We start from the raw sequence: 114,695 nt of genomic DNA, 5'->3' as shown, positions 1-114,695 counted from the left end.
GGCGGCCCACGGCTCCCGGGCCGGCGGGACGGGGTCAGGCGGCCGGGTCGACCTCCCGCAGCAGGCCGGTCTTCACGTCGAAGACGAATCCGCGCACGTCGTCGGTGTGCGGCACGAACGGCGAGGTGCGCACGCGCTGCATCGACTGCCGCACGTCCTGGTCGACGTCCCGGAAGGACTCCACGGCCCACGCCGGCCGCTGGCCGACCTCGGCCTCCAGCTCGTTGCGGAAGTCCTCGGTGAGGCTCTCCAGGCCGCAGCCCGTGTGGTGGATGAGCACCACGCTGCGCGTGCCCAGCTTGCGCTGGCTGATGGTGAGGGAGCGGATCACGTCGTCCGTGACGACGCCGCCCGCGTTGCGGATCGTGTGGCAGTCACCCAGCTCCAGGCCGAGCGCCGCGTGCAGGTCGAGACGGGCGTCCATGCAGGCCACGACGGCCACGTGCAGCACGGGCCGGGCGTCCATGCCCGGGTCGGTGAAGGCCTCGGCGTACCGGGTGTTGGCCTCGACGAGGCGGTCGGTGACCGTGCCGCCGCCCTTGATGGCGCTCTCCGAACCTGTGGGAACCGATGCAGAAGTCGTCATAGGTATGACGTTACTGGTCACACCCCATCCAAGCCTCCTGTGGAAGTGAACAAAGAATGCCGTCGAGTGGCGTGTGTGAGGTACCCCACAAGGGTGGTGTCCAGGGCTCCGCGCGAACGACGGCGACGCGCAGGCCGGTTGATTGACCGGGCGACACCGTGGACTAAAGTGACGCGAAGCGGGAGGCGAGACTCTCCCCGCTGGACTGATGTTCTTCCAGGACCCCGGCGAAGACCGGTGTCTCCCCGCGTGCGCGGCGCGTACGTACGGCTCGGCCTCCTCCCGCTCCCGGTCGGCTGACGCTTCCGGCGCCGGCAGGCCTCTTCCCCGAGCGGGCGGTGACCCGGCGGTGCGCAGGGCCGCGCCGGATCTGAGAGGGCCCCTTGAGCGAGAGTCGACACGTCCCGGTGATGCTCCAGCGGTGCCTGGACCTGCTGGCACCCGCCCTCCAGGGCCCGGACGCCGTGGTCGTCGACTGCACCCTCGGCCTCGGCGGCCACAGCGAGGCACTCCTGGAGCGGTTCCCCGGCGTCCGGCTCGTCGCCCTCGACCGCGACAAGGAGGCCCTGCGCCTGTCCGGCGAACGTCTCGCCCCGCACAGCGAGCGCGCCACCCTAGTCCACGCCGTCTACGACGAGCTGCCCGAGGTGCTCGACAGGCTCGGCATCGCGCGCGTGCAGGGCGTCCTGTTCGACCTGGGCGTGTCCTCCATGCAGCTCGACGAGGCCGACCGCGGCTTCGCCTACGCCCAGGACGCCCCCCTCGACATGCGCATGGACCAGACGACCGGCATGAGCGCCGCCGAGGTCCTCAACACCTACCCGCCGGGCGAACTGGTCCGCATCCTGCGGGCGTACGGCGAGGAGAAGCAGGCCAAGCGGATCGTGAGCGCGATCGTGCGCGAGCGGGACAAGGAGCCGTTCAGCAACAGCGCGCGCCTCGTCGAGCTGATCCGTGACGCCCTGCCGCAGGCCGCCAAGCGCACCGGCGGGAACCCCGCCAAGCGCACCTTCCAGGCCCTGCGCATCGAGGTCAACGGTGAGCTCTCCGTCCTGGAGCGGGCGATCCCCGCCGCGGTGAAGGCACTCGACGTGGGCGGACGGATCGCCGTGCTGTCGTACCACTCGCTGGAGGACCGGCTGGTCAAGCAGGTCTTCGCGGCGGGAGCGGCCACCACCGCGCCGCCCGGGCTGCCCGTCGTCCCCGAGCGCTACCAGCCGCGGCTCAAGCTGCTCACGCGCGGTGCCGAACTCCCCACGGAAGAGGAGATCGCCGAGAACCGGCGGGCGGCACCGGCGCGACTGCGCGGAGCCGAGCGCATCAGGGAGGACGTCGAGTGAGGCGTGTGCAGGCCGGACCGAGGGAGTGTGCGTGAGCGGCAAACCCGAACTGAAGGGGAGGGCCGCCCGGCTCGCGCGGCTCCTGCCGACCGGCCCCGGGCAGGCGGCCCGCACGCCCTTCGTCCTCCTGGTCGTCCTGCTCCTCGGCGGCGGTCTGATCTGCCTCCTGGTGCTGAACTCGGCCCTGAGCGAGGGCGCGTTCAAACTCGACGACCTCCAGCGCGGCACGAAGAACCTCACCGACGAGGAGCAGGCCCTCCAGCGGGACATCGACGCCTACTCCGCCCCCGAGGCCCTGCAGCGCCGCGCCCGCGAGCTCGGCATGGTGCCCGGCGGGGACCCCGCCTTCCTCGCTCCCGACGGCAGCGTCAAGGGTGTCCCCGGCGCCGCCCCCGGCGTCGGGCGGTCCTCCGCCTACACCCCCCTGGTCCTCGCCCCCGAGGCCATGACCGACGGCCCTCCTCCGACCCCCGGCAGGTGACGGAAGTGTCCGACAGGGAACCGCCACGCCGCCGGGTGCCCGGCCCCGCCAGGCCCGCCCGCCCCGACGCCCGGCGCCGTCCCGGCCCCGGTGCGCGTCCCGCCGCCCGGCGGCCGGGACAGGGCCGCCCGGGGGCGCCCAAGCCGCTGCGGCTCGGCAGCCCCCGCCCCCGCCTGCGGCTGGTCGGCCTCGCGCTGACCCTGGTCCTCACCGCTTTCGTCGTACGGCTGTTCCAGGTGCAGGCCGTCGACGCCAGCACCTACGCGGCCAAGGCCGAGCAGAACCGCTATGTCGGGCAGATCCTCGCCGCCGACCGGGGCGAGATCACCGACCGGTCCGGCGTGGCCCTCGCGACCAGCGAGGACGCCTACGACATCACCGCCGACCCCACGATGTTCGCCCCCGGCCAGCTGAAGATCGCCGACGGCCCCGAACAGGCGGCGGCACTCCTCGCGCCCATCCTCGGCCAGGAGCAGGACGCCCTGGTCCGGAAGCTGCGGCCGAAGAACCCGGCCCTGCGCTACGTCAAACTGGCCTCCCGCCAGACCCCGCAGGTCTGGAAGCAGATCAAGGACCTCAAGGCGGCGCTCGCCAAGAAGGCCGAGACGGACAAGTCCGCGCGCAACGTCCTCTCGGGCGTCTTCTCCGTCGCCACCAGCAAACGCGTGTACCCCAACGGCGACCTCGCCGCCGGGATACTGGGCTGGGTCAACGCCGAGGGCAAGCCCGGCGGCGGCATCGAACTCCAGCTGAACAAGCAGCTCGCCGGCAAGGACGGCAAGATCCGCTACGCCCAGTCCGGCGGCCGTCTCGTGCCCACCGCGGGCTCCACCGAGACACCCGCCGTCCCCGGCAGCGACGTCGAGCTCACCATCGACCGCGACATCCAGTGGGCCGCCCAGAACGCCATCAGCGACCAGGTGAAGGAGTCCGCGGCCGACCGCGGCTACGTCATCGTCCAGGACACCCGCACCGGGCAGATCCTGGCCATGGCCAACTCGCCCGGCTTCGACCCGAACGACCTCTCCGACGCCGACCCGGCCGCCCTGGGCAACGCCGCCCTCCAGGACGCCTTCGAGCCCGGCTCCACCGCCAAGGTCATGTCGATGGCGGCCGTCCTCCAGCAGAACGTCGCCACACCCGGGACCCACGTCGTCGTGCCCAACCGGCTGCACCGCGGCGACCGGCTCTTCAAGGACGACATCGACCACCCGACCTGGTACCTCACGCTCAACGGCGTCCTCGCCAAGTCCAGCAACATCGGCACCATCCTCGCCACCGGGCAGCTCGGAAAGACCCAGGCCCAGGCCAACAAGGTCCTCTACGACTACCTGCGCAAGTTCGGCCTCGGCAGCTACACCGGGCTCGGCTTCCCCGGCGAGACCAAGGGCATCCTCGCCCCGCCCGACAAGTGGTCGACCTCGCAGCAGTACACGATCCCTTTCGGCCAGGGCGTCTCCCTCAACGCCATGCAGGCGGCCTCCGTGTACTCGACCATCGCCAACGGCGGCGTCCGCGTCGAACCCACCCTCGTGCGCGGCACCAAGGGCCCCGACGGACGCTTCACCCCGGCCCCCAAGCCCGCGAAGAACCGGGTCGTCAGCGCCAAGACCGCGAAGACCCTCGCCCAGATGCTGGAGTCCGTCGTGGACGACGAGGAGGGCACCGGCACCAAGGCGCGCATCCCCGGGTACCGCGTCGCGGGCAAGACGGGCACCGCCAACCGCGTGGATCCGGCCACCGGCAAGTACCACGGCTACACCTCGTCGTTCGCCGGGTTCGCACCCGCCGACAAGCCGCGCATCACCGTCTACTGCGCCATCCAGAACGCCACCCAGGGCAGCTACTTCGGCGGGCAGATCTGCGGACCCGTCTACAAGAAGGTCATGGAGTTCGCACTGAAGTCCCTCCAGGTCCCGCCGACCGGCGCCAAGCCCGCGAAGCTGCCCGTCTCCTTCAAGCAGTGACCAGCGCCGACCCGGCCTGTTCAGCACCCAGCCCCACCGAGCCACCAGGACCGTCTCCGTGACAACGATCACCCCCGAGCCCGGGAACCAGAGCAGCGCAGGCCCCTCACTTCGCCCGGAGGCGGGTACGCCCGGTACGCTCACCGCCGTGCCACACGCTGATCAGTCCCAAACCACCCAGAAGGGCCATCCCGTGACATACCCCGGGCCGCCCAGGCCGGTGCAGGTCTCCGCCACACCCCTCGCGGAACTCGCCGGCCAGCTGGGTGCTTCCGCGCCGCAGAGCACCGCCGAGGTCACGGGCATCACCCACGACTCACGCGCCGTGCGTCCCGGCGACCTGTACGCCGCCCTGCCGGGTGCCCGGCTGCACGGCGCCGACTTCGTCAACCAGGCCGCGGGCCTGGGCGCCGCCGCCGTGCTGACCGACCCGACGGGCGCCGAGCGCGCCGCCGCGTCCGGACTGCCGGTCCTGGTCGTCGACGACCCGCGCGGCCGGATGGGCGAACTGGCCGCCACGATCTACGGCCACCCCGGCCGGGACCTGCTCCAGATCGGCATCACCGGCACCTCCGGCAAGACCACCACCGCCTACCTCGTCGAGGGCGGCCTGAAGACGGTCAGGTCCACCGGCCTGATCGGCACGGTCGAGATGCGCATCGGCGACGAGCGCATCAAGTCCGAGCGCACCACCCCCGAAGCCACCGACCTCCAGGCCCTGTTCGCCGTCATGCGCGAACGCGGTGTGGACGCGGTCGCCATGGAGGTCTCCAGCCACGCCCTGGTCCTCGGCCGGGTCGACGGCTGCGTCTTCGACATCGGCGTCTTCACCAACCTCAGCCCGGAACACATGGAGTTCCACTCCGACATGGAGGACTACTTCCGGGCCAAGGCGCAGCTGTTCACGCCGGAACGCGGCAAACTCGGCGTGGTCAACGTCGACGACGAGTACGGCCGCAGGCTGGCGAAGGAAGCGACCGTCCCGGTCGTCACCTACTCCGCCGAGGGCCACCCGGACGCCGACTGGCGCGCCGAGGACGTCCAGGTGGGCCGGCTGGACTCGACGTTCACGGTCGTCGGCCCCAAGGGCGAGCGGATCGACGCCAAGTCGCCGCTGCCCGGGCCGTTCAACGTGGCCAACACCCTGGCCGCGATCGTCGCCCTCGCCGTCGCCGGTCTCGACCCGCAGGCCGCCGCCGACGGCGTCGCCGCCGTCCCGGGCGTCCCGGGCCGCCTGGAGCGCGTGGACGCCGGGCAGCCCTACCTCGCGGTCGTCGACTACGCGCACAAGACCGACGCCGTGGAGTCGGTGCTGCGCGCCCTGCGCAAGGTCACCGAGGGCCGGCTGCACATCGTCCTCGGCTGCGGCGGCGACCGGGACAGGACCAAGCGCGAGCCGATGGGCGCCGCCGCGGCACGGCTGGCCGACACGGCCGTGCTGACCTCCGACAACCCCCGCGGTGAGGACCCCCTCGCGATCCTCGCCACGATGCTCCAGGGCGCGGCGTCCGTGCCGGCGCACGAGCGCGGCGAGGTGCAGGTCTTCGAGGACCGGGCCGCCGCGATCGCCGCCGCCGTCGCCCGTGCGGAGCCCGGCGACACCGTGCTGGTCGCGGGCAAGGGCCACGAGCAGGGCCAGGACATCGCCGGGGTGGTCCGTCCCTTCGACGACCGCCAGGTGCTCCGCGAAGCCATCCAGAAGACCCAGGGATGAAAATCCAGAAGACCCAGGGGATGAACTTGTGATCGCCCTCTCCCTCGCCGAGATCGCAGAAGTCGTCGGCGGGCAGACGCACGACATACCGGATCCGTCCGTCCAGGTCACCGGCCCGGTCGTCCGGGACTCCCGGGAGGCGGTGCCCGGCAGCCTCTTCGTCGCCTTCGCCGGCGAGCGCGTGGACGGCCACGACTTCGCGGCGGCGGTCGTCGAGGCCGGCGCGGCGGCCGTGCTCGGCACCCGGCCGGTCGGCGTGCCCGCGATCGTCGTGGACGACGTCCAGAGCGCCCTCGGCGCCCTCGCCACGCACGTCGTACGCCGTCTCGGCGCCACCCTCGTCGCCCTCACCGGCTCGGCGGGCAAGACCAGCACCAAGGACCTCATCGCCCAGGTGCTCCAGCGCAAGGCGCCGACGGTGTTCACGCCCGGCTCGCTCAACAACGAGATCGGGCTGCCGCTGACCGCGCTCAGCGCCACCGAGGAGACGAGGTTCCTCGTCCTGGAGATGGGTGCCCGCGGCATCGGGCACATCCGCCATCTCACGGAACTGACCCCGCCGAAGATCGGCCTCGTGCTCAACGTCGGATCCGCCCACATCGGCGAGTTCGGCGGCCGCGAGCAGATCGCCCAGGCCAAGGGCGAGCTGGTGGAGGCGCTGCCGTCCGAGGCCGACGGCGGCACCGCGATCCTCAACGCGGACGACCCCTACGTCCGGGCCATGGCCTCCCGTACGAAGGCGAAGGTGCTCTTTTTCGGAGAGTCCGGCGAAGCGGACGTGTCCGCCGAGAACGTGCGACTCACGGACACCGGACAGCCCTCGTTCAGGCTTCACACACCCTCCGGTGCAAGCGATGTGACCATGCGCCTGTACGGTGAGCACCACGTGTCGAACGCGCTCGCCGCGGCCGCCGTCGCCCACGAGTTGGGCATGTCCGCAGACGAGATCGCCCTCGCGCTCTCCGAGGCGGGCTCCCTCTCCCGCTGGCGGATGGAGGTCACCGAGCGCCCGGACGGCGTGACGGTCGTCAACGACGCCTACAACGCGAACCCCGAGTCCATGAAGGCGGCGCTGCGCGCGCTCGCGGCCATCGGCAAGGGGCGTCGTACGTGGGCGGTGCTCGGCAAGATGGCCGAGCTCGGGGACGAGGCTCTCGCCGAGCACGACGCGGTCGGACGGCTCGCCGTCCGGCTCAACGTCAGCAAGCTCGTCGCGGTCGGTGGCAGGGAAGCCGCCTGGCTGCAACTGGGCGCATATAACGAGGGTTCGTGGGGTGAGGAGTCGGTGCACGTGTCCGACGCACAGGCGGCGGTCGACCTGTTGCGCAGCGAGTTGCGCCCGGGGGACGTCGTGCTCGTGAAGGCGTCCCGTTCGGTCGGGCTCGAGAGCGTTGCCCAGGCGCTGCTCGAGACCGGTGCCGAGGGTGAGGTTTCCGCCCGATGATGAAGCAGATCCTGTTCGCAGGAGTCATTGGTCTGTTCCTCACGCTGGTCGGCACCCCGCTGCTGATCAAGCTGCTCGCGCGCAAGGGCTACGGCCAGTACATCCGCGACGACGGCCCGCGCGAGCACGCCAGCAAGCGCGGTACGCCGACCATGGGCGGCATCGCCTTCATCCTGGCCACGGTCGCCGCCTACTTCCTGGCCAAGGTGATCACGGGCTATCTGGACCCGGACGTCGACGCGGCGCCGACCTTCTCGGGCCTGCTGGTGCTCGGCCTGATGGTCGGCATGGGCCTGGTCGGCTTCCTCGACGACTACATCAAGATCGTCAAGCGGCGTTCGCTGGGCCTGCGCGCCAAGGCCAAGATGGCCGGCCAGCTGATCGTCGGCATCGGCTTCGCTGTGCTGTCGCTGCAGTTCGCGGACAACCGCGGCAACACCCCGGCCTCCACGAAGCTGTCGTTCATCACGGACTTCGGCTGGACGATCGGCCCCGTGCTGTTCGTGGTCTGGGCGCTGTTCATGATCCTGGCCATGTCCAACGGCGTGAACCTCACCGACGGTCTGGACGGTCTGGCCACCGGCGCCTCGGTGCTGGTCTTCGGCGCCTACACCTTCATCGGCGTCTGGCAGTTCCAGGAGTCCTGCGCCAACGCGCAGACCTTGACCAACCCCGGGGCCTGCTACGAGGTACGGGACCCCCTCGACCTCGCCGTGGTCGCCTCGGCGCTGATGGGCGCCTGCCTCGGGTTCCTGTGGTGGAACACCTCGCCGGCCAAGATCTTCATGGGTGACACCGGTTCGCTGGCGCTCGGCGGTGTGCTCGCCGGCCTCGCGATCTGCTCGCGCACCGAGCTGCTGATGGCCATCCTCGGTGGCCTCTTCGTCCTGATCACCATGTCCGTGGTGATCCAGGTCGGTTCCTTCCGCCTGACCGGAAAGCGTGTCTTCCGGATGGCGCCACTCCAGCACCACTTCGAACTCAAGGGCTGGTCCGAAGTGCTCGTCGTGGTCCGCTTCTGGATCATTCAGGGCATTTGTGTGATCGTCGGACTCGGCCTCTTCTACGCAGGATGGGCAGCGGACAAGTGACCTCCTCGGAGCCCTTCGACTTCCAGGGCAAGCACGTCACCGTCGCAGGACTCGGCGTCTCCGGCGTCCCGGCGGCCAAGGTGCTGCACGGCCTCGGCGCGACCGTCACGGTCGTCAACGACGGCGCCGACGAGCGCGCGCGGGCGCAGGCGGACGAACTGGAGGCGCTCGGCATCACCGTGCGCCTCGGTGACGGCGACACCCTGCCGGAGGGCACCGAGCTGATCGTCACGGCGCCGGGCTGGAAGCCGGACAAGCCGCTGTTCGCGGCCGCCGAGCAGGCGGGCGTCCCGGTCTGGGGCGACGTCGAACTGGCCTGGCGCCTGCGCGGACCCGGCGCCGCCGACTGGCTCGCCGTCACGGGCACCAACGGCAAGACGACGACCGTCCAGATGCTCGCGTCGATCCTCAAGGCGGCCGGTCTGCGCACCGCCGCCGTCGGCAACATCGGCGTCTCCCTGCTGGACGCGGTCCTCGGCGAGGAGCAGTACGACGTCCTGGCCGTGGAGCTCTCCAGCTACCAGCTGCACTGGGCGCCCTCCCTGCGCGCCCACTCCGCGGCCGTGCTGAACCTCGCCCCGGACCACCTCGACTGGCACGGCTCCATGGAGGCGTACGCCGCCGACAAGGGCCGTATCTACGAGGGCAATCGCGTCGCCTGCGTCTACAACGTGGCCGACGAGGCGACCGAGAACCTGGTACGCGAGGCCGACGTCGAGGAGGGCTGCCGTGCCATCGGCTTCACCCTCGGCACCCCGGGCCCGTCCCAACTCGGCGTGGTGGAAGGCATCCTGGTCGACCGCGCCTTCGTCGAGAACCGGCAGAAGAACGCCCAGGAGCTCGCCGAGGTCGCCGACGTCGACCCGCCGGCCCCGCACAACATCGCCAACGCCCTCGCGGCGGCGGCCCTCGCCCGCGCCTACGGCGTGCCCGCCAAGGCCGTACGGGACGGCCTGCGGGCCTTCACCCCGGACGCCCACCGCATCGCGCACGTCGCCGATGTGGACGGCGTCGCCTGGGTCGACGACTCCAAGGCGACCAACACCCATGCCGCGGAAGCCTCGTTGGCGGCCTACGAGTCGATCGTGTGGATCGCGGGCGGGCTCGCCAAGGGCGCGACCTTCGACGAACTGGTCGCCAAGTCGGCGAAGCGGCTGCGCGGTGCGGTGCTGATCGGCGCCGACCGCGCGCTCATCCGGGAAGCCCTGGCGCGACACGCCCCGCAGGTACCCGTCGTCGACCTCGACCGGACCGACACTGGGGCGATGCGCGCGGCGGTTCAGGAGGCGCGAAAGCTCGCTCAGCCGGGCGACACGGTGCTGCTGGCCCCGGCCTGTGCCTCCATGGACATGTTCGCCAACTACAACAAGCGCGGGGACGCTTTCGCGGACGCCGTTCGTGAGCTCGGCTCCGCCGACGGCTGACCCGGGTCCGCCTCGCCCGGCGGCGGCGCCGGGCGTACCTGGGAGGGACGCGTGACACGGAAGCGGCTGGTGCCCGAGCGGCCTGGGGGCGTGCACCGCGCCATGTCCCCCGCGAGCACGGCCGGGTGAGCGGCGATGCCCACCAGCCGCACCGGACGGCCCCCCATCCCCCGCCCCCCGAGGCGCCCCGCCGCACCACGACGCGTGCAGGAGAACGGCGTCCTGGGCCTCTACACCCGCGTGCGCAGGGGCTGGGACCGGCCCCTGACCGCCTACTACCTGATCCTGGGCGGCAGTGCGCTGATCACCGTGCTGGGACTGGTGATGGTCTACTCGGCCTCCCAGATCACCGCGCTGCAGATGTCGCTGCCCGGTTCGTACTTCTTCCGCAAGCAGTTGCTCGCGGCGGGCATCGGCACCGGTCTGCTGCTCGCCGCCTCGCGGATGCCGGTGAAGCTGCACCGGGCGCTCGCCTACCCCATCCTCGCGGGCGCCGTCTGTCTCATGGCCCTGGTGCAGGTCCCCGGGATAGGAGTGTCGGTCAACGGCAACCAGAACTGGATCGCCCTCGGCGGCTCCTTCCAGATCCAGCCCAGTGAGTTCGGCAAGCTGGCCCTCGTGCTGTGGGGCGCCGACCTGCTCGCCCGCAAGCAGGACAAGAGGCTGCTGAACCAGTGGAAGCACATGCTCGTGCCCCTGGTGCCGGCCGCGTTCATGCTGCTCGGTCTGATCATGATCGGCGGCGACATGGGCACCGCCATCATCCTCACGGCCATCCTGTTCGGCCTGCTCTGGCTGGCCGGCGCCCCCACCCGGCTGTTCGCGGGGGTGCTGTCGATCGCCGCCGTGCTCGGGCTGATCCTCATCAAGACCAGCCCCAACCGCATGGCCCGTCTGCAGTGCCTGGGCGCCACCGAACCCCAGTCGGGTCCCGTCGACTGCTGGCAGGCCGTGCACGGCATCTACGCCCTCGCCTCGGGCGGGATCTTCGGTTCCGGACTGGGTGCGAGTGTGGAGAAATGGGGGCAACTCCCCGAAGCCCACACCGACTTCATCTTCGCCGTCACCGGTGAGGAACTGGGCTTGGCGGGGACGCTGTCGGTGCTCGCCCTCTTCGCGGCTCTAGGCTATGCGGGTATCCGCGTGGCCGGACGCACGGAGGACCCCTTCGTCAGGTATGCCGCGGGAGGCGTGACCACCTGGATCACGGCCCAGGCCGTGATCAACATCGGTGCGGTGCTCGGTCTGCTGCCGATCGCCGGCGTCCCCCTCCCGCTGTTCTCCTACGGAGGATCCGCCCTGCTGCCGACCATGTTCGCCATCGGGCTGCTGATCGCCTTCGCGCGTGAGGACCCCGCTGCGCGGATGGCGCTTGCGATGCGGCAACCCCGCTTTGGTAGAAAGCGGGGGGCGGGGGGCACCGGTTCCGGTCGGAGTCCCCGGAGATGGAACACGATGCGACGGCGTGCCTCGGCGGCACGCTCGTCCGGAGAGCGGTGAATTTCGGTGCATGTCGTACTCGCCGGCGGAGGAACCGCGGGCCACATCGAGCCCGCGCTCGCCCTCGCGGACGCCCTGCGCAGGCAGGACCCGAGCGTGGGCATCACGGCCCTGGGCACGGAGCGCGGCCTCGAGACCCGTCTCGTACCCGAGCGCGGGTACGAACTCGCGCTGATCCCCGCCGTACCGTTGCCGCGCAAGCCCACCCCCGAGCTGATCACCGTCCCGGGCAGGCTGCGCGGCACCATCAAGGCGACCGAGCAGATCCTGGAGCGCACCAAGGCGGACGCCGTGGTCGGCTTCGGCGGCTACGTGGCCCTGCCCGGCTACCTCGCGGCCAAGCGCCTGGGCGTGCCGATCGTGATCCACGAGGCCAACGCCCGCCCGGGCCTGGCCAACAAGATCGGCTCGCGGTACGCCAGCCAGGTCGCCGTCTCCACGCCGGACAGCAAGCTGCGGGGCGCCCGCTACATCGGCATCCCGCTGCGCCGCTCCATCGCCACCCTGGACCGCGCCGCCGTACGCCCCGAGGCCCGGGCCGCGTTCGGGCTCGACCCGAACCTGCCCACGCTGCTGGTCACCGGTGGCTCGCAGGGCGCCCGGCGCCTGAACGAGGTCGTCCAGCAGGTCGCGCCCTGGCTCCAGCAGGCCGGCATCCAGATCCTGCACGCGGTCGGCCCGAAGAACGAACTGCCGCAGGTCCACCAGATGCCGGGGATGCCCCCCTACATCCCGGTAAGTTACCTGGACCGGATGGACCTCGCGTACGCCGCGGCCGACATGATGCTCTGCCGCGCGGGCGCGATGACCGTCGCCGAACTCTCCGCCGTCGGGCTCCCGGCCGCCTACGTCCCGCTGCCCATCGGCAACGGCGAACAGCGGCTCAACGCCCAGCCGGTGGTCAAGGCCGGCGGCGGACTGCTGGTCGACGACGCGGAACTGACCCCCGAGTGGGTCCAGCAGAACGTCCTGCCCGTGCTCGCCGACCCGCACCGGCTGTACCAGATGTCCCGCGCCGCCGCCGAGTTCGGCCGCCGGGACGCCGACGACCTGCTCGTCGGCATGGTGTACGAGGCGATCGCCGCCAGCCGTGCACACCGATAGGACTGTATGACGGAAGGCAGGGGAGCGTGGCCGGATCGACCACCGCCGAGCGCGGTGAACGCCAGCAGAGGTCGTCCGGCCCGCCGCCCGCGAGGCGCCTGCGGCGGCGCCACCTTCGGGTGATCGTCATCCTGGGCCTCGCCCTGGTCTTCGTCGGCATCCCGGGGGTCTGGCTGTTCTACGGCTCCGACTGGTTGCGCGCCGAGCACGTGTCGGTCTCCGGCACCCGGGTCCTGACACCGGCTCAGGTCGAGTCGGCCGCGGCGGTGCCCCTGGGCGATCCGCTGATTTCCGTCGACACCGATGCGATCGAGACGCGACTGCGCCGAAAATTGCCCCGAATTGACGCGGTTGACGTGGTCCGTTCCTGGCCCCACGGAATCGACCTGAAAGTGGTCGAGCGGACTCCGGTTCTGATTGTCCAAAAGGGCGGAAAGTTCGTCGAAGTGGACGACGAAGGTGTCCGTTTCGCCACGGTCTCCAGGGCGCCGAAAGGCGTACCCGCCCTGGAATTGACGCTCTCCCGGTCCAGCTCCGCCGCCGCGAGCCTGCGCCGCTTCGGCGAGTCCCGGCTGGTGCGCGAGGCGGTCGGCGTCGCCCGCGCGGTTCCGGACGCCGTCGCACGGGGCACACGGATCGTCAAGGTCCGTTCCTACGACGACATCTCGCTGGAGTTGAGGGACGGCCGCACGGTGGTCTGGGGAAGCAGCGAGAAGGGCGCCGCGAAGGCCCGTACGCTCACCGCTCTGATGAAAGCCTCGCCCGGTGCGCGGTACTTCGATGTGAGTGTCCCCACCGCGCCCGCGTCATCGGGGAGTTGACGCACATCAGCGCAGGCCAGCACCCTGGTTGGGCAGTGCTACGGCTGATCACATAGGGTGAAAAGAAAAACGGGAGGTTCGGCGTGTTCGTTGAACGTGCGCCACTTGTCGACTTAGTGTCCTGTTCAGAAGACTCCAAGGAACAGACACACTGGTAACCCTAAACTTCAGGGTTAGGGTTCGGGTCGGCGATACGGACCGTCCCATTCGGCATCAGTCGTCGGGTCGCGGGGCGCAGGGCGTCACGCTGATCCGTCGACACGTAACTCGAGGCGAGAGGCCTTCGACGTGGCAGCACCGCAGAACTACCTCGCAGTCATCAAAGTCATCGGTGTCGGCGGCGGTGGTGTCAATGCCATCAACCGGATGATCGAGGTCGGTCTCAAGGGCGTCGAGTTCATCGCCATCAACACCGACGCGCAAGCTCTGTTGATGAGCGACGCCGACGTCAAGCTGGACGTCGGCCGTGAACTCACCCGCGGACTCGGCGCCGGAGCCAACCCGGCCGTGGGCCGCAAGGCGGCCGAGGACCACCGCGAGGAGATCGAGGAGGTCCTCAAGGGGGCCGACATGGTCTTCGTGACAGCCGGTGAAGGCGGCGGCACCGGCACCGGCGGCGCGCCCGTCGTGGCCAACATCGCCCGCTCGCTCGGCGCCCTCACCATCGGCGTGGTCACGCGCCCGTTCACCTTCGAGGGACGGCGCCGCGCGAACCAGGCCGAGGACGGCATCGCCGAACTCCGCGAAGAGGTCGACACCCTCATCGTCATTCCGAACGACCGGCTGCTGTCCATCTCGGACCGCCAGGTCTCGGTCCTGGACGCCTTCAAGTCGGCCGACCAGGTCCTGCTCTCCGGTGTCCAGGGCATCACCGACCTCATCACCACCCCGGGCCTGATCAACCTCGACTTCGCCGACGTCAAGTCGGTCATGTCCGAGGCCGGCTCGGCCCTGATGGGCATCGGCTCGGCCCGCGGCGACGACCGCGCGGTGGCCGCCGCCGAGATGGCGATCTCCTCGCCGCTGCTGGAGGCGTCCATCGACGGCGCCCGCGGCGTGCTGCTCTCCATCTCCGGTGGCTCCGACCTCGGCCTGTTCGAGATCAACGAGGCCGCCCAGCTGGTGAGCGAGGCCGCCCACCCCGAGGCCAACATCATCTTCGGTGCGGTGATCGACGACGCCCTCGGCGACGAGGTCAGGGTCACCGTGATCGCGGCCGGCTTCGACGGCGGCCAGCCGCCCGCCAAGCGGGACAACGTCCTCGGCTCGTCCTCGGCCAAGCGCGAGGAGCCGGTCCCGGTCCGGCAGGCCGAGAGCCGCCCGTCCTTCGGCTCGCTCGGCAGCGTGACCCCGAAGGAGGACCCGGAGCCCGCGCCCGAGCCGGTCAAGGACATCCCGGTCGCCCCGCCGGTCCCGCCGGCGCCGCGGACCTACTCGGACAGCGCGGCCGAGGAACTGGACGTACCGGACTTCCTCAAGTGATCCTTCAGTCGTGATAGGACAGCGCGAAAGCGCGAGCGGCGCGCACTTCGGCTTCACCGACCGGTGGGGCGGGGTGAGCGCCGCTCCGTATGAGGAGCTCAACCTCGGCGGAGCGGTCGGCGACGACCCCGACGCCGTACGCACCAACCGGGACCTGGCCGCCAAGTCCCTCGGCGTCGAACCGGACCGGGTGGTCTGGATGAACCAGGTGCACGGGGCCGACGTGGCGGTGGTGGACGGACCGTGGGGATCGTCGACCGGGATCCCGTCGGTCGACGCGATCGTCACCACGCGCCGGGGCCTCGCCCTGGCCGTGCTCACCGCCGACTGCGTGCCGGTGCTGCTCGCCGACCCCGTCGCCGGTGTCGCCGCCGCGGCTCACGCGGGCCGGCCCGGCATGATCGCCGGGGTCGTCCCGGCCGCGGTGCGCGCGATGACCGACCTGGGCGCCGAGCCCTCCCGGATCGTCGCCCGCACCGGACCCGCCGTCTGCGGCCGGTGTTACGAAGTGCCGGAGGCGATGCGCGCCGAGGTCTCCGCCATCGAGCCGGCGGCGTACGCCGAGACCGGTTGGGGCACACCGGCGGTCGACGTGAGCGCCGGAGTGCACGCCCAGCTCGAACGGCTCGGGGTGCGCGACCGTCAGCAGTCGCCGGTGTGCACGCTGGAATCGCGCGACCACTTCTCGTACCGCCGCGACCGCACCACCGGTCGGCTCGCGGGCTATGTGTGGCTGGACTGATAGGGCATGACGGACCGTAAGGACGAACTCGCCGCGAATCTGGCGAAGGTGGAACGGCGTATCGCCGACGCGTGCGCGGCCGCGGGGCGGGCACGCGAGGAGGTGACCCTGATCGTGGTCACCAAGACCTATCCGGCGAGCGACGTGCGGATCCTCGCGGAACTCGGCGTGCGGCACGTCGCCGAGAACCGCGACCAGGACGCGGCCCCCAAGGCCGAGGCCTGCTCGGATCTGCCCCTCACCTGGCACTTCGTGGGTCAACTCCAGACCAACAAGGTGCGATCTGTGGTCAATTACGCGGATTTCGTGCAGTCCGTCGATCGTTCCAAGCTGGTGGCCGCCCTGTCGAAGGAGGCCGCCCGGGCCGGGCGCGAACTGGGGTGCCTGCTCCAGGTCGCACTCGACGCCGGGGTCAGCGGCCGGGGCGAGCGTGGCGGCACCGGGCCCGACGGCATCGGGGAGTTGGCCGATCTCGTGGCCGGCGCGCCCGGGCTCCGGCTCGACGGGCTGATGACCGTCGCGCCGCTCACCGGGGAGTACGCGGGTCGCCAACAGGCCGCCTTCGAGCGGTTGATGGATTTGTCGACCGACCTGCGCCGGAGTCATCCGGCTGCCACCATGGTCTCGGCAGGGATGAGTACGGACCTCGAGCAGGCCGTGACGGCCGGAGCGACACATGTACGCGTCGGCAGCGCGGTACTCGGAGTCCGCCCCAGGCTCGGGTAACGTCGCCAAGAAGTCGGACCACAGCAGAAAATATGGTCATTGCCGCCGATAGGCGGATTCAAGGACCACGTGGATCGCGGGCACTTGGCAGTCGTCAGCCGATCCACCACAGAGCGGAGGACTCAGAGCATGGCCGGCGCGATGCGCAAGATGGCGGTCTACCTCGGCCTCGTGGAGGACGATGGGTACGACGGCCGCGGATTCGACCCCGACGACGACTTCGAACCCGAACTGGACCCGGAGCCCGAGCGGGACCACCGACGGCACGAGCCGTCCCACCAGCCGCACGTCTCACATCAGCCCCAAAGGGACGAAGAGGTACGAGTCGTACAGCCGCCCGCGCCGCGCGAACCGGTCGCCCGTTCCGCTTCGCTCCCCGCGGAATCCAGCCGCCCGGCGCGCATCGCGCCCGTGGCATCCATCACACAAGAACGCGCAAACCTGGAGAAGAACGCACCGGTGATCATGCCCAAGGTCGTGTCCGAACGAGAGCCTTACCGGATCACCACGCTTCACCCACGGACCTACAACGAGGCCCGTACCATCGGGGAACACTTCCGTGAAGGCACCCCGGTGATCATGAATCTGACTGAGATGGACGACACAGATGCGAAGCGACTTGTCGACTTTGCGGCCGGTCTGGTGTTTGGTCTTCACGGCAGTATCGAGCGGGTGACGCAGAAGGTGTTCCTGTTGTCGCCTGCTAACGTCGATGTCACGGCGGAGGACAAGGCCCGCATCGCAGAGGGCGGGTTCTTCAACCAGAGCTGAGACGCACCACCGGATACAGCAGCACGGACCAGGGAACAGGGGAGAGGGAAGCACCAGTCATGAGCGTGGTCTTGCAAGTTCTCTACATCGCGCTGATGGTCTTCCTCATCGTGCTCATCTTCCGGTTGGTCATGGACTACGTCTTCCAGTTCGCCCGCTCGTGGCAACCCGGCAAGGCGATGGTGGTCGTTCTGGAGGCCACCTACACTGTCACCGATCCACCGCTCAAGCTTCTGCGGCGGGTCATTCCGCCGCTGCGTCTCGGGGGCGTGGCGCTCGACCTGTCCTTCTTCGTACTGATGATCATCGTCTACATCCTGATCACGCTCGTGCGGAACGCGATGTGAGCGATGTGACAGATACGGTCTTGCCGAATGCCGACGACTACGTTGAGGTGAAGAGATGCCGTTGACCCCCGAGGACGTGCGGAACAAGCAGTTCACGACCGTCCGCCTCCGAGAAGGCTATGACGAGGACGAGGTCGATGCCTTCCTCGATGAGGTCGAAGCCGAACTGACCCGCCTGCTCCGTGAGAACGAGGACCTGCGCGCCAAACTGGCCGCGGCCACGCGCGCTGCCGCGCAGAACCAGCAGAACATGCGCAAGCCTCCGGAGCAGCAGGATCAGCAGCAGCAGCAACAGCAGCAGGGCATGCGAGGTCCGGGTGGACCCGTTCCCGCCGGCATATCGGGCCCGCCGCAGCAGCAGATGGGTGGCCCCATGGGTGGTCCGCCCCAGCTGCCGAGCGGTGCCCCGCAGCTGCCCGCCGGTCCCGGCGGTCAGGGTGGACCCCAGGGTCCCGGCCCGATGGGCCAGGGTCCGGGTCCGATGGGCCAGCCCCCGATGCAGCAGCAGATGGGCGGCCCCATGGGCGGCCCCGGCCCGATGGGCGGCCCGATGGGCGGCCCCGGTCAGCAGGGTCCCGGTGGCGACAGCGCCGCCCGTGTCCTCTCGCTGGCCCAGCAGACCGCCGACCAGGCGATCGCGGAGGCCCGTTCCGAGGCCAACAAGATCGTCGGCGAGGCCCGTTCGCGTGCCGAGGGTCTGGAGCGTGACGCCCGTGCCAAGGCCGACGCCCTGGAGCGGGACGCGCAGGAGAAGCACCGCGTCGCGATGGGCTCCCTGGAGTCCGCCCGCGCCACGCTGGAGCGCAAGGTCGAGGACCTGCGCGGCTTCGAGCGCGAGTACCGCACGCGCCTGAAGTCGTACCTGGAGTCGCAGCTGCGTCAGCTGGAGACCCAGGCGGACGACTCGCTGGCCCCGCCGCGCACTCCGGCGACCGCGTCCCTCCCGCCGTCCCCGGCGCCTTCCATGGCTCCGGCCGGCGCGAGTGCCCCGTCCTACGGCGGCAACCAGACGATGGGCGGAGCCCCTTCGCCGTCCGGTCCGTCCTACGGCGGCCAGCAGCAGATGTCGCCGGCGATGACCCAGCCGATGGCGCCGGTGCGTCCGCAGGGCCCGTCCCCGATGGGTCAGGCGCCCTCGCCGATGCGGGGCTTCCTGATCGACGAGGACGACAACTGACGGCCTGATGGCCAGTAGTACGGCGTAGACGTCGGCAGCGTTCAGGGCGAGGCCCCGGGTTCCACCCGGGGCCTCGCCCTTTTTGCGCGTGCGTGCGAGTCCGGCGCAGCCGTGTTCGGGCGTACGCCCTCGCGTTCGTGCGTACGCAACGCCGAAGGCCCGGGCCCGCCAAGATCTTTGGCGGGCCCGGGCCTTCGGGCTGTCCGGCCGGGAGGTTACGCCTTGCGCAGGCGGAACGTCAGGGACAGGCCCTCGTCCGTGAACGGCTCGCCGTAGCCGCCGTCCGCCTCGCCCTGGGCGAAGTCCGTGGCGAGGACCTCGTCGGCGATCAGGCCGGCGTGGTCGGTCAGTGCCTCGGCCGTGGCCCGGTCCGTGGCCGTCCAGCGCAGCGCGATGCGGTCGGCCACGTCGAGGCCGCTGTTCTTGCGGGCCTCCTGGATCAGGCGGATCGCGTCACGGGCCAGACCGGCACGGCGCAGCTCCTCCGTGATCTCCAGGTCCAGGGCGACCGTCGCACCCGCGTCGGACGCCACCGACCAGCCCTCGCGCGGGGTCTCGGTGATGATGACCTCGTCGGGAGCCAGCGTGATGGTCTCGCCGTCGACCTCGACCGAGGCCGTGCCCTCGCGCAGCGCCAGGGACAGCGCGGCCGCGTCCGCGTGGGCGACGGCCTTGGCCACGTCCTGGACGCGCTTGCCGAACCGCTTGCCGAGCGCGCGGAAGTTGGCCTTCGCCGTGGTGTCGACCAGGCTGCCGCCGACCTCGCTCAGCGTCGCCAGGGACTCGACGTTCAGCTCCTCCGTGATCTGCGTGCGCAGTTCGGCGTCCAGCGTCTCGAAGCCGGTCGCCGCGATCAGCGCGCGGGACAGCGGCTGACGCGTCTTGACGCCCGACTCCGCGCGCGTGGCACGGCCCAGCTCCACCAGGCGGCGCACCAGCACCATCTGCTTCGACAGCTCCGGGTCGATGGCGGTGAGGTCCGCCTGCGGCCAGGACGACAGGTGGACCGACTCCACAGCGCCGGGCGTCACCGGGACGATCAGGTCCTGCCACACCCGCTCGGTGATGAACGGGGTCAGCGGGGCCATGAGCTGCGTCACGGTCTCGACGACCTCGTGCAGTGTGCGCAGGGCCGCCTTGTCGCCCTGCCAGAAGCGGCGACGGGAACGGCGCACGTACCAGTTGGACAGGGCGTCGACGAACGCGGACAGCAGCTTGCCGGCGCGCTGGGTGTCGTAGGTGTCCAGCGCCTGGGTGACCTGGTCGGTGAGGGCGTGCAGTTCGGACAGCAGCCAGCGGTCCAGGACCGGACGGTCGGCGGGGGCCGGGTCGGCCTCGGACGGTGCCCAGCCCGTCGTACGGGCGTACAGGGCCTGGAAGGCCACCGTGTTCCAGTACGTGAGGAGCGTCTTGCGGACGACCTCCTGGATCGTGCCGTGGCCCACGCGGCGGGCCGCCCACGGGGAGCCGCCGGCCGCCATGAACCAGCGGACCGCGTCGGCGCCGTGCCGGTCCATGAGCGGGATCGGCTCCAGGGTGTTGCCCAGGTGCTTGGACATCTTGCGGCCGTCCTCGGCGAGGATGTGACCGAGACAGACCACGTTCTCGTACGAGGACTTGTCGAAGACCAGCGTGCCGACGGCCATCAGGGTGTAGAACCAGCCGCGGGTCTGGTCGATGGCCTCGCAGATGAACTGCGCCGGGTAGCGGGTCTCGAAGAGCTCCTTGTTCTTGTACGGGTAGCCCCACTGCGCGAACGGCATCGAGCCCGAGTCGTACCAGGCGTCGATCACCTCGGGCACGCGCGTGGCGGTCTTGCCGCAACCGCCCTGCGGGCAGGCGAAGGTGACCTCGTCGATGAACGGGCGGTGCGGGTCGAGGCCCGACTGGTCGGTGCCGGTCAGCTCCGTCAGCTCCGCGAGGGATCCGGCGCAGGTGAGGTGGTCGTCCTCGCAGCGCCAGATGGGCAGCGGGGTGCCCCAGTAGCGGTTGCGGGACAGCGCCCAGTCGATGTTGTTGTTCAGCCAGTCGCCGTAGCGGCCGTTCTTCACGGTGTCCGGGAACCAGTTGGTGCCCTCGTTCTCCGCCAGGAGACGGTCCTTGAGCGCCGTGGTGCGGATGTACCAGGAGGGCTGCGCGTAGTAGAGCAGCGCGGTGTGGCAGCGCCAGCAGTGCGGGTAGCTGTGCTCGTACGGGATGTGCTTGAAGAGCAGGCCGCGGCTGTCGAGGTCGGCGGTGAGCTTCTCGTCGGCCTTCTTGAAGAAGACGCCGCCGACGAGCGGGACGTCCTCCTCGAAGGTGCCGTCCGGGCGGACCGGGTTCACCACCGGCAGGCCGTAGGAGCGGCAGACCTTGAGGTCGTCCTCACCGAAGGCGGGGGACTGGTGGACCAGACCGGTGCCGTCCTCGGTGGTGACGTACTCGGCGTTGACGACGTAGTGCGCCGGCTCCGGGAACGCGACCAGCTCGAAGGGGCGCCGGTAGGTCCAGCGCTCCATCTCGGCGCCGGTGAAGGTCTGGCCGGTGGTCTCCCAGCCCTCGCCGAGGGCCTTGGCGAGCAGCGGCTCGGCGACGACGAGCTTCTCCTCACCGTCGGTCGCGACGACGTAGGTGACCTCGGGGTGGGCGGCGACGGCGGTGTTGGACACCAGGGTCCACGGGGTCGTCGTCCACACCAGGAGGGCGGCCTCGCCGGCGAGCGGGCCGGAGGTGAGCGGGAAGCGGACGAAGACCGAGGGGTCGACGACCGTCTCGTAGCCCTGCGCCAGCTCGTGGTCGGACAGACCCGTGCCGCAGCGGGGGCACCAGGGGGCGACGCGGTGGTCCTGGACCAGCAGGCCCTTGTTGAAGATCTCCTTCAGCGACCACCAGACCGACTCGATGTACTCGGGGTCCATCGTGCGGTACGGGTCCTGGAGGTCGGTCCAGTAGCCCATGCGGGTCGTGAGCTCTTCGAAGGCGTCCGTGTGCCGGGTCACCGACTCGCGGCACTTCTCGTTGAAGGCCGCGATGCCGTACGCCTCGATGTCCTGCTTGCCGGAGAAGCCGAGCTCCTTCTCGACGGCGAGTTCCACCGGGAGGCCGTGGCAGTCCCAGCCGGCCTTGCGGGCGACGTGGTAGCCGCGCATGGTGCGGAACCGGGGGAAGACGTCCTTGAAGACGCGGGCCTCGATGTGGTGGGCGCCGGGCATGCCGTTGGCGGTGGGCGGGCCCTCGTAGAACACCCACTCGGGGCGGCCCTCGGACTGCTCCAGGCTCTTGGCGAAGATCTTCTGCTCGCGCCAGAAGTCGAGCACGGCGTGCTCGAGGGCGGGCAGGTCGACCTGGGCGGGTACCTGGCGATACGTCGGCGATGTCATCAGCGGGCTTCCTCCGGCGGACTTGCTGCCTTCCGTCCGGAGGGACGAGAGCTACGTCTGCCTGCGCCGCCTTCGGCGCGCTCCCGCGGTACCACCCTCCTTGGCCCTCCGGCACGGGGTGTGGCCGGTGAGCCCCCTCATTGGGGTCGCGATGCCGGGTCTACTGGCCGCTGCCTCGCGGCTGCGGCGTTCTTCCGGCGGCTCCGGGGTGATCTTCACGTCGCGCTGGCCCCCGGGCTTCCACCGTCCCCGGGTCGCTCTGGGCTGCCTACGCCGCTACTCGTCCCCATCCACGCTTTTCGCTCCGCCCAGTGTACGGCGCCGGGCGGAGCGCGGCCGACCGGTTTTCGGGGCGGCGGCCGGGGAGGGGCCGACTGGGGTACGAAATGGGTTTGATGACACGAATGGCGCGGTATGGGTGTTCGGATCCTGGGACGCCCGGCCCGGCGGATTACCGGGCGGGGAGCTGGGCACAACGGATGCAGGTTCGCCGCGCGGCGTGCGCGAGGCGGGCGAATCGGGCGGTGTGCCCCGTTGCCGCGGGACTCGAGTCGATTTATCGTCCCAGCACGATTCGCGAGCAAGATCACAATATGTGAAGGGGCCGCGGCCATGGTGGCGAAGAAGACCGCCGTACAGCAGCCGGCGTCCGGCGGGTCCGCGGGAGCCTCCGGCGGTGCGGCCAAGGACGTGGGCGGGAAGAAGTCCGCCCAGGGGCGCCCGGTGGGGCATGGGGCGAAGGTGGCCGGGGGGACGAAGGCGACCGGGAAGAAGGTGACGGCCAAGAAGACCGCGGCCGAGAAGGCTGTGGCCGAGGGCGTCGGCGAGGAGGCCGTGGCGAGGAAGGCGGCGGCCGGGAAGTCCGCGGCGGGCCGGGCCCCGGGCGCCGAGGCAGGGCTGACCGAGGCGTCGGCCGGCAAGGCGACCGCGAGACCGGCGGCGGCCCGCCAGGGCAGCGCCGAGGCGGAGCCGGCCGGCAAGGCGACCGGAAGATCGGCCATGACCCGGAGAACCGGGTCCAGGGCTCCGGCCGAGAGGGCTTCGGCGGCCGAGGCGGAGGAAGGGAACGCGTCGGCCGGGAAGGCATCCGGCGAGAAGGCAGGGGCCGTCACGGCCCCCACCGGGAAGGCCTCGGTCAGCAGGTCGGCGGCCAAGAAGACCTCCCGGGCCGGGAAAGCCGAGACCGGGAAAGCCGAGGCCTGGGACGCCGTAGCGGGGGAGCCGCCGGTCAAGAGGGCCTCCCGGGCCGAACGGGCCGCGGTGAGGAAGGCGGCGGTTCAAAAGACCCCCGTGGTGGGGAAGACCTCCCGGGCTGGGAAGGCCGTCGCCGGAAAGGACGAGACGGGGAAGGCGGCAGCCGAGAGGTCCTCCCCGGCCAGGAAAACCGCCGCGGCCCAGACGACCGAGGCCGGGAAGGCGGCCGCCGGGAAGAAGGGTGCCGCCGGGAAGGGTGCGGCCGCACAGGCCGCCGGCGGCGGGAGCACCACCACGAAGAGCGCGGCCGGGAAGGGCACCGCCCGGACCGGCGCGGTCACACAGGACACGGCCGCGAGCACGGCCAAGACGGCGGGTGCGGCCGAGGCCGCGCAGCAGACGGGAGCGACGACGGTGGTTGCGAAGAAGACTCCTGGCACGGCCACGGCGGCGAAGACCGCCGTTCCGAAGGCACGGGTCGCCGCGGCGGAGCCCGGTGAGCTCGCCGTACGCCCGGGCGAGGACCCCTGGACGGCGGAGGAGGTCGAGGAGGCGCGGTCCGAGCTCACGTCGGAGGAGACCCGGCTGCGTGAGGAGATCACGTCGTCGGAGCGGTCGCTGGCGGGTCTGATGCGGGACTCCGGGGACGGCGCGGGCGACGACCAGGCGGACACCGGCACGAAGAACATCACCCGTGAGCACGAGCTGGCCCTGGCCGCCAACGCGCGCGAGATGCTCCTCCAGACCGAGCGCGCCCTGGAGCGCCTGCACGCCGGCACCTACGGCCTGTGCGAGAACTGCGGCAACGCCATCGGCAAGGCCCGCATGCAGGCCTTCCCCCGGGCCACCCTGTGCGTGGAGTGCAAGCAGAAGCAGGAGCGCCGGTACTGACCACCGCCGAATGCCTCCTGAGCACGTGCGACGTACGGGGTGTGCCGTACCCTCGTGCTCAGTCAGGCACCTAGGTTGAGGGACTCACGTGGCAGAGGCGGAGCGCATCATCGGTACGCCGGACACACCGGACGCGGTCGGCGGCGGCACGGAGCGGCCCGGCTCCGAGGGCACCCCGGCCGGCGAGCCCGGCACCGGCCCGACGGCCGCCGGGGCGCCCGGTGCCGACGAGCCGGAGACCGGAGCCGGACGGCCCAGGGGCAGGCGCCGGATCGCGGTGCTGTTCGCCGTCGCCGCGTTCGCGTACGCCCTCGACCTGATCAGCAAGATGATCGTGGTGGCCAAGCTGGAGCACCACCCGCCCATCGAGATCGTCGGGGACTGGCTGAAGTTCGAGGCGATCCGCAACGCGGGCGCGGCCTTCGGCTTCGGCGAGGCCTTCACGGTGATCTTCACCATGATCGCGGCGGCCGTGATCGTGGTGATCGCCCGCCTCGCCCGCAAGCTCTACAGCCTGCCCTGGGCGATCGCACTGGGCCTGCTGCTCGGCGGTGCGCTGGGCAACCTCACCGACCGGATCTTCCGGGCGCCGGGCGTCTTCGAGGGCGCGGTCGTGGACTTCATCGCGCCCAAGCACTTCGCCGTGTTCAACCTGGCGGACTCGGCGATCGTGTGCGGCGGCATCCTGATCGTGCTGCTGTCGTTCAAGGGCCTCGACCCGGACGGCACCGTCCACAAGGACTGAGCGGCCCGGGTTTTCCACAGGCTCGTACGGGCGTGGCGGAGCCGTCCGGCATACTCGACGGGTGAGCACGATTCCCGAGATCCGTACCCTGCCCGTGCCCGACGGCCTGGAGGGCGAGCGCGTCGACGCCGCCATCTCCCGCATGTTCGGCTTCTCCCGCACCAAGGCGGCCGAGCTCGCCGCCTCGGGGAAGGTCACGGTCGACGGGTCGGTGGTCGGCAAGTCGGAGCGCGTGCACGGCGGCGCCTGGCTGGAGGTCGAGATGCCGCAGGCGCCCGCTCCGGTGCAGGTCGTGGCCGAGCCGGTCGAGGGCATGGAGATCGTGCACGACGACGACGACGTGGTCGTGATCGTCAAGCCGGTCGGGGTCGCCGCGCACCCGTCGCCGGGCTGGACCGGGACGACCGTCATCGGAGGCCTCGCCGCCGCCGGGTACCGCATCTCCACCTCCGGTGCCGCCGAGCGCCAGGGCATCGTGCACCGGCTCGACGTGGGCACGTCCGGACTGATGGTGGTCGCCAAGTCGGAGTACGCGTACACCTCGCTCAAGCGCCAGTTCAAGGAGCGCACGGTCGACAAGCGGTACCACACCCTCGTCCAGGGCCACCCCGACCCGACCAGCGGCACCATCGACGCGCCCATCGGGCGGCACCCCCACCACGACTACAAGTGGGCCGTCACCGCCGAGGGCAAGCCGTCCGTCACGCACTACGACCTCATCGAGGCGTTCCGCGCGGCCTCCCTGCTCGACGTGAAGCTGGAGACCGGCCGCACGCACCAGATCCGTGTCCACATGGCCGCCCACCGGCACCCCTGCGTGGGCGACCTCACCTACGGCGCCGACCCGACGCTCGCCAAGCGCCTGGGCCTGACCCGCCAGTGGCTGCACGCCGTGCGGCTCGGCTTCGAGCACCCCGGTGACGGTCAGTGGGTGGAGTTCTCCTGCGACTACCCGGAGGACCTGTCCAAGGCCCTGGAGCAGGTCCGCGAGGAGACGTACGCGTGAACACCCCGTACGTCGTGCGGGTCGCCGGGGAACCGGCCGACCTGGAGGCGTGCTTCGCGGTGCGCAAGGACGTCTTCGTCGGTGAGCAGGGCGTGCCGGAGGACATCGAGTACGACGCGTACGACGCCGGCGCGGTCCATGTGCTGGCGGTCCGGGAGGACGGCGTGCCGCTCGGGACCGGCCGGCTGCTGCACGGGGAGGCGGCCGTCGCCCAGACCGGGGCCGGCCCCCTGGTGGGCTCCCTCGGCCGGCTCGCCGTGGCCGCCCCCGCGCGCGGGCTCGGTGTCGGGGCCGCCCTGGTGCGGGCCATCGAGGACGCGGCCCGCGCGCGGGGTCTCACGGCCGTGGATCTGCACGCCCAGACGCACGCGCTGGGCTTCTACGAGCGGCTCGGCTACGAGCCGTACGGGCCGGAATATCTGGAGGCGGGCATTCCGCACCAGGGGATGCGGCGCTCGCTTTAGCCCCTCCTGGCGGGTGCCGAAACGGTTTGTCCCGGGAGTTGCGTGGCAGGCTTGAGAGCAGTCGTGTGAACATTTGACCTCCCGGAGCGCTGAGCGTGGATCAGTTGGCCCTGCTGTTCGTGCTGTTGGTCGGGGCCGTGATCAGTGTCCCGGTGGGCGATCGTTTCGCGGTTCCCGCGCCGGTGCTGATGACGCTGCTGGGGATAGTCCTCGCGCTGCTCCCGTTCGTCCCGAACGTCGAGATCCCGCCGGACCTGATCCTGCCGCTGCTGCTGCCGCCCCTGCTGTACGCCGCTGTACGGCGCACCTCCTGGCGGCAGTTCGCGGCGAACAAGAGGCCGATCTTCCTGCTGGCCGTGGCGCTGGTCTTCGTCACCATGGCCTGCGTGGCCGCCGTGGCCGACGCGATCGTGCCGGGGCTGCCGCTCGCCGCGGCGTTCGCGCTGGGCGCGCTCGTGGCGCCGCCGGACCCGGTCGCGGCGACCGCCGTGGCCGGACAGCTGGGGCTGCCGCGCCGCCTGGTGTCGATCCTGGAGGGCGAGGGGCTGTTCAACGACGTGACGGCCATCGTCCTGTACCACGTGGCGATCGCCGCCGCCGTCAGCGGGACGTTCTCGCCCTGGAAGGCCGGGCTCGACCTGGTGCTGTCGGCCGTGGTGGCGGTGGCCGTGGGCCTCGCGCTCGGCTGGGGCGCCAACAAGCTGATGGAGGTGCTCGGCGACGCCACCCTGCAGATCGGGCTGACCCTGCTCGTGCCCTACGCCGCGTACGTCATGGCCGAGGAACTGCACGGCTCGGGCGTGCTCGCCGTGCTCACCACCGCGCTGTTCCTCGCGGAGTACGGCTCGGACGCCGACGACGTGATGACGCGGCTGGCCGGGCACACGTTCTGGAACATCGTCGACACGCTCGTCACCGGCGTCGCCTTCGGGCTGGTCGGTCTCGAACTGCACAACGCCATCCGCACGGCCTCCGGGCGGTGGGGCGAGCTGCTGTGGTGGGCGGCGGTGGTGGTGGCCGTCGTGGTGTTCGCCCGGCTCCTGTGGCTGCTGCCGGCGACCTGGCTGACCAAGCGGCTGCACGCGCGGCGGGACTACGACGAGGACATCCCGGTGAGCTGGCGCGAGACCCTGGTGATGTGGTGGTCGGGGATGCGCGGGGTGGCCTCGGTGGCGCTGGTGCTGGCGATCCCGCTGGAGACCGACACGGGCGCGCCGTTCCCGAGCCGGGACGAGATCATCTTCATCGCCTTCGGCGTGATCATGGCGACGCTGGTGCTCCAGGGACTCACCTTGCCGTGGCTGGTGCGGCGGCTCGGCGTGAAGGCCGACACGGACCAGGAGAAGGAGTTCGCGAAGGCGCTGGCCATCCGGGCGGCCAAGGCGGCGAAGCAGCGGCTGCGGGAGATCGAGGACAACGAGGAAGTGCCGGAGGAACTGTCCGAGCAGATGCTGCGGCGGGCCTACGACATCGGGGTGCGCATCAGTCCCGAACTCGCGGAGGACGAGCGGCGGGAGGCCTACCGGGAGGGCGCCCGGCGGGTGAAGCGGGTCCGGCGCATCCAGCAGGAGATGCTGAGCGCGGCGCGGCACGAGGTGCTGGCGGCGCGCAGCGAGCCCGGGGCGGATCCCGAGGTGGTCGACCGGGTGCTGCGGCACCTGGACGTGCGCAGCCTGCGGTGAACCGGCCTCCGGGGATGCCGGGTTGACGGTGGGCGGACGGGGAGTCGTAGGGTCGTCCACATGGCACGGAACGTGGTGATCAGTGGTGGGGGTACGGGAATCGGGCTGGCGGCGGCCCGGGTGTTCGCCGCGGGCGGGGACCGGGTGCTGCTGCTCGGGCGGCGGGCCGAGGTGCTGGAGAAGGCCGAGGTGCCCGGCGCGCTGACGTACGCGGCCGATCTCGCCGAACCGGAGGACGTGCGTGGTGTCGCCGCCTTCGTGGAGCGGGAGTTGGGGGCCGTGGACGTGCTCGTGCACAGCGCCGGGGGCAGCGGGCTGCTCGAACCGGACGCCCCGGGCGACGACCCGCTCGCGGCGGTCGCGCACACCTGGAGCGTGAACTTCCGGCTCAACACCCTCACGGCCGTCCTGCTCACCGAGGCGCTCAAGCCGCGGCTCGCCGAGCCCGGCGGCCGGGTGCTGTTCCTCGGCTCCATCGCCGCCTACCGCGGATCCGGGAGCGGCGCGTACGCGGCGGCCAAGGCGGGGCTGCACCCCTACACCCACGATCTGGCCCGGGAGCTGGGGCCGCGGGGCATCACCGTGAACGTGGTCGCGCCCGGCTACATCGAGGACACCGAGTTCTTCGGGGACGCGATGGCCGAGGAGCGGCGTGCCCGGCTCATCGGCGAGACGTCGAACGGGCGGGCCGGGACCCCGGGGGACGTCGCCGAGACCCTGCACTGGCTGGCCTCCCGGGACGCCGGGCACATCACCTCGCAGATCATCCAGGTCAACGGCGGCGCCGAGCGCGGCCACTGAACCCACGGACGGCGAAAGGGCCGGCCGCGTCGCGGCCGGCCCTCCTCGTGCGTGCTGTCGATCGTCAGCGGTCCGGCCGTCCCGAGCCGTTTCCGTGGTAGCGGCGCTGCTGGGCCGGCACGGCCTGCGGGGACGGGCGGTGGCCGTTGCTCCCGCGAGACGGCGCGAGAACCGCGTCCGCCGTGTTGACCCGCGGCAGGGCATAGGGGTGCTCCCGGGTCAGCCAGCGGATCATCTCCTCGCGGACCGTGACTCGCACCGTCCATATGTCGTCCGCGTCCTTGGCCGTCACCAGGGCCCGCACCTGCATGGTGTTCGGGGTGGTGTCCGTGACGCACAGGTTGTAGGCGCGGCCGTCCCAGGCCGGGCACTCGCGCAGGATGTCGCGGAGCTTGTCGCGCATCGCCTCCACGGGGGCGTTGTGGTCGACGTGCCAGAACACGATGCCCGTCATCTGCGGGGTGCCGCGCGACCAGTTCTCGAACGGCTTGGACGTGAAGTACGACACCGGCATGGTGATGCGGCGCTCGTCCCAGGTGCGGACGGTCAGGAAGGTCAGCGTGATCTCCTCGACCGTGCCCCACTCGCCGTCCACCACCACCGTGTCCCCGATGCGCACCATGTCGCCGAAGGCGATCTGGAAGCCCGCGAACATGTTGCTCAGCGTGGACTGCGCGGCGACACCGGCCACGATGCCGAGGATGCCGGCCGAGGCCAGCAGCGAGGCACCGGCCGCCTTGAACGCCGGGAAGGTCAGCAGCATGCTCGCCGCGGCCACCACGCCGACGATCGCGGACACGACCCGCATGATCAGCGTCACCTGGGTGCGCACGCGGCGGACCCGGGCCGGGTCCCGGTGGACCCGGGCATGGGCGTACCGGCTGTAGGACGTCTCGACGATCGCCGCCGCGATCCGGATGATCAGCCAGGCGGTCGACCCGATCAGCACCAGGGTCAGTGCTCGGCCGACGGCCTCCTCGCGGCTCTGCAGCAGTTGCGCCTGGTCGTACGAGCCTCTCAGCAGGGCGGCGCACAACACGAGCTGGTACGGGATGCGGGCACGGCGTAGCAGCCCCCACAGCGGGGTGTCGTGATGCCGTTCGTCGGCCTTGCGCAGAAGGAAGTCGGTGGCCCAGCCGATCACCAGCGTGAGCACGACCGAGCCACCGACCACGAGCAGCGGTCGTAGCAGGTTCTCCATGCCCCCGAACCTAACCGGCTCCCGGGGGCATGAACATGTGACTTCTGTTGCGTCCTGGGTAGTGCCGGGAAGCCGGGGACTCACACCCGGCTGGCACCATGGCCTCTATGAACATCATGCTCTTTCACTCGACCTTCGGACTGCGGCCCGCGGTGCTCCAGGCCGCTGACCGGCTGCGATCGGCCGGACACGAGGTGTGGACCCCCGACCTCTTCGAGGGGCGCACCTTCGAGGGCGTCGAGGAAGGCATGGAGCACAAGGAGAAGATCGGCAAGGAGGAGCTGCTGAAGCGGGCCGTGCTGGCCGCCGCGCCCTACTCCGAGCGCGGGCTGGTGTACGCCGGTTTCTCGCTCGGCGCCTCCATCGCCCAGACCCTGGCCCTCGGCGACGACAAGGCGCGCGGCCTGCTCCTGCTGCACGGCACCTCGGACATCGCGCCCGACGTCACGGCACCGGAACTGCCGGTCCAGCTGCACGTGGCCGAGCCGGACCCCTTCGAGACGGACGACTGGCTCAGCGCCTGGTACCTCCAGATGGGCCGCACCGGCGCCGACGTCGAGGTGTACCGCTACGCCGGGGCCGGTCACCTGTACACCGACCCCGACCTGCCGGACTACGACGCCGAGGCCGCCGAGGCCACCTGGCGGGTGGCACTCGGCTTCCTGGAGACGCTGTAGGAGATCACACCGGGTCGTAGGAGCGCTCGACCTTCTGCGTGCCGCTGCGGGTGCGGTACGAGCGGGACCACTTGGCGGTCGCGTCGCGCTCGGCGCGGTCGGAGATCACGTAGAAGTCCATCTGCGCGCGCTCGGCCGTGATGTCCAGCACACCGAAGCCGTGGCGGTCGGTGTCGACCCAGTGGACGTGCCGGTTGGCCGCGCGGATGACCGGGGCGGCGACCGCCGAGACGGTGCCCTCCGGGACCTTCACGATGTCGTCGAGGTTGTCCGAGGTGACCGAGGTGACGACGAACTCCGTGGCGGCCGACGGTGACAGCGGGTACGTGCCGGCGTCCACCGGCACGTCGTTGGCCCAGGCCATGTGGATGTCGCCGGTGAGGAAGACCGTGTTGCGGATCGCGTTGGCCCGCAGGTGCGCCAGGATCTCGCGGCGGTCGTCGGTGTAGCCGTCCCACTGGTCGGTGTTGAGGGCGAGGCCCTCCTGCGGCAGACCCAGCAGCTTGGCCAGCGGTTTGAGCAGGTCGGCGGAGAGCGAGCCGATGGCGAACGGCGAGATCATCACCGAGTTGCCGACCAGCCGCCAGGTGGTGTCGGAGGCCTTCAGGCCGGCCTTGAGCCAGTCGAGCTGGGCGCGGCCGGTGAGGGTGCGGTCCGGGTCGTCGACCCCGCCGTTGCCGACCTTGACCTGCTGCGAGCGGAAGGAGCGCAGGTCCAGCAGCGAGAGGTCGGCCAGCTTGCCGAAGCGCAGCCGGCGGTAGGTGGTGCCCGCGATGGCCGGGCGTACCGGCATCCACTCGAAGTACGCCTGCTTCGCGGCGGCCTGACGGGCCGCCCAGGCGCCCTCCGCGCCTTCCGTGTGGTTCTCCGCGCCGCCCGACCAGGTGTCGTTGGCGAACTCGTGGTCGTCCCAGATCGCCACGACCGGGGCCGTCGCGTGCAGCGCCTGGAGGTCCGGGTCGGTCTTGTAACGGGCGTGCCGGACGCGGTAGTCGGCGAGGGTGACGATCTCGTGGGACGGGGCGTGCGGGCGGACGACCGTGCCGCGGGTGCCGTACTCGCCGGTGCCGTACTCGTAGATGTAGTCGCCCAGGTGCAGCCAGGCGTCCAGGTCGCCCCGGGCCGCGAGGTGCCGGTAGGGGGAGAAGTAGCCGGCCTCCCAGTTGGCGCAGGAGACCACGCCGAAGCGCAGGCCGTGGACGGCGGCGTCGTGTGCCGGGGCGGTGCGGGTGCGCGCGGCGGGGGAGTCGGTGCCGCCGGCGGAGAAGCGGAACCAGTAGTCGGTGCCCGGCCGGAGGCCGCGGACGTCGGCCTTCACGGTGTGGTCGGAGGCCGACGTGGCGGTGGTGGAGCCCTTGGCGACGACGGTGGTGAACGCCTTGTCCTCGGCGACGACCCAGCTCACCTCGGTGTCCGGGCCGATGCCGGAGCCGGGTATCGCCTCCGGCACCGGGGTGACGCGGGTCCACAGCAGGATGCCGTCCGGCAGCGGGTCACCGGAGGCCACGCCGTGCAGGAAGGCGGGTGCCTGGTCCACGGCGCGCGCCGGCAGGGTCGCCGCCAGCGGCCCGGCCAGGACAGCGGTCGCCGCCGCGGCCTTGACGACCGAACGGCGGCGCGGGGTGAGGGAGTTGATGCCCTCTGACGTATTCGATGATCTGTATCGACTGGTCACGACCGATCAGGTTACTGCTCGGTATGAACCGCGGTGGGCGAACCGCGGAAGTTCGCCCACTGTTCGAGCAAGGTTCCTCACGCCCGCCCGGCCGGCCCGCGCGCGGCGTCCTGCCGTGCCCCGGCGGGCGGGCGCGCGGGGCGACCGGGCGGTCCCGCTACTTCTTGAGCGCGGCGTCGATCGCCGTGGTGAAGTCCTGGGGCGTCATCGGGGCGCCGTCGCTGTTGCTGCCGGTGATCTTCTTGCCGTCCATGAGCAGCGTCGGCGTGCCCTGGAACTTGTACTTCTTGCCGTCGGCGTCGAACTTCTCGCCCATGACCAGCGCCCACTTGTCGTAGGTGCCCTTCTTCACGGCCGTCTGGAACTTCTTGTTGTCCTTCAGGGCGTCGACCGAGTTCGCCACCTTGATCAGGTAGTCGTCGTCCTTGAACTTGTCCTCGGTCTCCGAGGGGTGGTACTTCGTCGAGTACAGCGCGGTCTTGTACTCGAGGAACGCCTCGGGGCCGACGTTCAGGGCGGCACCGAGCGCGCTGAGGGCGTTCTTGGAGCCCACGCCCGGCACGTTGTTGTCGATGAACGTCGCGCCGACGAACTGGATCTTGTACTTGCCGTCCTCCAGGCCCTTGTCGACGGTCGAGCCGACGGCCTGCTCGAACGCGGCGCAGGCCGGGCAGCGCGGGTCCTCGTACATGACGAGGGTCTTCTTCGCGCTGTCCTTGCCGAGGACGACCGTGGTGCCGTCCTTGCCCGATGTGTTCGCCGGCTTGACGAGCTTGGCGTCCTTCGCGGCGTCCCATCCGTCGGGCTTGTTGGCCTGGACGACCGCGTAGCCGATGCCGCCGGCTATCGCCAGGACGCCGACGATGGAGCAGGCGACGATGACCTGCCGCTTGGTCTTCGCCCGCTTGGCCTCGCGCTCGCGCTCGATGCGCAGCCGCTCACGGGCCGCCGTCTTCGCCGTCTGGCTGTTGCGCTTGCTCATGGTGATGTTCTCCGTGGGGGACGCGCACAGCTGTAGGTGCGCACTGGGTGAGGGGGACTGCCGGTGCTCGAGAGCGCCTCATGCGAAGGCGGGTGAGCACGGCGGTCCGCGCCGCCCCAGGGAGTGCGCGAGGATCCGGTCGCGCGCGGTGGGCGTGCGGTCGGCGGCCCGGGCCGGCAGGCACCGCCCGGCCGGGGTCCGCTCCACGGCGACCGCGGCGGCCGCCAGCAGCAGCGGCCGGAACGTCGTCGCCGTCACCGCCCGCAGCAGCTGGGCCAGGGCCCGCTCGCCGCGGCGCAGCCAGACGGCTGCGAGGAGCCCGACGCCGATGTGGGCGCCGAGCAGCAGCCAGGCGGTGGCGGGGTCGGCGTGGACGACCGCGGCCGCCAGCCGTTCGGTGCCGGTGGCCCCGGCCATCCGGGCCAGGGGCGTGCCCACCTCGCCGCCGCCGCAGAGCACGTCCAGGCCGACCGAGCGCAGGGGGCCGGTGACCGGGCCGCCCGCCCGGCCGTAACAGGCGTGCTGCCCCGTGGTGAACACCGTGTCGGCGGCCAGCTCCAGCGGGATCAGCAGCGCCGCGATCCTCCCGAAGGAACGCTCGCGGCCGGCCAGGGCGAACGCGATCACGAACACCGAGGTGGTGACCGCGGCCACCGTGCCCATCGGCAGCGGGACCCGGGACAGCAGCACGTGCGACGCGGTGCTGAGCGTCACGACGACGGCCGTGAACAGCGCCGCGCGTACGGCTCTGAGCTGGATCCCGGATATGTCCATAGCGAGAGGAGTGTGTCATGGGGGCCGGTAAGGGACCCCTAAAGGATGCCTGTGAGTGAGCGGATGCCCCGGGCCGGTTACAGACCCGGAATCCTTCCGTTGCGGAACAGGTCGACGAAGGTCTGGTGGTCCGCACGCGCGCGGGCGCCGTAGCGGTGCGCGAAGTCGACCAGCAGCGGCGCGAAGCCCTCCTCGTCGGCCGCGAGCGCCGCGTCGATGGCCCGCTCCGTGGAGAACGGCACCAGGGACTCCCCGGACTGGTCGTCCGCCGCCGAGTGCATCGTGGCCGTCGCCCGGCCGAGGTCGGCCACCACCTGGGCGATCTCCTCCACGTCGTCGATGTCGCCCCAGTCGAGGTCCACGGCGTACGGCGAGACCTCGGCGACCAGCTGGCCCGCCCCGTCCAGCTCGGTCCAGCCCAGCCACGGGTCGGCGTGCGCCTGGAGGGCGCGCTGGGAGATGACCGTGCGGTGCCCCTCGTGCTGGAAGTACGCGCGGATCGCCTGGTCCGTGATGTGCCGGGAGACGGCCGGGGTCTGGGCCTGCTTGATGTAGATCACGACGTCGTTCTCCAGGGCGTCGCTGTGCCCCTCCAGCAGGATGTTGTAGGAGGGCAGGCCCGCCGAGCCGATGCCGATGCCGCGCCGGCCGACGACGTCCTTCACACGGTAGGAGTCCGGGCGGGTCAGCGAGCTGTCGGGCAGCGTCTCCAGATAGCCGTCGAAGGCGGCGAGGACCTTGTAGCGCGTGGCCGCGTCCAGCTCGACGGCGCCGCCGCCCGCCGCGAAACGGCGCTCGAAGTCACGGATCTCCGTCATCGAGTCCAGCAGGCCGAAGCGGGTCAGCGAGCGGGCGTCACGCAGCACGTCCAGCAGCGGCCCCTGGGCCGTGTCCAGCGTGAACGGCGGCACCTCGTCGCTCTTCGCGCCCGTGGCCAGGGCGCGGATCCGCTCGCGGTACGCGCCCGCGTACACCCGCACCAGCTCGCTGATCTGCTCGTCGCCGAGGGCCTTCGCGTAGCCGATCAGCGCGATGGAGGCGGCGAAGCGCTTCAGGTCCCAGGTGAAGGGGCCGACGTAGGCCTCGTCGAAGTCGTTGACGTTGAAGATCAGGCGGCCGGTGGCGTCCATGTACGTGCCGAAGTTCTCCGCGTGCAGATCGCCGTGGATCCACACCCGGGACGTCCGGTCGTCCAGGTAGGGGCCGCCCCGCTGCGACCCGAACTCATCGGACACGGTGAGATCGTGGTAGAAGAGGCTCGCCGTCCCCCGGTAGAAGGCGAAGGCCGAGGCCGCCATCTTGCGGAACTTCACCCGGAAAGCGGCCGGGTCGGCGGCCAGCAGCTGGCCGAAGGCGGTGTCGAAGACGGCGAGGATCTCCTCACCGCGGTGCTCGTCGTCGAGCTGCGGGAACGACATCGCTGGGTGCCTCCTGGTGCGAACGTCTCAGGGCGGCAGGTCCGCCCCGAGGCCTAACGTGCGGCGGGTCACGGGAGTGCCCGCGAACCCTCGCACGAAGGTACGCGGGTCAGCCCTCCGGGTGTCAGTGCCGAGGCATAGACTTCGACGCTGTCCCCCGGACTGTCCGCAGCCTGCCGGACCCCGTTCGACCGTCGTTCCCCTGGAGGCCGCAGCCGTGTCAAAGCCGCCGTTCACGCACCTGCACGTCCACACCCAGTACTCGCTGCTGGACGGTGCCGCGCGGCTGAAGGACATGTTCAACGCGTGCAACGAGATGGGCATGACGCACATCGCCATGTCCGACCACGGCAACCTCCACGGCGCGTACGACTTCTTCCACACCGCCCAGAAGTCCGGAGTGACCCCGATCATCGGGATCGAGGCGTATGTCGCCCCCGAGTCCCGGCGCAACAAGCGCAAGATCCAGTGGGGCCAGCCGCACCAGAAGCGGGACGACGTCTCCGGCTCCGGCGGTTACACCCACAAGACGATGTGGGCGGTGAACTCGACCGGCCTGCACAACCTCTTCCGGCTCTCCTCCGACGCCTACGCCGAGGGCTGGCTGCAGAAGTGGCCCCGGATGGACAAGGAGACCATCGCCCAGTGGTCGGAGGGGATCGTGGCCTCCACCGGCTGCCCCTCCGGCGAGGTCCAGACCCGGCTGCGCCTGGGCCACTTCGACGAGGCCCTGAAGGCCGCCGCCGACTACCAGGACATCTTCGGCAAGGACCGCTATTTCCTGGAGCTGATGGACCACGGCATCGAGATCGAGCACCGGGTCCGCGACGGCCTGCTGGAGATCGGCAAGAAGCTCGGCATCCCCCCGCTGGTCACCAACGACTCGCACTACACGTACGCGCACGAGGCGACCGCCCACGACGCGCTGCTGTGCATCCAGACCGGCAAGAACCTCTCCGACCCGGACCGCTTCAAGTTCGACGGCACCGGCTACTACCTGAAGTCCACGGACGAGATGTACGCCATCGACTCCTCGGACGCCTGGCAGGAGGGCTGCGCCAACACCCGTCTGATCGCCGAGATGGTCGACACCACGGGCATGTTCCAAAAGCGCGACCTGATGCCCAAGTTCGACATCCCCGAGGGCTACACCGAGGTCAGCTGGTTCCGCGAGGAGACCCTGCGCGGCATGCACCGCCGCTTCCCGGACGGCATCCCGGACGACCGCATGAAGCAGGTCGAGTACGAGATGGACACCATCATCTCGATGGGCTTCCCGGGCTACTTCCTCGTGGTGGCCGACTTCATCATGTGGGCCAAGAAGCAGGGCATCGCGGTCGGCCCCGGCCGAGGCTCCGCGGCCGGTTCGATCGTCGCCTACGCCCTCGGCATCACCGACCTCGACCCCATCCCGCACGGCCTGATCTTCGAGCGGTTCCTCAACCCCGAGCGCATCTCCATGCCCGATGTCGACATCGACTTCGACGAGCGCCGGCGCGTCGAGGTGATCCGCTACGTGACGGAGAAGTACGGCGCCGACAAGGTCGCCATGATCGGCACGTACGGCACCATCAAGGCCAAGAACGCGATCAAGGACTCCGCGCGCGTGCTGGGCTACCCGTACGCGATGGGCGACCGCATCACCAAGGCCATGCCCGCCGACGTCCTCGGCAAGGGCATCAACCTCGACGGCATCACCAACCCCGAGCACCCCCGCTACTCGGAGGCGGGCGAGGTCCGGGCGATGTACGAGAACGAGCCGGACGTGAAGAAGGTCATCGACACCGCCAAGGGCGTCGAGGGCCTGGTCCGGCAGATGGGCGTGCACGCCGCCGGCGTGATCATGTCCAGCGAGACCATCACCGACCACGTGCCCGTCTGGGTCAGGCACACGGACAAGGTCACCATCACGCAGTGGGACTACCCGAGCTGCGAGTCGCTCGGCCTGCTGAAGATGGACTTCCTGGGCCTGCGCAACCTGACGATCATGGACGACGCCGTCAAGATGGTGAAGTCCAACAAGGGGATCGACATCGATCTCCTGAGCCTCCCGCTCGACGACCCCACGACCTTCGAACTGCTCCAGCGCGGCGACACCCTCGGCGTCTTCCAGTTCGACGGCGGCCCCATGCGCTCCCTGCTCCGGCTGATGAAGCCGGACAACTTCGAAGACATCTCCGCCGTGTCGGCCCTGTACCGCCCGGGCCCCATGGGCATGAACTCCCACACGAACTACGCGCTGCGCAAGAACGGCCAGCAGGAGATCACGCCCATCCACCCCGAGCTGGAGGAGCCGCTCAGGGAGGTCCTGGACGTCACCTACGGCCTGATCGTCTACCAGGAGCAGGTGCAGAAGGCCGCCCAGATCATCGCCGGCTACTCGCTCGGCGAGGCCGACATCCTCCGCCGCGTGATGGGCAAGAAGAAGCCCGAGGAACTGGCGAAGAACTTCGTCCTCTTCCAGGAGGGCGCCCGCAAGAAGGGCTTCAGCGACGAGGCCATCCAGGCGCTGTGGGACGTGCTGGTCCCCTTCGCCGGCTACGCGTTCAACAAGGCGCACTCCGCCGCGTACGGACTGGTCTCCTACTGGACCGCGTACCTGAAGGCGAACCACCCCGCCGAGTACATGGCCGCGCTGCTCACCTCCGTGAAGGACGACAAGGACAAGTCGGCCGTCTACCTCAACGAGTGCCGCCGCATGGGCATCAAGGTGCTCCCGCCGGACGTCAACGAGTCGATGTCCAACTTCGCGGCCCAGGGCGACGACGTGATCCTCTTCGGCCTGTCCGCCGTCCGCAACGTCGGCACCAACGTGGTCGAGTCGATCATCCGGTGCCGCAAGGCCAAGGGGAAGTACGTCTCCTTCCCGGACTACCTCGACAAGGTGGAGGCGGTGGTCTGCAACAAGCGCACCACCGAATCGCTGATCAAGGCCGGCGCCTTCGACGCCATGGGCCACACCCGCAAGGGCCTCACCGCGCACTACGAGCCGATGATCGACAACGTGGTCGCGGTCAAGCGCAAGGAGGCCGAGGGGCAGTTCGACCTCTTCGGCGGCATGGGCGAGGCCGAGACCAGCGAGCCGGGCTTCGGGCTCGACGTGGAGTTCTCCACCGACGAGTGGGACAAGACCTATCTGCTCGCCCAGGAGCGGGAGATGCTCGGTCTGTACGTCTCCGACCACCCGCTGTTCGGCCTGGAGCACATCCTGTCCGACAAGGCCGACGCCGGTATCTCCCAGCTGACCGGCGGTGAGCACTCCGACGGCGCGGTCGTCACCATCGGCGGCATCATCTCGGGCCTCCAGCGCAAGATGACCAAGCAGGGCAACGCCTGGGCCATCGCCACCGTCGAGGACCTCGCCGGCTCGATCGAGTGCATGTTCTTCCCCGCGACCTACCAGCTCGTCTCGACCCAACTCGTCGAGGACGCCGTGGTGTTCGTCAAGGGCCGCCTCGACAAGCGCGAGGACATCCCGCGGCTCGTCGCGATGGAGCTGATGGTGCCGGACCTGTCCAACGCGGGCACCAACGCGCCCGTGGTCCTCACCATCCCGGCCACCCGGGTCACCCCGCCGCTGGTCAGCCGCCTCGGGGAGGTCCTCAGCCACCACAAGGGCGACAGCGAGGTCCGGATCAAGCTCCAGGGCCCGACCAAGACGACCGTGCTGCGGCTGGACCGGCACCGGGTGAAGCCCGACCCGGCGCTCTTCGGCGACCTGAAGGTGCTGCTCGGGCCGTCCTGCCTGGCCGGGTGACACCACTGCCGGCCCCGTAGGGCTCTCGACGCACTCGAGGGGCGTACCCGTCACCGGGTACGCCCCTCGTGCGTGTGTGCCGGGCTCAACGACCGGTCACCGACGCGTCAGTTGTGGCCGAAGCTGCGCTTTCGCTTGGTGGACGTCATCTCGCCGGGGGTCAACTCGACCTCGGGCTGGGGCTCCGTCTGCGAGGCGGGGCTGCGGTCCGCCCGCTGGCCACGCTCGGTCGGGCGCTGCTGCTTGCGGTCACGGTTCTTGTTCTTGGCCATGGTGATGCCTCCTGTGGGGGACTAGGGGCCAGGGCCGGGACCAGATTCACACAGCCCGACAACGATCGCATGTCGGACAATTACCGTGCGTGACAGGGGTGGTCGGAAGGACGGGCGCCGAAACGCCACGCCGAAGATCGAGTTCGGGCCGTTAACCTCCGCGCCGTCGGGCAGACTCGAAGCAAGCCCGAAGCAAACCTCCTGGGAAGAGGGTGAGTCGCGTGGACCGCTGCATCGTCCTGGTGGACGCTGGGTATCTGCTGGGAGCCGCGGCGAGTCTCCTCGCCGGGGAGCCCTCACGGTCCCGCATCACCGTCGACCACACCGCCCTCATCCAGGGGCTGCGTGAGCGTGCCGAATCCGATACACAGCAGCCGCTGCTGCGCATCTACTGGTTCGACGGCGCCCCCGACCGCGTCCCGCAACCCGAGCACCGCCGGCTGCGCGTGATGCCCCGGGTCACCGTCCGGCTCGGCGCGCTGACCCGCAGCGACGGCCGCTGGGCGCAGAAGGGCGTGGACGCCGCCATGCACGCCGAGCTCACCGAGCTGGCCCGCAACCGCGCCTGCTCCGACGTCGTCCTCGTCACCGGCGACGGCGATCTGCTGCCCGGCATGATGGCCGCCAAGGAGCACGGCGTCGCCGTCCACCTGTGGGCCGTCCAAGCCGCCGACGGCGACTACAACCAGTCCGAGGACCTGGTCGCCGAGGCCGACGAGCGCCGCGTGCTGGACCGCACGTGGATCACCCGGGCCGTGCGCGCCAAGGACCACACCGGGGCGTGCGCGCCGCAGCCCGCGCCCCGGCCGGAGATCGCCGCCATCCTGTCCGCGCCGCTGCCCGAGTCCGCGCTCGGCACCGCGACCGAACGGCCCGCCCCGCAGCCCCGCCACCCGGCGGCCGCGGCCGGGGCCAACGGCACCGAGGAGCGGCTGCCCGCCGCCAAGGGCGTCCCCACGCCCAAAGACCTCGCCGCCCTGCGCGCCCCCGGCCCCCAGCCCCCCCAGCCCCCCGCCTCCGCCACCCTCCGGTGGTCCTCCGACAAGGGCTGGGTCGACCGGCCCGCGGCCGAGCCCCCCGAAGCCGCCTCGATGCCGACACTCGCCCAGCTGACCACGGCCGAGCAGCGCTGGGCCGACCGCGAGGAGGACATCACCACCGTCGGCGGCGACCCCTTCGAGGTGGGCCAGGTCTTCGCCCGGCGCTGGGTGGAGCGCCTCGGCGACCAGCACCACCTGCAGAAACTGTCCGGGATGTACCCGCGCGTCCCGCACCGCGTCGACGGGGAGCTGCTGCGCTACGCCGCCCGCTTCGGCCTGCTCGCCCACAAGGACGACCAGATCGACGAGCAGGACCGGTACGCCATCCGGGCCGGCTTCTGGCGGGAGATCAGCGTGCGCACGGGCGTGGAGCACCCGCCCGTCGAGGCCTGAGTTCTTTGCCGGCGGATTTCCCGTTATGGACCGACCCGAGAGCGGAGCGGGGTCGCCGACCCCGTAGTCTCGTCCCTTGTGAGTAAGCGCGCGGCACAGGCATTTCGGCACGATGGTGACGTCGTGTGCGCGGTGCGCGGGCTGACCAAGACCTATCCGGCGGTACGGGGCCGGCGCGGCGCCCCCGCCACCCCCGAGGTCCGGGCGACGGACGACGTGACGGTCGACATCCGCCGCGGTGAGATCTTCGGCCTGCTCGGTCCGAACGGCGCCGGCAAGTCCACGCTCGTCCGCCAGCTGACCGGGCTGATGCGGCCCGACCGCGGCGGCGTGCGGATCCTCGGGCACGACATCGTGCGCCACCCCGAACGGGCCTCGCGCCTGCTCGCCTACCTCGGGCAGGAGTCGACCGCCCTCGACGAGCTGACCGTCTCCCTCGCCGCCGAGACCACCGGGCGGCTGCGCGGGCTGGACGCCCGGCAGGCGCGGGCCGAGCGGGACGCCGTCCTGGACGAGCTGGGCCTCACCCCGCTCGCCGGACGGCCGCTGAAGAAGCTCTCCGGGGGCCAGCGGCGCCTGGCCTGCTTCGCCGCTGCCCTGGTGGGGGAGCGGCCGCTGCTCGTGCTGGACGAGCCGACCACCGGCATGGACCCGGTCGCGCGCCGGGCCGTGTGGTCCGCCGTCGACCGGCGGAGGGCCGAGCGCGGGACGACCGTGCTGCTGGTCACCCACAACGTCATCGAGGCCGAGACCGTGCTGGACCGGGTGGCGGTCCTGGACCGGGGGCGGGTGATCGCCTGCGACACCCCCGCCGGACTCAAGGAGCGGGTCGCCGGGGAGGTGCGCGTGGACCTGGTGTGGCGGGACGCTGCTCCGCTGCACGTGCCGGAGGTCGCCGCGCTGCGGGACCGTGCCGCGGAGTCGGGCCGCCGCTGGACGCTGCGGCTCGGGCCCGAGGAGGCCCGGGCGGTCGTGGCGACCGTCACCGGCGGGGCCGCCTTCGCCGCCCTGGACGACTTCACGCTGACCACGCCGAGCCTGGAGGACGTCTACCTGGCCCTCGGCGGTGCCGCGGAGCAGGGGCTGGTGAAGGTGTGAGCGAGGCGCAGGGCGCGCGGGCCGTGAGCACACCGGCCGCCGTATCCGTACCGAACAGGCGACTGCCGCAGTGGACCCGAGCGAAGGGGAGCAGCGCGACGTGAGTGTCGTACCCGCCGATGTCCTGCCGGGCAGTGCCCTGGCCGCGGAGGAGCCCGCCGCGTGCGCGGCCGAGCTCGGACCACGGGCGCGGCTGTGGCCCTCGCTGGCGGCCGTGTACCGGGCGCAGCTGTCCCGGGCGCGGGTGGCGCGGATCCCGCTGCTGTTCGTGGCGACCTTCCAGTCGGTCGGGATCATGATCCTGATGCGCGGGGTCGTGGACGACGGGGCGGAGGCGCAGGCCGTCGTCGCCGGATCCTCGGTCCTGGTGGTCGCCTTCGTCGCGCTGAACCTGCTCGCGCAGTACTTCGGGCAGCTGCGGGCCAGCGGCGGACTCGACCACTACGCGACGCTGCCCGTGCCGCCGGCGGCCGTGGTGCTGGGCGCGGCGGGCGCGTACGCCTCGTTCACGGTGCCCGGGACCGTCGTGACGGCGGTGTTCGGCTGTGTGCTGTTCGGGCTGCCGATGGCCCATCTGTGGATCCTCCTGGCCGTGATCCCGCTCGCCGGTGCCGCGCTCGCCGGGCTCGGCGCGGCGCTGGGGCTGCTGGCGCCCCGCCCGGAACTCGCCACGCTGCTCGGGCAGCTGGGCATGTCGGCGGCGCTGCTGCTGGGCGTGCTGCCGGCGGACCGGATGCCGGGCATCGTGCGCTTCGCGCGGGACCTGCTGCCGTCGACGTACGGCGTGGAGGCCTTCGCGCGGACGTTCGGGCCGCACCCGGACTGGGCCTTCGTCCTCGGTGACCTCGCCGTGTGCGGGGCCGTCGGCGTCGTCTCGCTGGCCGTGGCGACCTGGGCGTACCGGCGGGCGGCCGTCCGTTGAGCGGGGAGCGGTCGTCCGGTGACGCGGCGCACAGGCGGGCCTGGCACGATGGCAGGGTGACCGCACCACTGACTCCGCCACCACCGCCGCACGAGCATTCCGCACAGGGGCCGTGGCAGCCGCCGGGCGCCGGGCCGCAGGCTCCCGGGGCCCAGCACGCCGAGTACGCCGGGCACGGCTGGTACGGGCAGGACGGCCCCGGGATGAAGACGGAACTGCGGGAGGCCGCCGTGATCGCGGTGGCCGTGGCGCTCGGCGGGGTGCTGCTCGGAGTGCTGTGGTGGTGGCTCGCGCCGCACGTGCCGCTGGTCGGTGACGTGGTGGAGAAGAGCTGGGTCGTCTACCTCAAGGACACCGAGGGCGAGCAGGCCATCGGGGTCGACGGCACGTTCACGCTGCTCGGACTGGCGTTCGGGGCCGTGAGCGCGCTGGTGGTCTTCCTGCTGCGGCGGCGCGGGGGTGTGCCTCTGGTGGTGGGGCTGGCCCTCGGCGGGCTGCTCGGCTCGCTGCTCGCCTGGCGGGTCGGGGTGTGGCTCGGCCCGGAGCAGGACGTGATCGCGCACGCCCGGGAGGTCGGCCGGGGGGTGACCTTCTCCGCGCCGCTGAAGCTGGGCGCGAAGGGGGCGCTGCTGGCCTGGCCGCTGGCCGCGCTGGTCCTGCACCTCGGTCTCATGGCGCTGTTCGGCCCCCGCGACCCGGAGCCGGATTTCGCCACGGACCCTTATGCGAAGTCGCCCTCGGCCGAAAGCCGGTAGGGCCGAGCAGACAGAGTCCGTTGTCCGCCGAGGGGCGAGGAGCTCCCCGGCGTCGTGCTCCGGGCGGTCCGCCCCGAACGGCCGGCCGGGGCGGGGCGGGGCCTTCCGGCGTCAGCGGCCGATCGGGGCCAGGATCGCCTGCGTCAGCTGTCGCAGGTCTTCCGGGGCGAGTTCCACCTCCAGGCCCCTCCGGCCCGCCGAGACGCAGATCGTCGGGTGGGCCGAAGCCGAGGCGTCGAGGACCGTCGGCAGTTTCCTGCGCTGGCCGAGGGGCGAGATGCCGCCGCGGACATAGCCCGTCGTGCGTTCCGCCAGGGTCGGGTCGGCCATCGTGGCGCGCTTGCCGCCGACCGCCGCCGCCAGGGCCTTCAGGTCCAGCTGGCCCGCAACCGGGACCACCGCGACCGTGAGGGCGCCGTCGACGTCCGCGACCAGGGTCTTGAAGACGCGGTCGGGGGAGACGCCCATCGCCTCGGCCGCCTCCTCGCCGTAGGAGGGGTGCGCGGGGTCGTGGTCGTAGGCGTGGACCGTGTACGCCGTGCCCGCCGCCGTGAGGGCGACCGTCGCGGGGGTGCCGCCCGTCTGCTGCTGCTTCTTCGACTTCTTCGCCATGCCGATCCGCTCAGTTGAGGCTCATCGGGCCGCGCGTCAGCTCCGACGCCGGCAACGACGGCAGATTACGGATGATCGCCGTCTCGGAGCGAAGGAGTTTCAGCTCGTCGCGCAGACGGGACGCGGTGTCGGGCGCCTGGAGCAGCCGCTGCTTGGTCGGGGTGTCCAGCATCATCGCCGCGGCCACGAGGTACGACACCACGCCGGGCTCGTCCGGCAGATCGGCCCCCGTCGCCAGGGACCGTTCCCGCGCCCCGGCCAGCCGCTTCTGGTACTGGCGGAAGGACCGCAGCACCCCCTCGGCCAGTGGCGCGGCCTCGTCGCCCGGTTCCTCCTCCAGGAGCTCGAGCTCGGCCGTCAGGAAGGGCCCGGACGCCTCGACCGACCGCAGCCGCACCCGGGTGGTGCCGGTCGCCAGCACCTCGAAGGAGCCGTCGGTGCGCTCCCGGATCGTCGCCGCGTCCGCGATGCAGCCCACCTTGTGGAAGGCCTTGACCGGGTCGGTGCCGAACCCGGCCGTCGGGCCCTGCTCGGGGACGGCCGTCGGGTCGGGCATGCCGGGCGCGCTCGGGGCCACCTCGTGGCCGTCGCGGATCGCCACGACGGCGAACCGGCGCGGTTCGTCCTCCGGTGTCTTCAGCAGCTCGCGCATCATGGCGCGATACCGCTCCTCGAAGACGCTGAGCGGGAGCACGAGCCCCGGGAACAACACCGAGTTCAGGGGGAAGAGGGGGAGCCGGACGGTGGTCACGACGCAAAAGCCTAATGGTCGCTGGGACGGACTCGTCCGCCCCGTTCACTCCGTGGATGCCAGGACGGCTCCGAGGCCTGCGCGGCCCGGACGTCGTCGCGTACCCGCAGGAAGTGCCCGAGCGGGTCGTCCGACACCTGGTCCCAGGGGAAGGAGGTGGCGTACGGGCCGTTCAGGCGCAGCTGTTCGCTCGCGTCCCGCCAGCGCTCCAGGCGCACCAGGACGAAGATCAGCAGGTTCCGCATCCGGGCCGGCCAGGGGTCGGACGCCGGCAGCCGCGGGGACAGCGCGATCGCCCGGTCGGCTGCCGCGTCCAGCCGCTCGCGCGGCACCTCGGGCCCGCAGCCGTCGACGAGGTAGCCGAACGCCGCCCGCAGCGGGAGGGCCTGGACGAGCGCGTCGGCGGGAGCGTCCTGCGCGGCCCGGTCGGCGAAGTCGAAGCACTCGTGGTGCGAGCCGTGCCAGTAGGTGGCCAGGTAGCGCAGGGCCGCCACATGACAGCCGTAGTGGTGCGGGGCACGGCGTACGGCGGCTTCCCACAGCTCCTCGAAGTAGGTGTGCCCGGCCTGGGCGCCCCGGGCGTGGTCGAGCGCGAGCCGCCACGGGACCGGGTCCCGCTGGTCGCCCCGGGCCGCGGCGGTGATCAACGGGCTGACCTCGCGCAGCAGCTCGGCCCGGGCCGGTGACCGCCAGGCGCGGTCCACCGCCAGCTGGGCCCCGACCAGCAGCGCGTCGGGGTCCTGCGGGGCGGTGGCGAGCCAGGCGTCCAGCCACTCGGGGCGTGAGCGCGCGAAGGCGGCCAGCCGGGTCACGTACCGGTCGCGCCGCTCCCACTCCGAGGCCACGCGGGTGGTCAGGAGCAGCGCGGCGGCCGGGCCGTGGTCGTCCCGGGCGGCGGCGACCAGCGCCGGGCTCAGCCGGGCGTCGGGCGCGTCGAGCAGCACCTCGTCGTCGGCGCACGGCTCGCCGGCGGGGTGGGGGGACGTCCTTGTCATCCGGCTCGGGCGGATGAAGGGGAGCTGCATTGCCATGGTGCCGTCCATTGAAAGTCGGCTGGTCATCGCGGCGCCAGACTGTTCATCGAACCTGCGGAAAGTTGTACGTCCGATGGTCAAGAGAGCGTAAAGCCGTGACAGTTCAACAACTTCGGTCACAGCAGCATCATCAGTTGCGCCGCAGCAGCCGTGTCGCCCCCGCCGCCACCGTCGTCGCCAGGACCCAGCCCAGCAGGATCAGCCCCGTCGCCAGCCACTGCCAGGCCCCCCGCAGCTGCCAGGACCCCACCTGGCCGAGGTCGATGACCGGCAGCAGCAGATCGAGGGTGAACAGCGCGGGGCTCCACTCCGGATGCTCGCCCCGCTTCATCGGCGGACTGCCGGCCTGTGCGAAGGCGAACGAACCCGCCGCCCACAGCGCCGCCATCCAGACCGCCGCCCGACCCGGCCGGTACCCGTAGGCCACCGTCCAGTCCTGCGCGTAGCCCCACAGCTTGGCCGCCATCGGCAGGCTCTCGCGATGCCGGCGCTGCTTGGCGAGCAGCACCTCCCGGGCGTCCTCGTCCTCCCCGCCGGCCCGCAGCACGGCCGCGAGCCGCTCGTACGGCTCCGGGTTGTACTCGGCGGTCGCCGCCGCCACCCAGTCCAGCCGCTCGGCCAGCGGGAACGGCCCGCGCGGCACGAGGAACTCGTAGGCGAAGCCGCCCATGTGCAGCCGCCCCGGGCCCGGCCAGGCGTCCGCCCGGTCCATCAGGTTGACGATCTTCGCCCCCGAGAGCACCACCCGCCCGCGCAGCGGCTGCTCACCGAGGAAGCGCAGCTCCGGTGTCTGCACCCGCCGCAGCGACAGCTCCTGGTCGTCGGTGAGGGTGAAGCGGGCCTGCTCGAAGTCGACGGCGTCGCCGAACCGGCCGTCGTCCAGCCGGATCCCGCCCTCGCACGCGAACCGCTGGATCAGTGTCCCCTCCGCCGGGGTCATCCCGCTCATGGCGTGGGCGCCGATCCCCGCCGGGGTGAGGTAGAGGCTGCGCTCCACGGTCAGCTGCGGGGCGTTCAGCGCGAGCCGCGCGTACGGGTTGGCCAGGCGGGCGCCGCGCAGGCTCAGGGAGACGCCGACGGTGGCCGCGCGCAGGCTCAGCTCGCCGTGCGACTCCAGCAGCTCGGCCTGTACGTCCTGGCCGACGGTGAGGCCGTCCGCGGCGATCGACCGGCCGCTGCGGTCGCGGTGCACGATCGCCTGGTTGAGCATCAGGTCCGTGCCGATCTGCGCGTCCGTGAGCCGGATGCCGTGGTGGAAGCGGCAGCGCGGCAGATGCAGATCGCCCTCGGTGTGCACCCGGGCCGCCTCCAGCCGGGGCACCGAGCAGTCCACCATCCGCAGGGTCGTGAAGCGGGCCTCCGGCAGCAGCACGTCCTGCTCGAACCGGCAGCGGCGCATCTCGACGTACGGCACCACTGTGCCGCCCGCGAGGTCCAGCGAGCCGCTGACCTGCACACCGACCAGCTTCAGCGCGGACACGCGGCCGGCCAGCGCGGGCGGGCCGTCCAGGAGCAGCCAGCACACGATCCGGGCGCGGACGGTCCGCTCCGCGCCCCAGGGCCCGCCGCCGTGCGGATCGTCCGCCACGGCGTCGCCGCAGCTCAGGTCGTACACGGTGCCATTGCGGAACGCCTGCCACATCCCGGCCTCGGCCGCGGTCAGGTCGTCGGGCAGCTCCCCGGCACGGACGCCGGCCCCCTCGGTCACAGTCGTTCCCTCCGCCCCGGGTACTCGCCGGTTGGTTCCTTCGTACAACCGTTCATGCCCGTTGTGTGACGCCCCGAAAGCAGCGGGTGAAGGGGATCCTCCGGGGCGCCGCGACACTCTGTATCAGCCATTGATACGCGCGGACGGCGCCTCACCCGGGTCTGAGAGAATTGAGCACGTGATCTCCCGAATCGATCTGCGCGGCGACGCCCTTCCCGAGGGCCCCGCCCTGCGTGACCTGCTGCCCCGAGCCGACTTCGACGTAGCGGCCGCCCTGGAGAAGGTGCGTCCGATCTGCGAGGACGTGCATCATCGGGGCGACGCGGCGCTGATCGACGCCGCCGAGCGGTTCGACGGGGTCAGGCTGGACCAGGTGCGCGTCCCGGCCGCCGCGCTGAAGCGCGCCCTGGAGGAGCTCGACCCGGCCGTGCGCGCGGCCCTGGAGGAGTCGATCCGCCGCGCCCGCGCCGTCCACCGCGAGCAGCGCCGCTCCCCGCACACCACGCAGGTCGTGCCCGGCGGCAGCGTGACCGAGAAGTGGGTTCCGGTCGACCGCGTCGGCCTCTACGCGCCCGGCGGCCGGTCGGTGTACCCGTCCTCCGTGATCATGAACGTGGTGCCCGCGCAGGAGGCCGGCGTCGAGTCGATCGCGCTCGCCTCGCCCGCCCAGGCCGACTTCGGCGGCCTGCCGCACCCGACCATCCTCGCCGCCTGCGCCCTGCTCGGCGTCGACGAGGTCTACGCGGCCGGCGGTGCCACCGCCGTCGCGATGTTCGCCCACGGCACCGAGTCCTGCCCGCCCGCGAACATGGTCACCGGCCCCGGCAACATCTGGGTCGCCGCCGCCAAGCGCTACTTCACCGGCAGGATCGGCATCGACGCCGAGGCCGGCCCGACCGAGATCGCGGTCCTCGCCGACGACACGGCCGACCCCGTGCACATCGCCTCCGACCTGATCAGCCAGGCCGAGCACGACCCGCTCGCCGCCGCCGTCCTGGTCACCGACTCCGTCGAGCTCGCCGACGCCGTCGAGAAGGAGCTGGAGCCGCAGGTCGCCGCCACCCGGCACGTCGAGGACCGGATCGTCCCGGCTCTGTCGGGCAGGCAGTCCGCGATCGTGCTGGTCGACGGCCTCGAGGAGGGCCTGAAGGTGGTCGACGCCTACGGCGCCGAGCACCTGGAGATCCAGACGGCCGACGCCGCCGCCGTGGCCGACCGCGTCAGGAACGCCGGCGCGATCTTCGTCGGCCCCTGGGCCCCGGTCTCCCTCGGCGACTACGCGGCCGGCTCCAACCACGTGCTGCCCACCGGCGGCTGCGCCTGCCACTCCTCCGGCCTGTCCGTGCAGTCCTTCCTGCGCGGCATCCACATCGTCGACTACACGAAGGACGCCTTGGCCGACGTCGCCCACCACGTGGTGACCCTGGCCGAGGCGGAGGATCTGCCGGCCCACGGCGCGGCGATCAAGGCGAGGTTCGACTGGAAGGTTCCCCAGGGCAAGTGAGCGACGTACGCATCGACGATCTCCCCGTACGGGACGAGCTGCGCGGCAAGTCCCCTTACGGCGCGCCCCAGCTGGACGTCCCCGTACGGCTCAACACCAACGAGAACCCCTACCCGCTGCCCGAGGAACTGGTCGAACGCATCGCCGAGCGGGTCCGCGAGGCGGCCAAGCACCTCAACCGCTACCCCGACCGGGACGCCGTCGAGCTGCGCACCCGGCTGGCCGAGTACCTGACCGACACCGGCGGGCTCGAGGTCGGCGTGGCCAACGTCTGGGCGGCCAACGGCTCCAACGAGGTCATCCAGCAGCTGCTCCAGACCTTCGGCGGGCCGGGCCGCACCGCGCTCGGCTTCGAGCCGTCCTACTCGATGCACGCGCTGATCGCGCGCGGCACGGGCACGGGCTGGATCTCCGGGCCGCGCGGCGAGGACTTCACGATCGACCTGCCCGCCGCCGAGAAGGCGATCGCCGAGCACCAGCCGGACGTCGTCTTCGTCACCACGCCCAACAACCCCACCGGCAACGCGGTCCCGCGCGAGACGGTCCTCGCGCTGTACGAGGCCGCGCAGGCGGCGAAGCCGTCGATGGTGATCGTGGACGAGGCGTACGTCGAGTTCAGCCACGGCGACTCGCTGCTGCCGCTGCTCGACGGCCGCCCGCACCTCGTCATCTCCCGCACCATGTCGAAGGCGTTCGGCGCGGCGGGCCTGCGCCTGGGCTACCTCGCCGCCCACCCGGCCGTCGTGGACGCCGTGCAGCTCGTGCGGCTGCCGTACCACCTGTCGGCCGTCACCCAGGCGACCGCCCTGGCCGCCCTGGAGCACACCGCCACGCTGCTCGGCTACGTCGAGCAGCTCAAGGCCGAGCGCGACCGCCTGGTCGCCGAGCTGCGCGCGACCGGCTACGAGGTCGTCGAGTCCGACGCCAACTTCGTGCAGTTCGGGCGATTCGACGGCGAGGGCGGCGCGCACGCGGCCTGGCGGAAGATCCTCGACCGGGGCGTCCTCGTCCGGGACAACGGCATCCCCGGATGGCTGCGGGTGTCCGCCGGAACCCCCGAAGAGAACGACGCGTTCCTCGACGCGGTCCGTGAACTGAAGAAGGAGCAGAGCACATGAGCCGCGTGGGACGCGTGGAGCGAGTCACCAAGGAGACCTCGGTGCTCGTCGAGATCGACCTCGACGGGTCCGGGAAGGTCGACGTGTCGACAGGCGTCGGCTTCTACGACCACATGCTCGACCAGCTCGGCCGGCACGGTCTGTTCGACCTGACCGTGAAGACCGAGGGCGATCTGCACATCGACTCGCACCACACCATCGAGGACACCGCCCTCGCCCTCGGCGCCGCCTTCAAGCAGGCCCTCGGCGACAAGGTCGGCATCTACCGCTTCGGCAACTGCACGGTCCCGCTGGACGAGTCCCTCGCCCAGGTCACCGTCGACCTGTCCGGCCGCCCCTACCTCGTGCACACCGAGCCCGAGAAGATGGCGCCGATGATCGGCGAGTACGACACCACCATGACCCGGCACATCCTGGAGTCCTTCGTGGCCCAGGCGCAGATCGCCCTGCACGTGCACGTGCCCTACGGGCGCAACGCGCACCACATCGTGGAGTGCCAGTTCAAGGCGCTCGCCCGGGCCCTGCGTTACGCCTCCGAGCGCGACCCGCGCGCGGCCGGCATCCTCCCCTCCACGAAGGGCGCCCTGTGAACGGCATCTCGACCCTGCTGATCGTCGTCGGCCTGTTCCTCGCCGGCGGCATCTACTCCTTCGTCAAGCAGAAGATGCCCAAGGGCCTGATCGTGCTGCTGTCCATCGGCGCCGCGATGTGCCTGGCGGCCGGTGTGGTGAGGCTGGAGGTGTGGAATTGAGCGGCCCCCTGAGGACCCGGAAGAAGGTCGTCGTCTTCGACTACGGCTTCGGCAACGTCCGTTCCGCCGAGCGTGCCCTGGCCCGCGCCGGGGCCGACGTGGAGATCACGCGTGACTACGACAAGGCCCTGAACGCCGACGGCCTGCTGGTGCCCGGCGTCGGCGCCTTCGCCTCCTGCATGACGGGCCTGCGCGAGGCGCGCGGCGACTGGATCATCGACCGCCGGCTCTCCGGCGGACGCCCGGTCATGGGCATCTGCGTCGGCATGCAGATCCTCTTCGCGCGCGGCATCGAACACGGCGTGGAGAGCGACGGCCTCGACGAGTGGCCCGGCTCGGTCGAGCCGCTCCAGGCCGAGGTCGTACCCCACATGGGCTGGAACACCGTCGAGGCGGCGCCCGGCTCGCAGCTGTTCGCCGGCCTGGACGCGGACGCCCGCTTCTACTTCGTGCACTCCTACGCCGTCCACGACTGGTCGCTGGAGACGCACAACCCGGCCATGACGGCTCCCAAGGTCACCTGGTCCACCCACGGCAAGCCGTTCGTCGCGGCCGTCGAGAACGGCGCCCTGTGGGCCACGCAGTTCCACCCCGAGAAGTCCGGCGACGCCGGAGCCCAGCTCCTCACCAACTGGATCGGAACACTGTGAGCAAGCTCGAACTCCTCCCCGCCGTCGACGTCCGTGACGGCCAGGCCGTCCGCCTGGTGCACGGCGAGTCCGGCACGGAGACCTCCTACGGCTCCCCGCTGGAGGCCGCCCTGGCCTGGCAGCGCTCCGGCGCCGAGTGGCTGCACCTGGTCGACCTGGACGCCGCGTTCGGCACGGGGGACAACCGCGAGCTGATCGCCGAGGTCGCCGGCGCCATGGACATCAAGGTGGAGCTGTCCGGCGGCATCCGCGACGACGACACCCTCGCCGCCGCCCTCGCCACCGGCTGCACGCGCGTCAACCTGGGCACGGCCGCCCTGGAGACCCCGGAGTGGGTCGCCAAGGTCATCGCCGAGCACGGCGACAAGATCGCGGTCGGTCTCGACGTCCGCGGCACGACCCTGCGCGGCCGCGGCTGGACCCGCGACGGCGGCGACCTCTACGAGACGCTGGAGCGCCTCGACAAGGAGGGCTGCGCGCGGTACGTCGTCACCGACATCGCCAAGGACGGCACCCTCCAGGGCCCCAACCTGGAACTGCTGCGCAACGTGTGCGCCGCCACCGACCGCCCGGTCGTGGCCTCCGGCGGGGTCTCCTCGCTCGACGACCTGCGGGCCATCGCCGATCTCGTCCCGCTCGGTGTCGAGGGGGCCATCGTCGGGAAGGCGCTGTACGCAAAGGCGTTCACCCTGGAAGAAGCCCTGGAGGCTGTGTCGTCATGACCGTGCGGCGTGTGCAGAGCGGAAGTCCCTGGGAAGAGTCCTTCGGTTTTGCACGCGCCGTGGAGGCGGGCGACCGTGTGCTGGTCGCGGGCACGACCGCGTTCAAGGGCGATGTGCTCTACGGCGAGGGCGACCCGTACGAGCAGGCCAAGGTGGCCTTCACCACCGCCCTGGAGGCCATCGGCGAGTTCGGGCTGGCACCCGAGTCCGTGATCCGCACCCGGGTGTACCTGGCACACGCCCGGGACGTCGACGCGGTGGGCCGGGCGCACAAGGAACTGTTCGACTCCGTGCGCCCGGTCACGACCCTGCTGGTCGTGCAGGGCTTCATCGACTCCCGGGTCCTGGTGTCGGTGGAAGTGGAAGCATTCAGAGGGACACCCTCACCGGAACACTAGAGGAGCGCGATTCATGACCCTGGCGGTCCGAGTCATCCCCTGCCTGGACGTGGACAACGGCCGGGTCGTCAAGGGCGTCAACTTCCAGAACCTGCGCGACGCGGGCGACCCCGTCGAGATGGCCAAGGTCTACGACGCCGAAGGCGCCGACGAACTGACGTTCCTGGACATCACCGCCTCGTCGGGCAACCGCGAGACCACGTACGACGTGGTGCGCCGCACGGCCGAGCAGGTGTTCATCCCCCTCACGGTCGGCGGCGGCGTCCGCACGGCCGAGGACGTGGACAAGCTGCTGCGGGCCGGCGCGGACAAGGTCGGGGTCAACACGGCCGCCATCGCCCGCCCGGAGCTGATCCGCGAGATCGCCGAGCGCTTCGGCCGCCAGGTCCTGGTCCTGTCGGTGGACGCCCGCCGCACCGAGTCGGGCTCCTTCGAGGTGACCACCCACGGCGGCCGCACGGGCACCGGCATCGACGCCGTCGAGTGGGCCCACCGGGCCGCCGAACTGGGCGCCGGCGAGATCCTGCTCAACTCCATGGACGCCGACGGCACCAAGGACGGCTACGACCTGGAGATGATCCGGGCCGTACGAGGGCACGTCACGGTCCCGGTCATCGCCTCGGGCGGCGCCGGCAGGCTGACCGACTTCCCCCCGGCCGTCGAGGCGGGCGCGGACGCGGTCCTGGCGGCCTCGGTGTTCCACTTCGGGGACCTGCGCATCGGCCAGGTCAAGGAGACGCTGCGGGAGGCGGGACACCCGGTGCGGTGACGCCCCCTTCCGCTGAGAGCCCCGGCCGCGCGTGCGGCCGGGGCTTTCTCAGATCCCCAGCTGCTTCGACTCGTGCAGCTTCGCGATCGCGTTCTCGTCGCCGTCCAGGTCGACCTTGGCCGCGCTCTGACGGCCGTAGCAGAACAGGACCAGTTCGCACGGCTCACCGGTCACCGTGACCACCGGGGTGCCGCGGCGGGCGACCGCCGTCTGGCCGTCGGGGCGGCGCAGGACCAGGCCCGTCGGGACGCCGCGGCCCATCAGACGGGCGGTGCGCTCCAGGCGCGACCACAGGGCGTCCTGGAAGACGGGGTCGAGGTCGCGCGGCGACCAGTCGGGCTGGGCGCGGCGCACGTCCTCGGTGTGGACGTAGAACTCGATGATGTTCGACGCCTCGTCGACCGGCTTGAGGGAGAAGGGCGAAAAACGCGGCGGGCCCGTACGGATCAGCTGGATCAGCTCCTCGTACGGCTTGTCGGCGTACTCCGCCATCACCTTGTCCAGGCGCGGCGCGAGTTGCTTGATCAGTATTCCGCCGGCGGCGTCCGGGCGGCGCTCGCGCACCACGACGTGCGCGGCGAGGTCCCGGGTGGTCCAGCCCTCGCACAGGGTCGGCGCGTCCGGGCCCGCCGTCTCCAACAGGTCGGCGAGAAGGAGTCGTTCACGCTTGGCATGGGTCGACATGGAGGCCAGCCTACGACCGCCCACCGGGTCCGCCCAGTGGACACTCCACCTGGCACGTCAGTGGCGCGCGGCACAATGGACGGCATGACCAGCACCCCCAGTCGTCTCGACCCGGAGATCGCCGCGCGCCTCAAGCGCAGCGCCGACGGCCTCCTGCCCGCCATCGCCCAGCAGTACGACACCGGAGAGGTGCTGATGCTGGGCTGGATGGACGACGAGGCGCTGCACCGCACCCTGACCACCGGCCGCTGCACCTACTGGTCGCGCAGCCGCCGGGAGTACTGGGTCAAGGGCGACACCTCCGGCCACGTCCAGTGGGTGAAGTCCGTCGCCCTCGACTGCGACGCGGACACCGTGCTCGTCAAGGTCGACCAGGTCGGCGCCGCCTGCCACACCGGCGCGCGCACCTGTTTCGACGAGGACGTGCTCCTGAAGGACGGCGGTCCCGACGCCTCCGCCCCGGATCAGTAAGGTCAGCGGCCATGGACCTCGAGACCTTCCGCAAGCTCGCCACCGACCGGCGGGTCATCCCCGTCACCCGCAAGCTCCTCGCCGACGGCGACACCCCGGTCGCGCTCTACCGCAAGCTCGCCGCCGAGCGCCCCGGCACCTTCCTGCTGGAGTCCGCGGAGAACGGCCGCTCCTGGTCCCGGTACTCCTTCGTGGGGGTGCGGTCGGCGGCCACGCTGACCGCGCGCGACGGGCAGGCCCACTGGCTCGGCGCCCCGCCCGTCGGCGTCCCCACCGACGGCGACCCCCTCGCCGCCCTGCGCGCCACCATCGAGGCCCTGCACACCCCGCACCAGGAGGGCATGCCGCCCTTCACCGGCGGCATGGTCGGCTACCTCGGCTACGACATCGTCCGCCGCCTGGAGAAGATCGGCCCCGGCGAGCGCGACGACCTGAAGCTGCCCGAGCTGACCATGCTCCTCACCAGCGACCTGGCCGTCATGGACCACTGGGAGGGCTCGGTCCTGCTGATCGCCAACGCGATCAACCACAACGACCTGGAGACCGGCGTCGACGAGGCCCACGCCGACGCCGTGGCCCGGCTGGACGCCATGCAGGCCGACCTGACCCGCCCGGTCGCCCAGCCCCCGGCCGTCCTCCCGCCCTCCGAGCTGCCCGAGTACACCGCCCTGTGGGGCGGCCCCGACTTCCAGGTGGCCGTCGAGGACATCAAGGAGCGCATCCGGGCCGGCGAGGCCTTCCAGGTGGTCCCCTCCCAGCGCTTCGAGACGCCGTGCACCGCCAGCGCGCTGGACGTCTACCGGGTCCTGCGGGCCACCAACCCCTCGCCGTACATGTACCTGTTCCGCTTCGACGGGTTCGACGTCGTCGGCTCCTCGCCCGAGGCGCTGGTCAAGGTCGAGGACGGCCGGGCCCTGGTCCACCCCATCGCCGGCACCCGCTGGCGCGGCGCCACCCCGCAGGAGGACCAGGCCCTGGCCGACGAACTCCTCGCCGACCCCAAGGAGCGGGCCGAGCACCTCATGCTCGTCGACCTCGGCCGCAACGACCTGGGACGGGTCTGCGAGCCGGGCTCGGTCGAGGTCGTCGACTTCATGTCCATCGAGCGGTACTCGCACGTGATGCACATCGTCTCCACGGTCACCGGCCGGGTGGCCTCCGGGCGCACCGCCTTCGACGTCCTCACCGCCTGCTTCCCCGCCGGCACCCTCTCCGGCGCCCCCAAGCCCCGCGCCATGCAGATCATCGACGAACTCGAACCGTCCCGGCGCGGCCTGTACGGCGGCTGCGTCGGCTACCTCGACTTCGCCGGGAACTCCGACACCGCCATCGCCATCCGCACGGCCCTCCTGCGCGACGGCACCGCGTACGTGCAGGCCGGGGCGGGTGTCGTCGCCGACTCCGACCCGGTCGCCGAGGACACCGAGTGCCGCAACAAGGCGGCGGCGGTCCTGCGGGCCGTCCACACGGCCAACCGGCTCGGAAAGGCCTGAGACGCACCCCGGGTGCCGGTTCGCCCGGGCTTCAGGCGATAGTAGCTACGTGACTGCTGTACCGCACCCCCGTTCCCAAGCCCCCGGATCCGCCCGGGCCGGCCGCCTGAGCCTCGCCGTGGCGCTGCTGAGCGGCGCCCTCGGCGCGGCCGTGGCGCTGCTCGCCACCCGGCAGGAGTGGTCGCAGGGCACCGCGACGGTGGCCGGCGGCGCCTTCCCCCTGACCGCCAAGGGCAGCGACGTCACGGGCGTTCCCGCGGCGCTGGCCATAGTGGGCCTCGCCGCGCTCGTCGCCGTCTTCGCCGTCCGCCGCGCCGGCCGCTTCGTCGTCGCCGTGCTGCTGGCGCTCTCCGGCGCCGGCATCGTCGCCGCGGCCCTGATCGGCGCCTCCGACAGTTCCGCGCTCGACGAGCAGGCGGCCCAGGCCTCCGGGGACGCCTCGGCCTCCGTCGGCGCCCTCGGCCACACCGCCTGGCCGTACGTCGCGGTCGTCGGCGGCGTGCTGATCCTCCTGGCCGGACTGCTCGCCCTGCGCTACGGCCGGCTGTGGCCCGCCATGTCCGGCCGCTACGAGCGCGGCGGCACGCCCCAGCCGCGCCGCAAGGCCCCCGCCGTCGACCCCGACCGCCCCGAGGACCTGTGGAAGGCCCTCGACCGCGGCGAGGACCCGACCGGCGCCTGAGCCCACACGGGGGACCGAGAGGCACCCCCGCTCACCACGCGGGCGCGCGTGCGGGACAATGGCCCCGAGCGTCCTGCTCAGACACGCACACAGCAACGAGGAGCAAGCAATGGCGGGCAGCAGCCACGGTCACACCCCGGCCGCCTGGACCGGTGTCATCATCGCCTTCATCGGTTTCTGCGTCGCGGGCGCGTTCATGGTGATGGACCAGCCGGTGGGCTTCTGGGCGGGCATGGTGGTCGTGCTGCTCGGCGGTGTCGTCGGCGGCATCATGCGCATGATGGGCCTGGGCCAGCCCAAGGAGGCCCAGCAGCCGCACCGCACCACGGGCGACCGCGAGCCGGCCGGCGCCGGGAGCTGACCACCCCCGCGGCCCGACCCGCGGAGCAGTCCTCACCCGAGGGGCGGCCGGCACAGGAGTGCCGGGACCGCCCCTCACGCGCACGCGGGGCACAATGCGTACCGTGAACGCCGACAGCCGAAGGGTGACGCCGAGCGTCCCGAGCCGCCTGGCCGTCCCCGCCGGGGTCCTCGCGGCCGTCGCCGCCGCCTTCGCCTACGTGGGCGCCGTGGACCCCAACGAACCCGGCCACTACCCCGTCTGCCCGCTGCTGCGTTACACCGGCCTCTACTGCCCCGGCTGCGGCGGCTTGCGCAGCGCGCACGCCTTCGTGCACGGGGACGTCCTGGCGGCGCTGCACGCCAACGCCCTCGCGACCCTCGGCTACCTGGGCTTCGCCGCGCTGTGGACCGTATGGGTGGTGCACGCCGTCCGCGGGCGCCCCCTGCGGTTCGACCCCCGCCCGGGACTGGTGTGGAGCCTCGGGGCGTTGCTGCTGGTCTTCACCGTGGTCCGCAACCTGCCGTTCGGCGGCTGGCTTCATCCTTGATCGTCAGCGGATGTCCAGTCGGTGGGACCGGCGTCAACCGGATGCGAGGCCTACGCCCCGCTGCGGATACCATCGCAGTGACCATCGGGTTCGATCGGTCGCCACGACGTCAAGATTCTGGAAGGGGGCCGCTCGCGTGAGTGTGCTCGACGAGATCATCGACGGAGTCCGTGCCGACCTCGCGGAGCGGCAGGCGCGTGTGAGCCTCGACGAGCTCAAGGAGCGCGCGGCGAAGGCTCCCGCCGCCAAGGACGGCGCGGCCGCCCTGCGCGGCGACGGCGTCAAGGTCATCTGCGAGGTCAAGCGTTCCAGCCCGTCCAAGGGCGCCCTGGCCGCGATCGCCGACCCGGCCGGTCTCGCCGCCGACTACGAGGCGGGCGGCGCGGCCGTCATCTCCGTCCTCACCGAACAGCGCCGCTTCGGCGGCTCGCTCGCCGACCTCGAGGCGGTCCGCGCCCGGGTGGACATCCCGGTGCTGCGCAAGGACTTCATCGTCACGTCGTACCAGCTGTGGGAGGCCCGCGCCTACGGCGCCGACGTCGCCCTGCTGATCGTCGCCGCCCTGGACCAGCCCGCGCTGGAGTCGCTCATCGAGCGCGCCGAGTCCATCGGGCTCACGCCGCTCGTGGAGGTGCACGACGAGGACGAGGTGGAGCGCGCGGTCGACGCCGGGGCCCGCGTGATCGGCGTCAACGCCCGCAACCTCAAGACCCTCGAGGTCGACCGCAACACCTTCGAGCGGGTGGCGCCCGAGATCCCGGACCACATCGTCAAGATCGCCGAGTCCGGTGTCCGCGGCCCGCACGACCTCATCGCCTACGCCAACGCCGGCGCCGACGCGGTCCTGGTCGGCGAGTCCCTCGTCACCGGCAAGAACCCCAGGACGGCCGTGGCCGACCTGGTGGCGGCGGGAGAACATCCCGCACTTCGCCACGGCCGGAGCTGATCACCCGCTAGTCTTGTCCCGATGACTCTCACCATGACGACCGTGGACCGGTACGCCCGCCTCGCGCGCGGCTGCCGCCCCCGCGGCTGCCGTGCGCCCGCGCGCCGCGTCCACGGCCGCCGCGTCCGGTACGTCATCGGTGACGAGCCGGGCCAGGTCAACGGCATGCGATGGCAGCGACGCCCTGCTTCTGGGGCGCGAGGCTCTGTTTGATGTGCGGCTACCGCCGCGTGGGCGCGAACGGCCACCGCGGTCCCGCAGCCGACTGACACCCTTGTCCCCACGGCGACTAGTGCATCCCACACACAACTCACCGTGAAGGTATTCGCATGCCCAGTCAGTTCTTCATTCCCGACCCCGAGGGTCACACACCCAGCCCCGAGGGCTACTTCGGGGCCTTCGGCGGCAAGTTCATCCCCGAGGCCCTCGTCGCGGCCGTCGACGAGGTGGCCGTCGAGTACGACAAGGCCAAGCACGACCCGGAGTTCGCCAAGGAACTCGACGACCTCCTGGTCCACTACACCGGCCGCCCCTCCGCGCTCACGGAAGTACCCCGCTTCGCCGAGCACGCCGGAGGCGCCCGCGTCTTCCTCAAGCGCGAGGACCTGAACCACACCGGTTCCCACAAGATCAACAACGTGCTGGGCCAGGCCCTGCTCACCCGGCGCATGGGCAAGACCCGGGTCATCGCCGAGACCGGCGCCGGCCAGCACGGCGTGGCCACGGCCACCGCCTGCGCCCTCTTCGGTCTCGACTGCACCATCTACATGGGCGAGATCGACACCCAGCGCCAAGCCCTCAACGTGGCCCGCATGCGCATGCTCGGCGCCGAGGTCATCGCCGTGAAGTCCGGCAGCCGCACGCTGAAGGACGCCATCAACGAGGCCTTCCGCGACTGGGTCGCCAACGTCGACCACACCCACTACCTCTTCGGGACCGTCGCCGGACCGCACCCCTTCCCGGCGATGGTCCGCGACTTCCACCGGGTCATCGGCGTCGAGGCCCGCCGCCAGCTGCTGGAGCGCGCCGGGCGCCTGCCCGACGCCGCGATCGCCTGCGTCGGGGGCGGCTCCAACGCCATCGGCCTCTTCCACGCCTTCATCCCGGACACCGGCGTACGCCTCATCGGCTGCGAACCGGCCGGGCACGGCGTCGAGACCGGCGAGCACGCGGCGACCCTCACCGCCGGCGAACCGGGCATCCTGCACGGCTCCCGCTCCTACGTCCTCCAGGACGAGGAGGGCCAGATCACCGAGCCGTACTCGATCTCGGCCGGTCTGGACTACCCGGGCATCGGCCCGGAGCACTCCTACCTCAAGGACTCCGGCCGCGGTGAGTACCGCGCGGTCACCGACGACGCGGCGATGCGGGCCCTGCGCCTGCTGTCGCGCACCGAGGGCATCATCCCGGCCATCGAGAGCGCCCACGCGCTCGCCGGCGCCCTGGAGGTCGGCAAGGAGCTGGGCAAGGACGGGCTGATCGTGGTCAACCTGTCCGGCCGCGGCGACAAGGACATGGACACCGCCGCCCGCTACTTCGGCCTGTACGACACCGACGCCGAGGTCGCCGAGGACGCCTCCGGCACCGCCGAGATCGAGGGGGACGCCAAGTGAGCGGGAACATCCAGCTGTTGAGCGACACCCTCGCCGCGGCCAGGTCCGAAGGGCGCGCCGCGCTCATCGCCTACCTCCCGGCCGGGTTCCCGACCGTGGACGGCGGCATCGACGCGATCAAGGCCGTCGTCGACGGCGGCGCCGACATCGTCGAGGTGGGGCTGCCGCACAGCGACCCCGTCCTCGACGGCCCCGTCATCCAGACCGCCGACGACATCGCCCTGCGCGGCGGCGTGAAGATCGCCGACGTGATGCGCACCGTCCGCGAGGCCCACGCGGCCACCGGCAAGCCCATCCTCGTCATGACGTACTGGAACCCCATCGACCGCTACGGCGTCGAGCGGTTCACCGCCGAGCTCGCCGAGGCGGGCGGCGCCGGGTGCATCCTGCCCGACCTGCCCGTCCAGGAGTCGGCGCTGTGGAGGGAGCACGCGGACAAGCACGGTCTCGCCACCGTCTTCGTCGTCGCGCCCAGCAGCAAGGACGAGCGGCTCGCGCGGATCACCGAGGCGGGCAGCGGCTTCGTCTACGCCGCCTCCCTCATGGGCGTCACCGGCACCCGCGCCAGCGTCAGCAACCAGGCCCAGGACCTGGTGGAACGCACCCGGGCCACCGGGACCGGCCTGCCCGTGTGCGTCGGGCTCGGCGTCTCCAACCCCGCCCAGGCCGCCGAGGTCGCGGGCTTCGCCGACGGCGTGATCGTCGGCTCGGCCTTCGTCAAGGCGATGCTGGACGCCCCGGACGAGGCGGCCGGTGTCGAGGCCGTGCGCGCGCTCGCCGGTGACCTCGCCAAGGGCGTGCGCCGACAGGCGTAAGAACAGGCGTAAGAAGCCGGGAAGTCATACAGATCCCTCGTACGGGTGGACCTGGGGCCGGGGAGGCGCGCTGCGCCTCCCCGGTTCGTTTCCGGGGTGTGAGCGAGAAGAACCGTGAGGGAAAGCGCACCGCCCGGGAGAAGCTGGCGGTCGAGCGCGAGAAGCAGAAGTCCGCGGACAGGCGCCGGCGCGCGCTGATCGTGGGCGGGGCCGTCGTCGCCGTCCTGGGACTCGCGGCGGTGATCGGCGTCGTCGCGGCCAACGCCGGCAAGGACGACGACAGCGAGGCCTCGGGCCCGGTCGTGGCGCCCTCGGGAGCCCAGGGCAAGGACAGCCTCGCCGTCCCGGTCGGCAAGGACAGCGCCAAGTCCACGCTCACGGTGTGGGAGGACTTCCGCTGCCCCGCGTGCAGGTCCTTCGAGACGGCGTACCGGCCGGTGATCCACGAGCTGACGAACGCCGGCGAGCTCAAGGTCGAGTACCACCTGGTCACCCTCATCGACGGCAACATGCGCGGCACCGGCTCCCGCAACGCGGCCAACGCCGCGGCCTGCGCGCAGGACGCCGGGAAGTTCCCCGCGTACCACGACGTGCTCTTCGACAACCAGCCCTCGGAGGTCGACGACGCCTACGCGGACAACGCCAAGCTGATCGAGCTGGCCGGCAAGGTCGACGGCCTGGACACCCCCGCCTTCCGCACCTGCGTCGAGAAGGGCACGCACAACGGCTGGGTCGCCAAGTCCCACCAGGCCTTCGACAAGGGCGACTTCTCGGGCACGCCCACCGTGCTGTTCGACGGCAAGAACATCTACCAGGACCGGACGATGACCCCGGCCAAGCTGAAGCAGATGGTGCAGGAGGCGAACAAGGGGTAAGGGGCATTCTCACGCCCCCGTTATGGACCCGTAGCCGGGCTGCCCACCGCGGCCCCCGCACGGCACGGTAGCGTCGACCTTGCCATGGAACTTGCCTTCATTCCCAGCCCGTCGCGCGGGGTGCTGTACCTCGGCCCCATTCCGCTGCGCGGTTACGCGTTCTGCATCATCATCGGCGTCTTCGTTGCCGTCTGGCTCGGCAACAAGCGCTGGATCGCCCGGGGCGGGCGAGCCGGCACGGTGGCCGACATCGCCGTCTGGGCCGTGCCCTTCGGCCTGGTCGGCGGCCGCCTCTACCACGTGATCACGGACTACGAGCTGTACTTCAGCGAGGGCCGTGACTGGGTGGACGCCTTCAAGATCTGGGAGGGCGGCCTCGGCATCTGGGGCGCGATCGCGCTGGGCGCGCTGGGCGCGTGGATCGGCTGCCGCCGCCGGGGCATCCCGATGCCCGCCTACGCCGACGCCGTCGCGCCGGGCATCGCCTTCGCCCAGGCGATCGGCCGCTGGGGCAACTGGTTCAACCAGGAGCTGTACGGCAAGCCCACCGATCTGCCGTGGGCCCTGGAGATCACCTCCTCCTCCGACGGACGGGTGCCGGGCACCTACCACCCGACGTTCCTGTACGAGTCGCTGTGGTGCGTCGGCGTCGCGCTGCTGGTCATCTGGGCGGACCGCCGCTTCCGGCTCGGACACGGCCGGGCGTTCGCGCTGTACGTCGCCGCGTACTGCACGGGCCGGGCGTGGATCGAGTACATGCGGGTCGACGACGCCCACCACATCCTGGGCGTCCGGCTGAACGTGTGGACCGCGATCTTCGTCTTCCTGCTCGCCGTGACGTACCTGGTGGTGTCGTCGAAGAAGCGGCCCGGGCGGGAGGACGTCGTGGAGCCGGGCGCGGAGGTCCCCGCCAACGGGACCGACAGCGGTGAGAAGGCCGACGGGGCCGGTGACGACGACGCGGTCGCGGACGAGGCCGGGGCGGACTCGGCCGAGAGCGAGGCGGACGCGGCCAAGAACGAGGCCGGGTCGGGAAAGAAGACCTGACGGCCTGACCTGTGTGACGGTTCGAGAGCGCCCGCGGAGCTTCCCGGGCGCTCTCGGCGTGTCAGCGGCGGTGCGCCAGGGACAAGGTGCGCTGCGCCGCCGTCACCACCGCCGCGTCGATGAAACGGCCGTCCGGGAGGGCCTGGGCGCCCGCTTGCGCGGCGGCCGCTTTCAGGACCGTCTCCGCCTGCTCGACCTCCGCCTCGGTGGGCAGGTAGGCGCGTTCGATCACCGGGAGCTGACGGGGGTGGATCGCGGCACGGCCGAGGAAGCCCAGGGCGCGGCCGCGGGCGCAGGAGGCCGCCAGCCCGTCCAGATCGCGGGTGTCCGGGTGCACGGACTGGGACGGCGGGGGAAGCCCGGCCGCCCGGGCCGCCACGACCACCCGGGAGCGTGACCAGTCCAGGCCGGTGTCGTCGTGTACGCCGAGGTCGGCCCGCAGGTCCGCCTCGCCGAGCGCGATGCCGCGCAGCCGAGGGTGGGCGCGGGCGACGGCGTACGCCTGCTCCACGGCGAGGGCCGTCTCCAGCAGGGCGTACAGGTCGGCCCGGGCGGCCCGGTGGGCGACTCGGGTGATCTCGGCCGGTGAGGTGATCTTGGGGAGGCGGAGGCCGCGGAGCCCGGCGGCCGGGGCCAGGGCCGCGATGTCCTGCTCGCCCCAGGGGCTGTCCAGGGCGTTGACGCGGACGTGGACCGGGACGGGCGGCGGGTCGGCGAGGAGGTCGGCGGTGGCCGCGCGGGCGTAGGCCTTGCGGTCGGCGGCGACCGCGTCCTCCAGGTCCACGACGACGACGTCGGCACCGCAGGTGAGCGCCTTCGCCACCACGCCGGGCCGGTCGCCCGGGGCGTAGAGCCAGGTGAGCGGGTACGCCGTCACAGGGCGCCCTCCGCGCGCAGTGCCGTGACGTCGGCCGGGGTCAGGCCGAGCTCGGTGAGGACCTCCTCGGTGTCGGCGCCGTGCGGGCGGCCGGCCCAGCGGATCGCGCCGGGCGTGGCGGAGAGCCGGAAGAGGACGTTCTGCATGCGCAGCGGGCCGAGTTCCGGGTCGTCGACGGTGGTGATGGTGTCCAGGGCCTGGTACTGCGGGTCCGCCATCACGTCCCGGACGTCCTGGACCGGGGCGACGGCCGCCTCCGCCTTCTCGAAGGCGGCCAGGACGTCGGTGCGGGTGCGGGCGGCGATCCAGCCGCCCACCGCCTCGTCCAGGACGTCGGCGTGCAGGGCGCGGTCGGCGCCCGAGGCGAACCAGGGCTCGTCGATCAGTTCCGGGCGGCCCACCAGGCGCATCACGCGTTCCGCGACCGACTGGGCCGAGGTGGAGACGGCGACCCAGGTGCCGTCCGCGGTGCGGTAGACGCCGCGTGGGGCGTTGTTGGGGGAGCGGTTGCCGGTGCGGGGCTGGACGTGGCCGAGCTGGTCGTACCAGAGGGGCTGGGGGCCGAGGGCGGCCAGGATCGGTTCGATCAGGGCCAGGTCGACGACCTGGCCCTCGCCGGTGCGTTCGCGGGCGGCGAGGGCCGTCATCACCGCGTACGCCGTCGTCAGACCGGCGATGGAGTCGGCGAGCCCGAACGGCGGGAGCGTCGGCGGCGCGTCCGGTTCGCCGGTGATCGCGGCGAAGCCGCTCATCGCCTCGGCGAGGGTGCCGAAGCCGGGGCGGTGCGCGTAGGGGCCGAACTGGCCGAAGCCGGTGACACGGGCCAGGACCAGGCGGGGGTTGACGGCGGACAGCTCCGGCCAGCCGAGGTCCCACTTCTCCAGCGTGCCGGGGCGGAAGTTCTCGATGACCACGTCGGCGGTCGCGGCCAGACGCAGGAGGGTGGCGCGGCCGCCGGGCTTCGACAGGTCCAGGGTCATGGTGCGCTTGTTGCGGCCGAGCATCTTCCACCACAGGCCCACGCCGTCCTTCGACGGGCCGTGGCCGCGGGAGGGGTCCGGCTTCTTCGGGTGCTCGATCTTGACGACCTCGGCGCCGAAGTCGCCGAGCAGGGTGGCCGCCATCGGGCCGGCGAAGAGGGTGGCGAGGTCGAGGACGCGGAGGCCGGTGAGCGGGGCGGGCGCGGTCATGAGCGGTGGATCTCCCGGTGCGTGAGGTGGGCGAGGGTGTCGAAGCCGATGCCGTCGAAGCCGCCGACGGACGTGGCCAGCCGGTTCTTCAGGGGCGCCGTCCAGCGGTCGGGGAGCGCCGCGGGGTGCCCGGCCAGCAGCCCGGCGATGCTTCCGGCCGTGGCGCCGTTGGAGTCGGTGTCCCAGCCGCCGCTGACGGCACGGCACACGGACCCGGCGAAGTCGCCGTCGGCGTGGGTGAGGGCGGCGGCGATCAGGGCGGTGTTGGGGACGGCGTGCACCCAGTGGGTGCCGGCGTGGACGGCGTGGAGGGCGTCGACGACCGTGTCGAAGTCGGCGTGCCGGTGCGCCAGTCGCACGGCTTGGCGGACGGCCTCGGCCAGGCGGGAGCGCGGGGGGACGACGGTGAGGCCGGTGCGCAGGCAGGCGTGGACGTCGTGCTCGCCGGTCGCCGCCGTGGCGATGGCGGCCGCCGTGAACATCGCCGCGTAGACGCCGTTGGCGGTGTGCGTGAGGGTGGCGTCCCGGTGGGCCTGTTCGGCGGCGGCGGCCGGGTCGCCCGGGTTGGTCCAGCCGTGGACGTCGGCGCGGATCAGGGCGCCGATCCATTCGCGGAAGGGGTTGCGGTGGCGGGCGGTGTGCGGGGGCTCCAGGCCGCTCAGAAGGTTGCGGTAGGCGATGCGCTCGGCGGTGAACGTGCGGCCGGCGGGGAGTTCGTCGAGCCAGGTCCGGGCCACGTCCGTGGTGGTGAAGGCACGGCCGTGGCGGCGCAGGAGGACGAGGTTGACCAGGGGGTAGTTGAGGTCGTCGTCCTCGGGCATGCCGTCGATGTTCTCGGCGAGGGAGGTGTCGGCCGAGCGGCGGTTCCACGGATGCCGTGCCAGGAGTTCCGCCGGGACGCCCCGGGCGGTGAAGTAGGAGGTGAGGGGCCAGTTGCCGGTGGAGCGGGCGAGTTCGCGGATGGCGTCGAGGGGGAGTTTCTCGACCGGTTTGCCGAGGAGGCAGCCGCAGGCGCGGCCGAGCCAGGCGGCTTCGAGGCGCTGCGGGGTCGTGACCGGGCTGCCCACCGGCCGCGGCCAGTCGGGGCAGGCCGCCCTGATCCGGCCCAGGTCCGTCGGTTCGTCGTCCGCCAGCGCGCTCGGCAGATCGGCCAGTTCGTCCAGGAGGTCTTCCGCCAGTCGGCGCAGCCAGCCGGATGCCGGGGTGGGCGACGCGCCCGCGGCGGTCGGAGCCTGCGGGCCGCCGGCCGCTCGCCAGCGGGCCGCGATGTGCTTCGGCTGGCGCCCGTCCTGGGCCGCCTGGCGGAGTTCGTGGCCGATCAGGTCCTCCGGCTGCACCCAGGTCAGCCGGAGCATTCCTGGCCTCCGAGGGAGGTGAAGGCCTGCTCGTGGGCGCGGCGGCGGGCCACGTCCCGGGCGAAGACCTCGCGGGCCACAGCCGTGAGGGTGGTGGCCGGCTCCCAGAGGTCCAGGCGGCTCGCCTCCGCGACCGCCTTGGCCCAGTCCTGCGGGACCGGCGCGCCGAGGGCTCCCGCCAGGGCGCCGGCCATCGTGGCGATGGAGTCGCAGTCACGCCCGTAGTTGACCGCGCCGAGGACCGCGTGCCGGTAGTCGCCCCGGGCCACGAGCAGCAGGCCCAGCGCGATGGGGAGTTCCTCGATGGAGTGGAGGCGGGACGGGCGGCGGGCGCCGAGCGAAGGGGCGCGGTAGTCGGGGCCCACCGTGTCGTAGGGAGCCACGGCCTCGCGCAGCGGGCGCAGGGCCGACTCGAAGTCCGTGTGCCGGGAGGCCTCTTCGCAGACCCGCTCGATCGCGGCCCGGGTGCCGTCCTTGGCGAGGGACAGACAGGCCGCGACGACCGAGTCCGGGGTGGCGCCGGGAGTGCAGGCCGCCGCCACCGCCGCGGCCAGGACGCCCGCGGCCTCACGGCCGTACGACCACTGGTGGGCACCGGCGATGTCGAGGGCCTCGGCGTACGCCGCCCTCGGGTGGGCCGCGTTGACCAGGCCGACCGGGGCCGTGTACATCGCCGCGCCGCAGTTGACGATGTTGCCGGTGCCGGCCTCGCGCGGGTCGGCGTGGCCGTAGTGGATCCGCGTCACCAGCCACTTCTCCGCCAGGAAGATCCGCTGGAGGGGGAGGGCCTCCGTCTCCAGTTCCGGGATCCAGCGCGGCTCGGTCATCAGGTCCGGGACCAGGTGGTCGGCGATCGCGTAGGCGTCGAGGTGGTCGCGGACCCGGGCGTAGACGCGGACCAGGGCGTGCGTCATCAAGGTGTCGTCGGTGACGTGGCCGTCGCCCTTGTGGTACGGCGCGAGGGGGCGGGCCGTGCGCCAGTCGTCGCCGTGCCAGGGGCCGACGATGCCGTGGACGCGGCCGCCGTGGCGCTGAAGGATCTGCTCGGGCGAGTAGCCCTCGACGGGGCCGCCGAGCGCGTCGCCGACGGCGGCTCCGACCAGGGCGCCGGTGATCCGCTCGTCCAGGGGGAGGTTTTGGGGGTGTTTGGGCTGCATGGCCGCATCATCCACCCGGGCGGGCCGGTTGGACGGCTTCCAGGAGTCCGGCGAGTTCCACGAGGTCGGTGCCGGTGAGGCGGGGGAGGACGCAGCCGGAGAGGGTGCGGCAGGTCTCCCGCCAGGTGGCGGGGATCGACGCGCCGCCGCCCAGCGCTCCGGTGAGGGCGCCCGCCAGGGCCGGGGCGGAGTCCGCCACGCGGGACAGGCAGGCCGCCGCCGGGACCGCCTCGGCGATGCGCCCGCGCGCTGCGGTGGCCAGGGCGAGGGCGACCGGGACCGTCTCGGCGGCGGCGATCCCGTAGCTGTAGACGTGGTCGACGATCTGGTGCTCCAGAGGCGGGACCAGGGCGAAGGCGCTGTCCGCGGCGGCGGCGAGCTTCAGGGCGTGCCGGGCGTTGCGGCCGATCTCCGTCTGTTCGGGGAGTTCGGCCAGGGCCGCCGTGACGCAGGCGCCGACGTGCGCGCCGGCCAGGGCGAGGGCGAGAGCGGCCGCCATGGCGCGGGCGCCGTGCACGCCGTCGCCGTCCTGGGTGTAGCGGGCGTCGAACTCGGCGAGGCCGGCGGCGCTCGAGGGGTCGCCGGGGTGGGCCACGGCCAGGACGCAGGCGCGTACGCAGGCGGCGTCGTCGAAGTAGTGCGGGTTGTCGTGGCCGGTGGCGGGCGGGCGCAGGCCGGCGGCGAGGTTGCCGAGGCCGGCGCGCACGGAGATGCGGGCGCGCAGGGGGAGGACGGCGGACTCGATCTCGGGGGCGCGGTCCGCCGCGGCGGCGACCTCGGCGGCGAGGGCGTTCCAGGTGAGGTCGAGGGCGGCGCGGGTGCGGCGCTCGCGGCTGAGGTCGTTCAGGACGGTGTCGTCGCCCGCGCGCAGGAGGGCCTCGGCGGCGAAGGCGGCCCACTCGGCGTCGTCGGAGGGGCCGAGGCGGAGGGGCTCGGGGGGCTGGTTCAGGGCGATGGGGACGGGCAGGGTCGTCGTCGCGTTGTGCTCGGCGAAGGTGTCGAGTTCACGGGTGAGGCGGCGGGTCCAGTCGGGCATACGGGCGGCTCGGTGGCGGGCGGCGGGCCAGCCGGCGGCGTCACCGGCGGCCAGGCCGAGCAGGAGTCCTTCGGCCCGTCTCGGGGCCTCGGCCTCGCCTTCGGTGCTGTTGTCTCCCGCCCGCGCATCGCCCGTGACGGTCACCCGAAGGGCCACGGTCTCCCGTGGGGCGGCCTCGCCGTCGGAGACTTCCGCTTCGTACGTCGTCATGGGAGAACCTCCGCCGGGGTCAGCAGGTCCGCCACGTCCAGGACGTGGTAGCCCGCCATCGCCGGGAGGCAGCTGCCGCGGACCGGGCCGATGGGGGCGGCCCAGGCCCGGGGGATCGCCGCCACGCCCCGGGTCGCACCCGCCAGCGCTCCCGCCACCGCCGCCGTCGTGTCGGCGTCGCGGCCCATGTTCACCGCGGTCAGGACCGACTGCTCGAAGTCGCCGTCGGCCGCCGCGTACGCGCCGAAGGCGAGGGCGACGGCCTCGGGGGCCAGGTCGGTCCAGGGGTAGCCGCCGATGACGACCGCGGAGCGCACCGCGCGTTCGCCGCGGTGGGCGACGGTCACCGCACGGCGCAGGCTGCGGGCCGTCCAGGAGTCGTCGGGGACGACCGCCAGGGCCGCCGCGACCACCGCGGTCGGCGGGGCGCCGGCCATCGCCGCCGCGACGCCCGCCGCGACCGCCTGGCCGCCGTGGATGCCCTCGCCGTCGTGGCTCACCGAGCCGTCGATGGCCACGAGCCGGGCCGCCTCCGCCGGGCGGCCCGCCGCGAACACCCCGAAGGGCGCCGCGCGCATGGCCAGGCCGTCGCTCCAGGCGTGCCGGTGCTGGGCGGAGATCGGGGCGGCCAGGCCCCGGCGGAGGTTCTCCAGGGTGCCGCGTTCACTGAAACCGGCACCCCGGAAGGGGCCCTCGTCGCGGTCGGCGATCCACTCGTGCCAGGCCGCTTCCACATGGGCCGGGGTGAGCGCGGAGCCGTGCCGGGCCAGGAGCAGGCCGGAGAAGACGGCGTACTCGGTGTCGTCGGTGCCCGCGGGCTTGTCGGCGACGTACCCGGTGATCCGGCCCCAGCGCGCACGGATCTCGGAGGGTTTCATGTTCTCGGCCGGGGCCCCCAGCGCGTCCCCGACGGCCAGGCCCAGCAGTGCGCCCCGTGCCCGTGCGCTCAGCCCGATCGATGCCATACGGCATGTGTCCCACTCCGGTGACCCCGCCGAGCCTCACGAGCCTCAGCATCACCCGGTCGACATCTGTGCGCACTCATGATCAAGTGAGCGGCTGAGGGTAAAACCGCAGGTTAGCGCAGCCTTTCCTTGCTGGCGAGGACGGAATTCGGAGCGTAGTTTTGGTGCTGTAAAACTCTGGAACTTGTCCAAAAGAGTGGGGAGTGGGGTTCTTTCCATGGCCATCATCGAGACCGAGGCGACGCTGCACGAGGCGCACCGGGACAACCACACGCACCGGGACGTGAACGGCGGCTGGCTGCGCCCCGCGGTGTTCGGTGCGATGGACGGCCTCGTCTCCAACCTCGCCCTGATGACCGGTGTCGCCGGCGGGGCGGTCGGCCAGCACACCGTCGTCCTCAGCGGACTCGCGGGCCTGGCCGCCGGTGCCTTCTCGATGGCCGCCGGGGAGTACACCTCCGTCGCCTCGCAGCGCGAGCTCGTCGAGGCCGAGCTGGAGGTGGAGCGGCGCCAGCTGCGCCGGCACCCGAAGGACGAGGAGGCCGAGCTCGCCGCGCTCTACGAGTCGAGGGGCGTCGAGTCGCACCTGGCCCGCGAGGTCGCCCGGCAGCTGTCGAAGGACCCCGAGCAGGCCCTGGAGATCCACGCCCGCGAGGAACTGGGCGTCGACCCCGGCGATCTGCCCTCGCCCACCGTGGCGGCGGTGTCGAGTTTCGGCTCCTTCGCGCTCGGCGCGCTGATCCCCGTCCTGCCGTATCTGCTGGGGGCGAGCAGCATGTGGCCGGCGGTGCTGCTGGCGCTGCTCGGGCTTTTCCTGTGCGGTGCCCTGGTGGCCAAGGTGACGGCGCGCAGCTGGTGGTACAGCGGCTTGCGGCAGCTGCTCCTGGGAGGCGCGGCGGCCGGTGTGACGTACGCCCTGGGCACCCTGTTCGGAACGGCCGTAGGATAGCGCGGCTCGGACTTATGCGAGGGACCGCATAAGTAGCCGTTACTCACTGGTTTCGAAGGTGTGGCCACCGGGCATGAGCCGTAAGCGCTGCGGGCAATGACGCTCGCCGCGCACCCCTCGGCGGGGTGGGCGACGACGCCTGTCCCGTCCCCGGGCCGGCGGAGACCGATCCGACCGATCGTTCCGTGCGGTCCCTCCACAGCTTCCACTGCTGGCGCGGCACCCCCGCCGCGCACCTGCGGTGTCCACATGCTGGAACGGATTATCCCGCTTCCCGAGAACCGCTCCATCATGTAACCTGCACGAAATTTTGCGATCACGCGAGGGCCAACGTCGTCCCTCGGCACTTGCTCCCCCAGCGCCTCAAGGGCCTGGGAGGTGCCCCCAGCCACCTGACGACGACGGGAGAGCCGATGCGTACGCCGCGCCAGCCGTCCCAGCATTCCGCGAATGGCCAGAACTGGTCCTTCATGGATGCTCGCCCTGCTGCGCAGGGTATGTACGACCCCCGCAACGAGCACGACGCCTGCGGCGTCGGCTTCGTCGCCACCCTTACCGGCGAGGCGTCCCACACCCTGGTCGAGCAGGCTCTGACCGTCCTGCGCAATCTCGAACACCGCGGTGCCACCGGCTCCGAGCCCGACTCCGGTGACGGCGCCGGCATCCTGTCGCAGGTCCCGGACGCCTTCTTCCGCGACGTGGCCGGATTCGAACTGCCCGCCGCCGGTTCCTACGCGGTCGGCATCGCCTTCCTGCCGGAGCACTCCACCGCCGACGCCGTCTCACAGATCGAGACGATCGCCGCCGACGAGGGCCTCACCGTCCTCGGCTGGCGCGAGGTGCCGGTCGCGCCCCAGCTGCTGGGCGCCACCGCCCGGTCGACCATGCCGGTCTTCCGCCAGATCTTCGTCAGCGACGGCGCCACAGCGCCTTCCACGGGTATCGCCCTCGACCGCAAGGCGTTCGTGCTGCGCAAGCGCGCCGAGCGCGAGGCCGGCGTCTACTTCCCGTCGCTGTCCGCGCGGACCATCGTCTACAAGGGCATGCTGACCACCGGCCAGCTCGAGCCCTTCTTCCCGGACCTGTCCGACCGCCGCTTCGCCTCCGCGATCGCGCTTGTGCACTCCCGGTTCTCGACGAACACGTTCCCGTCCTGGCCGCTCGCACACCCGTACCGCTTCGTCGCGCACAACGGTGAGATCAACACCGTCAAGGGCAACCGCAACTGGATGGTGGCCCGCGAGTCGCAGCTGTTCTCCGACCTGTTCGGCTCCGACGACAAGGCCATCGACCGGATCTTCCCGGTCTGCACGCCCGACGCCTCGGACTCGGCCTCCTTCGACGAGGTCCTGGAGCTCCTGCACCTGGGCGGCCGCTCCCTGCCGCACTCCGTGCTGATGATGATCCCGGAGGCGTGGGAGAACCACGACTCCATGGACCCGGCCCGCCGCGCCTTCTACCAGTTCCACTCCACGCTGATGGAGCCCTGGGACGGCCCGGCCTGTGTCACCTTCACCGACGGCACCCAGGTCGGCGCGGTCCTCGACCGCAACGGCCTGCGCCCCGGCCGCTACTGGGTCACCGACGACGGCCTGGTCGTCCTCGGCTCCGAGGTCGGCGTCCTGGACATCGACCCCGCCAAGGTCGTCCGCAAGGGCCGCCTCCAGCCCGGCCGCATGTTCCTCGTCGACACCGCCGAGCACCGCATCATCGAGGACGACGAGATCAAGGCCCAGCTCGCCGCCGAGAACCCGTACGCGGAGTGGGTCGAGGCCGGCGAGATCGAGCTCTCCGACCTGCCCGAGCGCGAGCACATCGTGCACACGCACGCCTCGGTCACCCGCCGCCAGCAGACCTTCGGCTACACCGAGGAAGAGCTGCGCGTCATCCTCGCGCCGATGGCCAAGGCCGGCGCCGAGCCGATCGGCTCGATGGGCACCGACTCGCCCATCGCCGCCCTGTCGGACCGCCCGCGCCTGCTCTTCGACTACTTCACGCAGCTGTTCGCGCAGGTCACCAACCCGCCGCTGGACGCCATCCGCGAGGAACTGGTCACCTCCCTGCGCTCGTCGCTGGGCCCGCAGGGCAACCTGCTGGAGCCGTCGGCCGCCTCCTGCCGCAGCGTTCTGCTGCCCTTCCCGGTGATCGACAACGACGAGCTGGCCAAGCTCATCCACATCAACGCCGACGGCGACATGCCCGGCTTCAAGGCCGCGACTCTGTCCGGCCTGTACCGGGTGCACGGCGGCGGTGACGCGCTGGCCGCCCGCATCGACGAGATCTGCGCCGAGGCCGACGCCGCCATCGACAACGGCGCCCGTCTGATCGTCCTGTCGGACCGTCACTCGGACGCCGAGCACGCGCCGATCCCGTCGCTGCTGCTCACCGCGGCCGTCCACCACCACCTCATCCGCACCAAGCAGCGCACCCAGGTGGGCCTGCTGGTCGAGGCCGGTGACGTCCGCGAGGTCCACCACGTCGCCCTGCTCATCGGCTACGGCGCCGCCGCCGTCAACCCGTACCTGGCGATGGAGTCCGTCGAGGACCTGGTCCGCGCAGGGACGTTCCTGCCCGGCATCGAGCCCGAGAAGGCCATCCGCAACCTCATCTACGCCCTCGGCAAGGGCGTGCTGAAGGTCATGTCCAAGATGGGCATCTCCACCGTCGCCTCCTACCGCGGCGCGCAGGTCTTCGAAGCGGTCGGTCTCGACGAGGCCTTCGTCGCCAAGTACTTCAACGGCACGGCCACCAAGATCGGCGGTGTCGGCATCGACGTCGTCGCCAAGGAGGTCGCCGCCCGCCACGCCAAGGCCTACCCGGCCTCCGGCATCGCTCCGGCGCACCGCGCGCTGGAGATCGGCGGCGAGTACCAGTGGCGCCGCGAGGGCGAGCCGCACCTGTTCGACCCGGAGACGGTCTTCCGCCTCCAGCACTCCACGCGCTCCGGCCGCTACGACATCTTCAAGAAGTACACCGAGCGCGTGAACGAGCAGTCCGAGCGGCTGATGACGCTGCGCGGCCTGTTCGGCTTCAAGTCCGACCGCAAGCCGATTTCGATCGACGAGGTCGAGCCGGTCTCCGAGATCGTCAAGCGCTTCTCCACCGGCGCCATGTCGTACGGCTCCATCTCCCAGGAGGCACACGAGACCCTCGCCATCGCCATGAACCAGCTGGGCGGCAAGTCCAACACCGGTGAGGGCGGCGAGGACCCGGAGCGCCTGTACGACCCGGCCCGCCGGTCGTCCATCAAGCAGGTCGCCTCCGGCCGCTTCGGTGTGACCTCCGAGTACCTGGTCAACTCCGACGACATCCAGATCAAGATGGCCCAGGGCGCCAAGCCCGGCGAGGGCGGCCAGCTGCCCGGCCACAAGGTCTACCCGTGGGTCGCCAAGACCCGCCACTCGACGCCGGGCGTCGGCCTCATCTCGCCGCCCCCGCACCACGACATCTACTCCATCGAGGACCTGGCCCAGCTGATCCACGACCTGAAGAACGCGAACCCGCAGGCGCGGATTCACGTGAAGCTGGTCTCCGAGGTCGGCGTCGGCACGGTCGCCGCGGGCGTCTCCAAGGCCCACGCGGACGTGGTGCTCATCTCCGGCCACGACGGCGGCACGGGCGCCTCCCCGCTCACCTCGCTCAAGCACGCCGGCGGTCCCTGGGAGCTCGGCCTGGCCGAGACCCAGCAGACCCTGCTGCTCAACGGCCTGCGCGACCGCATCGTCGTGCAGACCGACGGCCAGCTGAAGACCGGCCGCGACGTGGTCATCGCCGCGCTGCTCGGCGCCGAGGAGTTCGGTTTCGCGACCGCGCCGCTCGTCGTCTCCGGCTGCGTCATGATGCGCGTCTGCCACCTGGACACCTGCCCGGTCGGCATCGCCACGCAGAACCCCGTCCTGCGCGAGCGGTACGCCGGCAAGGCCGAGTACGTCGTGAACTTCTTCCAGTACATCGCTCAGGAGGTCCGCGAGATCCTCGCCGAGCTGGGCTTCCGCTCCATCGAGGAGGCCGTCGGCCACGCCGAGACCCTCGACGTCACGCGGGCCGTCGACCACTGGAAGGCACAGGGCCTGGACCTGGCGCCGCTGTTCCACGTGCCCGAGCTGCCCGAGGGCGCGGTGCGCCACCAGGTCATCGCGCAGGACCACGGCCTGGAGAAGGCGCTCGACAACCAGCTGATCAAGCTGGCCGCCGACGCTCTCGCCGCGGCCGGTGCCACCGACGCCCAGCCGGTGCGCGCCCAGGTGGAGATCCGCAACATCAACCGCACGGTCGGCACCATGCTCGGCCACGAGGTGACGAAGAAGTTCGGTGGCGCGGGCCTGCCCGACGACACCATCGACATCACCTTCACCGGCTCCGCGGGCCAGTCCTTCGGCGCGTTCGTGCCGCGCGGTGTCACGCTGCGCCTGGAGGGCGACGCCAACGACTACGTCGGCAAGGGCCTCTCCGGCGGCCGGATCGTCGTCCGCCCGGACCGCGCGGCCGACCACCTCGCCGAGTACAGCGTCATCGCCGGCAACACCATCGGCTACGGTGCCACCGGCGGCGAGATGTTCCTGCGCGGCAAGGTCGGCGAGCGGTTCTGCGTCCGCAACTCCGGCGCGACGGTCGTCTCCGAGGGCGTGGGCGACCACGGCTGCGAGTACATGACCGGCGGTCACGCGGTGGTGCTCGGCGAGACAGGCCGCAACTTCGCGGCCGGCATGTCCGGCGGCATCGCCTACGTGATCGACCTGGACCGTGACAACGTCAACGTCGGCAACCTCGACGCCGTCGAGGCGCTGGACGACACCGACAAGCAGTGGCTGCACGGCGTGGTCCGCCGCCACCAGGAGGAGACGGGCTCCACCGTCGCCGAGAAGCTGCTGGCCGAGTGGGACACGAACGTCGAGCGCTTCAGCAAGATCATCCCCAGCACGTACAAGGCAGTGCTCGCCGCCAAGGACGCCGCCGAGCGAGCCGGTCTCTCCGAGACCGAGACCCACGAGAAGATGATGGAGGCGGCGATCAATGGCTGACCCGAAGGGCTTCCTGAACCACGGGCGCGAGCTCGCCAAGTCCCGCCCCGTCGAAGAACGCGTCAAGGACTGGAACGAGGTCTACGTCCCCGGCTCGCTGCTTCCCATCATCAGCAAGCAGGCCAGCCGCTGCATGGACTGCGGCATCCCGTTCTGCCACAACGGCTGTCCGCTGGGGAACCTCATCCCCGAGTGGAACGATTACGCCTACCGCGAGGACTGGGCGGCCGCGCAGGAGCGTCTGCACGCCACCAACAACTTCCCGGAGTTCACGGGCCGTCTGTGCCCCGCCCCGTGCGAGTCGGCGTGTGTGCTCGGCATCAACCAGCCGCCGGTCACCATCAAGAACGTCGAGGTCTCGATCATCGACAAGGCGTGGGAGACCGGAGACGTCGCCCCGCAGATCCCCGAGCGCCTGTCCGGCAAGACCGTCGCGGTCGTCGGCTCCGGCCCGGCCGGTCTCGCCGCCGCCCAGCAGCTGACCCGCGCCGGGCACACCGTCGCCGTCTACGAGCGCGCGGACCGCATCGGAGGCCTTCTCCGCTACGGCATCCCCGAGTTCAAGATGGAGAAGCGGCACATCAACCGCCGCATCGAGCAGATGCGCGCGGAGGGCACCCGCTTCCGCACGGGCGTCGAGATCGGCCGCGACCTGAAGGCCACGGACCTGAAGAAGCGCTACGACGCGGTCGTCCTGGCCGTCGGCGCCACCACGGCCCGCGACCTGCCGGTGCCCGGCCGCGAACTCAAGGGCATCTACCAGGCCATGGAGTACCTGCCCCTGGCCAACAAGGTCCAGGAGGGCGACTTCGTCGCGCCCCCGATCTCGGCCGAGGGCAAGCACGTCGTGGTCATCGGCGGTGGCGACACCGGCGCCGACTGCGTGGGCACCGCCCACCGCCAGGGCGCGGCCTCCGTCACGCAGCTGGAGATCATGCCCCGCCCGAACGACGAGCGGCACCCGGTCAACCAGCCCTGGCCGACCTTCCCCATGCTGTACAAGGTCACCTCGGCCCACGAGGAGGGCGGCGAGCGGGTCTACTCGGTCTCGACGACCCACTTCGAGGGCGACGAGGACGGCAACGTCCAGTGGCTGCACCTGACCGAGGTGGAGTTCATCGACGGCAAGCTGACCCAGAAGCCGGGCACCGAGCGCAAGATCCCCGCCCAGCTGGTCACCCTCGCCATGGGCTTCACCGGCACCGACCGGGACAACGGCCTGGTCGAGCAGTTCGGCCTGGAGCTCGACGAGCGCGGCAACATCGCCCGCGACGCCGACTTCCAGACCAACGTGCCGGGCGTGTTCGTCGCCGGTGACGCCGGCCGCGGCCAGTCGCTCATCGTCTGGGCGATCGCGGAGGGCCGCTCGGCGGCGCGTGGCGTGGACCGCGCGCTCACGGGTGCCAGCGAGCTGCCGGCGCCGATCCGGCCGACGGACCGCGCGCTGATGGTCTGACGGTTCAGCCCCCAAGACGTCCCGTACAAAGGCGTACGGAACACTGACGGCGCCTGCCCCTTGTCCCCGACCGGACGAACGGGCAGGCGCCGTCGCCTTTCCGTCCGAGGTGCCTGCTGTCCGCCGAGGTACCTAGGTGCCGCAGGGTGCCACCCACGTCACGATCACGGCACCGGCGACGCACAGCACACCGAGAAGGGCGAGCCAGCGCGCGCACTCCACCAGCAGCCAGACGGTCTTCGTGCGCTCCTTCTCGTACCGCAGCAGCCTGCCCGCCTCCAGCAGGATTTCCTCACCGGGCCGTCCGTGCACGGCGATGACGCCCAGCCAGGAGGCGGCGATCAGGGCGAGGAACCCGGCGATCAGCAGCCCGATCACCCACCAGCGCGGGGTGTCCGCCAGCTTGCTCAGGTCCTCCTGGCCCTTCAGCACGAAGACCGCCGTGAGCAGGCCGGTGAGCGAGGCGAGGAAGTTGCGGTAGCCCTCCGCCTGCCGCATCGCCGCGTGCAACTGCCGGTCCGGAGAGGCCATGTCGCGGCCCCGGCGGTCCGCGTCCCTGAGCTGCTGCGGAGTGGGCGTGAAGGTCATGGCGTGGCTCCGGCGGACGGCCCGGACGTGGGCGGGGGAGCGATGGCCAGCAGCGCACCACAGCCCCGCGGCTCGCTCGCGGGACGGTTCATGTGCAACGTGCGGCACTCGCACATCGTGTAGTACGGCTCGGGCCCCGGCTCCTTGCGCCGGCCGAGGAAGCCGCCCTTGGCGACCGGGGGCTGCCCGAAGACCCAGGTTCTCGTCATGGGGCAGCTGCAGACCGGGCAGGTCCCGGAGGCTTCGTACGAGGCGTCGTCGCCGTTCCTCCGCACGACCCAGCGGAACGTGAGGACGGCGGGGTGGACGGCGTCGGCGTCGTACTCGATCGGTGGCGTCACTCGGTGGTGCCTTCCAGGGGGGCTTCGGTGGGGATGCCGAGGGAGAACAGGTCCGCGTACACGGCCAGCCGCGCACGGACCTCGGCCTCGGTCAGGTCCGTCTCCTCCGCGCAGAGCGTGATGTGGTCCGTGGCCACGCTGCCGGACAGGGCGGGAGCCCGGCCGGTGAGCTGCTCGGTGAGGATGATCAGGTCCTGCCAGTCGGGAACACGGTCGGCCACCTCGCCCTCGGGCCTGCGGACGGTGACGTCCAGGCCGAGGCAGGCGAAGGGGGCGTAGCGGTCGTAGGTCGTGGCGAGGGTCCAGCCGAAGCGGCCGGCCGTGCGGACGAGTTCGAGGGGGCCGAGAAGGCCGGGGCCGAGCAGGCCGTCATCGAACGCCGTGAGATCGAACAGGTCAGGTGTGAAGTCCCGCAGCCCTGCGGCCTCGGGGGCGCAGGGATCACACGGGACTGCGGGAGCGCCCAGAGGGGCGAACCGGCTCAGATGCACGAGGGAACCGGCGAGCGTGCGGCGGGTGCTGCTGGCATGATGCAGCAGCCGTTGGATCGTGAGGTTCGGGGCGAATCCTTCCAGAGCCAGAAGTGCCCTGGTGTCCTCGGAGGTCGCGCGGAGATCGAGGACATCGGGGGCCGGCTGAGTAACGGAGAGCGGCAGGTGCAGATCCTCGCCGGTCAGCCTCGCTTCGACATCGCCGATGGAACACCGCTCCGAGACGCTGAGCTTGACGAGGGCGGCTGCGTCGACGTGCAACCCGGGCCCGCGCATCATCCCGCGAGAGGGGAACACCCGGGTCAGAGGGTGGCGCACGGACGCCAGCTGCCGGAGGGTCTCGCCCGTCAGCTGCTCGAAGTCGTCAGAGAGCAGACCGGCTGCCCTCAGCTGGCGCAGGATCTCCTCCGCCTCCCGCAGATCAACCCGGGACGCGTAGCGATCGAACGCGGAAGGAGCTCCAGGACCGGCAACGGCCCTGACGAACGCCCAGGGCGTGAGGCGCTCATGGGGGCTCCGGCGGATCGCCCGAAGCGTCTCGACGGCCAGTCGTGATGGAATCCAGTCGGCCACCTCCTGCGGGGGCGATGCCGCCTTGACTCCCGTCACCGGAGTGAGGTCGTTCACCCGCGTGGCCAGCTCGCCCGGTCGTAGCCCCAACTCCGCCGCCAACGTCAGCAGATCGACCAGGGAGAGGTCGTCACCGCGATACGACGACCTGGTCACCGGTCTGCCGGGGCGAACGAACAGGGCCCGTTCGGAGGACTCCAGGGGGCCGTGATCGAATGCCGCCCGCGACGGTTCCGCGAGCAGGGAGAAGCCGAGCGGACCGAAGCGCTGGATGAGTGCCGTCACATCGCGAAGCGACACGGTCGCGTCGGCTCGAGTGAGGAGGTCGATGACCCGGAATCCACCGGGCCACATGCCGGCTTCCGGGTTCAGCTGACCGTTCACCAGCAACGATGCGTCGAGCGGTGATGGAATAGCCGCCTGCAGGTCCTCGTCGAGCAGGGGCGGCGTCGGCAGTTGCGGCAGCCAGGCCCGCAACTGTTCCAGCAGAGTGACGACATAACCGAGCGGCATCCGGTGCCGCGCGGCGATCAGCAGCAGCGGCGCGTGCACGGCGGGCTTGCGAGAGACGACGGTGGTGCTGGTGCGCAGCACCGACCCGTATGCGATGCACAACTCGACCAGGGGCGGGGACGGCTGCACGGAGCGCAGGGCGCGCACGTCGGTGGCCGAGGGAATCTCGAGGCCCACGATCGCATAGCGCCGCAGTGCCTTGAGAGCATGCCCCACCGACACCACCGCGAGCCGAGCTGCGTTCAGGACCGTCTCCCACCCGTGCGGCTCGGAGCCCTTCGGAAAGAGGACGGCGTCCATACTGCTCGGTTCCGGGTATCCCGGAGGTAGGAACGGAGGCCCCGCGTCCGGCACGCAGAGCCGGGTGTCCTGCCACTTCTGCAACAGGGCGGACTCGTACTCCCCGCTGGTCGAACGCCAGGTGGAGCCGGTCGGGGAGCGGTCACCGTCAATGGGCAGGCACCCCGCGACCGCCAGACTCACCGCACGAGGCAGATGTCTGCGGCGCGAGGTCATCGGCGGATCGATGACGGCTGTCACGTCGCGGGGCAGTGAGTCGAGCACCTTGACGGCGAGCTGGGGCGAAGCGGTAGCCAGGTCCCAGAGCCACGACAGCGAAACCTCGGTCCACTGGTCCGCTGCCCGCTCTGCGGCCTCCAGGAGTTCGGCGGTCACTGCCTGCTGATCGCAGGAGATGAGTGTGTTGCGGTCTACGCTCGGTTCCGGCCGGTGCCGCTCACGCAGGTTGATGATCCGGCCCCAGATCTCCGGTCCGTCCTTGATCACCACACCGTCCAACAGCCACTGCCCCTGACCCTGTACGAGCCAGATGTCACGAGATCCCTGAACGGCCTCATACTGCCAGGGCTTGGGAGTCGGCGGGCTGAGCGTGCCTGGCTCCCAACGGCACTGCGCCACGGGGGAGTCGTCGTCATCTTTCGCGTACTCGCGGGCCTCCACCTCGAAGTCGGCCACCCACAGGAAGGACTGGAGGGTCCTGATCATCGACGGGTGCTGCGCCCGGTCCTCTCCCAGGTACAGCCGCACACGCGTCCCCCCGTCCAGCGCCACGTGTGGGTCCTCGCCGATCCGCAGCAGGCCCGAGCCCGACTGAATGTCGGCGCGCAGGGGTTCCAGCTGGAGTGCGCGACCGTAGTGGTCCACCGGGCTGGTCCAGACGACCACCTCCTCGGCCAGCATGAAGTAGCTGAACACGCCGATCCCGAAACGGGAATTGAGCGGCATCTCATCGAGTTCGGCGCGGCGCCAGTTGCGGCGCTCCTGGACGAACTCGGGGTCCTGCTCGTACCGCTTGCCGGCGCGGGCGAACATCGACGTCAGCTTGGCGCGGTTCATGCCGGAGCCGTTGTCCGTGCATTCGATGTAGGGCCGGCCCTCGACGTCCCAGCCCTGCGCGAACGAGATCCTCGGTTGCCAGTCCGGCCCGGGCCGTCCCTGCGCAGCACCGTACTGCCGGCGCATGTCGCGGTAGCGGCAGGCGTCCAGAGCGTTCTGGTACAGCTCGCGCACTGCCAGCATCGGATCGCCGTAGAGCTGCGTGCCCATCAGCAGGGGACGGATCTCGTCCTCTGCCAGCCGGAAGCGTTCCAAGGGCTGCTTGTACCGGTCGGCCGCAGGAACCAGCTGGTCGGTGGTGACTCGTTCGGGAAAACCGCGTAGCAGGGCCGGCGGTGTCGTGCGCTGCTTCTGCCATTCCTGGTGCAGGGAGGCGACGGTTGCTTCGGTCCGTGCGGCGAGCTCCTCGACGGCCACATGCAGTGCCGGATGAGGGCAGGGGAAGCGGACGGTGAGCGCGTAGGCGCAGTCGTCCGTCTCGCCGAGGGCCGTCACGTCGTAGCCGAAGTCAGCCGACAGAGCGGCGACGACCTCGGGCGGGTCCAAGGGCTCGTGTGCGCCGAGGTGGTCGACCAGCACGCTGGACATCCGGCGCGGGTCGGCGGCCTGAAGGCCGGCCGTCCACAGCAACCGTGCGAGATCCGAGGCGCGCCATTGGTTGCCGAGCACCGGCGGGTAGGTGTTCCAGTCGTCGGTACCGCGCGCGACGTTGATGCGCGGGCTGGAACTCGGGTGGACCGTCAGATGGCCGAGGACCTGGCGCACCTGGCCGTCGATGGTGAGCCTCGTAGCGTCCCGGACCGGCGCGGCCGGGGGGCCGTCGGCCGCGTCGAGAATCGCGTGCACCAACAGGTCGATGATCGCATCGACGGCCGGATAGTCGCCGGTGCGTTCCCACAGCGGGTCCCAGTCCGTGATGAAGCGGTGCCGCAGCCAGTGGTCAGCTGCGGTCGTCTGTTCCTTGAGGCCTCGGCGGCGCAGGGTGGCGATGGTACGCCTGACCTGCGAGTGCGCGCGGGACACGTCGTGGGCGGCGTCACGGACGAGGCGTTCGTGCCCTTCGAGGCCCTCCGCCGGGCTCTCGACGTCCATGCCCACGGGCATGGTCCTGCGCAGTTCCTCCAGCGCGAGGGCGATCACGCCCTCCTGGACGACGGGCGCGGCGAGCAGCGCCGCCGTCTCGGCCGGCGACAGCAGGTCACGGCCCTCCAGTCGGGCCCGCTTGACCAAGCCTTCCATTTGCTCGACCACCCGGACCGGATACGTGGGATCGGTCCAAGGATCGTCACGATGCGCACCCTCGGTGGAGAGGGAGTCAACGACGTGCTCCACGAGCGCGGCGAGCCGCTTCTTGACCCTCTCGTGTGCGTCAGGGGTGCCCGACGTGTGCTGCCACAAGCCGGACCGCTCGATCATGGTGGTCCACCGGTACGCCTCCTGCGCGCCTTCGCACAGCACGGGCCCGGGGCCGTCCGCATTGAGGCCGTGAGGAAAGTACCGCTCGACGACGGGGGGCTTGACACCCGCGTCCGAGGCGTTCCTGCGTACCGCCTGACGGGTGAATCCGACTAGATCTGCGAACGTCGTCGGCTGGGTCGTCGGCGTGAGCGCCTTGGCGAGTGCGCGGCCGAACCAGCTGCCTTCCTGAGGATCCGCGTAGGAGCGTTCGCCCTTGCCGCAGCTGTACAGCCAGTACACGTCCTCGGCGGCCGAGAGGACCGTCTTCCTGGCCTGCTCGACCGGCGGCGGGGGCTCCTCGGTGCGGCAGGTGTCCAGGCAGACCACCGCCGTCACACCATCGGGCAACCCGTCGAGCAGTCCCGCCGGGTCGGCGGGTATGAGAGTGCGGGCGAGTAGTGACCGGCTACCGGTGGGATCCGCACGGCCCGGCTGCGCGTCGGCGGGCAGGAGATGGTCGCGGCCGTCCACGGTCGTGCCGTGACAGGACAGGTAGAGGAACGCGATGTCGCCGGGGGAGCACAGGTCGAAGAACTCCTGGAGGGCGCCCAGCAGTCGCGCGCCGCCAGGGTCGTGCAACGGCCGTACCTCGTAGTGCGACTGACGCAGCGCACGCATCACCAGCTCGACGTCTTCGGAAGCGGACTCCAAGGCGGGAAACCGTCGGCCGAGCTGTTCGTCCTTCTCCAGCGCCGGAGTCCGCCCGACCCCCGCGACCAACGCCCACCGCCTGCCCCCGCCGACTCCAGCGTGCTCCGGTCCCACTCGTCCCCCTCATGTGCGAGTGGTCAATCATCGCAGAGCGGGCACCTTGTGCAGCCAGAAGTGCCATAGTCTCTGGGCCGGCCCGGTGATCGACAGGCCGGTTGCGAACGAGGAGGCCCGGATGGTCGCGATCAGCCTCAGCAAGGTCCAGGAGACCGCTCCCGCGTTGGTGGATCTCTACAAGAGCGCGGGGGTCTCGCTCCGCAAGCACGGCCTCGACGGCCTGCGCGCCGCGGTCTACCTCGTGGTCGACTACTCCGGCTCGATGAAGCCGTACTACAAGGACGGCAGTGTGCAGGCGCTGGCCGACCGGGTGCTCGGGCTGTCGGCGCAGCTGGACGACGACGGCAGTGTGCCCGTGGTCTTCTTCTCCACCGACGTCGACGCCGTCACCGACATCGCGCTCGCCGACCACCGGGGAAAGGTCGAGCGGATCGTCGCCGGGCTCGGGCACATGGGCAAGACCAGTTATCACCTGGCGATGGACGCCGTCATCGACCACTACCTCGACAGCGGGGCGACCGAACCGGCCCTGGTCGTGTTCCAGACCGACGGCGGGCCGATCAACAAGCTCGCCGTGGAGCGGTACCTGTGCAAGGCGGCCAGGCTGCCGTTGTTCTGGCAGTTCATCGGGTTCGGCGACCCGCGCAGCAAGCAGTTCGACTTCCTGCGCAAGCTGGACGAGCTGGCCGTGCCCGGCAAGCGGGTCGTCGACAACGCCGGCTTCTTCCACGCGGGGGAGGACCCCCGGAAGGTCTCGGACACCGAGCTGTACGACCGGCTGGTGGGCGAGTTCCCGAAGTGGCTCGTGGCCGCGCGGGCGCAGGGGATCGTGCGGGATCACGCCGTCCGCTGATCCGGCCGCTGGTCCCCTTGGCCCAACCCTCCCCACGCCCCGTTTGCACGGCCGTGACGCCGTGCCACGCTGGGAAGGATCCGACGGGGAGGCGACGACGTATGGGCGACGACGGCGCACGACGGGTGTACGGGACGGACTCCGGCCGGAGGCCTCCGGCCGGCACGGGCGAGAAGCTCGCCGACTGGGCGGACGGGCGGCTCGGGCTCTACGCCCTGGCCAAGGCCAACATGCGCAAGGTCTTCCCGGACCACTGGTCCTTCATGCTGGGCGAGGTCACCCTCTACAGCTTCGTCGTGCTGATCCTCACCGGCGTCTACCTCACCCTGTTCTTCGAGCCCAGCATGCAGGAGGTCGTCTACAACGGTTCCTACACGGAGCTCAACGGCGTCCTGATGAGCAAGGCGTTCGAGTCCACGCTGGACATCAGCTTCGACGTGCGCGGCGGGCTGCTGATCCGGCAGATCCACCACTGGGCGGCGCTGGTCTTCATCACCGGCATGCTGGTGCACATGATGCGCGTGTTCTTCACGGGCGCCTTCCGCAAGCCGCGCGAGCTGAACTGGCTCTTCGGCTGGACCCTGCTGATGCTCGGCATCATCACCGGCCTGACCGGCTACTCCCTCCCCGACGACCTGCTGTCCGGCACCGGCATCCGCTTCGCGCAGGGCGCGATCCTGTCGATCCCGATCGTCGGGACGTACCTGTCGTTCTTCCTGTTCGGCGGGGAGTTCCCGGGCGAGGACATCATCTCGCGGCTGTACCCCGTCCACATCCTGCTGCTGCCGGGGATCATGCTGGGCCTGGTGACCGCCCATCTGATCCTGGTCTTCTACCACAAGCACACCCAGTTCCCCGGCCCCGGCCGCCAGGAGCGGTCGGTCGTCGGGATGCCCTTCCTGCCGGTCTACATGGCCAAGGCCGGCGGCTTCTTCTTCCTCGTCTTCGGCGTCCTGACGGTGATGGGCGCGATCGCCCAGATCAACCCCGTGTGGGCCTTCGGCCCCTACCGCCCCGACCTGGTCACCACCGGCGCACAGCCCGACTGGTACCTCGGCTTCTCCGAGGGCCTGATCCGGGTGATGCCGGGATGGGAGATCAACCTCTGGGGGCACACCCTCGTCCTCGGCGTGTTCATCCCCTTCTCGCTGTTCCCGCTGATCCTGCTCGCGCTCGGCGTCTACCCCTTCATCGAGGCGTGGATCACCGGCGACAAACGCGAGCACCACATCCTGGACCGGCCGCGCAACGCTCCCGTGCGCACCGGGCTCGGCGTGGCCTGGCTGACCCTGTACGCGGTGCTGCTGATCGGCGGCGGCAACGACATCGTCGCCACCCATCTGCATCTGTCCATCAACGCGATCACCTGGTTCGTGCGGATCGGCGCGTTCGTGCTGCCGGTCGCCGCCTTCGTCGTCACGAAGAAGATCTGCATGGGCCTGCAACGCCGGGACCGCGCCAAGGTCCTGCACGGCAGGGAGACCGGCACGATCAAGCGGCTGCCGACCGGCGAGTACGTCGAGGTGCACGAGCCCCTCACCCAGGCCGATCTGTTCACGCTCACCCAGCATGAGCAGAACCCGCCGTACGAGGCCGGGCGCGAGGTCGACGCCGGGGGCGTGCGCCGCAGGATCAAGCGCTCCGAGCGGCTGCGTGCCCGGCTGGCGAAGGCCATGTTCGGGCCCGACGCGCGGATCGAGAAGCCGACGGTGGAGGAGTACCGGGAGATCACCAGCGGCGATCACCGGCACTGACGACCAGGGCCCGGCAGGCCTGGGGATCGCCCCAGGCGGTGCGCAGGGCCCGGGCCTTGGTCAGCCACAGGGACAGGCCGTACTCCGCGGTGTAGCCGATCGCCCCGTGCAGCTGGAGCGCGGTACGGGCGGTGGTGTACGCCGCCTCGCACGCGGCGGCCTTGGCGGCGGCGACGTCGGCGGGCTCCATGGTCAGCGCGGCGCCGAACACCAGCGGCCGTGCGAACTCCAAGGCGGTGCTCGCGTCGGCCAGCCGGTGCTTGACCGCCTGGAACGAGCCGACGGGCACACCGAACTGGGTGCGCCGCCTGACGTGCCGGACGGTGGTGTCGAGGAGTGCCAGGCCCACGCCGAGGGCCTGGGCGGCGGTGGCGAGCCGGGCCCAGGTGAGGGCGAATTCCGTGGGCGGGCCGAGGGTTTCGCCGCCGGGGGCGAGGAGGGTGAGGCGGCGGGCCGGGTCGAGGGAGGGGCGGACGGGGCCGTGGCCGGGGGAGAGGCGGACGCGGCCGCGCTCCCAGGCGAGGCGCAGGGCGGCCGCGTCACCGTCCAGGGCGTACGCCCCCTCGGGGGCCACCGTCGCCATGGTCTCCCCGGACGCCAGCGCGGGCAGCAGCCGCTCGGCCGTCCCCGGACCGGCCCCGGTCAGCAGCACCGCCGCCGCGACCGTCTCGACCAGCGGCCCGGGCACCGCGTGCCGCCCCAGCTCGACGAACGCGACGGCCAGGTCGACGGGGCGGGGCCCCAGCCCCTCGTACGCCTCCGGCACCGCCAGCGCGAACACGCCCGCCCGCGCCACCCGCGACCACAGCGCGCGCCCGCTCGTATGCTCACCCCGGCTCCAGTCCCGGATCACCGCCGGGGTGTCCGCCGCCGTCAGCAGGGCGTCCAGCGAGGCGGCGAAGTCCCGCTGCCCGGAGTCGAGGAGAAGACGCATCAGCGACGCCCCTTCGGCAGCCCGAGCAGGCGTTCGGCGATGATGTCGCGCTGGATCTCGTTCGTGCCCGCGTAGAGGGGACCGGCGAGAGCGAAGACATAGCGTTCCGCCCAGTCGGTGTCCGCCATCTCGCCCTCGGGGCCGAGCAGATCGAGGGCCGTTTCGTGCAGCGCGAGGTCCAGTTCGGACCAGAAGACCTTGTTGAGGCTCGACTCCGGGCCGACGCTCTCGCCCTCCAGGGAGCGGGAGGCGGCCGCGTAGGTGAAGAGCTGGTAGGCGCGGGCACCGATCAGGGCGTCGGCCACCCGGTCCCGCAGGGAGACGGGAGCGCCCCGCTCCCGCCACAGCTCCTCCAGCCGGCGCGCGGCGGCCAGATAGCGGCCGGGGGAGCGGAGCATCAGCCCTCGTTCGTTGCCCGCCGTCGACATCGCCAGGCGCCAGCCCTGCCCCGGGGCGCCGATCACGTCCTCGTCGGGCACGAAGACCTCGTCGAGGAACAGCTCGGCGAAGGCCGGCTTGCCGTCCAGGCGGGCGATCGGGCGGACCGTGACACCCGGGGCGCGCAGGCCGAACATCAGGTAGGTCAGGCCCTGGTGGGGCTTCGCGGTGTCCGGGTCGCTGCGGAACAGGCCGAAGGCGCGGTCGGCGAACGCGGCCCGCGAGGACCAGGTCTTCTGGCCGCTCAGCAGCCAGCCGCCGTCCGTGCGCACGGCCTTCGCCCGCAGGGACGCCAGATCGGAACCGGCCTCGGGCTCCGACCAGGCCTGTGCCCAGACGACCTCGCCCGTGGCCATCGGGGGCAGGACCCGGGCCCGCTGCTCCTCGGTGCCGTGGTCGAGGAGGGTCGGGGCGAGCAGCTGGATGCCGTTCTGGCCGACGCGGCCCGGTGCGCCCGCCGCCCAGTACTCCTCCTCGAAGAGCAGCCACCGCAAAAGCCCCGCGTCCCGTCCGCCGTACCGCGAGGGCCAGTGGACGACCGACCAGCGGTCCGCGGCCAGCCTCGCCTCCCAGGCGCGGTGCGCGGCGAAGCCCTCCTCGGTCTCCAGGGAGGGCAGGGCGTCGCGCGGGACGTGCGCGCACAGCCACGCCCGGGCCTGGGCGCGGAACTCCTCGTCCGCGGGGGAGAACGCCAGCTCCATGACCGCCCCTCCTTCCCTAACAAGTGTTTGGTAGGTTAGCGTGAGCCCATGACAGACGTCGAGAGCCCGTCGTACGTCCCGGGTCACGGTCTGCTGGAAGGGCGGACCGCCGTCGTCACCGCGGCGGCCGGCGCGGGCATCGGCGGGGCCACGGCGCGACGCTTCCTTGAGGAGGGCGCGCGGGTGCTGATCAGCGACGCGCACGCGCGGCGGCTCGCGGAGCACCAGGCGCGGCTGAGCGCGGAGTTCGGCGGGAAGTCGGTCGCCGCCGTGCCCTGCGACGTCACCGACGAGGCGCAGGTGCGCGCGCTCTTCGACACCGCCGTGGCCGAGCACGGGCGCCTCGACGTCGTGGTCAACAACGCCGGCCTCGGCGGTACGGCGGAGCTCGTCGACATGACCGACGACCAGTGGTCCCGCGTCCTGGACGTGACGCTGAACGGCACGTTCCGCTGTATGCGGGCCGCCCTGCGGCACATGAGGGGCACCGGCGGCGGAGTGATCGTCAACAACGCCTCCGTCGTCGGCTGGCGTGCCCAGGCCGGCCAGGCCCACTACGCCGCCGCCAAAGCGGGCGTGATGGCGCTGACCCGGTGCGCGGCCGTAGAGGCGGCCGCGTACGGGGTGCGGGTCAACGCCGTGGCGCCCAGCCTCGCCCTGCACCCCCACCTGGTGAAGGTGACCACGCCCGGGCTGCTCGCCGAGCTGACCGCCCGCGAGGCCTACGGGCGGCACGCCGAACCCTGGGAGGTGGCCAACGTGATCGTCTTCCTGGCCTCCGGCTACTCCTCGTACATGACCGGAGAAGTGGTGTCCGTCAGCAGCCGGCATCCCTAGGACGACAATGGACCCGTGCCTCCTACGAAGAAGAATCCCCAGGTGACCGCCACCGAGCCCACCGCGGGCGCCGCCGCCCGCGACCGTCGCGCCGAACTCCTCGGCACCGCCGCCGAGGTCTTCGCCGAACAGGGCTACAACGCCACCACCGTCCGCAAGATCGCGGACCACGCGGGGATGCTCGCCGGCAGCCTCTACTACCACTTCGACTCCAAGGAGTCGATGCTGGAGGAGATCCTGCGGACCTTCCTCGACGAGCTGTGGGACGGCTACGACACCGTCCTGGCCGCCGGGCTCGGCCCGCGCGAGACGCTCCAGGCCCTGGTCACCGAGTCGTTCCGGGAGATCGACCGGCATCGTGCCGCCGTCGCGATCTACCAGAAGGAGAGCAGGCAGCTCGTGGCGCAGGAGCGGTTCGCGTTCCTCGCCGAGTCGCAGCGCAGGTTCGAGAAGGCCTGGCTCGCCACGCTGGAACGCGGCGTCGCGGAACGGGCCTTCCGGGCCGACCTCGACGTCCGGCTCACCTACCGGTTCGTGCGCGACACGGTGTGGGTCGCCGCGTCCTGGTACCGGCCGGGTGGACAGCACAGCCCGGACGAGATCGCCCGGCAGTACCTGTCGATGGTGCTGGACGGGATCGCCGTACGCCCCTAGCCCCGATGCGCGGAGGACTTGTCATGGCCGAGGCCTACATCGTCGAAGCGGTGCGGACGCCCGTCGGGCGGCGCGGGGGAGGGCTCGGCGCGGTCCACCCCGCCGACCTCGGTGCGCACGTCCTCAGGGAGCTGATGGAGCGCTCGGCCATCGACCCGGCCGCCGTGGAGGACGTCGTCCTCGGCTGTCTGGACGCGGTGGGGCCGCAGGCCGGGGACATCGCGCGGACCTGCTGGCTGGCGGCCGGGCTGCCCGAGGAGGTGCCGGGCGTGACCGTCGACCGGCAGTGCGGCTCCTCGCAGCAGGCCGTGCACTTCGCCGCACAGGCCGTGCTGTCCGGCACCCAGGACCTGGTGGTCGCCGGCGGGGTGCAGAACATGTCGATGATCCCCATCGCCTTCGCCACCCGGCAGGCCGCCGAGCCGCTCGGGCTGACCCAGGGGCCCTTCGCGGGCAGCGCGGGCTGGCGGGCACGGTACGGGGACAAGCCGGTCAACCAGTTCGTCGGCGCCGAGATGATCGCCGCGAAGTGGGGGATCAGCCGCCGGGCCCAGGAGGAGTTCGCGCTGCGCTCCCACCGGCGGGCGGTACGGGCGGCCGACGAGGGCCGCTTCGCCCGCGAGACCGTCCCGTACGGGCAGGTCACCGCCGACGAGGGGCCGCGCCGCGACACCTCCCTGGAGAAGATGGCCGGGCTCCGGCCCGTCCTCGACGGCGGCACGGTCACCGCCGCCTGCTCCTCCCAGGTCTCCGACGGGGCGGCGGCGATGCTGCTGGCCTCCGAGCGGGCCGTGCGCGACCACGGCCTCACCCCCCGCGCGCGCGTGCACCACCTCTCCGTGCGCGGCGAGGACCCGATCCGGATGCTCACCGCCCCCATCCCGGCCACCGCGCACGCCCTGAAGAGGACCGGCCTGACCATCGACGACATCGACCTCGTCGAGATCAACGAGGCCTTCGCGCCGGTCGTCCTGGCCTGGCTGAAGGAGACCGGCGCCGACCCGGAGCGGGTCAACGTCAACGGCGGCGCGATCGCCCTCGGTCACCCCCTGGGCGCGACCGGCGTCCGGCTCATGACGACCCTGCTGCACGAACTGGAGCGCACCGGTTACCGGTTCGGCCTCCAGACCATGTGCGAGGGCGGCGGCCAGGCCAATGTGACGATCATCGAACGGCTGTGAGCCGCGCCAGCGTCTCGTCGGCCTCCTCCATGATCCGCTCCACCAGCTCCGCGCACGACGGCAGGTCGTCGATCACCCCGGCGACCTGCCCGGACGCCATCACCCCCAGATCCGTACGGCCGTCCACCATCGCCGACTTCAGCAGCATCGGCGTGTTCGCCGCGAGCAGCACCTGACTCCAGGACAGGTCCCTGCCGCGCTTGAGCGCCAGCCCGTCACGGACCAGCTGCCGCCGGGTCAGCCCGGACAGTCTCCGGAACCCGGCCGCCGCGCGCACGGCCCGCACCAGCGCCCGGGCCCGGCCGGCGTCCTCCAGGGCGGCCACCAGTTCCGTACGCAGCATGCGGTGCGGGAGGCCGTCCACCGCCCGGGTCACCGTCACGTCCCTCACGGTCGCCGCGAGGTACCGCGCCTTCACCGCGTCCGGCACGGTCGAGTCCGAGGTCAGCAGGAACCGCGTGCCCATCGCCACGCCCGCCGCCCCGTAGGCCAGGGCGGCGGCCAGCCCGCGCCCGTCGAAGAAGCCGCCCGCGGCGACGACCGGGATCCGGACCGCGTCCACCACCTGGGGCAGCAGCACGGTCGTGGTCACCTCGCCGGTGTGCCCGCCGCCCTCCGCGCCCTGCACGAGCACCGCGTCCGCGCCCCACGCCTGGACCTTCTCGGCATGCCGCCGCGCCCCCACGGTCGGCATCACCACCACCCCGGCCTGTTTGAGCTCGCCGATCAGCTCCCGGGAGGGGGCGAGGGCGAAGGAGGCGACCCGGACGCCCTCCTCGATCAGGATCCGCACCCGGTCGCCCGCGTCGGCCGCGTCGGCGCGCAGATTCACCCCGAACGGCGCGTCGGTCCGGGCCTTCACCTCCCGGACGGCCGCGCGCAGCCGGGCGGGCGTCATCGTGGCGGAGGCCAGGATGCCGAGGGCGCCCGCGTTCGCCGTGGCGGAGACCAGCCGGGGTCCGGCCACCCAGCCCATTCCGGTCTGCACGAGCGGATGACGGACGCCGGTCAGCCGGGTGAGCGCCGTCCCCTTCATGCGGCGACCCTTCTCATGCGGCGACTCATCAGACGGCTCCTTCCCGCGCGGCGGCTTTCCGCTTGCGGCGCCTCGCCTCGTGCGGCGGCCCCTCGCGCGGCCCCTCCCTCACGCGGCCACCTCCCTCGTCCGCGCCCCGCGCGTGTCGACGACCTCGCGGATCAGCCGCAGCTCCTCACCGGTCGGCTCCCTGGTCGGCGGCACCTCGTCCGGCACGGTCAGCTCGAAGCCCGTGGCCTCGCTGACCTGCTCGACCGTGACGCCGGGGTGCAGCGAGGCCAGCCGCATCGAGCGGTCCGGGGTGGCGAAGTCGAAGACGCCCAGGTCCGAGACGACCCGCGGGATCCGGTGGTACCGCGCCCCGGCCGCACGGTCGTAGCCGACACCGCAGACCATGTCGACCCGCTCGACGAAGACCCGCCGGGAGTGCCTCGGGATCCAGTAACTGGTCGGATTGTTCAGCGTGTTGACCGGCGCACCGCGCACCCCGAGCAGCTGCTTCCTCGGCCGCTCCCAGTCGCCGACGCACGAGATGTTCTGGTTGCCGAACCGGTCGATCTGGCTCGCGCCCATCATCACGTGCCGCCGCCCGCCGGTGACCCAGGCCAGATGCTCCCGGTACGGCAGCCAGCCCTCGGGTGTCCCGTCCGGGCGGACGAGCATCGCCTCGCCGTCGGTCAGCAGCAGGTCCGGCGCGAAGGTGAGCCGGGCCAGCCGCGCGCCGATCGAGGGGATCGGCCCCATGGGACTCGCCAGCACCTCTCCGGCACCCCGCCAGGCCTCGGCGCAGGCGATCACGCAGTACTCGGCGCGGGTGGGGCCGGTCATGTCCCCTCCCTGACGGCCGACTGGTACGCCCGCTCGTCCCCGCTGAGGAACCCGGCCTCGAAATCGGGCCAGGGCGTGGTCGCGTACCGCTGCTGGAAGGCCTCGTCCCGGCCGTAGTCGGGCGCGCAGGAGGTGAAGTGCGCCCCGTGCGGGGACTCGACGACCCCGGTGACGGTGTGCCGCTTGATCAGCAGGGTCTGCGGCGGGCCCTCCTTCGTCAGCTCGGCCGTGTCGACGATCCGCTCGCAGCTCACGTACGCCGTGTCGGCCGCCGCGCAGAACAGGTCGTCGAAGTACGGGTCGGGGCCCAGGTACTGCCCGTTGCCCGAGCGGTCCGCGCGGTTGATGTGCACCAGGGCCGCGTCCAGCCGCAGGGCGGGCACGGCGACGAACGTCTCCCCGTCCTCATAGGGCGAAGTGACCGTCCGCAGAGCGGGGTTGACCCGCATCACGTCAGAGCCGAACCCGGCCCGCACCGGCAGGAACGGGAGCCGGTTCGCCGCCGCGCGCAGGCCCCACAGGAACATCGCCTCGTCGATCTCCGTCAGCGTGAAGGCGCCCCGCTCACGGGCCGCCCGGTAGTGCGGCTCCAGGGGGATCGAGTCGAGCGTGACGAAGGCCGTCACCAGATGCCGGATCCGCCCGGCCGCGGCCAGCATGCCCACGTCCGGCCCGCCGTACGTCACGACCGTCAGGTCGGTGATCCGCGACCTGAGCAGCGCTCTCACCAGGGCCATCGGCTTGCGGCGCGAGCCCCAGCCGCCGATGCCGAGGGTCATGCCGCTGGCCAGCCGGGACACGGCCTCGTCCGCCGACATGGTCTTGTCCCTCATCGCGCTCCCTCCTGCCCCGCGTGGCCGAAAGTGCCGCGCACCCGCGCGCCCACCCCGCTGAGACCTGCCTCGAAGGTGAAGCCCTGCTCGAAGCGGTAGCTGCGGCGCACGTCCACGGGGTCGATGCCGTTGAGCGCCGCCTTGGCCAGGCGGAGCAGCCGGCCGTCCTTGGCGGCGATCTCCCGGGCCAGCTCCAGGGCCGCGGCCCGCAGGGCGTCGCGCGGCACCACCCGCCACACCGACCCGTGCGCGTGCAGCTCGGCCGCGCTCACCGTGCGCGCCGTGTAGTACAGCGTCCGCATCAGATGCTGGGGGACGAGCCGGGCCAGGTGGGTGGCCGCGCCGAGGGCGCCGCGGTCCAGCTCGGGCAGCCCGAACACCGCGTCCTCGCTCGCCACGACCGCGTCCGCGTTCCCCACCAGGCCGATGCCGCCGCCCAGGCAGAAGCCCTGCACCGCCGCCACGACCGGCACCTCGCACTCGTAGACCGCCGCGAACGCCTCGGCGCAGCCGCTGTTCACACCGCGCAGCGCACTGTGCTCGGGGTCGTCCGCCCGCAACTCCTTGATGTCCACGCCCGCGTTGAAACCGCGCCCCTCGGCGGCCAGCACCACGCACCGGACCTCGGCGTCACGTCCGGCCGCCCGGACCGCGTCGGCCAGGGCGAACCAGCCCGCCACCGGCAGGGCGTTCACCGGTGGGAAGCCGACCGTGATGACGGCGACGCCCTTTTCCGCGCGCGAGGTGGAGACACCCATGGCCGCATCAGCTACCTTTCCACCAAACGTTTGTTAGGTGGAAAGGTAGCAGCGCATGGAGCTGGACGGGAAGGTCGCCGTCGTCACGGGCGGGACCCGGGGCGTCGGCGCCGGTATCGCGCGTGCCTTCGCGCAGGCGGGCGCCGAGGTCGTGGTCTGCGCCCGCCGGCCGCCCCGAGTCCCGCTCCCCGGCACCGAGTTCGTGCCGCTGGACGTCCGGGACGCCGACGCCGTGGGACGCCTGTTCGCCGGTCTGCCCCGGCTGGACGTCCTCGTCAACAACGCGGGCGGCGCACCCCACCGGCTGCTCACCGAGGCCGGGCCGGACCGGCACGCGCGCGTGGTCGAGCTCAACCTGCTCGCACCGCTGACCGTCTCCCTCGCCGCGTACGACCTGCTGCGGCGCGCCAGGGGCTCCATCGTCATGATCGGCAGCGTCAGCGGGACCCGCCCCTCGCCCGGGACCGCCGCCTACGGCGCCGCCAAGGCCGGCCTGGAGAGCCTCGCCCGCTCGATGGCCGTGGAATGGGCGCCCGGCGTCCGGGTCAACACCCTCGTCGTGGGCATGGTCCGCACCGAGCGGTCCCACCTGCACTACGGCGACCGGGACGGCGTCGCCGCCGTCGCCCGCACGGTCCCGCTGGGCCGTCTCGCCGAGCCGTCCGACGTGGGCAGCGCGGCGGTGTTCCTGGCGTCCGGCGCCGCCGCGTACATCAGCGGGGCGAGCCTGCTGGTGCACGGCGGCGGGGAGCGCCCGGCGTTCCTGGACGCGGCCACCGCCCACCACCCGCCCGTCGCGAACGAGGAGAACTGACATGAGCGGACTCTGCGCGGGCCGGGTCGTCGTCGTCACGGGCGCGGGGCGGGGCCTCGGCCGGGCCCACGCGCTCGCGTTCGCGGCCGAGGGGGCACGACTCGTCGTCAACGACCTCGGGGTGGGCCTCGACGGCACGCCCGAGCCCGACGGCCCCGCCGCCCGGGTCGTGCGGGAGATCCGCGCGGCGGGCGGCGAGGCGGTGGCCCACGGCGGCGACATCGCCACGGCCGAGGGCGCCGCCTCGCTGATCCGCACGGCCCTGGAGACGTACGGCCGGCTCGACACCCTCGTCAACAACGCGGGCTTCCTGCGCGACCGGATGCTGGTCAACCTCGACGAGGACGACTTCGACGCCGTCGTACGCGTCCACCTCAAGGGCCACTTCCTGCCCCTGCGGCACGCGGCCGCCCACTGGCGTTCCGAGGCCAGGTCCGGCCGCCGGCCCGAGGCCCGCATCGTCAACACCAGCAGCGGAGCCGGGCTGCTGGGCTCGCTCGGGCAGGGCAACTACAGCGCCGCCAAGGCCGGCATCCTAGCCCTGACCCTGGTCGCGGCCGCCGAACTGCGCCGCTACGGCGTCCAGGTCAACGCCATCGCCCCCGCCGCACGCACCCGGATGACGGAGCGCGCCTTCGCGGACACCATGGCCGCCCCCGGCTCCGGCTTCGACGCGATGGCCCCGGAGAACGTCTCGCCGCTGGTCGTCTGGCTGGGCTCGGCCGCGAGCGCCGGGGTGACGGGCCGGGTTTTCGAGGCGGCGGGCGGCCGGATCACCGTCATGGAGGGCTGGAGGCCCGGACCGAGCGCCGACAGGGGCGGCCGGTGGAGCCCGGCCGAGGCGGGGGAGCGGGCACGGAAACTGCTGGCCGAGGCGGCCGAACCCGGACCGGTGTACGGCACCTAGTGCGGCGATTCGGCCGCCGGCTCCCGTCGCCCCGGTCGGCGGGGCACGACGCCGTCCCGCCCGGCCCGTGTCTGCACCACGCCGCGTCGACGTCCTGACGGCCCATGCGGAGCTCTGCTCACGTGTCGCACTCCAGAACGCTCCGGCACAGCGCGCACCGCGCCCTGACCCGCCCCCGCACCGGCACCCTGATCCGCTGATGACACGTGGGACAGGGAAACGACACCCGCAACCGCCCGCCCCCGTCGGGCGAGAACGCGTACCGCACCCCCGGCGCGGGCGGGTCCGCCGGCGCGTGCCGCCGGTCCCGGGCGTACCGGCGCCGCCCCGCCCACCCCGCCGCCGTCAACGGCGGCTCCTGCCCGTCCCGGCGGGCCAGCTCCCTGCCCTTCACATACGCGGTGTACGCCTGCGCGCTGGTGAACCACACCGACGGGTCCTCCCCGAAGACCAGCGCCCGCTTGGCCAGCACGTACCCGAACTCCTCCGGCGTGAGATACCCCAGCTTCTGCGACGACGCCCCGTCCTCCCGGAACGCGTCCAGCAGCAGCCACCCCGCGCCCAGGTACGTCGTCACCGTGTCCGTCAGGACCTCGTTGTCCCGCACACCCGGGAAGGACAGGTCCAGCCGGTGCAGATACACATGCGTCACCTCGTGCGCCAAGGCCGCCCCGATGTCCCGCCGATGCGTGCGGAACCGGTCGTTCAGCTCCACGAAGTACTCCGGCCCGGCCGCGAGCTCCACGTTCGCCGCGTGCCGCATCTCCCGGAAGCTCACGATCAGCCGGGCATCCGGCAGCCGGAAGTGCCGCACCAGCTCCCCCGCCACGCGCTGCGCCCCCAGATACAGGTCGTCGGTGTCGCAGAACGCCACGCCGGCGGGGACCACGCTGGTCGCGAACGTCTGGACGGTGTCGTACGACAGCCGCCTGTACAACGCCGTGATCGCGGCCCGCACCGTCTCCAGGTGCGGGTAGCCGTGCTCGACCGGCCCGTCGTTCGCCACGCCTCACCCCCAAGACGCCCGGAACCCCCGTGGCTTCCACTGTACGAGGACGCATCCCCACCCGGACGGGCGCCGGCCCGGCGAAAACCGGTCGTCACCGACCGGCACCCGACGGCAGAATCCGGGCCGTGACCAGCGAACAGCACCCCGTCGCCGCATCGCTCCGGGTGGGCGGCGCGGACGACGACCTCGACAAACGGCTCGACGAGGAACTGACCGCCTTCAACACCGCCGCCGCCGACGGGGCCGTCACCGAGCCCCTCTCCGTCCGCGTCACCGACGAGGCCGGCGACCTGGTCGGCGGGCTCACCGCCTGGACCTGGGGCACCCTGTGCTCCGTGGACATGCTCTGGGTCCGCGAGGACCAGCGGCACTGCGGCTGGGGCGGCCGGCTCATGCGCGCGGCGGAGGCGGAGGCCGCCCGGCGCGGCTGCACCGACATGATCGTCTCCACGTACAGCTTCCAGGCACCCCGCTTCTACCCGAGGCTCGGCTTCCGCGAACGGGCCCGCATCCAGGGCGTCCCCGGCGGCCACGAGGACATCCACTTCCACAAGCGCCTCTCACCGCCGAAGGATGAGACGGCCGGCGGCCACCCGGCGTGATCCCCGTAGGCTGACGCCCCATGACCACCAGCAACACCGGCTCCCACGACGTCGACCCCGCCGTCCGCGCCGAGCTCGCCCGCCTGCGCGACAGCATCGACAACATCGACGCGGCCGTCGTCCACATGCTCGCCGAGCGCTTCAAGTGCACGCAGCAGGTCGGCCACCTCAAAGCCGAGCACCAGCTGCCGCCCGCCGACCCGGCCCGGGAAGCCCGCCAGATCGCCCGGCTGCGCGCCCTCGCCGAGAACGCCAAGCTGGACCCGGCCTTCGCCGAGAAGTTCCTGAACTTCATCGTGGGTGAGGTCATCCGCCACCACGAGCGCATCGCCGACGAGGCGCTCAACGGCTCCACCTGACCCCTCACGCCCCGGGGGAGTGACACGGCCACCCGCCGGAGGCATGCTGCACCGAGCACAGCATGTCAGCTGACGAGCACTGCGCGTCAGCGTCCCGGACTACTCTGGTCCTCCACAAGGGGAGGGGCGTCGGGTCATGCCGTCGGATACCAGGATCCTCATCGTCGACGACCATGAGGACACGCTGTACGCGCTGGAAAGCGCCCTGGCCCCACTGGGCTACCAGCTGAGCCGGGCCACCAGCGGCGACGAGGCACTCAAACAGGTGCTGCGCGGCCAAGTCGGCCTGCTCCTGCTCGACGTGCGCATGCCGGGCGTCGGCGGGCTGGAGGTCGTGCGCTACATGCGGCGCGTCGAACAGACCCAGCACATCCCCGTGATCCTGCTCACCGGCTTCGGCGCCGACCACGAACTGACCACCACCGCCTTCGAACTCGGCGTCGCCGACCTCGTGCTGAAGCCCGTCGACCCCTGGGCCCTGCGCACCAAGGTCCGCTACCTCTTCGACACCCACCGGCGCCACCTCGCCCTGGAGCGCGAGGCACACCGTCTGCGCGCCCTCGTGCGGGAGCACACCGAGGCCGCCGCACACCCCCCGCGCCCCGCACTGCCCCATCCCGACGCGCGCGTACCCACCCAGCGACCCATGGGGGCGCACGCCGGGGAGCTCGAAAAGGACCGCACCTAGAACGGACATTGGGCACGTACCGATCCGCCTCTGTGCCTTGCCGACACCATCAGGCAGCATGTCTCGCATGTCCGTACTGACGCGCGACGAAGCGCAGACCCGAGCAGAGCTCCTCGACGTCCACCGCTACACCATCGAACTCGATCTGACCGGCGGAGACGAGACCTTCGACTCCCGCACCCTGATCAGGTTCGCTGCCCGCGTGGACGGGGACACCTTCGTCGAGCTCAAGCCCGCCGAGCTGCGCTCCGTCACCCTCGACGGACACCCCCTGGACCCCGAGGCCCTGGACGGCAACCGGCTCGCCCTGCCGCACCTGACCGCCGGCGAGCACGAACTGCGCGTGGACGCCCGCATGCGCTACTCCCGCACCGGTGAGGGCATGCACCGCTTCACCGACCCCACCGACGGCGAGACCTACGTCTACACCCAGCTGTTCATGGAGGACGTCCAGCGGGTCTTCGCCGCCTTCGACCAGCCCGACCTGAAGGCCGTCTTCGAACTGTCCGTCCGCGCCCCCGAGGGCTGGACCGTCCTCGCCAACGGCATCACCGAACTGGCCGACGGCGTATGGAACGCGGCCCCCACACCGCGCATCTCCACCTACCTGGTCGCCCTCGCCGCCGGCCCCTGGCACTCCGTGCGCACCGAGCACCGAGGCCTGCCCTTCGGACTGCACTGCCGCCGCTCCCTGGCCCCCTACCTGGACGCCGACTGCGACGAACTCCTCGACATCACGCGCGCCTGCTTCGACCGCTACCACGAGAAGTTCGACGAGCCCTACCCGTTCGACTCCTACGACCAGGCCTTCGTCCCCGAGTTCAACGCCGGCGCCATGGAGAACCCCGGCCTGGTCACCTTCCGCGACGAGTTCGTCTACCGCTCCGCCGTCACCGACACCGAACGCCAGACCCGCGCCATGGTCATCGCCCACGAGATGGCCCACATGTGGTTCGGCGACCTCGTCACCCTCAAGTGGTGGGACGACATCTGGCTGAACGAGTCCTTCGCCGAGTACATGGGCTACCAGACCCTCACCGAAGCCACCCGGTTCACCGACACCTGGACCGACTTCGGCGTCACCCGCAAGTCCTGGGGCTACGACGCCGACCAGCGCCCCTCCACCCACCCCGTCGCCCCCGAGGCCGTCGACGACACCGCCTCCGCACTGCTCAACTTCGACGGCATCTCCTACGCCAAGGGCGCCAGCGCACTGCGCCAACTGGTCGCCTGGCTCGGCGAGAAAGACTTCCTCGCCGGCATCAACGCCCACTTCGCCCGGCACAAGTTCGCCAACGCCACCCTCGCCGACTTCATCGACAACCTCGCCGGCGCCACCGACCGCGACGTCCACGCCTGGGCCGACGCCTGGCTGCGCACCACCGGCGTCGACACCCTCACCCCGCGCATCGCCCCCGGCGAGCACGGCACCTGCGCCCTCACCGTCGACCGCGCCGGCAGCCGCCCGCACCGCATCGCCGCCGGCCTCTACGACCGGGACCTCGGCGACGACGGCGGCCAGCTCGTCCTGCGCGAACGCCTCCACCTCGACCTCCCGCAGACCGACGCCCACCCCATCGGCAAGCGGCCGGCCCTGCTCCTCCTCAACGACGGCGACCTCAGCTACGCCAAGGTCCGCTTCGACCCCGAGTCCTTCGAAACCGTCCGCAAGGAGCTGTCCGGCCTGCCCGAACCGCTCACCCGCGCGGTCGTCTGGAACGCCCTGCGCGACGCCGTCCGCGACGGCGAACTCGCCCCCACCGCCTACCTGGAGACCGCCAGGACCCACCTGCCGCTGGAGACGGACCTCGCCATCGTCCACGGCGTGCTCGCCTTCGCCTCCACCCACATCACCGACCGCTACCTCACGCCCGAGCAGCGGCCCGCCGCCCTCGCCACCCTCTCCGAACTGTGCCGCGACCTCATCCGCCGCACCGAGGACGGCGACAACCCCGGCCTGCGCCTGATCGCCGTGCGCCACCGCATCGACGTGGCCGCCCACCCCGACACCATCGCCGCCTGGCTCGCCGACGGCACCGTCCCCGGCGGCCCGGAGCTCGACCCCGAGCTGCGCTGGCGCGTGCTCGCCCGGCTCGCCGCCCTCGACGCGACCGACGAGGCCGCCATCGCCGCCGAACTGGAACGCGACCCGAGCGCCACCGGCCAGGAGGGCGCCGCCCGCTGCCGTGCCGCCCTGCCCGACCCCAAGGCCAAGGCCCGCGCCTGGGACGCCATGTTCGGCTCCGACGACCTGTCCAACTACCTCTTCACCGCCACCGCCCGCGGCTTCTGGCAGCCCGAACAGGCCGACCTGGTACGCCCGTACGTCGAGCGCTACTACACCGACGCGGTCGCCGTCGCCGAACGCCGCGGCCCCGCCATCGCCGTGGCCGTCGGCCGCGACGCCTTCCCCACGCACGCCGTCGACACCGACACCCTCCGCCTCGGCGAGGCATGTCTGCGCGACGCCGACCCCACCCCCGCGCTGCGCCGCAAACTGGTCGACCAACTGGACGACCTGGCACGGGCGTTGCGGGTCCAGGGGATCGGGGAGAACTGAGACCGCCGCCGTAGGAGCCGCGAGGGCGGCCGGTCCCTTCCGCCGATGCGGCGGACCGACCGCCCGCGCGCCACCGGCGACATCGGCCGACCGCGCCCTGCTCGAACGCCTCGTCACCGCCGGGCCGGCCCGCGCGGGCACCGACCCCGCGCCCCGCAACGGCCCTCCTGTCCGCCCGAGCCGAGACGGTACGGCGACCGGCCCTCCCCCAGGGCGCCACCCCGCTGGTCCTGTACGTCCAGGCGGGCGGCGAGCACACCTCGGCCTGTCGACGGCGGCCCGTGCCCGTCGGCCGGCAGCTCCACCACAGCGATCACGGTGAGCCTTCCCACGGTGCTCAACCCTTCGGGCAGGGCGGCCGAACCCGGTGCGCGGAGGGGCGCCTTCGCCACCCACGCCTCTCGGCGGGCCATGCGGATCGCGTCGGCGACACCGACCGCGGGGCCTTCGCCGACGCGCGGTCCACGCCCGGCCCACCAGGACGGCACCGCCGCCGTCGTGGAACGAGCCCGTCACGGGGACGGCCATGCCCGTCCCGAGGTCGGCATCGCCGCGGTCGTCGACTGAGCCCGTCACGGGGACGGCCATGCCCGGGTCCCCGAGGACGGCTTCGCCCCCGTCGCCGAACGAGCCCGTCCACGGCGGCGTACGAAGGCACCGCCACCGCCTCACCCCGCCGGATCCGGAACGGTCAGCGACGCCGGGCAAGGACACCGCGATCCACGCCCCCCCGGTCGCTGTCCAGGCTGCACCGAACCGGCCCGGCCGGACGGCCCCCCAAGGCCCGGCGGCACGCGCCGGAACGCCCTCGCCGCCACCCCCGCACCGCACCACACCGGATCATCAGCAAGGTCCGGGAGGTCAACGGCAACCCGGCGCCCCCCCCCGCAGCCTGGCCCGAGAACCACACAGGCGCCTCCGCGGCAGCCCCGAGGCCGCGGCACCGGCCGGTTTTCCGCCACGGAGGTACCTCCACCCGGGTTCGATCGTTGGGCTCTTCGGGCGCGTCGCCCCGCGCCCCGGAGGACAGCCCCATGAGCAACCCGCCCCTCGCCTCAGGACCCGAAGGCCCCCACGCCCTGCGGCCGCTGCTCGACACCGTCCTCGACGCGCTGGCCAGCGGCGCCCGGGCGCGAAGCGGACCGCTCCCCGCCGGCGGACCGGAGGCGGTCGCCGCCCGCACCCGTCAGGCGGTGGGCGAGATCCTCCCCGAACAGGGCGACCCGCACGCCGTCCACACCCTCGTCCACGCCTTCGCCGAGACCGCAGCCGACCCGGCCCACCCCCTGTGCGCCGCCCACCTCCACTGCCCCCCGCTCGCCGTCGCCGCGGCGGCCGACCTCGCGGCCTCGGCCCTCAACCCCTCCCTCGACTCCTGGGACCAGGCCCCCGGGGCGTCGGAACTGGAGCGGCTGACCACCGCGGCACTGGCCCGGGAGATCTACGGACCCACCGCACCCGGCACCGCCGACTCCCTCATCACCACCGGCGGCACCGAATCCAACCAACTCGCCCTGCTCCTCGCCCGCGAGACCCACGGCCGATCCCTCCGGCTCGTCTGCGGCGCCAACGCCCACCACTCACTGCCCCGCGCCGCCTGGCTGCTCGGACTGCCCGACCCCGTCGTCCTGCCCGCCCCGCGCGGGACACTCGACCCCCACGCCCTCGACGACACCCTGACCACCCTGCCCGGCCCGCTGCTCGTCGCCGCCACCGCCGGCACCACCGACGCCGGACTCATCGACCCACTGCCCGACATCGCCGCCCGCTGCGCGGCCCACGGCACCCGGCTGCACATCGACGCCGCCTACGGCGGAGGCCTCCTCTTCAGCGACCGGCACCGCACCCGGCTCACCGGCCTCGACGCCGCCCACACCGTCACCCTCGACCTGCACAAACTCGGCTGGCAGCCGGTCGCCGCAGGCCTCCTCGCCGTCCGGGACGCCCACGACCTCACCGCCCTGGACCAACGCGCCGACTACCTCAACGCCACCGACGACACCGAAGCCGGACTGCCCGACCTGCTCGGCCGGTCCCTGCGCACCACCCGCCGCCCCGACGTCCTCAAACTCGCCGTCACCCTCAAAACCCTCGGCCGCCACGGGCTCGGCGCACTCGTCGACCAGGTCTGCGCCCACGCCCGAGCGTTCGCCACCCTCGTCGACCAGGACCCCCGCTTCGAACTGCACACCCCGCCCGCCATCAGCACCGTGCTGTTCCGGCCCGCGGGCGCCACCGACACCACCGTCGCCGCCGTACGCCGCGCCCTGCTCACCACCGGCCGCGCCGTCCTCGGCCGGGCCCGCCTCGACGGCCGGCTCTGGCTCAAGGCCACCCTCCTCAACCCCGCCACCGGGCCCGACGACCTGGCCGCCCTGCTGCACCTCGCGGCAGCGAGCCGAGCCACCCTCGTGGAAGGACACACCCCCCGATGAACCCCGCCCCCACCCCCGGCCCCGACGCCCCCCACGACCTCGTCGGCATCGGAATCGGCCCCGCCAACCTCTCCCTCGCCGCGCTCGCCCACCCCCTCGACGACCTCGACACCGTCTTCTACGAACAGCGCCCCGCCTTCCGCTGGCACTCCGGCCTGCTCATCGACGGCGCCACCCTCCAGGTCCCCTTCCTCGCCGACCTGGTCACCCTCGCCGACCCCACCAGCCCCTGGACCTTCCTCAACTACCTCAGGTCCCGCGAGCGGCTCTTCCCCTTCTACTTCACCGAGCACTTCCACATCCAGCGCGCCGAGTACGACGCCTACTGCCGCTGGGTCAGCGAGAACCTCCCCGGCCTCCACTTCGGCCACCAGGTCGACGCCGTCCGCTGGAACCCCGAACGCGACCTCTTCGAGGTCGACTTCACCCACCTCGACGCCGACGGAGAAGCCGAAGCCCTCGGCCGGACCTACACACGCAACGTCGTCCTCGGCATCGGCACCGAGCCCTACGTCCCCGACCCGCTCAAACCCCTCGTCGAAGCCCCCGGCGTGCCCGTCGTGCACGCCGCCGACTACCTCGACCACCGCGCCGCCCTGCTCGCCGCCGAGCACGTCACCGTCGTGGGCATCGGACAGTCAGGCGCCGAGGTCTTCCTCGACCTGCTCCGCCACCGGCCGGCCGGAAACGAGAAACTGCACTGGCTGGGCCGCACCGAGGCCTTCGCCCCCATGGAGTACTCCAAGCTCGGCCTGGAACACTTCACCCCCGACCACACCCGCTACTTCCACGCCCTGCCCGAATCCACCCGCGACCGGCTGGTCGAAAGCCAGTGGCAACTGCACAAGGGCATCGACGCCGCCACAGTCGCCGCCATCCACGACGAGCTCTACCGCCGCACCCTGCACGGCGGCTGGCCCGACGCCGTCCTCACCCCCGGCGTCCGCGTCCGCACCGCCGGCCGCGTCGCCACGACCAAGGTGGAACTGCACCTGGAACACGGCCGGCAGGACAGCCGCTCCCGCCTCACCACCGACGCCGTCGTCCTCGCCACCGGCTACCGGGAACGCCCCCTCGACCGGATCCTCGCCGGACTCGACCCCTACATGCGCCGCGACAACCGGGAACGGCCACGCGTCGACGAGGAGTACCGGCTCGTCCTCGACCCGTCCGTCACCGGCACCGTCCACGTCCAGAACGCCGAGACCCACACCCACGGCGTCGGCGCCCCCGACCTCGGACTGGCCGCCTGGCGCAGCGCGATCGTCCTCAACTCACTGACGGGCCGGGAGGCCTACGCACTCCCCGCCCGCACCGCCTTCACCACCTTCGGCCTCACCCAGCGGGCCCACGTCCCGCCGCCCCGCGAGGCACCGGTGCTGACCCCGCTGGCCGACGACCGAAGGTGACGAAGGACGCGACTCAGAAGACGGGCGTGCCCTCACGCGTGAGCTTCCAGTCCACCGCGGCGAACTCGGCCGGATCGATCGAACCCTTCGCCTTCACCCAGGCGATCATGGTGTTGCGGATCTCCTCCGAGTTCGACCACAGCACCTGAGCCGCGGCGACATGCGGGAAGTTCCCGCCGCCGTTGGCCCGGTAGTTGTTCACCGCGAACACGAACTTCGCGTCGTCCGCCAGCGGCTGCCCCCCGAACCGCACGTTCGTCACCCGCGACCCGGCCGGCTTCGCGATGTCGATCTCGTACGTCAGACCGCTCACCACGTCGTAGTTGTAGTCCGGCGTGCCGTTCGCGTTCGTCAGCTTCGCCGGGTCCACCGGCGCCCCGGCCGGCGTCTGCACGTAGTAGTTCGCCGAGAACTCCAGGTACGCCTTCATCTGCGCGCCCGTCATCAGACGCGCCTCCAGCGTGTTCTCGAAGACGTACAGACCGGCCACGTCCCGGATCGTCACCTCACCCGCCGGGATCCGGGCGCTGCGCGAGAAACACGCAGCCTGCGACAGCACCGGCAGGGCGGCGTACTCCGTGCCCGCCAGCGCCCGCTTCACCGTGTCCGCCTGGATGTGGTTGATCAGATCGATGATCGGCACGTCCTTGTACGGCGCCTGTGCCGACGTCATCTCCGCCGCGTTGGTGCCGATGACCTGGTTGACGTACGCCACGACCTTCTCGTGCTCGTCGACGAGCAGCTTCGTGATCTTCGGGTCCTCCTCCACCGTGTTGGAGTTGAGGACCTTCGCGCCCACCTTCTCGACCTTCCAGCAGCCCTTCTCCCAGACCAGCTCGAAGTCGAACAGCGTCAGCCGCTGGCCCCACTTCAGCGGCTCCGACAGCACCACCTGCTTGCCGGTCTTCTTGTTCGTGACGAAGTACTCGGGGATCTCGGTGTGCGCGTGCCCCACCAGGATCGCGTCGATGCCCGGCACCTGCTCGGCCACCAGACCGGCCGCGTTCTCGATGTAGGGCAGCTGGTCACCGTAGGACGACGTGCCCGACGAGCCGCTGTGCGCCGACACGATGACGACGTCCGCACCCATCGAGCGCAGCTTCGGCACCCACTTCGCCGCCTGCTCCTCCAGACCCGGGAACGTCATCTTGCCCTGCACGTTCGCCTTGTCCCAGATCGCGATGCCCGGGTTGGTCAGCCCCAGCACCGCCACCTTCACATCCCGCCCGTGCGGGGTGCGCAGCCGGTGCATGCTGTACGGCGCGAACGCCGGCCGCAGCGTCTTCGCGTCCAGCGCGTTCGCGCCCAGCAGCGGGAAACGGCACTGCTGCTCGAACTTCCGCAGCACCGGGATGCCGTAGTTGAACTCGTGGTTGCCGAGCGCCGCAGCGTCGTAGTCCATGGCGTTCATCGCCTGCGCCATCGGGTGCACCGGGCCGCCCTCGGCGGTGATCGGGTCGACCTTGGCGTAGTAGTACGACAGCTGGGTGCCCTGGATGGTGTCGCCCGCGTCGATCAGCAGCGTGTTGCGGCGGCCCTTCTCCGCACGGACCCGCTCGACGAGCGTGGAGACCTTCGCCAGGCCCACGTCGTTGTGGTCCTTGTCGTCGAACTCCTTGTCCGTGAAGTAGTCCCAGTTGAAGACGTTGCCGTGCAGGTCCGTCGTGCCCATCACGGTGAACGCGTACCGCTTGGCACCCCGCTTCGCCTCGGCCGCCTGCGCACCCGGCGCTGCGACCGCCGAGGCCAGCGCCACCCCCGCCCCGGTCACGGCGGACTTCTCCAGGAACTTCCGGCGGTTCAACGGCATGTCTGGCTCCTCGCGGAATCTGTGAACGACGCGCGTAGATAACGCGCGTAGATTCTGACCCGTCCACGACGGCCCGCAACAGACCCGCCAGGTTGCGATCTGGTGACTCGGCCTTCCGGATCCACGGCAGCCAACCAGCCCAGACATGACAGAGTGGGGCGTATGACCGCGGCCACCCCAGACGCCACCCCGCCCGCCGTCCCCTACGGCACGCCCGAAGCCCCCCGCATCGCCGTCCGGGGCGAGGCCCGCCTCGAAGTCGACCCCGAGATCGCCCGCATCGGCATCACCGTCGCCGCCCGCGGACGCGACCGCCGCTCCGCCCTCGACGACCTCACCCGCCGCAACACCGGCGTCCTCGACCTCGTCAAGTCCTACGGCGACGCCGTCGAACGCCTGGAGACCGGCGCCTTCTCCATCACCCCCGAACTCACCAAACACGGCCGCGGCGAACGCGTCCGCACCTACCACGGCAGCGTCCGCGTCACCGCCGAACTCACCGACTTCACCGCCCTCGGCGAACTCACCACCCGCCTCGCCGACCTCGACCTCACCCGCGTCGACGGCCCCTGGTGGGCCCTGCGCCCCGACTCACCCGCCCACCGCGAAGCCCGCAAGAAGGCCGTACGGGAAGCCGTCCAGCGGGCCCGCGAATACGCCGAGGCCCTCGGCACCAGCCTCTCCGCCCTCGTCGAACTCGCCGACATCGGCGCCGAGAGCGCCCCGCCGGCCTACCCCCAGGCCCCCGGGCGCATGCGCTCCGCGGCCTTCGCCGGCGCCCCCGAGGACACCCCGGCCCCCCTCGACCTCGAACCCCAGCGCCAACGCGTCCACGCCCAGATCAACGCCCGCTTCACCATGGTGCCGCCGCAGCTGTAAAACGCTTGCACGAACCGGTTTCGAATATCGGACCGAATTCCCGGGATGCTCATCGGAGCGCCCCGGCGCACCATTCAACAGTTGTCAATAACGCTTCACGGAAAGTCTGTTGCGTGGTCACGCCCGGCCAATTCTCTACCAGCCGGTAACTCATAGGCTCGTCCCATGCGCCGAGCCAAAATCGTCTGCACCCTTGGACCCGCCACCGACTCGTACGACCAGATCAAACACCTGGTCGACGCCGGAATGGACGTAGCCCGCCTCAACCTCAGCCACGGCGCCCACGCCGAACACGAGGAGCGCTACCACCGGGTCCGCAAGGCCGCCGACGAGACCGGCCGCAGCGTCGGCCTCCTCGCCGACCTCCAAGGCCCGAAAATCAGGCTCGGCCACTTCACCGAAGGACCCGTACTCCTCGAACGCGGCGACACCTTCACCATCACCGTCGAAGACGGCGCCGAAGGCGACGGCCACATGTGCGGCACCACCTACGCCGGCCTCGCCGACGACGTCACCACCGGCGAACGCATCCTCGTCGACGACGGCAAGGTCTGCCTCGAAGTCACCCGGATCGACGGCCCCCGCGTCCACACCACCGTCCTCGAAGGCGGCGTGATCTCCGACCACAAAGGCCTCAACCTGCCCGGCGTCGCCGTCTCCGTCCCCGCCCTGTCCAAAAAGGACGAGGACGACCTCCGCTGGGCCCTGCGCACCGGCTTCGACGTCATCGCCCTCTCCTTCGTCCGCACCGGCCGCGACATCCACGACGTCCACCGCATCATGGACGAAGAAGGCCGCCGCCTCCCCGTCATCGCCAAAGTCGAAAAACCCCAGGCCGTCGAGAACATCGACGACATCGTCGCCGCCTTCGACGGCATCATGGTCGCCCGCGGAGACCTCGGCGTCGAAATGCCCCTCGAACAAGTCCCCATCGTCCAGAAACGCGCCATCAAACTCGCCAAACGCAACGCCAAACCGGTCATCGTCGCCACCCAGATGCTCGACTCGATGATCGACAACGCCCGCCCCACCCGCGCCGAAGCCTCCGACGTCGCCAACGCCGTCATCGACGGCACCGACGCGGTGATGCTCTCCGGCGAGACCAGCGTCGGCAAACACCCGATCGAGACGGTCCGCACGATGGCCCGCATCGTCGAAGCGGCGGAGGAAGACATCCTCGCCAAGGGCCTGCCGCCCCTCACCGAACGCAACAAGCCCCGCACCCAGGGCGGAGCCGTAGCCCGCGCGGCGGCGGAGATCGGCGACTTCCTCGGCGCGAAGTTCCTCGTCGCCTTCACCCAGTCCGGCGACACCGCCCGCCGTCTCTCCCGCTACCGCTCCCCGATCCCCCTCCTCGCCTTCACCCCCGACCAGGCCACCCGCTCCCGGCTCAGCCTCACCTGGGGCGTCGAGACGTTCCTCGGCCCGTGCGTCGACTCCACGGACGCGATGGTCGACCAGGTCGACGAACTGCTGCTGCGCTACGGCCGCTGCCGCCCCGGCGACACGGTCGTCATCACAGCCGGCTCCCCACCCGGGGTCTCGGGCTCGACGAACATGGTCCGGGTCCATCACATCGCGGAGTAGCCACGTCAGTACTTGGGCCCGACATGGGCGTCCATGAGGGCGACGGAGGCTTTGCGGGCGACGGAGATGTTGCGTGTGTTCGCCCTCTTCCATTCGACGCCCACCTGGTCGAGCGCTGCGGTGAAGAGGCGGATGATGTCGGCCGAGAGATTGGTGAAGAGGTACCGCGGATACTCGTAACGCTTCCGCTCGCCGCCGACGAGCCGGGCGTCCAGTTGGTGATCCGGCAGCCGTCGGAGTGGATGAGGCCGCGGATGAATTCCCAGGGGTGAGCGTCGACGATGGCCTGCTGCCAGGGCTCCAGCGTGATGCGCCGCTCGTGCTTCTTGCCGGGACCGTGCTGCGGGAAAAGGAGCGGCCAGTGCCTGCTGTAGCTGACCACGGAAACGTAGCCCCGAGCCTGCACGCGGTGGGAACGTCCGGTGGGGTTGATGGCGCGCAGAGCGGCTTCGCATGCGTCGATCAGGCCGGGCCAGGAGTTCGCGCAGGCGACACGTAGATAGTGGCCAGTTCTGGGATGGGCGCTGATGCAGCCGTCGCCGAGGTACAGGCCGAGCAGATAGGCGTATGCGCGCTGATCGGCGGGTGGGCCGGGAGCCGGAGGCGCCGTGCGGGAGAGCGGCTCGAGGCGGACCTGCCAGGAGCGGATCGCGGCCCGTGAGACGCCCGTCTGGAGGCTCACCGAGTTGAGGCTGCGGCCCTGGGCCACCAGTGCGAGTGCTCGCTTGCGTGTGCTGACGTCGTACATGAAGCCACTGTGGGAGCGTGGGCCCGGCGACGTGCAGCAAAAAGCGGATGTTCACGAGAACGTGGACATCCGCTCTGGAGTGGTGACCTTGGAAACCAAGGAAAAGTGCCCCGGGTCGGACTCGAACCGACACTGTATGGGTTTTGAATCCATTGCCTGCTGCCAATTGGGCTACCGGGGCCCGGTGAATCCAAGGTTGACTCGGACCCACTGCCCGACCACCATACCGCAGCTAGGTACGCTCTTGGGAGCAGTACCGGCCTGCCCCTACCAAGGAGCCCACGTGAGTGCCCCCGAGTCGCCCCAGCCTGTTGACGTGCCTGAAGAGGACAAGTCGCACGTGCCTCCGTTGACGACGCGGGTCGTCATCGCCGAGGACGAGGCGCTGATCCGGCTCGATCTCAAAGAGATGCTGGAGGAGGAGGGGTACACCGTCGTCGGTGAGGCCGGGGACGGGGAGCAGGCTGTCGAGCTGGCTCGTGAGCACCGGCCCGATCTCGTCATTCTCGATGTGAAGATGCCGAAGCTGGACGGTATCTCCGCGGCGGAGAAGATCGCGGAGGAGAGCATCGCGCCGGTGCTGATGCTGACCGCGTTCTCGCAGCGCGATCTGGTGGAGCGGGCCCGGGACGCCGGTGCGATGGCGTATCTGGTGAAGCCGTTCAGCAAGAGTGATGTGGTGCCGGCGATCGAGATGGCCGTTTCGCGGTTCACGGAGCTGAAGGAGCTGGAGAAGGAGGTCGCCGACCTCACGCTCCGGCTGGAGACGCGCAAGCTGGTGGACCGGGCGAAGTCGATTCTGCAGACGGAGTACGGGCTGTCGGAGCCGGCGGCTTTCCGGTGGATCCAGAAGACGTCGATGGACCGTCGGATGTCGATGCAGCAGGTCGCGGAGGCGGTTATTCAGGACGCCGAGGAGAAGAAGGCGAACAAGGGCTGAGGCCCGACGCGTGAGGCCCGTCGCCCTTCCGATCCGGAAGGGCGACGGGCCTCTTGGCGTACGGGCGTGACCTCAGTCCTCGCCCAGGTACGCCTTGCGTACCGACTCGTCGTGCAGCAGGTCCTGCCCGGTCCCGGAGAGGACGACGTTGCCGACCTCCATGACGTGGCCCTGGTCGGCGAGGGAGAGCGCCGCTTGGGCGTTCTGCTCGACGAGGAGGATCGTCGTGCCCTGGGACTTCAGCTCGGAGATCGTGGCCATGATCTTCTGCATCATGATCGGGGAGAGGCCCATGGAGGGCTCGTCGAGCATGAGGAGCTTGGGCTGGGACATCAGGGCGCGGCCCATGGCGAGCATCTGCTGCTCACCGCCCGAGAGGGTTCCGGCGGCTTGGTTGCGGCGTTCGCCGAGGATGGGGAAGAGGTCGTACGCCTTCTGGATGTCCTTTTCGATGCCTTCCTTGTCCTTGCGGAGGAAGGCGCCGAGCTGGAGGTTCTCGAAGATCGTCAGGCGCGGGAAGATGTGCCGGCCTTCGGGGGAGTGGGCGAGGCCCAGGGAGACGATCTTGTGGGCGGGGATCCCGTTGAGGGGCTTGCCGTCGAAGACGATCTTTCCGGAGGTCGGCTTCAGCAGGCCCGACAGCGTGCGCAGGGTGGTGGTCTTGCCTGCGCCGTTGGTGCCGATCAGGGTGACGACCTGGCCGGCTTCGACGCTGAAGGAGATGCCTTTGACGGCCTCGATCTTGCCGTAGGAGACCCGGAGGTCTTCGACCTCGAGGAGTGCGGTCACTTGGCTTCTCCCTTGGTGCTGCTGGTGGTGCTGGTCGCGTCGGCGGCGGCTTCGGCGGCTTCGACCTCGGCGGCCTCGGCCTCGCCGGGGTCGCCCTCGAAGGGCTCGCCGAGGTAGGCGGCGACGACGCGTTCGTCGGCCTGGACGACCTCGGCGGTGCCTTCGACGAGCTTTTCGCCCTGGACGAGGACGGCGACGCGGTCGGAGAGGTTGAAGACGAAGCGCATGTCGTGCTCGATGAGGAGGACGGCGATGCCCTTGTCGCGGATGGCGAAGACGAGTTCCTCGGTGGCCCTGGTCTCCTGGGGGTTCATGCCGGCGGTGGGCTCGTCGAGGAGCAGCAGGCCGGGCTCGGAGGCCATGGCGCGGGCGATCTCGAGCTTGCGCTGTTCGCCGTAGGGGAGGTTGCGGGCGAGGTGGTCGCGCTTGTGGGCGAGGCCGATGAACTCCAGGAGTTCCATGGCGCGTTCCTCGCTGGCGCGTTCGGCCTTCTTGAAGCCGGGGCCGCGCAGGAGGGCCGACCAGAGGCCTTCCTTGGTGCGGGTGTGGCGTCCGACGAGGACGTTTTCCAGGACCGTCATGTTGGCGAACAGACGGATGTTCTGGAAGGTGCGGGCGATGCCGGCCTGGGTGACCAGGTGGGGCTTGGGCGGGAGGACGGTGCCCTTGTAGGAGACGGTGCCCTCGGTGGGGACGTACAGGCCGGTGAGGCAGTTGAAGAAGGTGGTCTTGCCGGCGCCGTTGGGGCCGATGAGGCCGACGATCTCGCCGGCGTTGACCGTGAAGTCGACGGAGCGGACGGCGGTGAGGCCGCCGAAGCGCATCGTGACGTCGCGGGCTTCGAGTACTGGTGTCGTCATGATGGTTACGCCCCCGCCTTGGTGACGGCCGGTTCGTCGGTCAGCGTGGTCTGTTTGGGTACGTCGAGTTGGCCGGTCTCGTGGAATTCGAGCTGGCGGCGGCGGTTGGCGATGATGCCTTCGGGGCGGAAGCGCATCAGGAGGATGAGGGCGATGCCGAAGGCGAGGAGCGACTTCTCCTGGAGGAAGACGAGCTTCTCGGGGAGCAGGTAGAGCAGGGCGGCGCCGAGGAGGGGGCCTGCGACGGTGCCCATGCCGCCGAGGACGACCGCGGCCAGGAGGAACGCGGAGTTGGGCGGGGTGGAGCCGGCGAACTGGTACGGCGTGGGCACGACGCTGTACGTGACGTGTGCGCTGACGGTGCCGGCGAGGCCGGCGAGGGAGGCGCCGAGGGCGAAGGCGACGAGCTTGACGCGGAAGCCGTTGATGCCCATGGCGGTGGCGGCGGTCTCGTCCTCGCGGATGGCGATCCAGGAGCGGCCGATGCGGGAGTCCGCGGCGCGCGTGTAGACCAGTACCACGATGGCCATGATGAGGACCATCAGGAGGTAGTAGTTGGCGAAGCGGCCGAGGGTGAATCCGCCGATGTCGTGGGCCTGGCCGAAGTTGAATCCGAACAGGTTCAGGTCGGGGATGGAGGGGATGCCGTTCGGGCCGTTGGTGACGTCGGGGCCCGAGTCGCCGTCCATGTTGTTGACGGCGATGCGGAAGATCTCTCCGAAGCCCAGGGTGACGATGGCGAGGTAGTCGCCGCGCAGTCGCAGGGTCGGGGCGCCGATGAGGACGCCGAAGACGAGGGAGGCGGCGGCGCCGGCCAGGGCGGAGGCCCAGAAGGGCAGGTGGACGCCGGAGATGGTGGAGAACTCGGAGCCGGAGACCAGGGCGGCGGTGTAGGCGCCGACGCCGAGGAAGGCGACGTATCCGAGGTCGAGGAGTCCGGCGAGGCCGACGACGATGTTGAGGCCGAGGGCGACGGTTCCGAAGATCAGGATGTTGACGCCGATGTTGGCGTAGTGGTCGTCGGTCTGGGTGAAGGGGAAGGCGATGGCCGCGGCGAAGCCCATGGCGAGGGTGAAGCTGCGGTTGCCGGCGACCAGGGCGGAGAAGCGGTCGAGGAGGCCGGCGGTGTGCAGGGCCCAGATGGCGAAGGTGACGACGAAGAGGTAGCCGATGAAGAGTTCGCCGTACTCGGTGTCGATGCCGTAGGTGAAGACGCCGAGGCCGATGATGGTGACCACGGTGATCACGGCCCGCTGGATCCAGGGCGCGGTGGCCTGGGAGGCGGGGATGCGGTCGGGCTTGGCGATGTAGGCCTTGAGGGCCTGCTTGGTGCCGTCGGCGTCGGTGCGCTCCTGGGGGAGGGCGAAGGCGCCGAGGACGGGCAGCAGGGAGGCTACGGCCGCGATCCAGCCGCCGGGTTCGAGGTTGACGACGCCGCCGAGCTCGACGCTGATGGCGATGACGGTGAACCAGGTGACGGCGAGGCCGCCGAGGGCGGTGAGGACGAGCGGCGCGTTGTTGCGGGCGGGCAGCAGCCAGCCGAGGCCGCGGATGCCGTAGCCGGCGAGGGTGAACAGGGTGGTGAGGATGCCGGCGGTGAAGGTCAGCCACTGCAGGCCACCGGGGTAGCCGTTGATGGTGAGGTCGCCGGGGAATTCGGCGGTCCAGGTCCAGGCGAGGAACGCGGAGGCGGCGGTGGCGATGCCGCCGGCGAGGAGCAGGGCGCGAGCGGCCGTGGCGGGCAGCGGTATGAGACCGCGCGGAGCGGGCGTCGGGGTGGGGACGGCGTCCGGTGCCGGGGTCTTGGTCGTGTCGGTCATGTGATCACGCCCTGT

General features: G+C 71.5%; 101 protein-coding genes, 1 tRNA gene and 1 pseudogene (1 of these 103 cut by a window edge). 67 read left to right on the top strand and 36 right to left on the bottom strand.

Translation table 11 applies throughout. The annotated features are described in order from the left end of the window. Window positions 1-34 precede the first annotated feature (34 nt). A complete protein-coding gene (locus tag AC0665_RS27230) occupies window positions 35-586 on the bottom strand; it encodes a carbonic anhydrase (protein WP_366051249.1) in 552 nt (183 codons plus the stop codon). Window positions 587-969: 383 nt separating this feature from the next. Between AC0665_RS27230 and rsmH the strand changes: the two genes are divergently transcribed. The 16 genes from rsmH (at window position 970) to AC0665_RS27150 (ending at window position 18,717) form a co-directional block, all read left to right on the top strand. Further along, complete coding sequence (rsmH, locus tag AC0665_RS27225) at window positions 970-1,926, top strand: 16S rRNA (cytosine(1402)-N(4))-methyltransferase RsmH (protein WP_478705959.1); 957 nt, start codon at window positions 970-972, stop codon at window positions 1,924-1,926. Window positions 1,927-1,957: 31 nt separating this feature from the next. Further along, complete coding sequence (gene ftsL, locus AC0665_RS27220) at window positions 1,958-2,407, top strand: cell division protein FtsL (protein ID WP_468411317.1); 450 nt, start codon at window positions 1,958-1,960, stop codon at window positions 2,405-2,407. A 5-nt stretch (window positions 2,408-2,412) separates the two neighbouring features. Next, window positions 2,413-4,374 (top strand): peptidoglycan D,D-transpeptidase FtsI family protein, encoded by a 1,962-nt coding sequence (locus AC0665_RS27215; RefSeq protein ID WP_478705958.1) that lies wholly within the window; start codon window positions 2,413-2,415, stop codon window positions 4,372-4,374. Window positions 4,375-4,567: 193 nt separating this feature from the next. Then, the gene (locus AC0665_RS27210) at window positions 4,568-6,088 is read left to right on the top strand and encodes a UDP-N-acetylmuramoyl-L-alanyl-D-glutamate--2,6-diaminopimelate ligase (RefSeq protein ID WP_468411313.1); all 1,521 of its coding nucleotides are present in this window, start codon (window positions 4,568-4,570) and stop codon (window positions 6,086-6,088) included. A gap of 28 nt (window positions 6,089-6,116) precedes the next feature. After that, window positions 6,117-7,532 (top strand): UDP-N-acetylmuramoyl-tripeptide--D-alanyl-D-alanine ligase, encoded by a 1,416-nt coding sequence (locus AC0665_RS27205; RefSeq protein ID WP_468411311.1) that lies wholly within the window; start codon window positions 6,117-6,119, stop codon window positions 7,530-7,532. Beyond that, entirely contained in the window at window positions 7,532-8,623 is a 1,092-nt protein-coding gene (gene mraY, locus AC0665_RS27200; RefSeq protein ID WP_037670865.1) for a phospho-N-acetylmuramoyl-pentapeptide-transferase, read from the top strand. Before AC0665_RS27205 ends, mraY begins: the two co-directional genes overlap by 1 nt. After that, window positions 8,605-10,047, top strand: a complete 1,443-nt coding sequence (gene murD / locus AC0665_RS27195) for a UDP-N-acetylmuramoyl-L-alanine--D-glutamate ligase (RefSeq protein WP_478705957.1) — start codon at window positions 8,605-8,607, stop codon at window positions 10,045-10,047. Before mraY ends, murD begins: the two co-directional genes overlap by 19 nt. A gap of 135 nt (window positions 10,048-10,182) precedes the next feature. Then, window positions 10,183-11,547, top strand: a complete 1,365-nt coding sequence (ftsW, locus tag AC0665_RS27190) for a putative lipid II flippase FtsW (protein ID WP_468411307.1) — start codon at window positions 10,183-10,185, stop codon at window positions 11,545-11,547. 6 nt (window positions 11,548-11,553) lie between these two features. Continuing rightward, window positions 11,554-12,651: an undecaprenyldiphospho-muramoylpentapeptide beta-N-acetylglucosaminyltransferase gene (gene murG, locus AC0665_RS27185; RefSeq protein ID WP_030848223.1), complete on the top strand. Its 1,098-nt coding sequence runs from the start codon at window positions 11,554-11,556 to the stop codon at window positions 12,649-12,651. 26 nt (window positions 12,652-12,677) lie between these two features. Next, entirely contained in the window at window positions 12,678-13,472 is a 795-nt protein-coding gene (locus AC0665_RS27180; RefSeq protein ID WP_478705956.1) for a cell division protein FtsQ/DivIB, read from the top strand. 288 nt (window positions 13,473-13,760) lie between these two features. Continuing rightward, window positions 13,761-14,954 (top strand): cell division protein FtsZ, encoded by a 1,194-nt coding sequence (ftsZ, locus tag AC0665_RS27175; protein ID WP_363120075.1) that lies wholly within the window; start codon window positions 13,761-13,763, stop codon window positions 14,952-14,954. 10 nt (window positions 14,955-14,964) lie between these two features. Further along, a complete protein-coding gene (pgeF, locus tag AC0665_RS27170) occupies window positions 14,965-15,696 on the top strand; it encodes a peptidoglycan editing factor PgeF (protein WP_478509903.1) in 732 nt (243 codons plus the stop codon). Window positions 15,697-15,702: 6 nt separating this feature from the next. Next, window positions 15,703-16,422 (top strand): YggS family pyridoxal phosphate-dependent enzyme, encoded by a 720-nt coding sequence (locus tag AC0665_RS27165; protein ID WP_478705955.1) that lies wholly within the window; start codon window positions 15,703-15,705, stop codon window positions 16,420-16,422. Window positions 16,423-16,551: 129 nt separating this feature from the next. Beyond that, window positions 16,552-17,193, top strand: coding sequence for a cell division protein SepF (locus tag AC0665_RS27160; protein WP_363120078.1), 642 nt, complete (start codon window positions 16,552-16,554; stop codon window positions 17,191-17,193). A 59-nt stretch (window positions 17,194-17,252) separates the two neighbouring features. Then, window positions 17,253-17,540 carry a YggT family protein gene (locus AC0665_RS27155; protein ID WP_033312669.1) on the top strand — a complete coding sequence of 96 codons (288 nt, stop codon included), beginning with the start codon at window positions 17,253-17,255 and terminating at the stop codon, window positions 17,538-17,540. Between the two features lie 55 nt (window positions 17,541-17,595). Beyond that, window positions 17,596-18,717, top strand: coding sequence for a DivIVA domain-containing protein (locus tag AC0665_RS27150; protein WP_468637400.1), 1,122 nt, complete (start codon window positions 17,596-17,598; stop codon window positions 18,715-18,717). A 215-nt stretch (window positions 18,718-18,932) separates the two neighbouring features. Here the strand turns inward: AC0665_RS27150 and ileS are convergent, their stop codons facing one another. Then, on the bottom strand, window positions 18,933-22,076 hold the full coding sequence (gene ileS / locus AC0665_RS27145; RefSeq protein ID WP_478705954.1) for an isoleucine--tRNA ligase: 3,144 nt from the start codon (window positions 22,074-22,076) through the stop codon (window positions 18,933-18,935). A gap of 612 nt (window positions 22,077-22,688) precedes the next feature. Between ileS and AC0665_RS27140 the strand changes: the two genes are divergently transcribed. From AC0665_RS27140 to AC0665_RS27115, 6 genes are all read left to right on the top strand, one after another. Next, entirely contained in the window at window positions 22,689-24,161 is a 1,473-nt protein-coding gene (locus AC0665_RS27140) for a TraR/DksA C4-type zinc finger protein (protein WP_478705953.1), read from the top strand. Window positions 24,162-24,249: 88 nt separating this feature from the next. Further along, window positions 24,250-24,906 carry a signal peptidase II gene (gene lspA / locus AC0665_RS27135; protein ID WP_468637406.1) on the top strand — a complete coding sequence of 219 codons (657 nt, stop codon included), beginning with the start codon at window positions 24,250-24,252 and terminating at the stop codon, window positions 24,904-24,906. A 61-nt stretch (window positions 24,907-24,967) separates the two neighbouring features. Further along, a complete protein-coding gene (locus tag AC0665_RS27130) occupies window positions 24,968-25,912 on the top strand; it encodes an RluA family pseudouridine synthase (protein WP_468411291.1) in 945 nt (314 codons plus the stop codon). Further along, window positions 25,909-26,376 (top strand): GNAT family N-acetyltransferase, encoded by a 468-nt coding sequence (locus AC0665_RS27125; RefSeq protein ID WP_478705952.1) that lies wholly within the window; start codon window positions 25,909-25,911, stop codon window positions 26,374-26,376. Before AC0665_RS27130 ends, AC0665_RS27125 begins: the two co-directional genes overlap by 4 nt. A 95-nt stretch (window positions 26,377-26,471) precedes the next feature. Continuing rightward, window positions 26,472-28,058: a Na+/H+ antiporter gene (locus tag AC0665_RS27120; RefSeq protein ID WP_468411287.1), complete on the top strand. Its 1,587-nt coding sequence runs from the start codon at window positions 26,472-26,474 to the stop codon at window positions 28,056-28,058. 60 nt (window positions 28,059-28,118) lie between these two features. Then, complete coding sequence (locus AC0665_RS27115) at window positions 28,119-28,859, top strand: SDR family NAD(P)-dependent oxidoreductase (protein WP_478607352.1); 741 nt, start codon at window positions 28,119-28,121, stop codon at window positions 28,857-28,859. 64 nt (window positions 28,860-28,923) lie between these two features. Here the strand turns inward: AC0665_RS27115 and AC0665_RS27110 are convergent, their stop codons facing one another. Next, window positions 28,924-30,060 (bottom strand): mechanosensitive ion channel family protein, encoded by a 1,137-nt coding sequence (locus tag AC0665_RS27110; RefSeq protein WP_478607349.1) that lies wholly within the window; start codon window positions 30,058-30,060, stop codon window positions 28,924-28,926. Window positions 30,061-30,167: 107 nt separating this feature from the next. On the opposite strand from AC0665_RS27110, the gene AC0665_RS27105 reads away from it, so the two are divergent. After that, complete coding sequence (locus tag AC0665_RS27105) at window positions 30,168-30,737, top strand: dienelactone hydrolase family protein (RefSeq protein WP_478705951.1); 570 nt, start codon at window positions 30,168-30,170, stop codon at window positions 30,735-30,737. A 4-nt stretch (window positions 30,738-30,741) separates the two neighbouring features. Here the strand turns inward: AC0665_RS27105 and AC0665_RS27100 are convergent, their stop codons facing one another. The 4 genes from AC0665_RS27100 to AC0665_RS27085 all read right to left on the bottom strand — a co-directional run bounded on the left by AC0665_RS27100 (window position 30,742) and on the right by AC0665_RS27085 (window position 35,586). Continuing rightward, a complete protein-coding gene (locus AC0665_RS27100) occupies window positions 30,742-32,412 on the bottom strand; it encodes an alkaline phosphatase D family protein (protein WP_478705950.1) in 1,671 nt (556 codons plus the stop codon). A 157-nt stretch (window positions 32,413-32,569) separates the two neighbouring features. Then, on the bottom strand, window positions 32,570-33,394 hold the full coding sequence (locus AC0665_RS27095) for a thioredoxin domain-containing protein (protein ID WP_478705949.1): 825 nt from the start codon (window positions 33,392-33,394) through the stop codon (window positions 32,570-32,572). Between the two features lie 78 nt (window positions 33,395-33,472). Continuing rightward, window positions 33,473-34,168, bottom strand: coding sequence for a hypothetical protein (locus tag AC0665_RS27090; protein WP_468637416.1), 696 nt, complete (start codon window positions 34,166-34,168; stop codon window positions 33,473-33,475). Window positions 34,169-34,245: 77 nt separating this feature from the next. Continuing rightward, on the bottom strand, window positions 34,246-35,586 hold the full coding sequence (locus tag AC0665_RS27085; RefSeq protein WP_478607340.1) for a DUF2252 domain-containing protein: 1,341 nt from the start codon (window positions 35,584-35,586) through the stop codon (window positions 34,246-34,248). 217 nt (window positions 35,587-35,803) lie between these two features. Here AC0665_RS27085 and dnaE point away from each other — a divergent pair, with 217 nt between their 5' ends. Continuing rightward, window positions 35,804-39,343 carry a DNA polymerase III subunit alpha gene (dnaE, locus tag AC0665_RS27080; RefSeq protein ID WP_366051232.1) on the top strand — a complete coding sequence of 1,180 codons (3,540 nt, stop codon included), beginning with the start codon at window positions 35,804-35,806 and terminating at the stop codon, window positions 39,341-39,343. A 107-nt stretch (window positions 39,344-39,450) separates the two neighbouring features. On the opposite strand, the gene AC0665_RS27075 is transcribed toward dnaE, so the two are convergent. Further along, complete coding sequence (locus AC0665_RS27075) at window positions 39,451-39,615, bottom strand: hypothetical protein (RefSeq protein WP_363120094.1); 165 nt, start codon at window positions 39,613-39,615, stop codon at window positions 39,451-39,453. Window positions 39,616-39,836: 221 nt separating this feature from the next. Between AC0665_RS27075 and AC0665_RS27070 the strand changes: the two genes are divergently transcribed. The 4 genes from AC0665_RS27070 to AC0665_RS27055 all read left to right on the top strand — a co-directional run bounded on the left by AC0665_RS27070 (window position 39,837) and on the right by AC0665_RS27055 (window position 43,823). Continuing rightward, a complete protein-coding gene (locus tag AC0665_RS27070) occupies window positions 39,837-41,048 on the top strand; it encodes an NYN domain-containing protein (RefSeq protein ID WP_468411270.1) in 1,212 nt (403 codons plus the stop codon). 123 nt (window positions 41,049-41,171) lie between these two features. After that, entirely contained in the window at window positions 41,172-42,146 is a 975-nt protein-coding gene (locus AC0665_RS27065) for an ABC transporter ATP-binding protein (protein WP_478705948.1), read from the top strand. Between the two features lie 100 nt (window positions 42,147-42,246). Then, a complete protein-coding gene (locus AC0665_RS27060; RefSeq protein WP_478705947.1) occupies window positions 42,247-43,068 on the top strand; it encodes an ABC transporter permease in 822 nt (273 codons plus the stop codon). Between the two features lie 56 nt (window positions 43,069-43,124). Beyond that, window positions 43,125-43,823, top strand: a complete 699-nt coding sequence (locus AC0665_RS27055) for an AAA family ATPase (RefSeq protein ID WP_478705946.1) — start codon at window positions 43,125-43,127, stop codon at window positions 43,821-43,823. 111 nt (window positions 43,824-43,934) lie between these two features. On the opposite strand, the gene ybaK is transcribed toward AC0665_RS27055, so the two are convergent. The 4 genes from ybaK to AC0665_RS27035 form a co-directional block, all read right to left on the bottom strand. After that, window positions 43,935-44,435: a Cys-tRNA(Pro) deacylase gene (gene ybaK, locus AC0665_RS27050; RefSeq protein ID WP_363120098.1), complete on the bottom strand. Its 501-nt coding sequence runs from the start codon at window positions 44,433-44,435 to the stop codon at window positions 43,935-43,937. 10 nt (window positions 44,436-44,445) lie between these two features. Next, window positions 44,446-45,186, bottom strand: a complete 741-nt coding sequence (locus AC0665_RS27045; RefSeq protein WP_468411261.1) for an LON peptidase substrate-binding domain-containing protein — start codon at window positions 45,184-45,186, stop codon at window positions 44,446-44,448. Between the two features lie 11 nt (window positions 45,187-45,197). Continuing rightward, the gene (locus tag AC0665_RS27040) at window positions 45,198-46,229 is read right to left on the bottom strand and encodes a hypothetical protein (protein ID WP_478705945.1); all 1,032 of its coding nucleotides are present in this window, start codon (window positions 46,227-46,229) and stop codon (window positions 45,198-45,200) included. Window positions 46,230-46,350: 121 nt separating this feature from the next. Next, window positions 46,351-47,928, bottom strand: a complete 1,578-nt coding sequence (locus AC0665_RS27035; RefSeq protein ID WP_478705944.1) for an oxidoreductase — start codon at window positions 47,926-47,928, stop codon at window positions 46,351-46,353. A 178-nt stretch (window positions 47,929-48,106) separates the two neighbouring features. Here AC0665_RS27035 and hisD point away from each other — a divergent pair, with 178 nt between their 5' ends. From hisD to hisF, 8 genes are read left to right on the top strand one after another with little or no spacing between them, the layout of a single operon-like run. Further along, on the top strand, window positions 48,107-49,432 hold the full coding sequence (gene hisD, locus AC0665_RS27030; protein WP_468411259.1) for a histidinol dehydrogenase: 1,326 nt from the start codon (window positions 48,107-48,109) through the stop codon (window positions 49,430-49,432). Then, window positions 49,429-50,550, top strand: coding sequence for a histidinol-phosphate transaminase (locus tag AC0665_RS27025; protein WP_478607326.1), 1,122 nt, complete (start codon window positions 49,429-49,431; stop codon window positions 50,548-50,550). Before hisD ends, AC0665_RS27025 begins: the two co-directional genes overlap by 4 nt. Further along, window positions 50,547-51,140, top strand: coding sequence for an imidazoleglycerol-phosphate dehydratase HisB (gene hisB / locus AC0665_RS27020; protein WP_020137489.1), 594 nt, complete (start codon window positions 50,547-50,549; stop codon window positions 51,138-51,140). Before AC0665_RS27025 ends, hisB begins: the two co-directional genes overlap by 4 nt. Then, on the top strand, window positions 51,137-51,301 hold the full coding sequence (locus AC0665_RS27015; RefSeq protein ID WP_184982776.1) for a hypothetical protein: 165 nt from the start codon (window positions 51,137-51,139) through the stop codon (window positions 51,299-51,301). Before hisB ends, AC0665_RS27015 begins: the two co-directional genes overlap by 4 nt. Before the next feature lie 8 nt (window positions 51,302-51,309). Continuing rightward, window positions 51,310-51,951 (top strand): imidazole glycerol phosphate synthase subunit HisH, encoded by a 642-nt coding sequence (hisH, locus tag AC0665_RS27010; RefSeq protein ID WP_478607436.1) that lies wholly within the window; start codon window positions 51,310-51,312, stop codon window positions 51,949-51,951. Next, window positions 51,948-52,673, top strand: coding sequence for a bifunctional 1-(5-phosphoribosyl)-5-((5-phosphoribosylamino)methylideneamino)imidazole-4-carboxamide isomerase/phosphoribosylanthranilate isomerase PriA (priA, locus tag AC0665_RS27005; protein WP_478705943.1), 726 nt, complete (start codon window positions 51,948-51,950; stop codon window positions 52,671-52,673). The genes hisH and priA overlap by 4 nt, the downstream gene beginning before the upstream one ends. Beyond that, entirely contained in the window at window positions 52,670-53,071 is a 402-nt protein-coding gene (locus tag AC0665_RS27000; RefSeq protein ID WP_468411253.1) for a RidA family protein, read from the top strand. Before priA ends, AC0665_RS27000 begins: the two co-directional genes overlap by 4 nt. 13 nt (window positions 53,072-53,084) lie before the next feature. Next, window positions 53,085-53,840: an imidazole glycerol phosphate synthase subunit HisF gene (gene hisF, locus AC0665_RS26995; RefSeq protein WP_468411251.1), complete on the top strand. Its 756-nt coding sequence runs from the start codon at window positions 53,085-53,087 to the stop codon at window positions 53,838-53,840. 48 nt (window positions 53,841-53,888) lie between these two features. Here hisF and AC0665_RS26990 read toward each other — a convergent pair whose 3' ends face one another. Next, window positions 53,889-54,524, bottom strand: coding sequence for a TIGR03085 family metal-binding protein (locus AC0665_RS26990; RefSeq protein WP_478705942.1), 636 nt, complete (start codon window positions 54,522-54,524; stop codon window positions 53,889-53,891). A gap of 84 nt (window positions 54,525-54,608) precedes the next feature. Between AC0665_RS26990 and hisI the strand changes: the two genes are divergently transcribed. The 11 genes from hisI (at window position 54,609) to lgt (ending at window position 63,356) form a co-directional block, all read left to right on the top strand. Continuing rightward, window positions 54,609-54,995 (top strand): phosphoribosyl-AMP cyclohydrolase, encoded by a 387-nt coding sequence (hisI, locus tag AC0665_RS26985; RefSeq protein WP_478607317.1) that lies wholly within the window; start codon window positions 54,609-54,611, stop codon window positions 54,993-54,995. Between the two features lie 11 nt (window positions 54,996-55,006). Then, window positions 55,007-56,488, top strand: coding sequence for an anthranilate synthase component I (locus AC0665_RS26980; protein ID WP_468411245.1), 1,482 nt, complete (start codon window positions 55,007-55,009; stop codon window positions 56,486-56,488). 49 nt (window positions 56,489-56,537) lie between these two features. Further along, complete coding sequence (locus AC0665_RS26975) at window positions 56,538-57,170, top strand: TIGR02234 family membrane protein (RefSeq protein ID WP_478705941.1); 633 nt, start codon at window positions 56,538-56,540, stop codon at window positions 57,168-57,170. 109 nt (window positions 57,171-57,279) lie between these two features. Next, entirely contained in the window at window positions 57,280-57,531 is a 252-nt protein-coding gene (locus AC0665_RS26970) for an HGxxPAAW family protein (protein WP_363120111.1), read from the top strand. Between the two features lie 94 nt (window positions 57,532-57,625). Further along, window positions 57,626-58,060: a DUF2752 domain-containing protein gene (locus AC0665_RS26965; protein ID WP_468637443.1), complete on the top strand. Its 435-nt coding sequence runs from the start codon at window positions 57,626-57,628 to the stop codon at window positions 58,058-58,060. Between the two features lie 136 nt (window positions 58,061-58,196). Beyond that, the gene (gene trpC / locus AC0665_RS26960; protein WP_468411239.1) at window positions 58,197-59,006 is read left to right on the top strand and encodes an indole-3-glycerol phosphate synthase TrpC; all 810 of its coding nucleotides are present in this window, start codon (window positions 58,197-58,199) and stop codon (window positions 59,004-59,006) included. 21 nt (window positions 59,007-59,027) lie between these two features. Then, window positions 59,028-59,219 carry a tryptophan biosynthesis modulator TrpM gene (trpM, locus tag AC0665_RS26955; RefSeq protein WP_468637445.1) on the top strand — a complete coding sequence of 64 codons (192 nt, stop codon included), beginning with the start codon at window positions 59,028-59,030 and terminating at the stop codon, window positions 59,217-59,219. 116 nt (window positions 59,220-59,335) lie between these two features. Then, entirely contained in the window at window positions 59,336-60,619 is a 1,284-nt protein-coding gene (trpB, locus tag AC0665_RS26950; protein WP_468411235.1) for a tryptophan synthase subunit beta, read from the top strand. Next, entirely contained in the window at window positions 60,616-61,434 is an 819-nt protein-coding gene (gene trpA, locus AC0665_RS26945; RefSeq protein WP_366051218.1) for a tryptophan synthase subunit alpha, read from the top strand. Before trpB ends, trpA begins: the two co-directional genes overlap by 4 nt. 98 nt (window positions 61,435-61,532) lie before the next feature. Next, entirely contained in the window at window positions 61,533-62,309 is a 777-nt protein-coding gene (locus tag AC0665_RS26940) for a DsbA family protein (protein WP_468411232.1), read from the top strand. Window positions 62,310-62,393: 84 nt separating this feature from the next. Then, window positions 62,394-63,356 carry a prolipoprotein diacylglyceryl transferase gene (gene lgt / locus AC0665_RS26935; RefSeq protein WP_478607311.1) on the top strand — a complete coding sequence of 321 codons (963 nt, stop codon included), beginning with the start codon at window positions 62,394-62,396 and terminating at the stop codon, window positions 63,354-63,356. A gap of 61 nt (window positions 63,357-63,417) precedes the next feature. Here lgt and AC0665_RS26930 read toward each other — a convergent pair whose 3' ends face one another. Genes AC0665_RS26930 through AC0665_RS26905 form a run of 6 tightly spaced genes read right to left on the bottom strand, consistent with a single transcriptional unit; the run spans window position 63,418 to window position 70,146 of the window. Beyond that, window positions 63,418-64,233, bottom strand: coding sequence for an HpcH/HpaI aldolase/citrate lyase family protein (locus tag AC0665_RS26930; RefSeq protein ID WP_478607309.1), 816 nt, complete (start codon window positions 64,231-64,233; stop codon window positions 63,418-63,420). After that, window positions 64,230-65,423, bottom strand: coding sequence for a CaiB/BaiF CoA transferase family protein (locus AC0665_RS26925; RefSeq protein ID WP_478607306.1), 1,194 nt, complete (start codon window positions 65,421-65,423; stop codon window positions 64,230-64,232). The genes AC0665_RS26930 and AC0665_RS26925 overlap by 4 nt, the downstream gene beginning before the upstream one ends. Then, the gene (locus AC0665_RS26920) at window positions 65,420-66,778 is read right to left on the bottom strand and encodes an ADP-ribosylglycohydrolase family protein (protein WP_478705940.1); all 1,359 of its coding nucleotides are present in this window, start codon (window positions 66,776-66,778) and stop codon (window positions 65,420-65,422) included. Before AC0665_RS26920 ends, AC0665_RS26925 begins: the two co-directional genes overlap by 4 nt. Continuing rightward, on the bottom strand, window positions 66,766-67,935 hold the full coding sequence (locus tag AC0665_RS26915; RefSeq protein ID WP_478705939.1) for an ADP-ribosylglycohydrolase family protein: 1,170 nt from the start codon (window positions 67,933-67,935) through the stop codon (window positions 66,766-66,768). Before AC0665_RS26915 ends, AC0665_RS26920 begins: the two co-directional genes overlap by 13 nt. 7 nt (window positions 67,936-67,942) lie before the next feature. Next, window positions 67,943-69,181 carry an ADP-ribosylglycohydrolase family protein gene (locus AC0665_RS26910; protein ID WP_478705938.1) on the bottom strand — a complete coding sequence of 413 codons (1,239 nt, stop codon included), beginning with the start codon at window positions 69,179-69,181 and terminating at the stop codon, window positions 67,943-67,945. After that, the gene (locus tag AC0665_RS26905) at window positions 69,178-70,146 is read right to left on the bottom strand and encodes an ADP-ribosylglycohydrolase family protein (RefSeq protein ID WP_478509922.1); all 969 of its coding nucleotides are present in this window, start codon (window positions 70,144-70,146) and stop codon (window positions 69,178-69,180) included. The genes AC0665_RS26910 and AC0665_RS26905 overlap by 4 nt, the downstream gene beginning before the upstream one ends. A gap of 217 nt (window positions 70,147-70,363) precedes the next feature. On the opposite strand from AC0665_RS26905, the gene AC0665_RS26900 reads away from it, so the two are divergent. From AC0665_RS26900 to AC0665_RS26890, 3 genes are all read left to right on the top strand, one after another. Next, window positions 70,364-71,095, top strand: a complete 732-nt coding sequence (locus AC0665_RS26900; protein ID WP_478607297.1) for a VIT1/CCC1 transporter family protein — start codon at window positions 70,364-70,366, stop codon at window positions 71,093-71,095. Between the two features lie 413 nt (window positions 71,096-71,508). Next, window positions 71,509-76,116, top strand: coding sequence for a glutamate synthase large subunit (gene gltB, locus AC0665_RS26895; RefSeq protein WP_478705937.1), 4,608 nt, complete (start codon window positions 71,509-71,511; stop codon window positions 76,114-76,116). Next, entirely contained in the window at window positions 76,109-77,572 is a 1,464-nt protein-coding gene (locus AC0665_RS26890; protein ID WP_363120127.1) for a glutamate synthase subunit beta, read from the top strand. Before gltB ends, AC0665_RS26890 begins: the two co-directional genes overlap by 8 nt. A gap of 132 nt (window positions 77,573-77,704) precedes the next feature. Here the strand turns inward: AC0665_RS26890 and AC0665_RS26885 are convergent, their stop codons facing one another. Genes AC0665_RS26885 through AC0665_RS26875 form a run of 3 tightly spaced genes read right to left on the bottom strand, consistent with a single transcriptional unit; the run spans window position 77,705 to window position 83,540 of the window. After that, window positions 77,705-78,160, bottom strand: coding sequence for a hypothetical protein (locus AC0665_RS26885; RefSeq protein WP_468411212.1), 456 nt, complete (start codon window positions 78,158-78,160; stop codon window positions 77,705-77,707). Then, window positions 78,157-78,501, bottom strand: coding sequence for a hypothetical protein (locus tag AC0665_RS26880; protein ID WP_468411210.1), 345 nt, complete (start codon window positions 78,499-78,501; stop codon window positions 78,157-78,159). Before AC0665_RS26880 ends, AC0665_RS26885 begins: the two co-directional genes overlap by 4 nt. Then, window positions 78,498-83,540, bottom strand: a complete 5,043-nt coding sequence (locus AC0665_RS26875; RefSeq protein WP_478705936.1) for an HD domain-containing protein — start codon at window positions 83,538-83,540, stop codon at window positions 78,498-78,500. The genes AC0665_RS26880 and AC0665_RS26875 overlap by 4 nt, the downstream gene beginning before the upstream one ends. A 235-nt stretch (window positions 83,541-83,775) precedes the next feature. Here AC0665_RS26875 and AC0665_RS26870 point away from each other — a divergent pair, with 235 nt between their 5' ends. Both AC0665_RS26870 and qcrB read left to right on the top strand, forming a co-directional pair. After that, complete coding sequence (locus AC0665_RS26870; RefSeq protein ID WP_478705935.1) at window positions 83,776-84,510, top strand: vWA domain-containing protein; 735 nt, start codon at window positions 83,776-83,778, stop codon at window positions 84,508-84,510. A gap of 101 nt (window positions 84,511-84,611) precedes the next feature. Continuing rightward, the gene (qcrB, locus tag AC0665_RS26865; protein WP_478705934.1) at window positions 84,612-86,264 is read left to right on the top strand and encodes a cytochrome bc1 complex cytochrome b subunit; all 1,653 of its coding nucleotides are present in this window, start codon (window positions 84,612-84,614) and stop codon (window positions 86,262-86,264) included. Here qcrB and AC0665_RS26860 read toward each other — a convergent pair. Both AC0665_RS26860 and AC0665_RS26855 read right to left on the bottom strand, forming a co-directional pair. Then, window positions 86,239-87,198 carry an acyl-CoA dehydrogenase family protein gene (locus AC0665_RS26860; RefSeq protein WP_478705933.1) on the bottom strand — a complete coding sequence of 320 codons (960 nt, stop codon included), beginning with the start codon at window positions 87,196-87,198 and terminating at the stop codon, window positions 86,239-86,241. The two genes, qcrB and AC0665_RS26860, sit on opposite strands and share 26 nt — an antisense overlap. Next, window positions 87,198-88,337, bottom strand: a complete 1,140-nt coding sequence (locus tag AC0665_RS26855; protein ID WP_478705932.1) for an acyl-CoA dehydrogenase family protein — start codon at window positions 88,335-88,337, stop codon at window positions 87,198-87,200. Before AC0665_RS26855 ends, AC0665_RS26860 begins: the two co-directional genes overlap by 1 nt. Window positions 88,338-88,385: 48 nt before the next feature. Here AC0665_RS26855 and AC0665_RS26850 point away from each other — a divergent pair, with 48 nt between their 5' ends. Genes AC0665_RS26850 through AC0665_RS26840 form a run of 3 tightly spaced genes read left to right on the top strand, consistent with a single transcriptional unit; the run spans window position 88,386 to window position 91,009 of the window. After that, entirely contained in the window at window positions 88,386-89,174 is a 789-nt protein-coding gene (locus AC0665_RS26850; RefSeq protein WP_478705931.1) for an SDR family oxidoreductase, read from the top strand. Window positions 89,175-89,189: 15 nt separating this feature from the next. After that, window positions 89,190-89,828 carry a TetR/AcrR family transcriptional regulator gene (locus AC0665_RS26845; protein ID WP_468411196.1) on the top strand — a complete coding sequence of 213 codons (639 nt, stop codon included), beginning with the start codon at window positions 89,190-89,192 and terminating at the stop codon, window positions 89,826-89,828. 23 nt (window positions 89,829-89,851) lie between these two features. Further along, complete coding sequence (locus AC0665_RS26840) at window positions 89,852-91,009, top strand: acetyl-CoA C-acetyltransferase (protein WP_478705930.1); 1,158 nt, start codon at window positions 89,852-89,854, stop codon at window positions 91,007-91,009. On the opposite strand, the gene AC0665_RS26835 is transcribed toward AC0665_RS26840, so the two are convergent. The 4 genes from AC0665_RS26835 to AC0665_RS26820 form a co-directional block, all read right to left on the bottom strand. After that, window positions 90,993-92,045: an NAD(P)H-dependent flavin oxidoreductase gene (locus AC0665_RS26835; protein ID WP_478705929.1), complete on the bottom strand. Its 1,053-nt coding sequence runs from the start codon at window positions 92,043-92,045 to the stop codon at window positions 90,993-90,995. The two genes, AC0665_RS26840 and AC0665_RS26835, sit on opposite strands and share 17 nt — an antisense overlap. 108 nt (window positions 92,046-92,153) lie before the next feature. After that, entirely contained in the window at window positions 92,154-92,873 is a 720-nt protein-coding gene (locus AC0665_RS26830; RefSeq protein ID WP_478705928.1) for a CoA-transferase subunit beta, read from the bottom strand. Beyond that, window positions 92,870-93,706, bottom strand: coding sequence for a CoA transferase subunit A (locus AC0665_RS26825; RefSeq protein ID WP_468411188.1), 837 nt, complete (start codon window positions 93,704-93,706; stop codon window positions 92,870-92,872). Before AC0665_RS26825 ends, AC0665_RS26830 begins: the two co-directional genes overlap by 4 nt. Beyond that, the gene (locus tag AC0665_RS26820) at window positions 93,703-94,464 is read right to left on the bottom strand and encodes an enoyl-CoA hydratase family protein (RefSeq protein WP_478705927.1); all 762 of its coding nucleotides are present in this window, start codon (window positions 94,462-94,464) and stop codon (window positions 93,703-93,705) included. The genes AC0665_RS26825 and AC0665_RS26820 overlap by 4 nt, the downstream gene beginning before the upstream one ends. 55 nt (window positions 94,465-94,519) lie before the next feature. Here AC0665_RS26820 and AC0665_RS26815 point away from each other — a divergent pair, with 55 nt between their 5' ends. Then, on the top strand, window positions 94,520-95,278 hold the full coding sequence (locus AC0665_RS26815; RefSeq protein ID WP_468411184.1) for an SDR family oxidoreductase: 759 nt from the start codon (window positions 94,520-94,522) through the stop codon (window positions 95,276-95,278). Between the two features lies 1 nt (window position 95,279). Then, a complete protein-coding gene (locus AC0665_RS26810; RefSeq protein ID WP_468637487.1) occupies window positions 95,280-96,185 on the top strand; it encodes an SDR family oxidoreductase in 906 nt (301 codons plus the stop codon). A gap of 118 nt (window positions 96,186-96,303) precedes the next feature. Here the strand turns inward: AC0665_RS26810 and AC0665_RS26805 are convergent, their stop codons facing one another. Continuing rightward, a complete protein-coding gene (locus AC0665_RS26805) occupies window positions 96,304-97,191 on the bottom strand; it encodes a hypothetical protein (RefSeq protein WP_478607259.1) in 888 nt (295 codons plus the stop codon). Between the two features lie 128 nt (window positions 97,192-97,319). Between AC0665_RS26805 and AC0665_RS26800 the strand changes: the two genes are divergently transcribed. The 7 genes from AC0665_RS26800 to AC0665_RS26770 all read left to right on the top strand — a co-directional run bounded on the left by AC0665_RS26800 (window position 97,320) and on the right by AC0665_RS26770 (window position 105,247). Continuing rightward, on the top strand, window positions 97,320-97,796 hold the full coding sequence (locus AC0665_RS26800; RefSeq protein WP_478705926.1) for a GNAT family N-acetyltransferase: 477 nt from the start codon (window positions 97,320-97,322) through the stop codon (window positions 97,794-97,796). Between the two features lie 20 nt (window positions 97,797-97,816). After that, the gene (locus AC0665_RS26795; protein WP_363120144.1) at window positions 97,817-98,155 is read left to right on the top strand and encodes a chorismate mutase; all 339 of its coding nucleotides are present in this window, start codon (window positions 97,817-97,819) and stop codon (window positions 98,153-98,155) included. Between the two features lie 136 nt (window positions 98,156-98,291). Further along, window positions 98,292-98,843 (top strand): response regulator, encoded by a 552-nt coding sequence (locus AC0665_RS26790; RefSeq protein WP_478509932.1) that lies wholly within the window; start codon window positions 98,292-98,294, stop codon window positions 98,841-98,843. A gap of 67 nt (window positions 98,844-98,910) precedes the next feature. Then, window positions 98,911-101,403: an aminopeptidase N gene (gene pepN / locus AC0665_RS26785; protein WP_478705925.1), complete on the top strand. Its 2,493-nt coding sequence runs from the start codon at window positions 98,911-98,913 to the stop codon at window positions 101,401-101,403. A 318-nt stretch (window positions 101,404-101,721) separates the two neighbouring features. Next, complete coding sequence (locus tag AC0665_RS26780) at window positions 101,722-101,970, top strand: hypothetical protein (RefSeq protein ID WP_478705924.1); 249 nt, start codon at window positions 101,722-101,724, stop codon at window positions 101,968-101,970. Window positions 101,971-102,437: 467 nt separating this feature from the next. Next, window positions 102,438-103,838 (top strand): pyridoxal phosphate-dependent decarboxylase family protein, encoded by a 1,401-nt coding sequence (locus tag AC0665_RS26775; RefSeq protein ID WP_478607250.1) that lies wholly within the window; start codon window positions 102,438-102,440, stop codon window positions 103,836-103,838. After that, the gene (locus tag AC0665_RS26770) at window positions 103,835-105,247 is read left to right on the top strand and encodes a lysine N(6)-hydroxylase/L-ornithine N(5)-oxygenase family protein (protein ID WP_478607247.1); all 1,413 of its coding nucleotides are present in this window, start codon (window positions 103,835-103,837) and stop codon (window positions 105,245-105,247) included. The genes AC0665_RS26775 and AC0665_RS26770 overlap by 4 nt, the downstream gene beginning before the upstream one ends. Before the next feature lie 13 nt (window positions 105,248-105,260). Here AC0665_RS26770 and AC0665_RS26765 read toward each other — a convergent pair whose 3' ends face one another. After that, complete coding sequence (locus AC0665_RS26765; RefSeq protein WP_468637502.1) at window positions 105,261-107,057, bottom strand: bifunctional metallophosphatase/5'-nucleotidase; 1,797 nt, start codon at window positions 107,055-107,057, stop codon at window positions 105,261-105,263. Between the two features lie 162 nt (window positions 107,058-107,219). Between AC0665_RS26765 and AC0665_RS26760 the strand changes: the two genes are divergently transcribed. Together AC0665_RS26760 and pyk are read left to right on the top strand one after the other, a co-directional pair. Then, entirely contained in the window at window positions 107,220-107,936 is a 717-nt protein-coding gene (locus tag AC0665_RS26760) for an SIMPL domain-containing protein (protein ID WP_468411165.1), read from the top strand. A gap of 165 nt (window positions 107,937-108,101) precedes the next feature. After that, a complete protein-coding gene (gene pyk, locus AC0665_RS26755; RefSeq protein WP_478705923.1) occupies window positions 108,102-109,523 on the top strand; it encodes a pyruvate kinase in 1,422 nt (473 codons plus the stop codon). A gap of 5 nt (window positions 109,524-109,528) precedes the next feature. Here the strand turns inward: pyk and AC0665_RS26750 are convergent. Further along, a pseudogene (locus tag AC0665_RS26750) lies at window positions 109,529-110,271 on the bottom strand (transcriptional regulator). Window positions 110,272-110,377: 106 nt separating this feature from the next. Further along, a tRNA-Leu gene (locus AC0665_RS26745) sits at window positions 110,378-110,452 on the bottom strand. A gap of 102 nt (window positions 110,453-110,554) precedes the next feature. Here AC0665_RS26745 and AC0665_RS26740 point away from each other — a divergent pair. Further along, window positions 110,555-111,211, top strand: a complete 657-nt coding sequence (locus AC0665_RS26740; RefSeq protein WP_366051191.1) for a response regulator — start codon at window positions 110,555-110,557, stop codon at window positions 111,209-111,211. Between the two features lie 72 nt (window positions 111,212-111,283). Here the strand turns inward: AC0665_RS26740 and AC0665_RS26735 are convergent, their stop codons facing one another. The 4 genes in view from AC0665_RS26735 to AC0665_RS26720 are tightly spaced (at most 5 nt apart) and all read right to left on the bottom strand, a layout consistent with a single transcriptional unit that may run on beyond the window. Beyond that, window positions 111,284-112,000 carry an ABC transporter ATP-binding protein gene (locus tag AC0665_RS26735; protein WP_468411158.1) on the bottom strand — a complete coding sequence of 239 codons (717 nt, stop codon included), beginning with the start codon at window positions 111,998-112,000 and terminating at the stop codon, window positions 111,284-111,286. Then, the gene (locus tag AC0665_RS26730) at window positions 111,997-112,860 is read right to left on the bottom strand and encodes an ABC transporter ATP-binding protein (protein WP_190897995.1); all 864 of its coding nucleotides are present in this window, start codon (window positions 112,858-112,860) and stop codon (window positions 111,997-111,999) included. The genes AC0665_RS26735 and AC0665_RS26730 overlap by 4 nt, the downstream gene beginning before the upstream one ends. Window positions 112,861-112,865: 5 nt before the next feature. Then, on the bottom strand, window positions 112,866-114,680 hold the full coding sequence (locus AC0665_RS26725; protein ID WP_468411156.1) for a branched-chain amino acid ABC transporter permease: 1,815 nt from the start codon (window positions 114,678-114,680) through the stop codon (window positions 112,866-112,868). A gap of 4 nt (window positions 114,681-114,684) precedes the next feature. Further along, window positions 114,685-114,695 carry the 3' end of a branched-chain amino acid ABC transporter permease gene (locus AC0665_RS26720; protein WP_363120156.1) on the bottom strand. It continues 919 nt past the right edge of the window, so only the last 11 of its 930 coding nucleotides appear in the window; its start codon lies beyond the right edge, outside the window; it ends in the stop codon at window positions 114,685-114,687.

This window comes from Streptomyces sp. NPDC043685, assembly GCF_056436585.1.
This window is presented reverse-complemented; position numbering and strand designations above follow the sequence as displayed.

Excerpts from the sequence above, each read along its gene's own strand:
- pyk (WP_478705923.1), top strand. The coding sequence starts at position 108,102 with ATGCGCCGAGCCAAAATCGTCTGCACCCTTGGACCCGCCACCGACTCG.
- AC0665_RS26900 (WP_478607297.1), top strand. The coding sequence starts at position 70,364 with ATGGCCATCATCGAGACCGAGGCGACGCTGCACGAGGCGCACCGGGAC.
- AC0665_RS26980 (WP_468411245.1), top strand. The coding sequence starts at position 55,007 with ATGGACCTCGAGACCTTCCGCAAGCTCGCCACCGACCGGCGGGTCATC.
- AC0665_RS26965 (WP_468637443.1), top strand. The coding sequence starts at position 57,626 with ATGCGTACCGTGAACGCCGACAGCCGAAGGGTGACGCCGAGCGTCCCG.
- ileS (WP_478705954.1), bottom strand. The coding sequence starts at position 22,076 with ATGACATCGCCGACGTATCGCCAGGTACCCGCCCAGGTCGACCTGCCC.
- AC0665_RS26855 (WP_478705932.1), bottom strand. The coding sequence starts at position 88,337 with ATGGAGCTGGCGTTCTCCCCCGCGGACGAGGAGTTCCGCGCCCAGGCC.
- AC0665_RS26870 (WP_478705935.1), top strand. The coding sequence starts at position 83,776 with ATGGTCGCGATCAGCCTCAGCAAGGTCCAGGAGACCGCTCCCGCGTTG.
- AC0665_RS26860 (WP_478705933.1), bottom strand. The coding sequence starts at position 87,198 with ATGCGTCTTCTCCTCGACTCCGGGCAGCGGGACTTCGCCGCCTCGCTG.
- AC0665_RS26810 (WP_468637487.1), top strand. The coding sequence starts at position 95,280 with ATGAGCGGACTCTGCGCGGGCCGGGTCGTCGTCGTCACGGGCGCGGGG.
- AC0665_RS26790 (WP_478509932.1), top strand. The coding sequence starts at position 98,292 with ATGCCGTCGGATACCAGGATCCTCATCGTCGACGACCATGAGGACACG.
- mraY (WP_037670865.1), top strand. The coding sequence starts at position 7,532 with ATGAAGCAGATCCTGTTCGCAGGAGTCATTGGTCTGTTCCTCACGCTG.
- AC0665_RS26795 (WP_363120144.1), top strand. The coding sequence starts at position 97,817 with ATGACCACCAGCAACACCGGCTCCCACGACGTCGACCCCGCCGTCCGC.
- AC0665_RS26770 (WP_478607247.1), top strand. The coding sequence starts at position 103,835 with ATGAACCCCGCCCCCACCCCCGGCCCCGACGCCCCCCACGACCTCGTC.
- trpM (WP_468637445.1), top strand. The coding sequence starts at position 59,028 with ATGACTCTCACCATGACGACCGTGGACCGGTACGCCCGCCTCGCGCGC.
- AC0665_RS27230 (WP_366051249.1), bottom strand. The coding sequence starts at position 586 with ATGACGACTTCTGCATCGGTTCCCACAGGTTCGGAGAGCGCCATCAAG.
- AC0665_RS27040 (WP_478705945.1), bottom strand. The coding sequence starts at position 46,229 with ATGGACGGCACCATGGCAATGCAGCTCCCCTTCATCCGCCCGAGCCGG.
- AC0665_RS26760 (WP_468411165.1), top strand. The coding sequence starts at position 107,220 with ATGACCGCGGCCACCCCAGACGCCACCCCGCCCGCCGTCCCCTACGGC.
- AC0665_RS27000 (WP_468411253.1), top strand. The coding sequence starts at position 52,670 with ATGACCGTGCGGCGTGTGCAGAGCGGAAGTCCCTGGGAAGAGTCCTTC.
- trpB (WP_468411235.1), top strand. The coding sequence starts at position 59,336 with ATGCCCAGTCAGTTCTTCATTCCCGACCCCGAGGGTCACACACCCAGC.
- AC0665_RS26840 (WP_478705930.1), top strand. The coding sequence starts at position 89,852 with ATGGCCGAGGCCTACATCGTCGAAGCGGTGCGGACGCCCGTCGGGCGG.
- AC0665_RS27110 (WP_478607349.1), bottom strand. The coding sequence starts at position 30,060 with ATGGAGAACCTGCTACGACCGCTGCTCGTGGTCGGTGGCTCGGTCGTG.
- AC0665_RS26890 (WP_363120127.1), top strand. The coding sequence starts at position 76,109 with ATGGCTGACCCGAAGGGCTTCCTGAACCACGGGCGCGAGCTCGCCAAG.
- AC0665_RS27160 (WP_363120078.1), top strand. The coding sequence starts at position 16,552 with ATGGCCGGCGCGATGCGCAAGATGGCGGTCTACCTCGGCCTCGTGGAG.
- pepN (WP_478705925.1), top strand. The coding sequence starts at position 98,911 with ATGTCCGTACTGACGCGCGACGAAGCGCAGACCCGAGCAGAGCTCCTC.
- AC0665_RS26825 (WP_468411188.1), bottom strand. The coding sequence starts at position 93,706 with ATGAGGGACAAGACCATGTCGGCGGACGAGGCCGTGTCCCGGCTGGCC.
- murD (WP_478705957.1), top strand. The coding sequence starts at position 8,605 with ATGGGCAGCGGACAAGTGACCTCCTCGGAGCCCTTCGACTTCCAGGGC.
- AC0665_RS27075 (WP_363120094.1), bottom strand. The coding sequence starts at position 39,615 with ATGGCCAAGAACAAGAACCGTGACCGCAAGCAGCAGCGCCCGACCGAG.
- AC0665_RS26925 (WP_478607306.1), bottom strand. The coding sequence starts at position 65,423 with ATGACCGCGCCCGCCCCGCTCACCGGCCTCCGCGTCCTCGACCTCGCC.
- AC0665_RS26830 (WP_478705928.1), bottom strand. The coding sequence starts at position 92,873 with ATGACCGGCCCCACCCGCGCCGAGTACTGCGTGATCGCCTGCGCCGAG.
- qcrB (WP_478705934.1), top strand. The coding sequence starts at position 84,612 with ATGGGCGACGACGGCGCACGACGGGTGTACGGGACGGACTCCGGCCGG.
- AC0665_RS26850 (WP_478705931.1), top strand. The coding sequence starts at position 88,386 with ATGACAGACGTCGAGAGCCCGTCGTACGTCCCGGGTCACGGTCTGCTG.
- ftsW (WP_468411307.1), top strand. The coding sequence starts at position 10,183 with ATGCCCACCAGCCGCACCGGACGGCCCCCCATCCCCCGCCCCCCGAGG.
- AC0665_RS26885 (WP_468411212.1), bottom strand. The coding sequence starts at position 78,160 with ATGACCTTCACGCCCACTCCGCAGCAGCTCAGGGACGCGGACCGCCGG.
- AC0665_RS26820 (WP_478705927.1), bottom strand. The coding sequence starts at position 94,464 with ATGGGTGTCTCCACCTCGCGCGCGGAAAAGGGCGTCGCCGTCATCACG.
- AC0665_RS26915 (WP_478705939.1), bottom strand. The coding sequence starts at position 67,935 with ATGCAGCCCAAACACCCCCAAAACCTCCCCCTGGACGAGCGGATCACC.
- AC0665_RS26970 (WP_363120111.1), top strand. The coding sequence starts at position 57,280 with ATGGCGGGCAGCAGCCACGGTCACACCCCGGCCGCCTGGACCGGTGTC.
- hisF (WP_468411251.1), top strand. The coding sequence starts at position 53,085 with ATGACCCTGGCGGTCCGAGTCATCCCCTGCCTGGACGTGGACAACGGC.
- AC0665_RS26835 (WP_478705929.1), bottom strand. The coding sequence starts at position 92,045 with ATGAAGGGGACGGCGCTCACCCGGCTGACCGGCGTCCGTCATCCGCTC.
- hisI (WP_478607317.1), top strand. The coding sequence starts at position 54,609 with ATGACCAGCACCCCCAGTCGTCTCGACCCGGAGATCGCCGCGCGCCTC.
- AC0665_RS27150 (WP_468637400.1), top strand. The coding sequence starts at position 17,596 with ATGCCGTTGACCCCCGAGGACGTGCGGAACAAGCAGTTCACGACCGTC.
- AC0665_RS27140 (WP_478705953.1), top strand. The coding sequence starts at position 22,689 with ATGGTGGCGAAGAAGACCGCCGTACAGCAGCCGGCGTCCGGCGGGTCC.
- AC0665_RS26815 (WP_468411184.1), top strand. The coding sequence starts at position 94,520 with ATGGAGCTGGACGGGAAGGTCGCCGTCGTCACGGGCGGGACCCGGGGC.
- ybaK (WP_363120098.1), bottom strand. The coding sequence starts at position 44,435 with ATGGCGAAGAAGTCGAAGAAGCAGCAGCAGACGGGCGGCACCCCCGCG.
- AC0665_RS27095 (WP_478705949.1), bottom strand. The coding sequence starts at position 33,394 with ATGAGCAAGCGCAACAGCCAGACGGCGAAGACGGCGGCCCGTGAGCGG.
- AC0665_RS27090 (WP_468637416.1), bottom strand. The coding sequence starts at position 34,168 with ATGGACATATCCGGGATCCAGCTCAGAGCCGTACGCGCGGCGCTGTTC.
- AC0665_RS26990 (WP_478705942.1), bottom strand. The coding sequence starts at position 54,524 with ATGTCGACCCATGCCAAGCGTGAACGACTCCTTCTCGCCGACCTGTTG.
- AC0665_RS27105 (WP_478705951.1), top strand. The coding sequence starts at position 30,168 with ATGAACATCATGCTCTTTCACTCGACCTTCGGACTGCGGCCCGCGGTG.
- AC0665_RS26725 (WP_468411156.1), bottom strand. The coding sequence starts at position 114,680 with ATGACCGACACGACCAAGACCCCGGCACCGGACGCCGTCCCCACCCCG.
- gltB (WP_478705937.1), top strand. The coding sequence starts at position 71,509 with ATGCGTACGCCGCGCCAGCCGTCCCAGCATTCCGCGAATGGCCAGAAC.
- AC0665_RS26765 (WP_468637502.1), bottom strand. The coding sequence starts at position 107,057 with ATGCCGTTGAACCGCCGGAAGTTCCTGGAGAAGTCCGCCGTGACCGGG.
- AC0665_RS26730 (WP_190897995.1), bottom strand. The coding sequence starts at position 112,860 with ATGACGACACCAGTACTCGAAGCCCGCGACGTCACGATGCGCTTCGGC.
- AC0665_RS27115 (WP_478607352.1), top strand. The coding sequence starts at position 28,119 with ATGGCACGGAACGTGGTGATCAGTGGTGGGGGTACGGGAATCGGGCTG.
- AC0665_RS26905 (WP_478509922.1), bottom strand. The coding sequence starts at position 70,146 with ATGGCATCGATCGGGCTGAGCGCACGGGCACGGGGCGCACTGCTGGGC.
- hisB (WP_020137489.1), top strand. The coding sequence starts at position 50,547 with ATGAGCCGCGTGGGACGCGTGGAGCGAGTCACCAAGGAGACCTCGGTG.
- lgt (WP_478607311.1), top strand. The coding sequence starts at position 62,394 with ATGGAACTTGCCTTCATTCCCAGCCCGTCGCGCGGGGTGCTGTACCTC.
- AC0665_RS26910 (WP_478705938.1), bottom strand. The coding sequence starts at position 69,181 with ATGACGACGTACGAAGCGGAAGTCTCCGACGGCGAGGCCGCCCCACGG.
- AC0665_RS27155 (WP_033312669.1), top strand. The coding sequence starts at position 17,253 with ATGAGCGTGGTCTTGCAAGTTCTCTACATCGCGCTGATGGTCTTCCTC.
- AC0665_RS27085 (WP_478607340.1), bottom strand. The coding sequence starts at position 35,586 with ATGTCGTTCCCGCAGCTCGACGACGAGCACCGCGGTGAGGAGATCCTC.
- AC0665_RS27165 (WP_478705955.1), top strand. The coding sequence starts at position 15,703 with ATGACGGACCGTAAGGACGAACTCGCCGCGAATCTGGCGAAGGTGGAA.
- AC0665_RS26775 (WP_478607250.1), top strand. The coding sequence starts at position 102,438 with ATGAGCAACCCGCCCCTCGCCTCAGGACCCGAAGGCCCCCACGCCCTG.
- AC0665_RS26920 (WP_478705940.1), bottom strand. The coding sequence starts at position 66,778 with ATGCTCCGGCTGACCTGGGTGCAGCCGGAGGACCTGATCGGCCACGAA.